General features: G+C 65.2%; 76 protein-coding genes and 1 other RNA gene (1 of these 77 cut by a window edge). 24 read left to right on the top strand and 53 right to left on the bottom strand.

The genetic code is table 11. The features are described 5' to 3' along the window. Positions 1-210: 210 nt before the first annotated feature. Positions 211-891 carry a TetR/AcrR family transcriptional regulator gene (locus JQ635_RS32095; protein WP_211413787.1) on the bottom strand — a complete coding sequence of 227 codons (681 nt, stop codon included), beginning with the start codon at positions 889-891 and terminating at the stop codon, positions 211-213. 106 nt (positions 892-997) lie between these two features. On the opposite strand from JQ635_RS32095, the gene JQ635_RS32090 reads away from it, so the two are divergent. After that, positions 998-1,642 carry a glutathione binding-like protein gene (locus JQ635_RS32090; protein WP_211413786.1) on the top strand — a complete coding sequence of 215 codons (645 nt, stop codon included), beginning with the start codon at positions 998-1,000 and terminating at the stop codon, positions 1,640-1,642. A gap of 83 nt (positions 1,643-1,725) precedes the next feature. Here JQ635_RS32090 and JQ635_RS32085 read toward each other — a convergent pair whose 3' ends face one another. From JQ635_RS32085 to JQ635_RS32035, 11 genes are all read right to left on the bottom strand, one after another. Next, positions 1,726-2,493, bottom strand: coding sequence for a substrate-binding periplasmic protein (locus JQ635_RS32085; RefSeq protein WP_211413785.1), 768 nt, complete (start codon positions 2,491-2,493; stop codon positions 1,726-1,728). Positions 2,494-2,530: 37 nt separating this feature from the next. After that, positions 2,531-2,872, bottom strand: a complete 342-nt coding sequence (locus JQ635_RS32080; RefSeq protein ID WP_211413784.1) for a c-type cytochrome — start codon at positions 2,870-2,872, stop codon at positions 2,531-2,533. An 86-nt stretch (positions 2,873-2,958) separates the two neighbouring features. After that, the gene (locus JQ635_RS32075) at positions 2,959-4,677 is read right to left on the bottom strand and encodes a pyrroloquinoline quinone-dependent dehydrogenase (RefSeq protein ID WP_211413783.1); all 1,719 of its coding nucleotides are present in this window, start codon (positions 4,675-4,677) and stop codon (positions 2,959-2,961) included. Positions 4,678-4,986: 309 nt separating this feature from the next. After that, a complete protein-coding gene (locus tag JQ635_RS32070) occupies positions 4,987-6,291 on the bottom strand; it encodes a TRAP transporter large permease (protein ID WP_211413782.1) in 1,305 nt (434 codons plus the stop codon). Between the two features lie 31 nt (positions 6,292-6,322). Continuing rightward, a complete protein-coding gene (locus JQ635_RS32065; RefSeq protein ID WP_211413781.1) occupies positions 6,323-6,916 on the bottom strand; it encodes a TRAP transporter small permease subunit in 594 nt (197 codons plus the stop codon). A gap of 11 nt (positions 6,917-6,927) precedes the next feature. Continuing rightward, positions 6,928-7,929 (bottom strand): TRAP transporter substrate-binding protein, encoded by a 1,002-nt coding sequence (locus tag JQ635_RS32060; RefSeq protein ID WP_211413780.1) that lies wholly within the window; start codon positions 7,927-7,929, stop codon positions 6,928-6,930. A gap of 36 nt (positions 7,930-7,965) precedes the next feature. Further along, positions 7,966-9,624, bottom strand: coding sequence for a hydantoinase B/oxoprolinase family protein (locus JQ635_RS32055; protein ID WP_211413779.1), 1,659 nt, complete (start codon positions 9,622-9,624; stop codon positions 7,966-7,968). A gap of 2 nt (positions 9,625-9,626) precedes the next feature. Further along, entirely contained in the window at positions 9,627-11,711 is a 2,085-nt protein-coding gene (locus JQ635_RS32050; RefSeq protein WP_211413778.1) for a hydantoinase/oxoprolinase family protein, read from the bottom strand. Between the two features lie 141 nt (positions 11,712-11,852). Next, on the bottom strand, positions 11,853-12,659 hold the full coding sequence (locus tag JQ635_RS32045) for an NAD-dependent protein deacetylase (RefSeq protein ID WP_211413777.1): 807 nt from the start codon (positions 12,657-12,659) through the stop codon (positions 11,853-11,855). A gap of 69 nt (positions 12,660-12,728) precedes the next feature. Then, on the bottom strand, positions 12,729-13,565 hold the full coding sequence (locus JQ635_RS32040) for an SDR family oxidoreductase (RefSeq protein ID WP_211413776.1): 837 nt from the start codon (positions 13,563-13,565) through the stop codon (positions 12,729-12,731). Positions 13,566-13,638: 73 nt separating this feature from the next. Continuing rightward, entirely contained in the window at positions 13,639-14,958 is a 1,320-nt protein-coding gene (locus JQ635_RS32035; RefSeq protein ID WP_211413775.1) for a solute carrier family 23 protein, read from the bottom strand. 140 nt (positions 14,959-15,098) lie between these two features. Between JQ635_RS32035 and JQ635_RS32030 the strand changes: the two genes are divergently transcribed. Continuing rightward, positions 15,099-16,427: a dicarboxylate/amino acid:cation symporter gene (locus JQ635_RS32030; RefSeq protein ID WP_211413774.1), complete on the top strand. Its 1,329-nt coding sequence runs from the start codon at positions 15,099-15,101 to the stop codon at positions 16,425-16,427. A gap of 139 nt (positions 16,428-16,566) precedes the next feature. Here JQ635_RS32030 and JQ635_RS32025 read toward each other — a convergent pair whose 3' ends face one another. From JQ635_RS32025 to JQ635_RS31980, 10 genes are all read right to left on the bottom strand, one after another. Then, positions 16,567-18,183, bottom strand: coding sequence for an ABC-F family ATP-binding cassette domain-containing protein (locus JQ635_RS32025; protein WP_211413773.1), 1,617 nt, complete (start codon positions 18,181-18,183; stop codon positions 16,567-16,569). Between the two features lie 164 nt (positions 18,184-18,347). Next, complete coding sequence (locus JQ635_RS32020; RefSeq protein WP_211413772.1) at positions 18,348-18,695, bottom strand: RidA family protein; 348 nt, start codon at positions 18,693-18,695, stop codon at positions 18,348-18,350. Positions 18,696-18,707: 12 nt separating this feature from the next. Beyond that, entirely contained in the window at positions 18,708-19,829 is a 1,122-nt protein-coding gene (locus JQ635_RS32015; RefSeq protein WP_211413771.1) for an NAD(P)/FAD-dependent oxidoreductase, read from the bottom strand. Continuing rightward, on the bottom strand, positions 19,826-21,244 hold the full coding sequence (locus tag JQ635_RS32010; protein ID WP_211413770.1) for an NAD(P)/FAD-dependent oxidoreductase: 1,419 nt from the start codon (positions 21,242-21,244) through the stop codon (positions 19,826-19,828). The genes JQ635_RS32015 and JQ635_RS32010 overlap by 4 nt, the downstream gene beginning before the upstream one ends. Next, positions 21,241-21,537 carry a (2Fe-2S)-binding protein gene (locus JQ635_RS32005; RefSeq protein WP_122405657.1) on the bottom strand — a complete coding sequence of 99 codons (297 nt, stop codon included), beginning with the start codon at positions 21,535-21,537 and terminating at the stop codon, positions 21,241-21,243. Before JQ635_RS32005 ends, JQ635_RS32010 begins: the two co-directional genes overlap by 4 nt. Positions 21,538-21,564: 27 nt before the next feature. Continuing rightward, the gene (locus JQ635_RS32000; RefSeq protein ID WP_211413769.1) at positions 21,565-22,701 is read right to left on the bottom strand and encodes an NAD(P)/FAD-dependent oxidoreductase; all 1,137 of its coding nucleotides are present in this window, start codon (positions 22,699-22,701) and stop codon (positions 21,565-21,567) included. Between the two features lie 8 nt (positions 22,702-22,709). Beyond that, the gene (locus JQ635_RS31995) at positions 22,710-23,516 is read right to left on the bottom strand and encodes an ABC transporter permease (RefSeq protein WP_211413768.1); all 807 of its coding nucleotides are present in this window, start codon (positions 23,514-23,516) and stop codon (positions 22,710-22,712) included. Continuing rightward, positions 23,513-24,388, bottom strand: a complete 876-nt coding sequence (locus tag JQ635_RS31990; RefSeq protein WP_211413767.1) for an ABC transporter permease — start codon at positions 24,386-24,388, stop codon at positions 23,513-23,515. Before JQ635_RS31990 ends, JQ635_RS31995 begins: the two co-directional genes overlap by 4 nt. Beyond that, positions 24,385-25,425 (bottom strand): ABC transporter ATP-binding protein, encoded by a 1,041-nt coding sequence (locus JQ635_RS31985; RefSeq protein WP_211413766.1) that lies wholly within the window; start codon positions 25,423-25,425, stop codon positions 24,385-24,387. Before JQ635_RS31985 ends, JQ635_RS31990 begins: the two co-directional genes overlap by 4 nt. A 23-nt stretch (positions 25,426-25,448) precedes the next feature. After that, complete coding sequence (locus JQ635_RS31980; RefSeq protein ID WP_211413765.1) at positions 25,449-26,483, bottom strand: ABC transporter substrate-binding protein; 1,035 nt, start codon at positions 26,481-26,483, stop codon at positions 25,449-25,451. A 278-nt stretch (positions 26,484-26,761) separates the two neighbouring features. Here JQ635_RS31980 and JQ635_RS31975 point away from each other — a divergent pair, with 278 nt between their 5' ends. Next, on the top strand, positions 26,762-27,682 hold the full coding sequence (locus JQ635_RS31975) for a LysR substrate-binding domain-containing protein (RefSeq protein ID WP_211413764.1): 921 nt from the start codon (positions 26,762-26,764) through the stop codon (positions 27,680-27,682). 177 nt (positions 27,683-27,859) lie between these two features. Here JQ635_RS31975 and JQ635_RS31970 read toward each other — a convergent pair whose 3' ends face one another. Genes JQ635_RS31970 through JQ635_RS31930 form a run of 9 tightly spaced genes read right to left on the bottom strand, consistent with a single transcriptional unit; the run spans position 27,860 to position 36,655 of the window. Next, a complete protein-coding gene (locus JQ635_RS31970) occupies positions 27,860-29,233 on the bottom strand; it encodes an amidohydrolase family protein (protein WP_211413763.1) in 1,374 nt (457 codons plus the stop codon). Then, positions 29,230-30,813 carry an ABC transporter substrate-binding protein gene (locus JQ635_RS31965; protein WP_211413762.1) on the bottom strand — a complete coding sequence of 528 codons (1,584 nt, stop codon included), beginning with the start codon at positions 30,811-30,813 and terminating at the stop codon, positions 29,230-29,232. Before JQ635_RS31965 ends, JQ635_RS31970 begins: the two co-directional genes overlap by 4 nt. Before the next feature lie 42 nt (positions 30,814-30,855). Further along, positions 30,856-31,512, bottom strand: a complete 657-nt coding sequence (locus tag JQ635_RS31960; RefSeq protein ID WP_211413761.1) for an aspartate/glutamate racemase family protein — start codon at positions 31,510-31,512, stop codon at positions 30,856-30,858. Positions 31,513-31,520: 8 nt separating this feature from the next. Beyond that, positions 31,521-32,405, bottom strand: coding sequence for a polysaccharide deacetylase family protein (locus JQ635_RS31955; RefSeq protein ID WP_211413760.1), 885 nt, complete (start codon positions 32,403-32,405; stop codon positions 31,521-31,523). After that, positions 32,392-33,207 (bottom strand): ABC transporter substrate-binding protein, encoded by an 816-nt coding sequence (locus JQ635_RS31950; protein WP_211413759.1) that lies wholly within the window; start codon positions 33,205-33,207, stop codon positions 32,392-32,394. The genes JQ635_RS31955 and JQ635_RS31950 overlap by 14 nt, the downstream gene beginning before the upstream one ends. 16 nt (positions 33,208-33,223) lie before the next feature. Beyond that, positions 33,224-33,988 (bottom strand): amino acid ABC transporter ATP-binding protein, encoded by a 765-nt coding sequence (locus tag JQ635_RS31945; RefSeq protein WP_211413758.1) that lies wholly within the window; start codon positions 33,986-33,988, stop codon positions 33,224-33,226. Then, positions 33,985-34,842, bottom strand: a complete 858-nt coding sequence (locus JQ635_RS31940; protein ID WP_211413757.1) for an amino acid ABC transporter permease — start codon at positions 34,840-34,842, stop codon at positions 33,985-33,987. Before JQ635_RS31940 ends, JQ635_RS31945 begins: the two co-directional genes overlap by 4 nt. Continuing rightward, complete coding sequence (locus JQ635_RS31935; RefSeq protein ID WP_211413756.1) at positions 34,839-35,666, bottom strand: ABC transporter substrate-binding protein; 828 nt, start codon at positions 35,664-35,666, stop codon at positions 34,839-34,841. Before JQ635_RS31935 ends, JQ635_RS31940 begins: the two co-directional genes overlap by 4 nt. Positions 35,667-35,698: 32 nt before the next feature. Beyond that, on the bottom strand, positions 35,699-36,655 hold the full coding sequence (locus JQ635_RS31930) for an N-carbamoyl-D-amino-acid hydrolase (RefSeq protein WP_211413755.1): 957 nt from the start codon (positions 36,653-36,655) through the stop codon (positions 35,699-35,701). A gap of 151 nt (positions 36,656-36,806) precedes the next feature. Here JQ635_RS31930 and JQ635_RS31925 point away from each other — a divergent pair, with 151 nt between their 5' ends. After that, entirely contained in the window at positions 36,807-37,733 is a 927-nt protein-coding gene (locus tag JQ635_RS31925; RefSeq protein ID WP_211413754.1) for a LysR family transcriptional regulator, read from the top strand. 29 nt (positions 37,734-37,762) lie between these two features. After that, entirely contained in the window at positions 37,763-38,470 is a 708-nt protein-coding gene (locus JQ635_RS31920) for a type 1 glutamine amidotransferase (protein WP_211413753.1), read from the top strand. 193 nt (positions 38,471-38,663) lie between these two features. On the opposite strand, the gene JQ635_RS31915 is transcribed toward JQ635_RS31920, so the two are convergent. The 8 genes from JQ635_RS31915 to JQ635_RS31880 form a co-directional block, all read right to left on the bottom strand. Further along, positions 38,664-39,131 (bottom strand): DUF1348 family protein, encoded by a 468-nt coding sequence (locus JQ635_RS31915; protein WP_211413752.1) that lies wholly within the window; start codon positions 39,129-39,131, stop codon positions 38,664-38,666. A 78-nt stretch (positions 39,132-39,209) separates the two neighbouring features. Continuing rightward, on the bottom strand, positions 39,210-39,659 hold the full coding sequence (gene ybgC / locus JQ635_RS31910; RefSeq protein WP_211413751.1) for a tol-pal system-associated acyl-CoA thioesterase: 450 nt from the start codon (positions 39,657-39,659) through the stop codon (positions 39,210-39,212). 67 nt (positions 39,660-39,726) lie between these two features. Beyond that, positions 39,727-40,644 (bottom strand): metallophosphoesterase, encoded by a 918-nt coding sequence (locus tag JQ635_RS31905; protein ID WP_211413750.1) that lies wholly within the window; start codon positions 40,642-40,644, stop codon positions 39,727-39,729. Positions 40,645-40,749: 105 nt separating this feature from the next. Next, positions 40,750-41,619, bottom strand: coding sequence for a DUF6869 domain-containing protein (locus tag JQ635_RS31900; RefSeq protein WP_211413749.1), 870 nt, complete (start codon positions 41,617-41,619; stop codon positions 40,750-40,752). Between the two features lie 93 nt (positions 41,620-41,712). Beyond that, the gene (gene ruvB, locus JQ635_RS31895; protein WP_207233021.1) at positions 41,713-42,744 is read right to left on the bottom strand and encodes a Holliday junction branch migration DNA helicase RuvB; all 1,032 of its coding nucleotides are present in this window, start codon (positions 42,742-42,744) and stop codon (positions 41,713-41,715) included. A 20-nt stretch (positions 42,745-42,764) separates the two neighbouring features. Then, positions 42,765-43,382 (bottom strand): Holliday junction branch migration protein RuvA, encoded by a 618-nt coding sequence (gene ruvA, locus JQ635_RS31890; protein ID WP_211413748.1) that lies wholly within the window; start codon positions 43,380-43,382, stop codon positions 42,765-42,767. Continuing rightward, positions 43,379-43,906 (bottom strand): crossover junction endodeoxyribonuclease RuvC, encoded by a 528-nt coding sequence (gene ruvC / locus JQ635_RS31885; protein WP_018646707.1) that lies wholly within the window; start codon positions 43,904-43,906, stop codon positions 43,379-43,381. Before ruvC ends, ruvA begins: the two co-directional genes overlap by 4 nt. A gap of 236 nt (positions 43,907-44,142) precedes the next feature. After that, on the bottom strand, positions 44,143-44,889 hold the full coding sequence (locus JQ635_RS31880; RefSeq protein ID WP_211413747.1) for a YebC/PmpR family DNA-binding transcriptional regulator: 747 nt from the start codon (positions 44,887-44,889) through the stop codon (positions 44,143-44,145). A gap of 218 nt (positions 44,890-45,107) precedes the next feature. On the opposite strand from JQ635_RS31880, the gene JQ635_RS31875 reads away from it, so the two are divergent. The 5 genes from JQ635_RS31875 (at position 45,108) to JQ635_RS31855 (ending at position 53,054) form a co-directional block, all read left to right on the top strand. After that, complete coding sequence (locus JQ635_RS31875; RefSeq protein ID WP_211413746.1) at positions 45,108-46,856, top strand: methyl-accepting chemotaxis protein; 1,749 nt, start codon at positions 45,108-45,110, stop codon at positions 46,854-46,856. A 119-nt stretch (positions 46,857-46,975) separates the two neighbouring features. Beyond that, on the top strand, positions 46,976-48,400 hold the full coding sequence (locus JQ635_RS31870) for a methyl-accepting chemotaxis protein (RefSeq protein ID WP_211413745.1): 1,425 nt from the start codon (positions 46,976-46,978) through the stop codon (positions 48,398-48,400). 678 nt (positions 48,401-49,078) lie between these two features. Next, a complete protein-coding gene (locus tag JQ635_RS31865; protein WP_211413744.1) occupies positions 49,079-49,540 on the top strand; it encodes a (2Fe-2S)-binding protein in 462 nt (153 codons plus the stop codon). A gap of 8 nt (positions 49,541-49,548) precedes the next feature. Next, positions 49,549-51,714, top strand: coding sequence for a xanthine dehydrogenase family protein molybdopterin-binding subunit (locus JQ635_RS31860; RefSeq protein WP_211413743.1), 2,166 nt, complete (start codon positions 49,549-49,551; stop codon positions 51,712-51,714). After that, entirely contained in the window at positions 51,711-53,054 is a 1,344-nt protein-coding gene (locus JQ635_RS31855; RefSeq protein WP_211413742.1) for a c-type cytochrome, read from the top strand. The genes JQ635_RS31860 and JQ635_RS31855 overlap by 4 nt, the downstream gene beginning before the upstream one ends. Before the next feature lie 275 nt (positions 53,055-53,329). Here the strand turns inward: JQ635_RS31855 and JQ635_RS31850 are convergent, their stop codons facing one another. The 6 genes from JQ635_RS31850 to JQ635_RS31825 form a co-directional block, all read right to left on the bottom strand. Continuing rightward, positions 53,330-54,013: a hypothetical protein gene (locus JQ635_RS31850; RefSeq protein WP_211413741.1), complete on the bottom strand. Its 684-nt coding sequence runs from the start codon at positions 54,011-54,013 to the stop codon at positions 53,330-53,332. Positions 54,014-54,032: 19 nt separating this feature from the next. After that, positions 54,033-54,857, bottom strand: a complete 825-nt coding sequence (locus JQ635_RS31845) for a TIGR00282 family metallophosphoesterase (RefSeq protein ID WP_211413740.1) — start codon at positions 54,855-54,857, stop codon at positions 54,033-54,035. Further along, positions 54,835-55,431, bottom strand: a complete 597-nt coding sequence (locus JQ635_RS31840; protein WP_211413739.1) for a 5-formyltetrahydrofolate cyclo-ligase — start codon at positions 55,429-55,431, stop codon at positions 54,835-54,837. Before JQ635_RS31840 ends, JQ635_RS31845 begins: the two co-directional genes overlap by 23 nt. A 178-nt stretch (positions 55,432-55,609) precedes the next feature. Beyond that, positions 55,610-55,770, bottom strand: a non-coding RNA gene (ssrS, locus tag JQ635_RS31835) — 6S RNA. 260 nt (positions 55,771-56,030) lie between these two features. Then, entirely contained in the window at positions 56,031-56,414 is a 384-nt protein-coding gene (locus JQ635_RS31830) for a cell division protein ZapA (RefSeq protein WP_060737138.1), read from the bottom strand. Beyond that, positions 56,411-56,731: a DUF4164 domain-containing protein gene (locus tag JQ635_RS31825; protein WP_020608063.1), complete on the bottom strand. Its 321-nt coding sequence runs from the start codon at positions 56,729-56,731 to the stop codon at positions 56,411-56,413. The genes JQ635_RS31830 and JQ635_RS31825 overlap by 4 nt, the downstream gene beginning before the upstream one ends. Before the next feature lie 357 nt (positions 56,732-57,088). Here JQ635_RS31825 and tkt point away from each other — a divergent pair, with 357 nt between their 5' ends. The 8 genes from tkt (at position 57,089) to JQ635_RS31785 (ending at position 66,637) form a co-directional block, all read left to right on the top strand. Continuing rightward, a complete protein-coding gene (gene tkt, locus JQ635_RS31820; protein ID WP_211413738.1) occupies positions 57,089-59,104 on the top strand; it encodes a transketolase in 2,016 nt (671 codons plus the stop codon). A gap of 148 nt (positions 59,105-59,252) precedes the next feature. After that, complete coding sequence (gene gap, locus JQ635_RS31815; RefSeq protein WP_211413737.1) at positions 59,253-60,260, top strand: type I glyceraldehyde-3-phosphate dehydrogenase; 1,008 nt, start codon at positions 59,253-59,255, stop codon at positions 60,258-60,260. Between the two features lie 138 nt (positions 60,261-60,398). Continuing rightward, the gene (locus JQ635_RS31810; protein WP_211413736.1) at positions 60,399-61,595 is read left to right on the top strand and encodes a phosphoglycerate kinase; all 1,197 of its coding nucleotides are present in this window, start codon (positions 60,399-60,401) and stop codon (positions 61,593-61,595) included. Between the two features lie 50 nt (positions 61,596-61,645). Then, on the top strand, positions 61,646-62,713 hold the full coding sequence (gene fba / locus JQ635_RS31805) for a class II fructose-bisphosphate aldolase (RefSeq protein WP_018646692.1): 1,068 nt from the start codon (positions 61,646-61,648) through the stop codon (positions 62,711-62,713). A gap of 227 nt (positions 62,714-62,940) precedes the next feature. Beyond that, complete coding sequence (locus tag JQ635_RS31800; RefSeq protein ID WP_211413735.1) at positions 62,941-63,966, top strand: class I fructose-bisphosphate aldolase; 1,026 nt, start codon at positions 62,941-62,943, stop codon at positions 63,964-63,966. A gap of 3 nt (positions 63,967-63,969) precedes the next feature. Continuing rightward, positions 63,970-64,656, top strand: a complete 687-nt coding sequence (locus JQ635_RS31795; RefSeq protein WP_211413734.1) for a thiamine phosphate synthase — start codon at positions 63,970-63,972, stop codon at positions 64,654-64,656. Between the two features lie 9 nt (positions 64,657-64,665). Then, positions 64,666-65,766, top strand: a complete 1,101-nt coding sequence (locus JQ635_RS31790) for a tetratricopeptide repeat protein (RefSeq protein WP_211413733.1) — start codon at positions 64,666-64,668, stop codon at positions 65,764-65,766. Positions 65,767-65,851: 85 nt separating this feature from the next. Then, positions 65,852-66,637: an inositol monophosphatase family protein gene (locus tag JQ635_RS31785; RefSeq protein ID WP_211413732.1), complete on the top strand. Its 786-nt coding sequence runs from the start codon at positions 65,852-65,854 to the stop codon at positions 66,635-66,637. Positions 66,638-66,749: 112 nt separating this feature from the next. Here JQ635_RS31785 and JQ635_RS31780 read toward each other — a convergent pair whose 3' ends face one another. From JQ635_RS31780 to JQ635_RS31765, 4 genes are all read right to left on the bottom strand, one after another. Next, a complete protein-coding gene (locus JQ635_RS31780) occupies positions 66,750-67,055 on the bottom strand; it encodes a hypothetical protein (RefSeq protein ID WP_211413731.1) in 306 nt (101 codons plus the stop codon). A gap of 20 nt (positions 67,056-67,075) precedes the next feature. Then, positions 67,076-68,179 carry a hypothetical protein gene (locus tag JQ635_RS31775; protein ID WP_211413730.1) on the bottom strand — a complete coding sequence of 368 codons (1,104 nt, stop codon included), beginning with the start codon at positions 68,177-68,179 and terminating at the stop codon, positions 67,076-67,078. A 160-nt stretch (positions 68,180-68,339) separates the two neighbouring features. Further along, entirely contained in the window at positions 68,340-71,498 is a 3,159-nt protein-coding gene (locus JQ635_RS31770) for a multidrug efflux RND transporter permease subunit (RefSeq protein ID WP_211413729.1), read from the bottom strand. A gap of 6 nt (positions 71,499-71,504) precedes the next feature. Then, positions 71,505-72,698, bottom strand: a complete 1,194-nt coding sequence (locus JQ635_RS31765; protein WP_211413790.1) for an efflux RND transporter periplasmic adaptor subunit — start codon at positions 72,696-72,698, stop codon at positions 71,505-71,507. Positions 72,699-73,049: 351 nt separating this feature from the next. On the opposite strand from JQ635_RS31765, the gene JQ635_RS31760 reads away from it, so the two are divergent. Together JQ635_RS31760 and JQ635_RS31755 are read left to right on the top strand one after the other, a co-directional pair. After that, a complete protein-coding gene (locus JQ635_RS31760; protein ID WP_211413728.1) occupies positions 73,050-73,343 on the top strand; it encodes a type II toxin-antitoxin system RelE/ParE family toxin in 294 nt (97 codons plus the stop codon). A 4-nt stretch (positions 73,344-73,347) separates the two neighbouring features. Next, positions 73,348-73,689: an addiction module antidote protein gene (locus tag JQ635_RS31755; RefSeq protein ID WP_211413727.1), complete on the top strand. Its 342-nt coding sequence runs from the start codon at positions 73,348-73,350 to the stop codon at positions 73,687-73,689. A 2-nt stretch (positions 73,690-73,691) separates the two neighbouring features. Here JQ635_RS31755 and JQ635_RS31750 read toward each other — a convergent pair whose 3' ends face one another. Further along, the gene (locus tag JQ635_RS31750; RefSeq protein ID WP_211413726.1) at positions 73,692-74,708 is read right to left on the bottom strand and encodes an SAM-dependent methyltransferase; all 1,017 of its coding nucleotides are present in this window, start codon (positions 74,706-74,708) and stop codon (positions 73,692-73,694) included. Positions 74,709-74,954: 246 nt separating this feature from the next. Here JQ635_RS31750 and JQ635_RS31745 point away from each other — a divergent pair, with 246 nt between their 5' ends. Genes JQ635_RS31745 through JQ635_RS31735 form a run of 3 tightly spaced genes read left to right on the top strand, consistent with a single transcriptional unit; the run spans position 74,955 to position 77,453 of the window. After that, positions 74,955-75,974 carry a flagellar motor protein MotA gene (locus tag JQ635_RS31745; protein ID WP_211413725.1) on the top strand — a complete coding sequence of 340 codons (1,020 nt, stop codon included), beginning with the start codon at positions 74,955-74,957 and terminating at the stop codon, positions 75,972-75,974. Between the two features lie 4 nt (positions 75,975-75,978). Next, positions 75,979-77,007 (top strand): peptidoglycan -binding protein, encoded by a 1,029-nt coding sequence (locus JQ635_RS31740; RefSeq protein ID WP_211413724.1) that lies wholly within the window; start codon positions 75,979-75,981, stop codon positions 77,005-77,007. Next, on the top strand, positions 77,007-77,453 hold the full coding sequence (locus tag JQ635_RS31735; RefSeq protein ID WP_211413723.1) for a GNAT family N-acetyltransferase: 447 nt from the start codon (positions 77,007-77,009) through the stop codon (positions 77,451-77,453). The genes JQ635_RS31740 and JQ635_RS31735 overlap by 1 nt, the downstream gene beginning before the upstream one ends. Positions 77,454-77,639: 186 nt before the next feature. Here JQ635_RS31735 and JQ635_RS31730 read toward each other — a convergent pair whose 3' ends face one another. Next, a complete protein-coding gene (locus JQ635_RS31730) occupies positions 77,640-79,490 on the bottom strand; it encodes an ABC transporter ATP-binding protein/permease (RefSeq protein WP_211413722.1) in 1,851 nt (616 codons plus the stop codon). Between the two features lie 198 nt (positions 79,491-79,688). Between JQ635_RS31730 and rpmE the strand changes: the two genes are divergently transcribed. After that, positions 79,689-79,916: a 50S ribosomal protein L31 gene (gene rpmE / locus JQ635_RS31725; RefSeq protein ID WP_027561139.1), complete on the top strand. Its 228-nt coding sequence runs from the start codon at positions 79,689-79,691 to the stop codon at positions 79,914-79,916. Between the two features lie 185 nt (positions 79,917-80,101). On the opposite strand, the gene JQ635_RS31720 is transcribed toward rpmE, so the two are convergent. Then, positions 80,102-80,611, bottom strand: coding sequence for a DUF1465 family protein (locus JQ635_RS31720; protein ID WP_211413721.1), 510 nt, complete (start codon positions 80,609-80,611; stop codon positions 80,102-80,104). 620 nt (positions 80,612-81,231) lie between these two features. Further along, positions 81,232-81,258 carry the 3' end of a DUF1192 domain-containing protein gene (locus tag JQ635_RS31715; protein ID WP_211413720.1) on the bottom strand. Its footprint extends 165 nt past the window's final position, so only the last 27 of its 192 coding nucleotides appear in the window; its start codon lies beyond the right edge, outside the window; the stop codon is at positions 81,232-81,234.

Genomic DNA, 81,258 nt, shown 5'->3' with positions numbered 1-81,258 from the left:
ACAGACTTCCGATTCTGGAATCCCCTGTGGCCAACCCGAGTCAATCCGCCGCACTAGATACGTGCATGCCCTAGCGCGAAAGCGGGGACCCATAACCCCAGGGAGGAGTGTAGGGCTAGCTGGCAATTCCGAGCCTTCGCCAAACCACTCCCTGTGGTTATGGGTCCCGGATCGGCGCTCCGCTTCGCTGCGCTTGTCCGGGACGACAGCTTACCCTTTAGCCCCCACCATCACATCGATCGCGCCCTTCACGATCGCCTCGAGCTCCTTGCGCGGGACGCGGGCGCGCGAGCGGATGGCGATGGTGTGGATGGTGGCGGAGGCGACCTGCGCCAGCGCGATTGGATCGGCGTTCTCCGGCAACTCGCCTTTCTCCCTGGCGCGGCGGAAGCAACTTGCAAACGCCTTGTCGAGCCCGGTGAGACCATCGAGCACCATGGCGCGGATCTCGGGATCGCCGACGGCCTCGGACGCCGCGGTCACGACCGTGAAGCAGCCGCGCGGGCCGGTGTCGCCGGACAGATAGATGTCGAGCGCGGCCGCGTAGATGCGCTCCAGCCGCTGGCGCAGCGGCATCTCCTGGCGAAAGATCTCGACCATGGAAGCGGCAGCCTCCTCGCGATAGCGCTGGTAGCTCTTGATGTAGAGCTCGCGCTTGTCGCCGAAGGCGCCGTAGAGGCTCGGCCTGTTCATGCCGGTGGCTTCGCTGAGATCGTCGAGCGAGGTGGCCGCAAAGCCTTGCTTGCGGAACAGATCGAGCGCCTTGCCGAGCGCGATCTCGGGCTCATAGGCGCGGGGACGGCCGCGGCGCTTGGGTTCGCTGCGGCGCTCGGGTTCGCCGCGGCGCTCGGGCGGATTGGCAGCAGCTGGCGGTTTCGATTTTTGTACCATCTCGCAAAATAATCCTTGACCACGGATATATTATGCAAGATGGTACAAAAATCAATCTGGCCAGGTTGAGCGACACCCAAAGAGGAATTGCCCAAGGAGGCCCAAGATGGATCTTTATTTCTCGCCGCTCGCCTGTTCGATGGCGACGCGCGTCGCGCTGTATGAAGCCGGCGCCGAGGCGAACTATCTCGAAGTCGATCCGCCGACCAAGACGGTGCTGAAGGACGGCTCCGACTTCCGCACTGTCAACCCGATCGGCCTTGTGCCGACGCTGCGCACCGACGAGGGCGTGGTGCTGACCGAGAACGCCGCGATCCTGCAATATGTCGCGGACCGTTTTCCGCAATCCGGCCTCGGCGCCACGGCGGGCATCGAGCGCACCCGGCTGCATCAATGGCTCTGCTTCATCGGCACCGAGCTGCACAAGGGCCTGTTCATCCCCGTGCTCGACCGCAAGGCGCCGCAGGAAGCGAAAGCCTATGTGCTGGAGAAGAACCTGTCGCGGCTCGCCTATCTCGACAATTACTTGAAAGGCCGGGAGTTCCTGCTCGACCATTTCAGCGTGGCCGACGCCTATCTCGTCACGGTCATCAACTGGACCATGGCGACGCCGCCGATCGAGCTTGCGAAATGGCCGAACGTGAAGGCGTATTACGAGCGCCTGCGTCAGCGGCCGTCAATCGCAAAGGCGGTTGCGGAGGAGTTCGAGCTGTACAAGGCCGAGCTCGCGCGGAAAAAGGCGGCGGCCTGAGGCCGGCGCCTTCTCCGTATTTCGCGCGACGGCGACGCCGTCCCGACTCGGTCGGGACAGCGTCGTTCCGTTGCGCAGCCCAACTATCTCGGCGCCTGCAGCACGATCCCATAGCGGCCGTAGATGCGGTCGATCGTGCCGTCGCTTCGCAGCCGCTCCACCGCTCCGTCGATGGCTTCGCGCAACGCATCGTCCGGACGGATCATGCCGACGGCGACGTTCCAGTTGAGATCGACGACGCTCTCGTCGCGATCCAGGATCCGGAGCGGCTTGTCCGGATGCATCAGATTGAAATAGCTCGCCGCGGTGGGCGTGACAGCGGCGGCATCGATCTCATGGTTCGACACGGCCTCCAGGCTGTCGCTCTCGAAGCCGAAGGTCGACGTCGGCACGCGTCGTTGACCGATGATCATGGCTGCGATCGATCCAACCTGCACGCCCACCCTGGTCGCCCCGTTGAGGCTCGCGAACGAGGTGAGCGTGCTGGATGACGGCACCGCGAGCGCGACGCCCGTGCGATAGTACGGTTTCGAGATCCTCAAGCGGGTTTCGCCCTGCGCTTCGCGGTCGGCGATGACATCCAGAAGAATGTCACAGCCGGCGCTGCGCATCTGATACTGCGTGATGATCCAGTCGAGCCTGAGCGAGACACCGAGCTCGCGTGCCAGCACCCGGCCGAGCTCGACCTGAAAGCCGGGCGGATCGCCGGCCTTGCGCGCAAAGGGAAGCGAATTGGGATGCGCGCACAGCCCGATCACCCCGCTCGAACGGATCGCCTCCAGGGTTCGCGCCTGCGCCGGTCCCGACAAAACGATGGCGGCAGCGACGATGGCCGGGACGGGTACCTTCATTCCGCGCTCTCATCTGGATGGATCGGGTCTTTGCGTCTCAGCCCTCGCGCGGTTTCAAGGCGCGGATGTATTTGACGATCTTGTCGATCTGGGCGTCGGTGAAGGCGCCGTCGAATGCCGGCATCGCCCCCTGCTTGCCATGCTTGATGCGGCTGCGAATGAAATCGTCATCGCGCGGCGAGTTCATCAGTTGCGGCCCCTTGCCGGGCGCGCGGCCGCCGTCGGAGTGACAGAAGCCGCAAGTCCCCGCGAACACCTGTTCGACCTCGAACGTCCCGTTCTCGGGCGCAGGCGTGGCGGATTGTCCTTGCGCCATCACGGCGCACAGCAGCGAGGCGGCCAGCCCCGCCGGAATCGTCTTCAAATGCAATCTCAACACGTCCGCTCCATTCCTGAATCACGCCGCCGCTTCGATCGACCGGGGAGCGGGCTTGCGCCCGCTTCCCGACGAACGTTTGCGGCAGGCTATTTCAGGCTGAAGACAACGAGCGCGCCGTCGTCACGCGGCATGCTCTTGTAGACGCCGCCGAAGTTCGGCGCATATTCGTCCGCCAGCATGCCGCCGAAGCCTGCGGTCACCGCGATATATTGCTTGCCGCCCGCGGAATAGCTGACGATGCCGCCCTGGTGGCCGGTGCCGTTGTTGTGCTTCCACAGCTCGGCCCCGGTTTCTGCATCGTAGGCGTGAAGGACGCCGCGGGAATCAGGCACGAACACGAGATTGCCGGCGGTCGACAGCACGCTCCCGAGCGGCGGCTCGGGATAGCGAACCTCCCATTTCTTTGCCCCCGTGATGGGGTCGCGCGCGTCGAGATGTCCGTAGATCTCACCGCCAGGGGGCGGCGCCATCTTGAAATCGGCGCCGATGTTGAGCTGAACCTGCGGCGTGGTGACCGGCGTCGTCTTCTGGATATCGAGCGTCATGCACCATTCCTGGCCGATCTTGTAGTAGAGACCGGTCTTCGGGCTATACGAGCCGGAGTTCCAGCTGATGCCGCCGCCGATGAAGGGACACAGTGGCGGTTCGGTGACCTTCCCGACCGGAAAATCGCGACGGCCGATCAATGCGCCGGTCTTGGGATCGATATCCTTGACGAAGTTGATGTTCTCGACCAGCCGCCAGACGTTCTTCACGCCGAGATTGCGGTCGTAGACGAAGATGAAGCCGCCCTTGTTCGGATGAACCACGTATTTCTGGCCGTCTCGCTCGAGCATCACGAACTCGCCGACGGCGCTGTCGAAGTCCCAGGCATCGTGCGGCAGTTCCTGATGGTAGGATTTCAGCTTTCCGGTATCGATATCGAGAGCGATCACTGAACTCGTATAGAGGTTGTCGCCGGGACGCGCCCCTTGCGTCTTGTAGTCGGCGCCCGACCAATCATAGAGCGGCGCCGGGTTTGCGGTGCCCCACAGGATCGTGTTGGTCTCGGAATCGTAGGTGCCCGGCATCCAGCCGCCACCGCCGCCGGTGCGCCAGGAATCGTTGCCCCAGGTCTTCATGGCCTCGTCGGTGCCCGCGACCGTCAGGAACTCCCACTTCTTCTTTCCGGTGGTGGCATCGACGGCGAAGATCGGGCCGCGGCCCGGCCATTCGCCACCTTGCGAGCCGATAATCACGCTGCCCTTCGCGTAAAGCGGCGCGCCGGTGAAGCCGACCGTGAGCTTCTGCGAATCGATCAGCCTGGTCTCCCAGAGGACCTTGCCGGTCTTCGCATCGAGCCCGAAGAGACGACCGTCCATCGTGCCGACGAAGACCTTGCCTTCGCCGAGGGCTACGCCGCGGTTGTAGGGAGAGTGGGTCTGGCGGCTGATGAGCGCCTCATCCAGCTCCGGAAAGAACGACCACATGACCTCGCCCGTCGCGCCGTTCAGCGCGAACACACGGCTGTAGGAACCCGAGTAGTACAGCACGCCGTCGGCCACGAGCGGCATCGACTGCAGGCCGCGCGTCGATCGTCCTGGAATGTGCATCCAGGCGACGCCCAGATTGCCGACGTTGTTCGCATTGATCTGCGCGAGCGGGCTGTAGTGATGGGATTTGTATGAACCGTGATAGGTGAGCCAGTCGTTCTGGCCGGCGGCCTCGATCCGGGCCGTATCCACGGCTTGGGCCAGCGCCGCCGACGCCGCGAATGCCGCAACGGCGAGAACAGGTAAGCCCGAGCTGAGCCACTGCTTCCTCATGTGCACTTCCTCCCGCTTGGTGTTTATTGATTGCGTCTCGTGAACGCCGCTGCGAGGAATGTTTGCAGTTCAGTATGCGTCGATTGTCCTCCGCCGGACATGAGCTGCCAACAGATGCCCTCTCTCTTGGCGGATGTCGCCAAAGGAGCCACGTTCACTGGCGTGATTGCTGTTGCACGTCTGCTCGCATAGCGTACGACGGATCACAGAGCGTGCAAAGACGGAATGCGCGCGAGGGGCGAATTGGCGCAGAGGGCGAATTGAAACGACAGCAGCGCTGACCGTTCGATCGCCATTGGACCGAAACGGCTATCCGTACAGCACGCGCGGCAGGATCGTGACGATGCCAGGCCACAGGGTCAGTAGCAGCACGAAGCCGATCATGATCATCAGGTAGGGCATCGTGACGCGCGCGATGTAGCCGAGGCCGTCCTCGGTGAGGCCCTGGATCACGAACAGGTTGAAGCCGACAGGCGGGGTGATCTGCGCCATCTCGACCGCGAGCACCAGGAAGATACCGAACCAGATCTCGTCGAAGCCCGCGCCCTTCACGATCGGCAGCACGATCGGCAGCGTCATCACGATCATCGAGAAGCCGTCGAGGAAGCAGCCGAGGATCAGGTAGAAGATGACCAGCACCACGATCAGCATGAAGGGCGACAGGCCGAGACCCTTGACGAAGGCGGCGACGGCCTGGGGAATGCCGAGGAACGCCGCGGCATTGCCGAGGATCGAGGCGCCGAGCACGATCAGCGCGATCATCGAGCAGGTGACGACCGAACCGATCAGCACGTCGCGCATCACCTGCTGCGACATCGAGCCCTGCGCCCAGGCCACCAGCCCCGCGCCGAGCACGCCGACGGCGGCGGCCTCCGACGGTGTCGCCAGCCCGCCATACATCGAGCCGAGCACGCAGGCGATCAGGAACAGCGCCGGCGCGAGATCCTTCAGCGCGGCGAAGCGTTCGCCCCACGGCACCTGCGAGAGCTTGGCCTCCGTCTCCGGCACCATCGCGGGCTTGAGGCTGGTGTGCAGCATCACCCAGCTCATGAAGGTCGCCGCAAGCAGCAGGCCGGGCAGCACGCCCGCCGTGAACAGCTTCAGGATCGAGACGTCGCCGAGCACGCCGTAGATGATCATGATGTTGGACGGCGGAATCAGGAAGCCGAGCGTGCCGGCACCGGCGAGCGAGCCGATCGCGATGTCGCGCGAATAGCCGCGGCGCAGCAGTTCATTCAGCGACATGCGGCCGATCACCTGCGTGGTCGCGGCCGACGAGCCCGAGATCGCCGCGAAGATGGTGCAGCCGATCACGTTCACATGCAGCAGGCGGCCAGGCAGAAGCCCGGCCCAGGGCGCGAGCCCCTGGAACAGCGAGCGCGACAGGCGGGTGCGGAACAGCAGCTCGCCCATCAGGATGAATAGCGGCAGCGCCAAGAGCTCCTGCGTGGTCAGGATGTTCCAGGCATATTGCGGCAGCAGCTTGTCGAGCGGGATCGAGCGGAACATCGCGAGCAGCAGCGTCGCGGTGAGCGCAAGCGTGAGGCCGATCCACACGCCGCAGGCCAGCAGCGCAAACAGGATCGCAAACAGGGCGAGAACTTCGATGGTCATGCGATCTTGAATCCGGGTGCGGGCAAGGCGGTCATTCGACGGGAGAGGCCTTCATGCGGTGATCCTCCAGCGGCAGGCCGAGCACGGCCTGGATCGCGCGCGCCAGGAACTGCAGCGTGAGCAGCAGCATGCCGAAGGTGACGACGGCTTCCGGAAACCACAGCGGTGTGTCGCTGGAGGTCGAGACCTGGCCGCGCGTGTACGCAGCAAAGGCGAACTTCGCCATCGCCGAGGTCAGGAACGCCATGAAGGCGAAACCCGCGGCTGCCGAGAGGATCTCGAGCGCGCGCTGCACCGGCGCCGGCGCGTTCTTCAGCAGCAGCACGACCCGGATGTGGCCGCCGACGCGCAAGGTCATGGCGGCGCCGAAGGTGAACGAGGCCGCCATCAGGTAAGAAGAGTATTCCCACGCGATCGAGATGGTCGGCGGGAAGAACGGCAGGAAGTTCGAGAGGAAACGGGTTGCGACCTCGCACAGCATCAACAGCGTCAGCGTGAGCAGACAACCGCCGCCGATCCAGCCGTCGAGCCGGCCGAGGCGATCGATGCCGTCGAGGACCATGCGCAGCGGCGCGGGCGCCGCTGCATTGAGGCTTTGCGGTGCTTCGGACGAAACGCTCACCACTGCCCCGCCCCTCAGCCGCGCTTCATTTCGGCGAGATAGGCCCGCACCGGCTTGTCGGCCGCCGGCACGCGCTTGAGGAAGGCATCTAACTGCGGCGCGGTCTTGGCGCGGATGTCTGTGATCATGGCCTCCGAGACCGGCACCACCTCCATGCCGCCTTCCTTGAGGCGGTTGAGGCTGTCGGCGTCGGCCTTGAGCGAATTCGCCCAGAAGCCCGGCTCCATCTTCGCGGCGATATCAGAGACGAGCTTCTGTTGATCGGCGCTGAGTGCCTTCCAGGAGTCGAGATTGACGGTGAGCATCTGCGACGACCAGACATGGTTGGTCGGATAGATGTATTTCAAGAATTCCCAGAACTTGCCGTCGACGCCCGACACCGCCGAGGTGGAGACGCCAGAGACCGCGCCGGAAGCGAGCGCAGGGATCGTCTCGCCCCAGGGGATCATCACCGGCGCCATGCCGACCACGGCCAGCATGTCGACGGCGTTCTTGTCGGGCACGCGGATCTTGATGTTCTTCAGGCCCTCGACGTCGGCGACCTTGACCTTGAGGTGCAGATATTGCGTCGGCCACGGCACGATGTAGAGGATCTTCTGGTTGTTGCGCGCGGCGACCTTCTCGTATTCGGGCCGCACATATTTGTGCAGTACCTTGAGCTCGTCCATCGAGCCGCACAAGAAGGGGATGCTCTCGACGCCCATGAAGGGCTCGTCGCCGACCTGCTGGATGTTGAGGACGTCGGCGAGCGGCACGAGGCCGTCGCGCACGGCACGCAAATGTTCGGGACCCTTGAAGCCAAGTTGGCCGCCCGCCTTCACGGTGATCGCAACGGAGCCGCCGCTCTGCTTCTTCACCTCTTCGGCGAAGGCCATCGCGTTCTGGGTATGGAAATTGCCGTCGGGCCAGACCGTCGACATGTCCCAGCTTGTCGTCGCCGCCCGCGCGCGGGTGGAGATATGGCCGGCAGCGAGCAGCGTCGCTGCGCCCGCGGTGAAGTTCCGTCGCGTGATCATTGCGCCCCTCCGTTTGTTACCAAGCGCGCTGACGCATCAGCGCGCGTGACCGTAAACCTTGACTGCGTTCTCTGAAGACACGAGACCGCTCGCGACATCGTCGTTGACGGCCGCACGATCGCGCTCGGTGGGCGCACCGATGCCGGCGCCGCCAGGCGTCATCACCACCAGCCGGTCGTCCGGCGGCACCTGCTGAAAACCTTTGCCACGCAGCTTCTTGCCGGACTTGAGACCAACGTAGCCGGCCTCGCCGTTCTGGCCGCCATCGCGGCCGCGCGGCGGATGATCGATGCGGTCGAACGCGGCGAGAATGTCGAACGGCGCATCGACGCCGCTGCCGACCTCGATGATCTGGCCGAGGCCGCCGCGGGTGCGCCCTGCCCCGCCGGAATCCGGGCGCAGTTCCTTGCGCCAGAAGATCAAAGGCGTCTGCGTCTCTGCGATCTCGACCGGTGTGCCGCGCACGCCGCTGGGATAGGCAGTTGCGGAGAGGCCATCCTTGCCAAATCGCGCGCCGGTGCCGCCATTGGAGGTCACCGCCATCGAGAACCCGTAATTGCCGCCGGCGCCAGAGCGGGTCTGGCCGCGCACGTTGAGATTCCAGAGGCAGGACGTGCCTTCGGCAGGCACGCGCTCGGGAATGATCTGGCGCAGGCAGCCGAACACGACGTCGGGCAGCATCTGACCGATGACGTGGCGCGAGGCGACCGGCGCCGGCTTCGGCGCATTGAGGATCGCGCCAGGAGGCGCCGACACCGTCAGCGGCGAGAGCGAGCCGGCATTATTCGGGATCTGCGAGGCGACGACGCAGCCGAGGCCGAACACGGTATAGGCCGTGGTGTAGGACAGCGGCACGTTGATGCCGAACTTCGAGGCGACTGACGTGCCGTCGAAATCGACGTGAATGCCCGCAGCCGAGATCGTCAGCGTCGCGGCCAGCGTCACCGGCGCGTCGTAACCGTCGACCACCATGGTGTTGCGCCAGCTGCCCTTCGGCAGCTTTGCGATCTCGGCCAGCACCGCCTCGCGCGAGCGGTCGCAGATGTAATCGCCGAGCTCGTCGAGCGTGTCGATGCCGAATTCGGTCATCATCTCGACCAGACGCTCGCAGCCGACGTCGTTGCAGCCGGCGAGCGAATAGGTGTCGCCCTCGGTGTCGATCGGCAGCCGCGTATTGGTGCGGATCATCGCCATCAGCGTCTCGTTGACGACGCCCCGGTCGATCAGCTTCAGCATTGGGATGTAGAGCCCCTCCATGAACACGTCGGTGGCATCAGGCCCGAAGCCGATGCCGCCGATGTCCATGAGATGGCTGGTGCAGGAGAACAGCGCGACGATCTTGCCGTTCTTGAAGCAGGGAGTGGTGACGACGAAATCGTTGAGATGGCCGGTGCCCATCCAGGGATCGTTGGTGATGTAGGCGTCGCCCTCTTTCATCGTCTCGATCGGAAAGTGGGCGATGAAGTGCTTGACGGATTCCGCCATCGAGTTGACGTGACCGGGCGTGCCGGTCACCGCCTGCGCCAGCATCCGCCCCTTGAGGTCGAACACACCGGCCGAGAGGTCGCCGCATTCGCGCACGATCGGACTGAACGCCGTGCGCAAGAGCACTTGCGCCTGCTCCTCGACCACGGCGATCAGCCGGTGCCACATGATCTGCAGGTCGATCAGGCTCGCGCCATTTGCCTTGCTCATGATCAGGCTGCCTTCCGTTCCATGACGATGCTGCCGGCACCGTCGATATGCGCGTCAAAACTGGTGGAGACAAAAGTGGAGGTCTCGTCTTCCGCGATCACGGCGGGGCCCGCGATGGTCGCGCCCGGCGCCATGTCCTCACGGCGATAGAGCGGGATCTCGATCACCTCCCCGGCCCGGCCGTCGAAGAACTTTCGGCTGCCGGAGGCCTTGGCCGCGGGCTTGCGCGGGACCGCCGCAACCGCGGGCGGATTGCGCGCCTCGGTGGTGGCAAGTACCGACCAGCTCAACACCTCGATCGCCGCGCCCGGAATCGGGCGCTCGAACATCGCTGAATAGTCGGTCTCGAACTTCTGGCGCAGGCCGGCGAGATCGGCCGAGGTCAGCGGCCGGTTCGGCAGCTCGACGGTGATCTCGTGGCCCTGACCGACATAGCGCATGAAGGCCGCGCGGCGCTCGCGCACCGGCGCGCCGGCAGCACCGGGCTCGACCAGCGCACGCGCCTCGGTCGCCATCTCCTGCAAGAGGTCGGAGACGGCCTTGGTGTCGAAATCGTCGAGCCGGACGTGACGGCTGCGCACCAGTTCGTAGGCGATGGGCGCCGCCAGGAATCCGACCGCCGAGCCGACGCCGGCATTCGACGGCACGATCACGCGGGAGACGCCGATCTTCTCGGCAACGCGCGCCGCATGCAGCGGCGCGGCGCCGCCAAAGGCGATCAGCGTGTGCTGGCCGACCACGGCGCCACGCTCGACCGCATGCACGCGCGCCGCGCTCGCCATGTTCTCGCAAACGACCTCGTGCACGGCATAGGCGGCAGTTTCCGCCGACAGGCCGAGTGCCTCGCCGACATCGCGCAGCAGCGCCTGCTTCGACAGCTCCGGATCGAGCTTGATCGTGCCGCCTGCAAAGGCATCGGGATCGATCATGCCGAGCGCGACGTCCGCATCCGTCACGGCCGGACGCTGGCCGCCGCGACCGTAACAGGCGGGGCCGGGCTCCGACGAGGCGCTCTCAGGACCGACGGTGACGCGCTTCATCGCGTCGACATGAGCGATCGAGCCGCCGCCGGCGCCAATCTCGACCATCTCGATCACGGGGATGCGCACCGGCAGGCCTGAGCCCTTGAGGAAGCGCGCGGCACGGTCGACCTCGAACACACGCGAGGTCTCCGGCTGGTATTTTTCGATCAGGCAGATTTTTGCCGTGGTGCCGCCCATGTCGAAGGAGAGCACCTTGCTCTCCCCTAACCGTGCCGCGATCTGCGCCGCGAAGATCGCGCCGCCGGCCGGGCCGGATTCGACGAGACGCACGGGAAAGCGCCGCGCCGTCTCGATCGAGGTGACGCCGCCGCCCGAGGTGACGAGATAGATCGCGCCGCGAAACTGCTCGACCTGCAAGGCATCGGCCATGCGGGCGAGATAGCCGTCGATCAACGGTTGCACATAAGCGTTCGCAACCGCCGTGGAGGTGCGCTCATATTCGCGGATCTCCGGGCACACGGCCGATGACACCGTCACCGAAATGCCGGGCATCTCTTCGGCGAGGATCGCGGCCGCGCGCCGCTCGTGCTCGGGGTTGGCATAGGAGTGCAGGAAGGCGATCGCCACGCTCTCGACGCCCAGCTCGCGCAATTTCGGCGCGAGTGCGCGCACCGAGGCTTCGTCCAGCGGGAGACGGACGGCGCCATGGGCGTCGATGCGCTCGGGCACGGTGAAGCGGAGGCTGCGCGGCGCCAGCGGCTTCGGCTTGTCGATGCTGAGATCATACTGGTCGTAGCGGCTCTCGGTACCGATATCGAGCACGTCGCGAAAGCCGTCGGTCGCAATCAGCGCCGTCTTGGCGCCGCGGCGCTCGATGATCGCATTGGTCGCCAGCGTTGTGCCATGAATGAAGACGTCGATATCGCTGATATGGGCGTGCGCGTCAGTGAGGATGAGGCGCATGCCGTCCAGCACGGCCTGCTCGGGGCGCTGCGGTGTGGTCAGCACCTTGCGCGTCTTGCGGTCCTGCCCCACGTCCAGCACGATGTCGGTGAACGTGCCACCGATATCCACGGCAAGCCGCACCTCGGCTCCCTCAAGCATTCCAAATTCTCCGTGCTGATCGTCAAGACAGGGTCCAAAAACGCAGCAATTTCCGTGCCATGAGGCATGCCGGCAACGCTGCGCCCGGCCATTCTGCGCGGCACCTATGCAATAGGCAAGGCGTGTTCGCCTCGCGCGCGTTCAGAGCAGGAATGCAAGCGCCGCTTCGCAGCGCTCCTCGACCTTCAGCGTCAGGAGATCGTCGGCGCGGGTGCGCCCGAGATTGACCGCGGCGATCGGGATCTGCCGTTTCGCGGCCGCCTGCACGAAGCGAAATCCGGAATAGACCATCAATGACGAGCCGACGATCAGCATGGCGTCAGCCTGCGACAGATGGTCCTGCGCCGTGGCGACCACGTCGCGCGGCACGTTCTCGCCGAAGAACACCACATCGGGCTTGAGGATGCCGCCGCAGGCTTCGCAAGCCGGCACCGTGAACGACGAGAACTCCGCGTGCTCCAGATCGGCGTCGCCATCCGGCGCATCGGCGGCATCGAGCGTCAGCCACTCCGCGTTCATGCGCCCCAGCGTGTCCTGGAATTCGCTCCGCGGCGTCTTCGCCCCGCAGCCCATGCAACGGATGAGATCGAGCCGGCCATGCAAATCAATCACCTGCCGGTGGCCGGCGGATTGATGCAGCCGGTCGACGTTCTGGGTCAGCAGCATCTCGCACCGCCCGCCCGCCTCGAGCCGGGCCAGCGCACGGTGCGCATCATTCGGCCTCGCCTGGCCGAACCGCCGCCAGCCGATCAGGCTGCGCGCCCAGTAGCGCTGGCGCGTGTGCTCCTCGGTCATGAAAGCCTGGAAATTGACCGGCTGGGTCCGCTTCCAGTTGCCGTGACTGTCACGGTAATCGGGAATGCCCGAATTGGTGCTGCAGCCGGCGCCGGTCAGCACGAACAGATTTTCGTGCCGGCCGATGAAATCCTGGAGCGGAGAACTTGTCATGGCGCAGATGTAGTTCGCGCCAGCGGATTCCGCCAGATGCCGCACGGACCTCGCCTGCGTCGGACCGAGCTAGCTCGCCCAGTTCTCCCGAAACTCCGGAAACAGCGTCACACCTCCGCAGGCGTAGATGGTCTGCCCGGTGATGTAGCTCGCATCGTCCGACGCGAGGAAGGCGAACACGGCGGCGATCTCTTCCGGCGTGCCGACTCGGCCCATGGGAATGTGGCTGGTGACGACACCGCGCTTTTCGGCATCGCCGGTCCAGGCTGCGTTGATCGGCGTGTCGATCGCACCGGGACCGACTGCATTGACGCGGATGCCGCGTCCTGCGAACTCCAGCGCCAGAGTGCGAGTCAGACCGGCCATGCCACTCTTGCTGATGGAATAAGCGAGATAGCCGGGTTTCGGGATGATCTGGTGGACGCTGGAGCAGTTGATGATGCTTCCGCCTCCGCCGCGCGCGACGAAATGCGCGAGCGCCTTCTGCGCGCAAAGCACGGCGCCGTTCAGATTGACGTCGATGATGCGGCGATAGGTTTCGACGTCGAGCGCATCGCTCGGCGATTCCCGCTGGAAGCCGGCATTGTTGACGAGACAATCGAGGCGCTTGAAACGCGCCAAAACCGTCTCGAACATCGCGGCGATCTCCTGCTCGTTGCCGACGTCGGCCTTGACGATGACATGATCGAGCCTGCCGTGGCCGCGGTCGCTCGATGCCGTCCGCACCAGCGCCAGCGTCTCCTCGGCCTTCTCAGGATGATCGAAATAGTTGATGGCGACAGTTGCTCCTTCCTGCGCCAGCCGGATGGCGACGGCGCGGCCGATGCCTTGCGAGGCGCCGGTCACCAGCGCGTATTGGCCGATGAGGCGCGAGGGAAAGGAGGTTGGGCGTTCGGTTTGCGGCATGTGTTCTCTCCGGGATGCGTCATCATGGATGGAACCGGTGTTTTGTTCCATCCCTTCCGCGCATTGCTGGGATTCACTCCGCGCGTCGCGCGAGCGGCGAGGTCAGGATCTGGTAGAGGATGATGGCGCCGAAGGTCGCGGTGCCGATCCCGCCGATCGTGAATGCGCCGAACTTGAGCGTGAGATCTCCGGCGCCCGCGGTCAGCGCCACGGCGACGGTGATGAGGTTCGCAGGGTTGGCGAAGTCGACCTTGTTCTCGACCCAGATCCGCCCCGCCATCGCGGCGATCAACCCGAACAGCACGATCGAGAGGCCGCCGATGACGGGACCCGGGATCGACAGAATCAGCGCGCCGAACTTCGGCGAGAAGCCGAGCAGGATCGACACCATGGCTGCAAAGGCAAACAGCAAGGTCGAATAAACCTTCGTCGCCGCCATGACACCGATGTTCTCGGCATAGGTGGTAACGCCGGTGCCGCCGCCGCTGGCCGCCACGATGGTCGCGAGGCCGTCGGCGAACAGGGCACGGCCGAGATAGGCATCGAGGCTGCGGCCCGTCATGGCGCCAACCGCCTTGATGTGCCCGAGATTCTCGGCGACGAGAATGACCGCGACCGGCGCGATCAGAAAGATCGCATCGGCCTGGAAGGTCGGCGTGGTGAATTTCGGCAGGCCGAGCCACGGCGCGGCGGAGAGCTGGGCGAAGTCGATCGGCTTGCCGAAGCCGAGGCCGTTCGCGAACAGCAGGTACAGGAGATATCCGCCGATCGCGCCGAGGATGATCGGGAGGCGGCGCCACAGGCCAGGAGCTGCAACGGCAACCACGCCGATGATGAGAACGGTCGCAAGCCCGATCCAGGTGTCGAACGCATTGGCGCTCACCGCCTTGACTGCGACGGGCGCGAGGTTGAGGCCGATCGCGGCGACCACGGCACCGGTGACGGCCGGCGGCAGCAGCCTCTCGATCCAGCCGACGCCCGACCACATCACGATCAGCGCGATCGCGCCGTAAAGCACCCCAGCACCGACGATGCCGCCGAGCGCAACGGAGATGTTCGGATTCGGCCCCTGCCCGGCATAGCCAGTGGCGGCGATGACGACGGCGATGAAGGCGAAGCTCGATCCGAGATAGCTCGGCACGCGCCCCGCGACGATGACGAAGAAGATCAGCGTGCCAACGCCGGAAAACAGGACCGCAACGTTGGGGTCGAACCCCATCAGCAGCGGCGCAATGATCGTCGCACCTGACATCGCGACGCAATGCTGCAGACCTGAGATGATGGTCTGGCCCCATGACAGCCGCTCCTCCGGCATGATCACGCCCGAGGCCTTGAGTTTCCAGCGCGGAAAATAGCCCTGCGTCTGCTCGTCCGAGCCTGTCGTGGTTGTCATGTTCCCCCCGTTGCGGTGCAGCGATTGATGTTCGTGCGATCCGACAAAAATGTGATTGTCGCTTCTGCGGCGCCCATCACATGATGCGAGTCATGCAAGATTCAAATCTTGCAAAAGCAATGCGTTCCGGGGCTCATCATATGACACAGATTGCGATCCAGCCAGCCGTCCATCGCCGGCACCAGCCCTGGTACAAGATCCTCTACATCCAGGTGCTGATCGCGATCGCGCTCGGTGTGCTGATCGGCTATTTCTATCCCGATCTCGGCAAGGCCCTGAAGCCGCTCGGCGACGGCTTCATCGCGCTGATCAAGATGATGATCGCGCCGGTGATCTTCTGCACCGTTGTGCACGGCATCTCCTCGATGGGCGATCTCAAGCGTGTCGGCCGGGTCGGGCTGAAGTCGCTGATCTATTTCGAAACGGTCTCGACCGTCGCGCTCGCGGTCGGCCTGCTGGTCGGCGAGATTCTCCAGCCCGGGCGCGGCTTCAACATCGATCCTGCTACGATCGACCCGAACTCGGTCGCGACCTACGTCACCAAGGCCAAGGAAGAGGGCATCGTCGCACATCTGATGGCGATCATTCCCGACAGCTATCTTGGCGCGATCGCGCGCGGCGACCTGCTCCAGGTGCTGCTGATCTCGATCCTGTCGGGCTTCGCCATCGCCTTCCTCGGCAAGGCCGGCGAGCCCATTGCGGAGGCGATCGACAAGGCGGCGAAGATGTTCTTCGGCATCATCCGCATCATCGTGCGCGTCGCCCCGATCGGCGCGTTCGGCGCGATGGCCTTCACCGTCGGCGCCTATGGCCTCGGCTCGCTGCTCAACCTCGTCGCCCTGATCGGCACGTTCTATCTCACCAGCATCCTGTTCGTGCTGATCGTGCTCGGGGCGATCGCGCGCCTCGCCGGCTTCTCGATCCTGCGCTTCATCGCCTACATCAAGGACGAGCTTCTGATCGTGCTCGGCACCTCGTCATCGGAAACCGTGCTGCCGCAGATGATCCAGAAGATGGAGCATCTCGGCGCCTCGCGCTCGGTGGTCGGCCTCGTGATCCCGACCGGCTACAGCTTCAACCTCGACGGCACCAACATCTACATGACCCTGGCGACGCTGTTCCTGGCGCAGGCAACCAACACGCATCTGACCATCTGGCAGGAGCTCGGTATTCTCGGCATCGCCATGATCACCTCCAAGGGCGCTTCGGGCGTCACCGGCGCCGGCTTTATTACGCTCGCCGCAACGCTGTCGATCGTGCCTGATATCCCGATCCAGTCGATCGCGATCCTGGTCGGCATCGACAAGTTCATGAGCGAGTGCCGCGCGCTGACCAATCTGATCGGCAATGGCGTTGCCTGCGTCGTCATCAGCATCTCCGAAGGCGAGCTCGACCGCGACGCGCTGCACGAGACCATGGCGCATCCGCTGGAGATCGGTGAGGCGCTGGAGCCGGGCGGCGGCGCTTGAGCCGCGGCAACCGGGTTCCGACCGCGGTAGTTTCCCGGAGTAGAAAATTGCTGCGGCACGAGTCACAACAGCGGCGTTGGGATCACTGATTGATACTGATTTTTTCCACCCGACGCGCTGGGGGCAGGGCGTCGGGTTTTTATTGTTCGACTGACGGGCACTTGGAATCACAGTCGCCGGCGAGCTCGAATCGCCGCGCGATTCCGATCGCCTGCAAGAATGCCTCGTCATGACTGACGACGAGCAGAGCGCCGTCATAGGCTCTCAAGCCTGCTTCAACGGCTTCGATAGACTCGATGTCCAGGTGATTGGTCGGCTCGTCCAGGATCAGCAGAGACGGCGGCGTTTGCCCGCCCAGCACACAGGCAAGGCCGGCGCGAAACATCTGCCCGCCGCTGAGATGTCCGACGACCTGCAAGGCAGCATCGGCGCGAAACATGAACCGCGCCAGCGCAGCATGGCATTCATTCGCACCCGCCTTCGGATTGAGTCGTCCAAAATTCTCCAGGATGGAGATCGCGGGATCGAGCAGGCTGACCTTCTGGTCGAACAACGCGAAGTCCGGCTTGACCCTTACGGTGCCCGAGAACGGGCGCAACTCGCCGGCGATGAGTCTCAGCAGCGTCGTCTTGCCGGAGCCGTTCGGGCCGACCAGCGCGACCCGTTCCGGTCCGACGATCGCAAGCGAAAGATCGCGCAAGACCGGCCGCTGCGACCGATAGCCGGCGCTGATCCGGTCGAGCGAAAGCACCTCCCTGCCCGCCGGCAGGTTCGTGGCGGGCAGCTTGACCGACAGCGGCTGGAGAATCTCGACGCGCCGACGCGCCGTGTCGACGGCGTCGAGAGCCTCCGCGCGCCGCCGCTCGGCGATCAGGGCGGCCTTGCCGCCGGTGTCTTCGCTGCGATCCCTGCGCGCGCCGGCGAGGATGCGCGGCATGTCGCCCTTGGCACGCTTCTTCCGGCCGCCGCTGTCCTTGCGCGCCTTCCTCTCCGCGGCCTCCTGCGCCTTGCCGTCGATCTCGGACAGGCGCTTCTCGGCATGCGCGAGGTCGTGCCTCACAGCCGCGAGCTCGAGGGCCTTCTGTGCGCGATAACTGCTCCAGTTGCCGCCGTATCGCGTGGCACCCAGCGACGTGAGCTCGACGATCGCATCCATCGTATCGAGCAGATCCCGATCATGGCTGACCACGATCGCCCCGCCGCGCCAGGCGGCAAGGAGATCGGCCACCGCCTTGCGTCCGTCCCGGTCGAGATTGTTGGTGGGCTCGTCCAGCAACAGGAAGTCGGGCTCGGCGAACACCAGCGCGGCGAGACGAACCCGCGTGATCTGGCCCCCTGACAGGCAGGACAGCTCCGTATCCGGAGCAAGATCGAAACCGACGCGCGCGAGAGCGGCCTCCAGTCGCGCTTCGAGCGTCCAGTCGGTCGCAGCGATGTCGTCGGCGGAGGCATCGCCCTGCTCGGCGCGGCGCAGCAGCTCCAGCGCCTGCCGCACACCGAACAGATCGGCCACGGTCGCACCCGCGTGCACCTGGACGTCCTGGCGCAGCAGGCCGATGGTGCCGTTGATCAGAACGCGCCCGGATCGGGGGACATGTTCCCCTGAGATCGACGCAAGCAACGTCGTTTTCCCGACGCCGTTACGGCCGACGAGACCAATGCGCTCGGCAGCGAATGTCAGATCGATGTTGGAGAGAAGAGGACGGCCGTCAGGCGTGGACAGCGACAGGTTCGACAGGATGATTGAAGCAGGCATGGAATTCCCCGGGAGCAAGGCGGATGAGCGTTGCGGTCGGGGCGAAATCCATGGCTGCGAATGTCCTGGTTGAGGAAGCCTCTAAGTAGTCCGATCGAAGGGCGAGATCAAGGCGCGGGGACGACGGCGCGGTGACCGCCGGCGTCCTTTGTCGGCCTTCGCGATCAGCCCTTGAGCGCGGTAACCACCACCTCGATCAGCGCGCCGCCGCCGAGATCGGCGACGCCGACGGTGGCGCGGGTCGGCAGATTGTCGCCGAAGAACTCGGTCCAGGCCGTGTCCATCTCCTTCTTCTTGGAGAGGTCCGTGACGAAGATCGAGGCGCTGACGACGCGGCTCTTGTCGGTGCCGGCCTCCTTCAGATAGCCGGCGATCTTGCCGAGGATGTTGCGGGTCTGGTCGCCCATGGAAACGCTGGTGTCGTCGGCGATGGTGCCGCCGACGAAGACGAAGCCGTTGGCTTCGACCGCACGGTGCATGATGGGCGTGCGGATGCTGCGGGTGATGCTCATGATGTCCTCTTCTTAGAGCGTGGAGGGATGGAAGCGGTCGATGCCGAGATCGCTGACGCGGGTCTGCGTGCCGCCGTTGACGATCAGCTCCGCCATCACGGCGCCGGCGCCGGGGCCGAGCTGGAAACCGTGCAGCGAGAAGCCGAACTGGTGATAGAGGCCCCTGTGGCGGCTGCTCGGCCCAAACACGGGAATGTCGTCCTTCATCTTCGCCTCGATGCCGGCCCAGGCGCGGACGATGGTGGCGCTGCGCATCACCGGGAACAGCTCGAACACGGTCTGCGCGCTGGTCGCAAGGCTCTTCCAGTCCAGCACTGTCTCGTTGCGGTCCTGGTAGGGCGTCGCCAGATGGCCACCGCCGATCAGCACGGTGCCGTTCTTGAACTGCTTGAAGGACAGCTTTCGCCCGCGCAGGATCACGACGGGGTCGATGAAGTGCGGAACGCGCGAGGTGATCATCAGCATCGGCGCCACGGTCTCGACCGGCACCGGCTCGCCGAGATCAGCCGCGATCTTGCCGGCCCAGGCGCCGGCCGCATTGACCAGCACCGGCGCTGCAAAGGTTTCAGTGCCGACATCGACGTACCAGAGGCCGTCGCTGTAGCGGATGTTGCCGGCGGCCACGCCTTCGCGCACGATGGCGCCGAGCTGCTGGGCCTTGCGCCGGAACGCCGTCGTCGTCTGCGCCGGATTGGCGGCGCCGTCGCGGCGCGAGACCACGCCGCCGGGACAGGTTTCGGCCACCGCCGGCACCAGCCGGCGCAATTCGGCGGCGTCGATCAGCTCCTCATGGGTGAAGCCGAGCGCATTGAGCTCGGCGACCCGCGCGCGGCAGACGGCGAGCTCCTCCTCGTTCTCGGCGACCAGCACCTGGCCGTGGCTCTCGAAGCTGCAATCGTCGTCGAGGAGATCCGAAATCTTCTCCCAGATTCCCATCGAGCGGATCGAGAGCGGGATCTCGGGGATGTGCCGCGCGAGCTGGCGCACGCCGCCGGCGTTGACGCCGGAGGCGTGGCGGCCGGCATAGTCCTTCTCGATCAGCACCGGCTTCAGGCCGGCAAGGCACAGATGCAGCGTGGTCGAGCATCCGTGGATGCCGCCGCCGACGACGATCGCATCCACGTTCCTGCTCATCCGCGCACCACGGCCTTGACGTCGGCCTCGGATTTCGGAACGGCGGCGAGCTCAGCGAGCGTGATCGGCTTCACCGGCGCACGCAGCCGGTAATAGCCGATCTCCTGCGGAGACTTGCCGCGCGCCTGCGCCATCAGCTCGGTGACGGTGAGGCCGCACAGCCGGCCCTGGCACGGGCCCATGCCGGTTCGGCGATAGGCCTTGAGCTGGTTCGGCCCGGTCGCGCCGATCGCGACGGAGTCGAGAACATCCTTGGCGGTCACCTCTTCGCAGCGGCAGACGATGGTGTCGCCCTTGGGAATGCGGAACTGCGGCGCCGGGCGGAACAGCGTGTCGAGGAACAGGCGCCCACGCTCGGCCTTGGCGAGATCGGAGCGGAGCGTTGCCATTGCGGGGAGTTTTGCGGCAGCTGCGGGCGCCAGCGCTTCCACCGCCGCACGCGCGGCAATGCGACCGCGTACCACGGCTGCATTGGCCCCGCCGATGCCGGCGCCATCGCCGGCGATCGCGATGCCGGCGACCGAGGAATTGCCGCTCGCGTCCAACACCGGCGACCAGCACAATTGCAGATCATCCCAGCGATGCTCGACGCCGGCCGCCATCGCGAGGTTGACGTTGGGCACGACGCCCTGATGCAGCAGCAACAGATCGGCGGGAATGGTCTCACGCTTTCCGCTGGCGACATAGCTGACGCTGGCAAGCTGGCCATCACCGGAGGCGGCAAGCTCGGTGACGCCCGAGACGACCTGCACCTTCGCCTTCACCTCACGCATCATCGACAGGCCCTTGGTGAAATAGGGCGAGGTCAAGAATGCGAAGGCATGCGGGAGTGCGGCGAAGTAGTTGCCGCGCTCGGTGGTGTCGAGGATGCGATCGATACGGCCGCCGAGACGCAGTATCTGCGCAGCGAGCAGCCAGAGCAACGGCCCCTGCCCCGCGATCACCGTGCGGCCATCGGGGACCAGCGCGGAGGACTTCAGCATGGTCTGCGCCGCGCCCGCGGTCATCACGCCCGGCAGCGTCCAGCCGGGAATCGGAAACGGGCGCTCCAGCGCGCCGGTCGCAAGGATCACGCGCTTGGCCTTGACGAAGGCCGAGGCACCGCCGATCGAGACGGCGATGTCGAGATTGCGGTCGAGGCTCCAGACGATCGCGCGCTGGATGACTTCCGCGTTGCTTGCGCGCAGCGACTGCACGAGATCGGCGCCGACCCAATAGTCCGCGCCGAGCTGATTGCGGTCGGTGACCGGCGTCGAAGCAATAGCGCGGAACACCTGACCGCCGGGGCCGATATTCTCGTCAAGCAGCAGCGTCGTGAGACCCGCTTCGGCGGAGGTCGCGGCCGCGGCGAGGCCGGCGGGCCCGGCACCGATCACCACGACGTCGTAGTCTTCGCGCTTGGGAGCCACAGTCATTTTCCGATCTCCCGCTTGCCCTTCTGGATTTCGATCTGCATGCCCTCGGCGACAGGCACGAGGCAGCCCTGCCGGTTGCCGACGCCGTCGATGGTGACGAGGCAGTCGAAACACACGCCCATCATGCAATAGGGCAGACGCGGCGCGCCGCTCACCGCGGTGGAGCGTCGCGCGTCGCGGCCGGATGCCAGCAGCGCGGCGGAGACGGTGTCGCCCTGGCGCGCCGCGACGGCGACGCCGTCGACGAAGATCTGCACCTGCGGGCGTTTGTCCTGTTCGGATCGTCTAAACATGGGATGCCTCTTGGCTCCTTGATATCTCTAGTAGCCGCTGCTGTTCGCCGCGCCCGCGCCACCAAAGCGGCTGGCGGAGAACGCGCCGACCAGCTCCGGCTCGAGCGCGCCCTGCGCCACCATGCGCGCGATCTCGAAAGCGTGGTTGGAGGCGAGCGTCACGCCGGAATGGCAGCAGGCGACGAAGGCGCCGGGATGCGTCTCCGACTGGTCGTAGATCGGAAAGCCGTCCTGCGGCATGACGCGGATGCCGGACCAGCTCCTGACTACGTTGAGCCGTGACAGATGCGGGAACATCCGCTGCGCGCGATCGGCCATCACGCCGCTGATCGAGGGCTTCAGTGTGCGATCATCCAGCTCGTCTTCCTTGCTGTCGCCGATCATCACCGTGCCCTCGTCGGTCTGGCGGATCGTGGTCAGGGGATGCGGCAGGAACGGCATGGTGCGCTCGGTCACGACGACCTGGCCGCGGGTCGGCCCCATCGGCGCGTAGAGGCCGACCATCGGTGCGAGCGCCTGATTGGCGTTGCCGGCGGCGAGCACGATCTTGGCGGCACGCAGCTCGCCCTTGGGCGTGGTCAGGCGGAATTCGCCGCCGCTCTTGCTGATCGCCGAGACCGGACGCTCCGGAAAATAGTCGATGCCAAACGCCTTGAAGCCCGTGTGAAAAGCTCGGAACGTGCGCAGCGAATTGACGTGACCGTCGAGCGGACAATAGCTGCCGCCGGAGACCTCGGGCCCGATCAGCGGCAGCGCCTTCTTGACCTCAGAGGGCCGCAGCATTTCCATCTTGTAGTCGGCCGCGCCGGCCTGATTGTGCATGCGCTTGACGAGCTCGGTGCGCTGGCCGAATTCGTCCTCGCCGAGCGTGAGATGGAAACCGCCGTTCTGCTGCAAGGAAACATCGAGCCCGGTCTGCTGCTTCAGTTCGGACGCAAGCCTGCCCCACGCCTGCGACGCCTGCACGGTCCAGACCGTATAGGCGGGCATGCCGAGCCCCTTGCTCTGGACCCAGACCAGCGCAAAATTCGCGCGCGAGGCACGCTTGGTGATGTCGCCTTCGTCAAGCACGGCGACCTTCTGGCCGAGTCGGCCGAGGCCCCAGGCAATGGCGGAGCCGAGCAATCCGCCGCCAACGACGGCGACGTCGTAGTCTCCTGACATGAGTTCTCCTATCGTCCCGTGTCGCCCTTGCCGGCGAGCACGCGATCGAGCCCGTAGAAGCGGTCGAGCAGAATGAGGGCGGTCATGGTGATCGCGATCACGCAGGCCGAGACCGACGTCACCAGCGGATCGATGTTGTCCTGGATATAAAGGAACATGCGCACCGGCAATGTCTCGGTGCCGGGTGCCGCGAGAAAGACGGTCATGGTGAGATCGTCGAAAGACTGGATGAAGGCGAGTGCCCAGCCACTGATGACGCCGGGCAGGATCAGCGGCAAGGTCACGCGGCGGAACAGCGTCCAGCCGCCGGCGCCGAGCGAGACCGCAGCCATCTCGACGGTACGATCCATGCCGGTTGCCGCCGCCAGCGTCAGCCGCAGCGCGAACGGAAACACGATGATGACATGGGCGATGATCAGCGCCGCAAAGCTGCCGCCGAGACCGGCCGAGGTGAAGAAGCGCAGGAAAGCGATGCCGAGCACGACATGCGGGATCATCAGCGGCGACAGGAACAGCGCCGCCAGCGCATCACGGCCGCGGAAGCGATAGCGCGCGATCGCGAGCGCCGCGGGCACCGCGAACAGGAGCGACACGAAGGACGAGAGCGCACCGAGGCCGAGGCTGACCCAGAAGGCGTGGATGAATTCGGGGTAGTTCAGGATGGTCCTGAACCAGCGCAGTGAAAAGCCGTTGGTCGGCAGCGACAGAAAACCTTCGGGCGTGAAGGCGACGAGGCAGACCACAAGGATCGGCGCCACCATGACGATGACGAAGATGGTGTGGAAGATCAGCGCGAGCGGGCCGTTCCGTCTCATCGGAACACCTCCGCATAGCGCCGCTCGATCAGCGCGTTGCTGCCGACGACGATCAGCACCAGCGCGACCAGCAGAAGCGTCGCCACGGCCGCACCAAGCGGCCAGTTCAGCGTGTTGAGGAATTCGTCATAAGCGAGCGTCGCCGCGACCTTGAGCCTGCGGCCACCGATGATCGCGGGCGTCGCAAAGGCGCTGGCCGAGAGCGAGAACACGATGATCGCGCCCGACAGCACGCCCGGCATGATCTGAGGCATGATGATGCGGCGGATGATGGTCACGGGGCCGGCACCGAGCGACATCGCGGCATTCTCGATCTGCGGATCGAGCCGCTGCAACGCCGCCCACACCGACAGCACCATGAACGGCATCATCACATGCGCGAGCGCGACGACCATGCCTGTTTCGGTGAACATGAAGGGAATGGGTGAACGGATCGTGCCAAGCGACATCAGCAGCTTGTTGACGAGGCCGTTGTTGCCGCCGAACAGCAGTGCCCAGCCGAGCGTGCGCGCGACGACGGAGATCAGCAGCGGGCCGAGGATGACCAGCAGGAAGAAGCTCTTCCAGCGTCCGCTCATGCGGTTGAGGATGTAGGCCTCGGGTGCGCCGAGCAGAGCGGTGAGGAATGTCGTCAGGATCGCGATGCGAAAAGTCCGCCAGAACATTTCGGCGTAATAGGGATCGGTCGCGATCTCATGCCAGTTCTTGAGGATGAAGACCGGCTCGATGCCCTTGTACTGGCCCCAATCGTGGAACGACAGCATCACCGTCATCGCCAGCGGAATCAGCAGCACGCCGACGAACAGCATCAAAGCGGGCGCGGTCAGCGCCCAGGGCGCGCGTGCGCTGCGTTCCTCGGCGGCCATGCTCATGCGCCGGCCCTCGCGCGCACGCTCATGTCCTCGGAGCGCCAGGTGAGGCGAACGGCGTCGCCTTCGGCCGGCTGCGCTTTTCCGTCGTTCTGACGGATCACGATCGCCGGGCCGCATTCGCTGTCGCACTGAAACAGCCAGTGATTGCCCTGGAAGATGCGCGTGATGATTTTTGCGCTGAGGCCGGTATCGCCAAAGCCGATTCTTTCGGGGCGAACGCTGACGGTCACGGGACCGCCGAGCCCGGCCGGCGCCGGCGCGCGCCAGGAGCCCGCCACCAGCTGCGTTGGCGCGACGGTCCGGTCGATTGTCCCGGCAAAGTCATTCGTCTTGCCCAAAAACTGCGAGACGAAGGCCGAGGCCGGCCGCTCATAAGTCTCCTGCGGCGTGCCGATCTGCTCGATCTTACCCTGGCTCATCACCACGATGCGGTCCGACAGCGACATCGCTTCGTTCTGGTCGTGGGTGACGAGGATCGTGGTGGTGCCGACGGTGCGCTGGATCTGGCGCAGCTCGATCTGCATCTCCTCACGCAGCTTGGCGTCGAGGTTGGACAGCGGCTCGTCGAGCAACAGCACGCTCGGCTTGATCACCAGCGCCCGTGCCAGAGCGACGCGCTGCTGCTGGCCGCCGGACATGCGGCGGGGATGGCGATCCTCGTAACCGGCGAGCCCCACCATCGCGAGTGCGGCGCGGACGCGCTCGGCCCGTTCACTGCGCGGCACGCCACGCATCTCGAGGCCGAAGGCGACGTTCTCCGCCGCGGTCATGTGCGGAAACAGCGCGTAGCTCTGGAACACGATGCCGAGGCCGCGCTTGGCCGGATGGATCGCGGTCAGGTCCTTGCCTTCGAGGCGGATCGCTCCGCGCGTGGGGTCAAGGAAGCCCGCGATCATCTGCAACGTCGTGGTCTTGCCGCAGCCGGACGGGCCGAGGAAGGAGATGAACTCCCCCTTCCCCACCGACAGGCTGAAGTCCTCGACCACAGTCTGCGCGCCGAACTGTTTTGCGACCCGATCGAGCTCGAGATAGGCCATGACGCTGTCTCCGCTGCGACCGATCAGCGTTCGACCTCGCGATTCCAGCGCTTGGTCCACTCCTCGCGCTTCTCGTTGATGACGGTCCAGTCCGGATTGTAGAGCTTTGCCGCGCGCTCGCCGATCGGCGCCATCTTGCCGAGCTCCGGCGGGATCACCAGCGATTTCAGCACCGGACCGTAGCCATAGTCCTTCAGCATCACGAGCTGGATTTTTGGATCGAGCAGCATCTTGACGAAGCTCGCAGCGAGCGGCGAGGCGTTCGGCTTGGTGATCGGACATGCCGTCGTCAGCAGCGTTGCAGCGCCTTCCTTGGGATAGACGAAGTCGACGGGGAAGCCGGTGTTGGCAAAGCTCTGCACGCGGCCGGTGCCCCACACCGCGATCACGGCCTGGCCCGACTGGAACAGCTCAGTCATCTTGCCCGGCGACGGCTCATAGGCCAGCACGTTCGGATTGATCTGCTCCTTGAAGATCTTGAAGCCGGAATCGACGTTGGTCTCGCCGCCGCCGTTCATCTTCGACAGCATCACCAGCGCTTCGAGACCGTAGGTGTTGTTGATCGGCGGGATCACGAGCTGTTTTGCGTATTTCGTGTCCTTCAAATCGTTCCACGAGGTCGGCGGCGCCCAGCCTTTCTCGGCGAACACCTTGGTGTTGTACATCAGGCCGGTGGCGACGATGCCGATCGCGACGGCGCGATCGCCCTTGAAGCGCGCGGTGTCGTAGAGATCGGCCGGCAGGCCGTCGAGCTTGCCGCAGAAGCCGAGCTGGATCGCCTGGTACATCGGGCCGTCGTCGACGATGGCGACGTCGATCTGCTGATTGCCCTTCTGCGCCTGGAGCTTGGCCAGCGTGTCGGTGGAGTTGCCGGCGACGTACTCAACCTTGACGCCGTTCTCCTTCTCGAAGGTCGGGATCACCTCGTCGCGGATGGTCTTCTCGAACGAGCCGCCGTAGCCGGCGACATAGAGCGTTTTCTGCTGGGCCGAGGCGACCGAGGGGGCGGCAATGAGCGCCGCGATGCTGACCGCTGTCAGAAGGCGAAGAGTCTTCATATGGACCGATCTCCAATACCGGAATGAGGTGACGTGCCGACGAGTCTCGCTGGCTGAAGCGCGTTGCCGCATTTCCTTCCGCGCCAATCCGCTTCCGATCAGGGCTCCGGCCCCCATTCGGCGGATTTTGGCGCGATCTGGAGGTTTGAACCCCTCCAATCTGCCGAAAAAGCGGGCTGTCTCCAGTCCTGATGAAAAAGATCGCAACCTATACTTCCATCGTCCAATGAATAATGGCACCCTCTGCATGCACAAATGTTATGAACGGAAACAGGAATATGGCCCGGATCAATTCGCGGCAGGTGGAGGCCTTCCGCGCGACAATGCTCACGGGCAGCGTGACCGAGGCGGCGGCGCTGATGAAGGTGACGCAGCCGGCGGTCAGCCGGTTGCTGCGCGACCTCCAGGCCCTGTTGAAAATGGAGCTGTTCGAGAGGCGCGGCACCGGTCTGGTGCCGACCGCCGCGGCGATGGCGCTCTATACCGAGGTTGAGCGCTCCTTCGTCGGCCTCGAACGCATCACCGCGGCGGCGGAAGAAATCCGGGGACGCCGCACCGGCTCGCTACGGATCGCAGCGTTGCCGGCGCTGTCGAACGGCTATCTGCCACGGCTCACCGGTCACTTCCTGAAGGAGCGGCCAAACCTCAACCTGGCCTTCTTCGGTGTCATCTCGCCGATCGTGGTCGATTGGGTGCTGAACAATCAATGCGACGTCGGCTTTGCCGAGGTGCCGATCGCGCATTCCGGCCTGCCGAGCCAGCGGCTGCCGGCGCCGGCGCGCGTCGCGGTGCTGCCGACCGGTCATCGCCTCGCAGAAAAGGAAGTGCTGGAGCCGCGCGATTTCGAAGGCGAGACGTTCATCTCGCTGTCGGCGGGATCGTCGAGCCGGCATCTCGTCGACCAGGTCTTCCACCGCCACGATGTCCGCCGTGTGCTCAGGGTCGAGACCACGCTGTCGGAGATCATGTGCGGCATGGTGTCGTCGGGATTGGGCGTCGCAATCTGCGATCCCTTCACCGCGCAGGAATTTGCCACGCGCGGCGTCGTCGCGCGCCACTTCCTGCCGCGCATCGACTTCGAATTCTCCGCGGTGTTTCCAGCACAGCGCAGCCCGTCGCCGGTGGCGCTGGATCTGGTCGAGACCATGCGCAAGGCGCTCGCCGAGTTCGACGATCTGCCGAAAAGGCCTTCAGATTGAACGATCCCTCCGCGGGCTCGCTGCAACCTCTCCCGCTTGCGGGGGAGGTCGGCGCGAAGCGCCGGGTGGGGGCTCTCTCCACACGGGGAGTGTCCCTATGTGGAGAGAGCCCTCTCCCCTGCCCTCTCCCGCAAGCGGGAGAGGGAGCGCACCTTCTTCATGGCTTCAGGAGAACACTCACCCGTTGAACGCCGCTTGCGCCTCCGGCAGGTCCCAGATCTTGCCGATCGCGGCGGTGCCGGCGGCGGTGATCGCCGCTTCGTTGGCGCCGAGATAGCGTCCCTCATCGACCAGCACGCGGCCGTCGACCATGACCTGATCGATATTGGCGCGGTTGGCGAGTGCGATCAGCGCACGGCGCGGATCGAACAGCGGCTGAAGATGCGGATGGGTGAGATCGACGACGGTGAGGTCAGCGGTCGCGCCCGGCTCGATGCGGCCGAGATCCGGCCGCTTGATGACGTCGGCGGCCACCGCCGTGTTCGCCTCGATCAGCTCCGGCGAGTTCGCGACATCGGGGCGCGCCGAGGTGATCTTGGAGATCAGCGAGGCCGCATTGAGCTCGCCGAGCAGGTCCATGTTGTAGCCGTCGGTGCCAACCACGGTGCGGACGCCGTGCTCAGCGAAGCGACTGAAGGCGGCCGTGATGCCGGCACGCGCGAACACGCGCGGGCAGTTGAGCACGGTCATGCCACGCGCGGCCATCAGCTTGAGGTCGTCGTCGCTGCTGAACATGCAATGCGCCGCCATCAGATCGGGCGTAAGCAAGCCGAGCCAGTCTAGATATTGCGCCGGCGTGCGGCCGCCATAGCGCTTGCCGATGGTCTCGACCTCGGCGCGGCTCTGCGCCATGTGCGTCGTGATGGGCACGCCGAGCTCGCGCGCCCGGGTGGCGCAGGCTTTCAGCAGATCGGGGCCGCAGGTGTCAGTGGCATGCGGACTCATCGCAAGGCTGATGCGACCGTCGCCGCGATTGTTCCAGCGCTGATTGAGCGCGTCCCATGTGGCCATGTCGGCAGCGCCGTCATCGCCGGAATATTGGACCACACCATCGGGGCCGGCCTTGGCATCGGACGTCGAGAACAGATAGGGCGCGCCGTAGAAGCGGATGCCCATCTCCTCCGCCGCATCGAACATTTCGGGGATCGAATTGCGGAACGGCTCCATCACCGTGGTGGCGCCGCCCTTCAGAAGCTGGAGAATGCCGAGCCGCGCCACCGCCAGGCGTTCCTCCGCCGACAGGATATCGGCGCCGCGCTTGGTCAGCGGCAGCAGCACCGTGTAGACGATGCTCTGGTTGTTCTTGCGGCCGTTGCCGTCCTCGCTGTGACTGCGTGCCACCGCCTCGGAGAAGCAGTGATTGTGCAGGTTGAGGAGACCCGGCAAGACGAAGCGGCCGGGGCGATCGTAAGTTTGGTCCGCGCTCGGCTTGTCGCGCGTGACCGCGGCGATCTTCTTGCCTTCGACCAAGACCCAATGATCGCGCAGCACATCCTGCGCGCCGTCTTTCCGTGACAGCACATAGCTGCCGAAGATTGCCGTGGTGCTCATGCGGGGCGTACGTTCCAGAACACGGCGGTGCCGTCGAGAATGCCGGTGATGGCTTTGCGATAGGCGGTCGGCTGCTTGTACAGGCCGATCGGAATATAGGGGATTTCCTCGAACGCGACCGCCTGGATCTCGCGGCAGATGCGCTGCTGCTCCGCGAGCTCGGAGGCCGCCAACCACTGGCTGCGCAACTCGCCCATCTTCGTGCTCGCATACCAGCCGGCGACCTTGCCTTCGCCGCGGATATTGGTGTTGCCGGCCGGGTTGAGCCAGTCGATGCCCTGCCAGTTGCCAACCGCCGCGCTCCAGCCGCCCTGCCCGATCGGGTCCTTCTTGAGCTGGCGCTGCAGGACGACGGCAAAATCGAGCCCGGCATACTCGACGTTCATGCCGGCCTTGCGCAGGCTATCCACCGCGATCTCGCCAAGCGGTTTTTGCGCCAGCGAGTTGGTGGGGACAAGCAGCACGATCTTCTCGCCGTTGTAGCCGGCGGCCTTCAGGTCAGCCTTGACCTTGTCGTAGTTGCGCGGGCCGCGGAACACGTCGAGACCGACGTCGCTCGCCATCGGCGTACCGGGTGCGAAATAGCCGATCGGCGAGACCTGGAATGCCGGATCGACGCCGGCGACCGCCGTCATGAATGCGGACTGGTCGATCGCGCCAAGCAGCGCGCGGCGCACGGCGGGATTGTCAAACGGCCGCTGCAGATGGTTGAGGCGCAGCATGCAGGCATAGCCGCGGGGATCGAGGACGCGTGTCTCGATGTCGCCGGCGGCCTTGATCACCGGCAACAGATCATGCGGTGTGGTCTCCTGCCAATCCTGCTCGCCGGTCTGCAGCGCGGCGACACCGGTGCCGGCATCGGGCGTGGTGGTCCAGACCACGCGATCGTAATGCACGATCTTCGGACCCGCGGTCCAATCCGGCTTGCCGTCGGTGCGCGGCTGGTAGCGCTCGAACTTGGCATAGGCGTTGCGCGCGCCCTGCACGCGCTCGTCGGCGAGATAGCGGAACGGGCCGCTACCGATGACCTCAGTGAGCGGCTTGAACGGGTCCTGGCTCGCCAGCCGCTCCGGCATCATGAAGCAGGCATTGATCGCGGCCTTGCCGAGCGCCTGCGGCAGCAGCGGGAACGGACGCTTGAGACGGAAGCGGATGGTGCGGTCATCGGCGGCCGACAACTCGGCCGTCGCTTCCAGCAGCTCACCGCCAAAGCCGTCGCGCGCCGCCCAGCGGCGAATGCTGGCGACGCAGTCGCGGGCGAGCACACGCTCGCCATCATGCCAGAACAAGCCGTCGCGCAAGCTGAGGTCCCATTGCAGCCCGTCGGCGGAGACGACATGGCCCGACAGCATCTGCGGCGAGACCTGGAGCGACGAGCTCATGCCGTAGAGCGTGTCGTAGACCATGAAGCCGTGGTTTCGCGACACCTGCGCGGTCGAATAGATGGGATCGACGAAGGCGAGATCGATGACGGGGATGAAGCGCAGCGTGGACTGGGACTCAGCGCGGACGATGCCTGGCAGCGACAACGCCGGCACGGCGGCGGCGGCCTTGAGGAGCGAACGGCGGGAGATGGGCATTACGAGGGGCTCCTGAAGAGATCGAACTTCATCGTTCGTTTTTTAAGCATTCAACAAGACCGCGCCGATCGCAGCGGCCACCGCCTGTTGCGCCGGCTCAATGACCGGCACGCCGATCGCATCCGCGATCGCCGCGCGGTGCGACGCCATGCCGGCGCAGCCCATCACCACGACATCGGCGCGGCATTGGGTGACCAGCGCCTGTCCGGCGTCGATCAGGCGGCCGCGGATATCCGCGCCCGCCGTCTCCGCCGCGCTCGCGCCGACCGACCAGCTGCCGGCATAGCGGCCGTCGACGCCCATCACCCGTGCCATGCGCTGCTGGCGGCGGATGCTCGACGGCGACAGTGCGATCACGCCGAAGCGCTCGCCCAGCATCAACGCGCGAAAGATGCCGCATTCGGCGATGCCCATGACCGGGCGTCCACCGGCGGCCTCGCGCACCGCATGCAGGCCGGGATCGCTGAAGCAGGCGAGCACGAAGGCATCGGCCTTGTCGCGCGACACGCGGTTCACCAGCGGCATGACGACGCTATCGGCATCGCGCTGCGAGCTGATGCCCGGCGGCCCCTCCGCAAGGCCAACGACCTCGATGTCAGGCCCGCCGGCGATGCGCAGCGGCGCAACCGCGTCGTCGATCGCCGCCGTCACCGACGCCGACGAGCTGGGGTTGATGACGAGGATGCGGCGACGGGTCATGGCCTGGCTCAGCGGTTGGCCGCTTCGTGGCGCAGGAAGTTTTCGGCGATCTTCTCGCCGGTCGTGATCCAGACGTCGGGACACGACTTTACGTAGGTGAGGAACTCGCGCAGCAGGCGCAGCCGCATCGGACGGCCGCTGCACTGCGGATGCAGCACCGTCGTCACCATCGCGCCCCAGTCGCGGACCTCATCCAACTCGTCCTTCCACATCGAGAGCACATGCTCCTTGGGGAAGATCGAGCGCGGGCTGAAGCGCGCGGACAGGCCGTGCATCCAGTCGTCATAGCTCGCGGTGACCGGCAGCTCGATCGTGCCGGGCTTGCCGTCCGCGAGACGATGGCGGTAGGGCCGCACGTCGTCGCGGAACGAGGACGTGTAGACGATGCCGTGGCGCACCAGCGCAACGCGCAGCTCCTCGGTGAACTCGCCGTAGGGCGCGCGATAGCCGGTCGGCTTGACGCCGAGCCGACGCTTCAGCGCCTCGAAGCCGCGCTCCAGTTCCTCCTCGATCCAGGGATCGCCGGGATCGGGCAAGAGATGGTGATAGCCGTGATGGCCGATCTCGTGACCCGCCTTCAGGATCGATTCGGCCATCGCGGGATGCGCATCGACCGACCATCCCGTGACGAAGAACGTCGCCTTGAGATCGAGCTGGTCGAGCAGCTCCAGCAGTTTTGGCGTACCGACGCGCGCCTCGTAGCCGCCATAGCTCATGGTGATGAGCCGCTGCGCATGCACGGCGTCCTTGCTGGTCCAGGCGCTCTCCGCGTCGACGTCGAACGACAGGAACATCGCCGACTTGTACGGCTTCGGCCAGGGATAGTCCGGCGCGGGATCCGCGGTGTTGGCCGGAACGAGCGGGATGCTCTTGAGTGCCTTACTGTCCAGCATTGATGGTCGCCTTCTCTAATCCGTTGTCGTTGAGTTTCCACTTGGCAAGCAGGGTCTTGTAGGTGCCGTCGGCGATCAGCGCATCGACGGCTTCGAGAATGGCCTGCTGAAGCGCCTTTTCCTTGACCGGCAGCGCAATGCCCGTGAACTGCGTTGCGAAAGCATCGCCGACCGGCGCATAGGTGCCCGGCTCGAGGTCCATCAGATAGGGCAGCGTCTCGTTGCCCTGCACGGCGGCGTCGATACGGCCCTGCCTGAGCTGGTTACGCGCATCGGCCGAGCCGTCGGTGCCGACGAACTGGACCGGATTGCTGGCGCAGTTCTTCTGGCTCCACTTGTCGATCTCGGCCGGGAACATGGTCCGGCGGCTGGCGCCGACCTTCTTGCCGCACAGCGCAGCCATGTCCTTGAACTCGGACGCACGGGACTGCTGCACGAAGAATTTTGGACCGCTGCGCAGATAATCGACAAAGGACGCGATCTCGTGCCGGCTCGCATAATCGGTGAAGCCGGACAGGATAGCATCCACCCGCCCCGTCGAAATCGACGGCATGAATTCGGCAAAGCTGGTCTCGGTCCATTCGATCTTGACGCCGAGCTTGCGGCCGATCGCCTCGCCGAGATCGATATCGAAACCCGACAGCGCGTTGGTGGCGGGATCGCGGAACTCCATCGGTGGATAGTTCGGCACCAGCGCCACCTTGAGGCTGCCGCGCTTGGCGATGTCGGGCGGCAGCTCGATCGCCAATGCCGATACGGTCATGGCGCCAACCAGCGCCGCCGCAACCAAAAGCCTCTTCATCACCACACCCCCAATGTCAGATCACAGCCGAAAGAAATGCCTTGGTGCGCTCCTCGCGCGGCGCGCCCAACACGTCGGAGGCGCGCCCCTGCTCGACGATTGCGCCCTGGTCCATGTAGACGACGCGGTCGGCGACCTCGCGCGCGAAGCCGAGCTCGTGCGTCACCACCATCATGGTCATGCCGCTTCGCGCCAGCTCCTTCATCACCGCGAGCACCTCGCCGACGAGCTCGGGATCGAGCGCGCTGGTCGGCTCGTCGAACAGCATCAGCATCGGCTTCATCGCGAGCGCCCGCGCGATCGCGACGCGCTGCTGCTGGCCGCCGGAGAGCTGCGCCGGATACGAGTCCGCCTTGGCCGCCAGCCCAACGCGACGGAGCAGCTCTAGGGCCTCGGCGCGCACCTCGTCTAGCTTGCGCCCCTGCACCTGGGTCGGGCCTTCGGTGATGTTCTCCAGCGCGGTCTTGTGCGGAAACAGGTTGAAGCGCTGGAACACCATACCGGTCTTCAGCCGCTGCCGCCCGATCTCGCGCTCGCTGAGGCGGTGAAGCTTCCCGCCGTGCTCGCGCACGCCCAGGAGCTCACCATCGAGCCAGATGCCACCGGCATCGATCATGGCGAGCTGGTTGATGCAGCGGAGCAATGTGGTCTTGCCTGAGCCGGAGGCGCCGATCAGGCACATGACCTCGCCGGGCCAGACGTCGAGCGAGACGCCTCTGAGAGCCTGGAACTCTCCAAAACTCTTGCTGACGGAGCGGATCGCGACGAGAGGTTTTGTCATCGCGCGAGCCGCAATGTGCCGCGTGCAAACCGGCGTTCGAGCAACATCTGCAGCGGGGTCAGGATCGAGACCACGAGCAGGTACCAGAGCCCGGCGACGATCAAGAGCTCGATGACGCGGGAGTTGGCGTAGTAGATGTTCTCGGCGTTGTGCAGCAGTTCCGGATACTGGATGACGCTGGCGAGCGAGGTCGCCTTCACCATGCCGATGAACTCGTTGCCGAGCGGCGGAATCACCACCCGCATCGCCTGCGGCAGCACGATCCGGCGCAGCGCGCGCAGCCGACCCATGCCGATCGCCTGCGCAGCCTCATATTGTCCGATGTCGACCGACAGCATGCCGGCGCGCATCACTTCCGACGTGTAGGCGCCCTGGTTGATGCCGAGCCCGAGCAGCGCCGCGAGGAACGGCGTCATGACGTCGACAGCGCGCGCACTCCAAAGGCCGGGGATGCCGATGGTCGGAAACACCAGCGCGAGGTTGAACCACAGCAGCAGTTGCAGGATCAGCGGCGTGCCGCGGAACAGCCAGGTGTAACCGGCAGCAACGGACTTCAGCACCGGATTGGGCGACAGCCGCATGATCGCGACGACGATGCCGAGAAAGATGCCGAGCATCATCGCCAGCACCGCCATCACCATGGTGTTGACGATGCCTTCGAGGATGACCTTCACGGTCAGGAAGCGACTGACATAGGACCACTCGATCTGGCCGTTCGCAAACGCGCGCACGATTGCCGCCAGCACGAGGACGATCAGGGCCGCGCTGATCCAGCGAAACCAGTGCGGCTCGCGCGCGATCCGCATGCCCGACAGATCGGGAAATCCCTCCGCGAGTGCCGGCGCCGGCTTCATTGCGGCGCCGCGTTCAGCATGGGCTGGGCCACCGCGTTGGCGTCGAGCCCCCATTTGTCGAGAATGGCCTTGTAGGCGCCGTCGGCGATCATCGCCGCGAGCTTCTCGGTCACGACCTCGCGCAAGGCCGTATCGTCCTTGCGGAACATGATGCCCTGATAGCCTTTGGCGAAGGCCTCACCGACGATGCGGTATTTGCCGGGCTCCTGGGATTGCGCATAGGGCAGCGTCTCGCTGCCCTGCACGGCGGCGTCGATGCGGCCCTGCTTGAGCTGGTTGCGGACGTCGATCGAGTTCTCGCCCGGAACGTACTGGATCGCCGGCTTGCCGGCCGGCTCGCAATTCTGCTTGCTCCACTTCTCGATCTCGACCGGGAAGCTGGTGCTGCGGGTGGTGCCGACCTTCTTGCCGCAGAGATCGGTCGCCTCCTTGGCCACGTTGTCCGCCATCACGAAGAACTGCGGGCCGGTCGCGAGGTAATCGACGAAATCGGCGGTCTCGCGCCGCGAGGCGCGGTCCGAGATGCCGGAGATGATGAAATCGGCGCGCTTGGTCTGGAGTGACGGGATCAACTCGGCGAACGGCGTCTCGCTCCAGACGATCTTGAGGCCGCCGAGCCGCTTGGCGAGCTCGTTGGCCAGATCGATATCGAGCCCGACCAGCTCATTGGTCGCGGGATCGCGATATTCCATCGGCGCGTAAGTGGAGTTGACCGTGAGTTTCAGTGCGCCGGCCTGCTTGATCTCCGCCGGCAGCTCCGCTGCCTGCGCGGACGTTACGGCAGCCAGCGCAGCAACAGCGAGAGAAAATGAGAGGCGTGTCATGTCAGCTCCTTTGCCAGCGCCGTGCCATTTGCTCAGTCGGCGTCGAGAACGGCCGGCTCGATGACGCCGGCGCGTTCGGTGATCACCCTGTATTGCTCCGGCCGCCGGTGCGCGGCGAAGTTGAACATCTTGTCCTTGCCCTGGCGACAGAGATCGAGATCGATGTCGGCGACGATCACCTCGTCAGCCAGCGTCTGCGCCTGTGCGACGATGCGCCCGTTGGGATCGACGATGCAGGAGCCGCCGATCAACCCGGAGCCGTCCTCCTCACCCGCCTTCGCCACCGAGATCGCCCAGGTCGCATTCATGTAGGCGTTGGCCTGCGTCACCAGCGTCGAATGGAAGGTGCGCAAGGCTCCGTCTTCCGTCGTGCCGCCATTGGGATCGTAGGCCGCCGAATTGTAGCCGATGCAGACGAGCTCGACGCCCTGCAGGCCGAGCACTCGCCAGGATTCCGGCCAGCGGCGATCGTTGCAGATCATCATGCCCATGATGGCATGGGCCCAAGCTGAACCGGCGCGGAAGGCGGGAAAGCCGAGGTCGCCATATTCGAAATAGCGTTTCTCGAGCTGCTGGTAGCGCGCGCCCTCGCGCGGCTCGACCGAGCCCGGCAGATGCACCTTGCGATAGCGGCCGAGAATCTCGCCGTCGCGATCGACCAGGATGGCGCAATTGTAGCGGCGGCCGTCGGGCGTCAGCTCGGCATAGCCGACATAGAAGCCGACGCGCAGCGCACGCGCGCGATCGAACAGCTTTGCCACCGCCGGGTTCGGCATGCCGCGCTCGAAGTACTGGTCGAGCGCGGCGCCTTCGAGCAGCCAGCGCGGGAAGAAGGTGGTGAAGGCGAGCTCCGGGAACACCACGAGGCTGGCACCGCGGCCGGCGGCCTCCTCCAGCAATGCCAGCATCCGCGCCAGCGTATGCTGGCGCGAGTCTGCTTTTTGCGTCGGCCCCATCTGGGCGGCGGCGGCGCGAAGGACACGAACCAAGATTGCCTCCAATCTGTGCGCAGTGCTGCCTCAATGGGCGAATGAACCCATTGATGCAACGCGCAAATCCGCTGCCATTACGGATAAGCGGGGCTGCAAAATCAATTCGTTCTGCTATGATGTTTTGGCCCAGAGTATAACCGGCAGTGATATGAACCTGCGCCAGCTCGAGATCCTCCGCGCCGTCATCCGCCACCGCACCACGGTGGCGGCGGCAGATGAACTGGCGCTGTCGCAGCCCGCGGTCAGCAACGCGCTGAAGATCATGGAAGCGCAGGCGGGCTTTGCGCTGTTTGAGCGGGTCAACAACCGGCTGTTTCCGACCGCGGAAGCGATGGCGCTCTACAAGGAGAGCGAGGCGATCTTCGCGCTGCACGCCAAGCTCGAGAGCCGCGTGCGCGATCTGCGCGAGAACCGCTCCGGGCATCTCGCGATCGTCGCGACCCCGCCGCTGGCCTACAGCATCATCCCCTCCGCGCTGTCAGGCTTTTTGCGCCGCCGCCCGGAGACGCGCGTGTTCTTCGACGTGCGGCGCTACGAGGGCATCATCGAGGGCGTGCTCAGCCGCGTCGCCGAGCTCGGCTTCGCGCTCGGACTGACGCATCATCCCGGCATCGCACATGAGGTCGTGCACACCGGCGAGATGGTTTGCGTGCTGCCGCCGCAGCACCCGCTCGCCGACCGACCCGTGATCTCGGCCGCGGACCTCTCCGGCCTGCCCTTCATCGGGCTCGAGCGCGGCACGCGGCTTGGCGAGGCCGTGCGCGACAGCTTTGCCCGTGCCGGCGCGCCATTCCAGCCGACCGTTGAAGTTCGCTACTGCAACACGGCCTGCGTGCTAGCCGCCGCCGGCGTCGGCGCCGCGGTGGTCGATCCCTTCTCGCCGCGGCAGAACGGCGGCAGCGGCCTCGTCGTCCGGCCGTTCACGCCGACGACCCACGCGGTCGCCTACATGCTATGGTCGGAAGCCGAGCCGCTGTCGCGCCTCGCCAAGGCTTTCCTCAACGAAGTTCGCAAGGAAAGCGCGCTGCTGGAGCCTACAGCGCCACACCAGCAACATGGGGCAGAAAGCAACTAGGCTTCGCAACCTTTCAACCCGGGGGGCACATGGCACGCATCACCATCATCGAAACCGGACTGGTCCCACCAAAATATCGCGAGCAGCACGGCTCGTTTCCGGACATGTTCGAGCGCATGGTCCGCAGCGAAGATCCGACCGCGACAGTCGAGGTCGTCAGCATTCCGAATGGCGACGCGCTTCCCGATCCAGGCAAGCTCGAGGCCGTGCTGATCACAGGTGCGGCCGCCGGCGTCTATGATGGGCTCGACTGGATCGAGCCGCTCGAGGATTTCGTCCGCAAGGCCTACACGAACAAGACACCGATGGTCGGCGTCTGCTTTGGTCATCAACTGATCGCGCAGGCACTCGGCGGCACCGTGCGCAAGTCCGAGAAGGGCTGGGGCATCGGCCGCCACGTCTATCAGGTGCTGCCGGAGAACGGCGTCGTCGATGGCGAAGCGGTTGCGATCGCCGCCTCGCATCAGGACCAGGTGATCGAGCCGCCAAGCGATGCGCTGACGATCCTCTCATCCGACTTCACCCCGCATGCCGGCCTGCTCTATGCCAACGGCGCCACGCTGACCGTGCAGCCGCATCCGGAGTTCGACGTGGAATTTGCGCAAGTGTGCTGCGAACTGCGCGACGGCAAGGCGCCGGAGGGCGTCGTGGCCACAGCAAGGGCGTCGCTGGCGGAGCCGATGGATAGTGCGAAGCTCGGCGGAGCGATCACGAGATTCTTGGCGAAGCGCACCTAGCTACGCGGCACGCTCCTCTTCCTTCTCCCCTTGCGGGAGAAGGTGGCGCGAAGCGCCGGATGAGGGGTTCTATCCACTCGCTGGACTGCTCGTGAGGAGAGAGACCCCTCACCCGTCTCGCCGCTATGCGGCGAGCCACCCTCTCCCGCAAGGGGAGAGGGTGCAGCGTGCTCGCTGCGCTATCTCGCAAACCTCAGAACGGATCAGTCCCCAGCCCCGGCACATCAGCCGGCCGCGGCCCGGGCGCCGGCCAGTGAAACCGTCGGTCCTTCTCCGCAATCGCGATGTCGTTGATCGACGCCTCACGCCGCTTCATCAGGCCGTGCTCGTCGAACTCCCACTGCTCGTTGCCGTAGGAGCGATACCACTGGCCGTTTCCATCGTGCCATTCGTACTGGAAGCGCACGGCGATGCGGTTGCCGTCGAAGGCCCAGAAATCCTTGATCAGGCGGTAATCCTGCTCCTTCTTCCATTTGCGGGTGAGGAAGGCGACGATGGCCTCGCGGCCCTGAAACACCTCGGAGCGGTTACGCCAGCGGCTGTCCTCGGTATAGGCGAGTGAGACCCGCACCGGATCGCGTGAATTCCAGGCGTCCTCGGCCATGCGGGCCTTCTGCGCGGCGGTCTCTCGGGTAAAGGGCGGAAGCGGCGGGCGCGACATGATGGCCTCATCGATTGATTGAGGCCGCAATCTATCGCCGCAGCCGGCGGAGTCGAGTGGCCATCGCCTATCGAACGATCACGAAATCAGATCGGCCTTCATCAGCGTGCGGATCGATTTCGGGATCGGCTGGGCGCGGCCGCCGCTGATGAAGGCGACGCGCACCTCGGCTTTCACCAGAACGTCTTCGCCGCGCCGGACTTCCTGTGCCAGCATGATGGAGGCGCCCTTGACCGCAATCGGCCAGGTCACGACGTCGAGCACGTCGTCCATCCGCGCGGGCTTGAGGAAATCGAGATGCATCGAGCGCACGACGAAGGCAAAGCCCGCGCCTTCCGTCTCCACCTGGTCGAACAGCGCCTGCTGCTCGGCGCCCATCAGCCTGAGATGATTGGTCCGCCCGCGCTCCATGTAGCGCAGATAATTGGCGTGATAGACGATGCCGGAGAAATCCGTGTCCTCGTAATAGACGCGGACCTGCATGTGGTGGCGGCCGTCGCGGATCTCGCCGTCGAGATGGGCAGTCACTTCGCGAGCCTCTTCGCTTGTCGCTGTCGGCCCGTTTTGCGCAAAAACCGCGGTCCGCGCAAGCGTGTTAGGACACAACCGGTGCCCGCCCCAGCGTCACCTCGACGATCTCCGGCGGCACGCCGACACGGACGGGCATGAGGCTGCAACCGAGGCCGCCGGAGATGATGACGTCGCATTTCAGCCTGACGTGACCATAGGCAAGCCGGATGCCCTGCTGCTTCGGAACCGCCGGCGACCAGCCGAGCAGGCGGACCTGGCCGCCATGGGTGTGGCCGGACAATTGCAGCGCGACGCGCGCGGATACGCGCGGCGCGATGTTGGGCTCATGGGCGAGCAGGATTACGGGCGCATCGTCGGTGACCTTGGCGAGTGTCGCCGTCAGGTCGTCGGCGCCGAAGCGCCCCGTGCTGCGGAAGCGGCGCGCCGGCAGGAAGGCGAGCTGATCGCCGAGCCCGGCGAGCCAGAACGAACGGCCGTCCTTGGTAAGGCGCACGGCGTCGTTCTCGTAGACGGGAATGCCAGCCGCCTCCAAAGCGCGGTGCGCGACCGTCGGCCCATGCCCCGCCTGCTGCACGGCCCTGTCGACCCAATAGTCGTGATTACCCATGACGGCGTGAACGCCGAGCGGCGCTTTCAGGCCGGCGAGCACCCTCGCCCATTCGCTCGACGGAATGAAGCGCGTGACGTGGTGAAGGCCGGCGACATAATCGCCGAGCAGCACGATGAGGTCGGGCTTGAGCGCGTTGGTGCGATCGACGATGCCCTCGATCCGCTCCAGCGACATCCAGGGATCGCAGGCATGGATGTCGGCGATCGCGGCAATCTTCAGCGGAAAATCCGCCGGCCATTGCCGCGGGGTCGGATGATAGCGGGTGACGCGGAGCCGCAGCATCGGTTCGACGCCGACGCCGTAGGCCGCGCTCGAGACGCCGAGGGCTGACAAGGCTCCGATGGACCGGATGAAGTGACGCCGTGTGATCATGGAAGCCCGATGGTCATGCAGCTTCTTGATGCGGTCCGATTGGAGCGGAATTGGGGTGCGCTCGTGCAGACCGTCTGCACCTGCGTGCAGAGGCCTGCACAAAACCTACCAGCGGCTCTCGCCGACCAGCGCATCCAGCCGCGTCTTCAGCTCGTCGGACGCCCGGTAATACCAGACACCGCCGAGCAGGTCACAAAAACGTTCGTTGATCCGCGCCTCATGCTCGATGCGGTCGATCGTGCCAGCGCTGATCACGTCCTCGAGAGGCCCGGCGGCCAGCAGCGACAGCAGCGCCGGATTGGACTCGATCTTCAGGATCTCCAGGATCAGGTCGATCATCCTGTCGGGATCGTCCTCGTGCAGGTCGCGCTCGTAATCCATCATCGTGAACAGATTGTCGTCCTGGTCGCGCTCTGACCTCGAATATTGCTCGACCCAGGCGCGGGCGAGATCTGTGACCGACATGCTGGCGCAATCGAGCGGCTCGCGCGGCGTGCGCTGCGCCAGATGGTCGGCCTGCCAGGCCTCGCTGTCGGCAACGCGCGCAATGCGGGGCATCAGGGGGTCGTCGGGATCACCATGCACGCCGCCGAGCAGCCAGCGCAGCCGGTCATTGTGCGCGGCTTCGCGCTCGATCTGCGCGATCACGTCCGGGCCGTGCGCATAGAGCAGCGCCAGCAGGAACTTGTCGTTGAGCTGCATCACCGTCGGCTTGTCGGCCTCCGTCTTCAGCACCTCCAGCACCAGATCGAGCGCTGTCTGCGGCAGGCGATGCGGCAGATGGTCGAAATAGAGCTTGATGGCCCAGATGCTGCCGGCCTGGTCGCGCCGGCTGACGCGCTGAAGCGCGCACCACATCGACGCCAGCTCACTGATCGGCAGGGAATCGAGGAATGCCTCGGTCTGGTCGGGCGTGCGCAGCTGCGGTGCCGCCGCAACGGTCTCGAGCAATCCGGTATTGTCCGCTGGCGCCATTCCTTCCCACTCCAATCCATCAGCGGCGATCCCGTTCGCCGCGCGTTCGGATTAGTGATGGAATGAAAGCGCCGGGTTCACCGGCTGCGGCGATCAGTCGTCGCTCTCGTCGGTGCCGAACAGGCCGAACTGCGCCGCATCGCGATTGGGCTCGGCGAGGCCGAGATGGCGGAAGGCGTGCGAGGTGAGCAGCCGGCCGCGCGGGGTGCGCTGGAGATAGCCGCACTGGATCAGATAGGGCTCGATGATGTCCTCGATCGCATCGCGCGGCTCGGACAGCGCCGCAGCCATCGTCTCGACGCCGACGGGACCACCGCCATAGTTGAGCGCGATGGTCGAGAGATAGCGGCGGTCCATCGCATCCAGGCCCGCGGCGTCGACCTCGAGCGCGCTCAGCGCATGGTCGGCGATCTTGCGATCGATCGTATCGGCATTCGCCGCCGAGGCGAAATCGCGCACGCGACGGAGCAGGCGCCCGGCGATACGCGGCGTGCCGCGGGCGCGGCGCGCGATCTCGTTGGCGCCGTCCGCGCTCATGCCGACATTGAGCACGCGCGCGCCGCGACTGACGATGCTCTCGAGCTCCTCGATCGTGTAGAAATTGAGCCGGACCGGAATGCCGAAGCGGTCGCGCAGGGGATTGGTGAGCAGGCCTGCGCGCGTGGTGGCGCCGACGAGGGTGAATTTCGACAGCTCGATCTTCACCGAGCGCGCCGCCGGACCCTCGCCGATGATGAGGTCGAGCTGGAAATCCTCCATCGCGGGATAGAGCACCTCTTCCACGGCCGGGCTCAGGCGATGAATCTCGTCGATGAAGAGTACGTCGCGTTCTTCGAGATTGGTGAGAAGTGCTGCGAGATCACCGGCCTTGGCGATCACCGGGCCCGATGTGGCGCGAAAGCCGACGCCGAGTTCCTTGGCCACGATCTGCGCCAGCGTGGTCTTGCCCAGGCCAGGGGGACCGACGAACAACACGTGATCCAGCGCCTCGCCGCGCTTGCGCGCCGCCTCGATGAAGATCGAGAGATTCTTGCGCGCCTGCTGCTGGCCGACGAAATCGGACAACGATTGCGGACGCAGCGCGGTGTCGCCGACATCATCACTGCGGCGCTCGGGCGAGACCATGCGGCTGGCCTTGGGATCGCTCACTTCGCCAGTTCCTTCAGGCCGAGGCGAATGAGCTGCGCCGTCTCGGCGCCTTCACCCGCGCTGCGCGAGGCCGATGCAATCGCGGCGGCCGCCTGCGGCTGGCCGTAGCCGAGATTGACCAGCGCGGAGATCGCATCCGCCACCGGGCGCGGCGCACGCTGGTCGTCGACGGCACCGGCGAGATGCACGACGGCCGGATCGACATTGGCGAAGGCCGGCGCCTTGTCCTTCAATTCGGTGACAATGCGCTCGGCGACCTTGGGGCCGACGCCGGGCGTGCGCGACACCGCAGCCTTGTCGCGCAGCGCAATGGCATTGGCGAGATCGGAAGGCTGTAGCGTGCCGAGCACCGCAAGCGCGACCTTGGCGCCGACGCCCTGCACGGTCTGGAGCAGGCGAAACCATTCGCGCTCCTGGTCGGTGCGAAAGCCAAACAGTTTGATCTGGTCCTCGCGGACGTAAGTCTCGATCGACAGCACGGCGGCTTCGCCGGGCGACGGCAGATGCTGCAACGTGCGCGATGAACAATGCACCTGGTAGCCGACACCGCCGACGTCGAGGATGACGAAATCCTCGCCGTAGGAATCGATCAGGCCCTTGAGCTTACCGATCATAGTCCCGCCACCTTCAGCCTGAGCGCCGTGCTCTGGCGGTGATGGGCGTGGGTGATGGCGATGGCGAGCGCGTCGGCAGCATCGGCGGACGGCGGCTCGGCTTTCGGCAGCAATATCTTCAGCATCATCGCGATCTGTTGCTTGTCGGCGTGGCCGGCGCCGACCACCGTCTTCTTGACCTGGTTCGGCGCGTATTCAGCGACACTGATGCCGAACATTGCGGGCGCCAGCATGGCGACGCCGCGGGCCTGGCCGAGCTTCAGCGTCGCAACGCCGTCCTTGTTCACAAAAGTCTGCTCGACCGCAGCTTCCATCGGCTGGTGGCTGGACAGGACGGATGCGAGCCCTTCGTGGATCGCGAGCAGCCGGCTCGACAAGGGCAGATCGTCCGGCGGTTCCACCGAGCCGCAGGCGACATAGATCAGGCGATTGCCCTCGGCCTCGATCACGCCCCAGCCGGTGCGGCGCAGGCCGGGGTCGATGCCGATGATGCGAACGGGGCCACGAATCGGGAGCGCAGTCATGGGCCAGTGATAGCGGCTGGCCGCGGCCGGGGAAACAGAAACAGAACGGAAGTAACAGGGGAAGTGGGGGCGTGCTCTTCACCTCTCCCCACTTGCCGGGAGAGGTCGGATCGCCCTTGCGATCCGGGTGAGGGGGTATAGGTCTCACACCGATCGCACGTGTCGAGAGAGGCCCCTCACCCCAACCCTCTCCCCGCAAGAGCGGGGCGAGGGAGCGCACCGACCGAGCGGCCCTACTACCCGCCCATCTTCGCAACAAGCGCGTCCGACACCTCGAAATTGGCGTAGACGTTCTGGACGTCGTCGTGCTCGTTGAGCAGGTCCATCAGCTTGAGCAGCTTCTCACCGGTCTCGTCGTCGACGGCGACCGTATTCTGCGGCTTCCAGATCAGCGCGGCCTTGCGCGGCTCGCCGAACTTGGCTTCCAGCGCCTTGGCGACGTCGCGATAGCCTTCGGTCGAGGCGTAGATCTCGTGGCCGCCTTCGCCGGAGACGACGTCGTCGGCGCCGGCCTCGATCGCGGCATCGAGCACCGCATCGTCATCGGCGACGCTGCGGTCGTATTCGATGACGCCCGTGCGGTCGAACATGAACGAGACCGAGCCGGTTTCGCCAAGATTGCCGCCGGACTTGGTGAAGAAGGAGCGGATGTCGGAGGCGGCGCGGTTGCGGTTGTCGGTCAGCGCCTCGACGATGACGGCGACGCCGCCCGGGCCATAGCCCTCGTAGCGGATCTCGTCATAGTTCTCGCCGTCGCTGCCGAGCGCCTTCTTGATGGCGCGCTCGATATTGTCCTTCGGCATGTTCTCCTGGCGCGCGGCGATCACGGCGGCGCGCAGGCGCGGGTTCATGGCGGGGTCGGGCGTCCCCAGCTTGGCGGCGACGGTGATTTCCCGCGCCAGCTTGCCGAACAGTTTCGACTTCTGCGCATCCTGCCGCCCCTTGCGGTGCATGATGTTCTTGAATTGGGAATGTCCGGCCATGCGTGGTCTCTTGAGGAATAGTCAGCCAAAGGTGAGCGTGGGAAGCGCGGCCTTATAGGCCGCCAACCCACCGGAATCAAAGGGCCGTGAGGCTTCAAGGTAGCACTGTAAAGATAGCCACCGGAATGGTCCGTGCCCAGATGTCGGGCATTGTTAACCCTGATTTCATTCCGGCCTGCGAAAATAGCGTCCGCCCGCCCACCGACAAGAGACACCTGATGGCATTCGGACTGTTTCGGAAGCGTCTGCCTGATATGGCTGCGCCTGCGGCCACCCCGCAGGCTGTGCAGCCGGCGGCCATTTCCGAGCCCGTTCCGGCCTATGAGGGCGATTCGGCCAGGGAAATCCTGGAACTGCTGGAACTCGAGCTCGGCGCCATGATTCGCCAGCTCGAGCGCGCCGCCAATTCGGTGGCCGGCGGCGCCGAAGCGACCGCCGCGACGCTTTCCGCCATTCGCGACCGCACCGATGCCCTGACCGGCCGCACCAATGCGGCGCAATCGACCGCCTCCACCTTCGCCCATGCCGCCGACAAGTTCACCCAGTCCGCGCAAGGCATCGGGGCGCAGGTCCGCGCGGCCGGCAAGCTCGCCGACGAGGCCAGTGCCGCAGCACAAGAGGCGCGCGCCAATGTCGACCGCTTGCGCGAGTCCTCCGCCGCCATCGGCAACGTCGTCAATCTGATCGCACAGATCGCGCGGCAGACGACGCTGCTCGCGCTCAACTCGACCATCGAGGCCGCGCGCGCCGGCGCCGCCGGCAAGGGATTTGCGGTGGTCGCCACCGAGGTCAAGGCGCTCGCGGTGCAGACGCAAGGCGCCACCGAAGAGATCACAAAAAAGATCGACGCGCTGCAGCGCGACGCCGCGGGCTCAGCCGATGCCGTGCACCGTATCGCGCAGGCGATCGAGGCGATCCGCCCGGTGTTCGAGACCGTCAACGGCGCGGTGGCCGAGCAGAACGCCACCACGAGCGAGGTTTCCGGCAATGCCGCGAGCGCCTCGGAGTTCATCGTGTCGGTCGGCGAGAGCGCGGCCGAGATCGACGCCGCGACCAAGGCGGCCGAAACCCACGGCGAGAGCGTCGCCAGCGCTGGCAAAGCGGTCACCACCTTCGCCCAGAAGCTGAAATCGCGCTGCGCGGTGCTGCTGCGCCAGAACGAGCATGACGACCGCCGCAAGACCGAGCGGCTGCCCTGCCACCTCAAGTTCGAAACCGCGCGCGCCGTGATGCCGGTCTATGAAATCTCGATGGAGGGGGTGCTGATCGGCGGCGCAGACGCCGGCCGGCTGGCGCCGCAGGCGATGATCGAAGGCAGCCTCGAACAGGTCGGCGCCTGCCGCCTGCGCGTGACGGAGCAGTCCAAGGCCGGCGCCCGTGCGCAATTCGTCAGCCCCAATGCCGAGCTCAGTGAGAAGATCGAGGACAAGCTCTGGTCGATCCACGAGGAGAACACCGAGTTCGTCACCCGCGCCATGGAAGCGGGCAACGCGGTGACCCAGATCTTCGAGCAAGCGGTCGCGCGCGGCGAGGTCAAGGTCGACGACCTCTTCGACACCGACTATGTGGAGATCGCCGGCACCAATCCGCAGCAATACCGCACCCGCTATCTCGACTGGGCCGACCGCGCGCTGCCGCCGTTCCAGGAGGCCTTCCTCGCCAAGGACCCGCGCATGGCGTTCTGCGCCATGGTCGACCGCAACGGCTTCCTACCGGTGCACAACAAGATCTATTCGCATCCGCAGCGGCCGGGCGACGTCGCCTGGAACACGGCCAACAGTCGCAACCGGCGCATCTTCAACGATCCGGCGGGGCTCGCCGCCGCCCACAACCTGCGCTCGTACCTGGTCCAGAGCTATGCCCGCGACATGGGCAACGGGAACACGGTGATGATGCGCGAGATCGATGTGCCGATCCGCGTCAAGGGCCGGCACTGGGGCGGATTTCGCACCGCATACAAGCTGTAATGCACTCTCTCGTGCACTCCTGGGCAAGACGCCGGCCGCGAATCATCCTCTAACGTCGAAACTGGAATGGGAATGCCGCCGAGAGCCGATTACCGGCCCCGACTGGAGAGAGCGCGTACATGTCCCTGGCACAACTTGCAGTACTGGACACCGGATCGAACCGGACGCTGGCTGAACGCCTGATCGACCAGCTCGCCGACCGCATCGGCGGCCTCGGCGTCGAGCTCGCCGACATCGCCGGCAACGTCCAGGAAGTGGCCAACCGCGTCGCCAACCAGTCGGAACGGTTCCACCATCTCCAGAAGACGGCGGAGACGATGGTCTCGGCCAACCACGACATCGCCAACGCATCGCAGGCGGTGCAGACGACGACGTCGGCGGCGGTCGGCGAGATCGCACAGTCGCGCAGCGCGGTCGATACCGCGGTCAGCCACATCTCCGAGCTGGTCGCGGCAGTGGAACGGATCGAGACGCGCCTCAGCGCCGTCGGCTCGGCGCTGGCGCAGGTCGCAAAAGTGTCCGGCTCGATCGAGGCGATCGCGAAGCAGACCAACCTGCTCGCGCTGAACGCAACCATCGAAGCCGCGCGCGCCGGCAATGCCGGCCGCGGCTTTGCGGTGGTCGCGAGCGAAGTGAAGAATCTTGCGGAGGCCACCCGCCAGGCCACGCATCAGATCTCCGACACCGTGCGCGATCTCGACGGCCAGATCGAAGGCCTGATCGGCGAAAGCAGCGACGCCTCGCAGCGCGCCAAGACCGCCGGCGAAGGCGCCCAGCAGATCTCCGGCATCATCTCGCGCGTCCAGCAGGGCTTTGCCTCGGTGGAGGCGGAGATCGACAGCGTCGCGCGCGCGGCGACCTCCAATCTCGGCCACTGCGACACCGTCATCAGCGAGCTCAACGAGCTCGCCAAGGGCGTCGACCTGTCCTCGCGCGATCTTGGGAATGCCGACCGGCGCATTGCAAAGTTGCTCGACACCTCCGAAGGCCTGATCGCGCTGATCGCCGACAGCGGCGTCGAGACGTCGGACGCGCCGCTGATCCGTGTCGTCGTCGAGACCGCCAAGCAGATCTCGGCCGAGTTCGAGGCCGCGATCGACCGCGGCGAGATCACGCTCGACCAGCTCATGGACGAGAACTATCGCGAGATATCGGGCACCGATCCGAAGCAATACAACACGGCCTACGTCGAGTTCACCGATCGCGTGCTGCCCGCGATCCAGGACCCGATCCAGAAATCAGATCCCCGCATCGTGTTCTGCGTCGCCTGGGCCAAGGGCGGGTACCTGCCGACCCACAATCCGAACTACCGCCTGCCGCAGGGCAAGGACCCGGTCTGGAACAACGCCAATTGCCGCAACCGCCGCCTGTTCACCGATCGCGCGGTGATGAAGGTCGCGGCCAACACAAAACCGTTCCTGCTGCAGACCTATCGTCGCGACATGGGCGGCGGGCAGTTCGTGCTGATGAAGGACCTTTCCTCGCCGATCGTGATCCGCGGCAGGCACTGGGGCGCCTTCCGGATGGGCTTTCGCCAGGGCTGAGGGCCGCCGCGACGGCGTTGCGGCGCCCCTGAAATAAAAAGCTCGAAAACAACCCCATGCACAGTAGCTGGGGTGTGCGGAATCAATGGCTTACGCAGGCAGGCCACCGCGCGTTTTGACTCGTCGGGCAAAACAGGGGCATAATGCTATTATTCCGAAATAGCCATCCTCCCCTTGTGGGAGAAGGTGGCGCGAAGCGCCGGATGAGGGGTCTCTATCAGCGGACAAAGCTGCTTCGGAATGAGAGAGGATCATACGCGGAGACAGACCCCTCACCCAGTGAGTCTGCATCTACCGGCGTCGCCGCCCTCTCCCACAAGGGGAGAGGGCACAACAATGTCTGCCGCGTCCGCCGTCCCTGACTTTCCCAATCGCACGAATTTCGTCATCGCATGGCTTTGCGCATTCGCACGATCACGTGCGACGGTCAACGACGCGCATAAAGAAAACGCGCCGGAATATAAGGAGAAAATGTAAAAACATGACGCTTATCATATAAAACAGCCCAAACGCTTGCTGCGATCGCCGCACAAATTCGTGAACGTCATGGCCTGACGCTTCGCCCGCGCAAATATGCATTGCGAGAAATAACGACGCTTCATCGTTTCGCGTCGTTATGATTATGGTCGCGCGCAAATTCGCCGACGCCGCAAGCGATCGTCGAGCAAGGGGATGCATATGGCAACAACTCTCACCATCAACGGCGAAACGAAATCGTTCGACGCGCCACCTGAAATGCCCTTGCTGTGGGTGCTGCGCGACATCCTCGGGATGACCGGAACCAAGTTCGGCTGCGGCATCGCGCAGTGCGGCGCCTGCACGGTGCATGTCGACGGCAAGGCGGTGCGCTCCTGCGTGCTGCCGGTGAGCGCGGTCGCGAACCGCACTGTGACCACCATCGAACATGTCGGCAGTACGCCTGCCGGCGCGAAGGTGCAGAAGGCCTGGCTCGAGGCCGAAGTGATCCAGTGCGGTTACTGCCAGTCCGGCCAGATCATGGCCGCTGCCGCGCTGCTGGCGGCAACGCCGAACCCTGACGATTCCGATATCGACGCCGCGATGGCCGGCAACATCTGCCGCTGCGGCACCTATGTCCGCATCCGCGAGGCCATCAAGCACGCCGCCAACGGCCAGTCCTGAGGTCCGCCATGAATGCACACAACAGCGTCTCCCGCCGCGCGCTTCTCACCGGCGGCCTCGCCACCGGCTTCCTGCTCGCCTTCCATCTGCCGCTGCGCGCCGCCGCCAATGAGCCGGTGCAGCGCGATGTGACCGACGGCAAGTTCGCGCCCAACGCCTTCATCCGCATCGACGAGACCGGCCGCACGATCCTGATGATGCCGCAGGTCGAGATGGGCCAAGGCACCTACACCTCGATCTCGGCCGTAATCGCCGAAGAGTTGGATGCCGACTGGAGCAAGGTCGAGGTCCAGCACGCCCCGCCGAACGACAAGCTCTACGGCAACCCGACCTTCGGCCTGCAAGTCACCGGCAACTCGAACTCGATCCGCGCCTGGTGGCTGCCGCTGCGCAAGGCCGGCGCCACCGCGCGCGCGATGCTGGTGCAGGCCGCAGCCAGCCAGTGGGGCGTCGAGCCTGCAAGCTGCACCGCATCGAAGGGCGTGGTCGCGCATGCCGCAAGTGGCCGCAAGCTCGGCTATGGCGAACTGGCGCCTGCCGCGCAAGGCCAGACGCCGCCCAAGGACGTCGCCATCAAGGACCCCAAAGATTTCGTCCTCATCGGCCAGCCGTTGAAGCGGCTCGACACGCCGGACAAGGTCAACGGCAAGGCGCTCTACGGCATCGATGCGATCCTGCCGGGCATGAAGATCGCAGCGATCGCCAATTGCCCGGTGTTCGGCGGCAAGGTCGGCAAGGTCGACGACAGCGCCGCGACGAAAATCGCCGGCGTGCGCAAGGTCGTCGTGCTCGACGACGCCGTCGCCGTGATCGGCGATCACATGTGGGCGGCAAAGAAGGGTCTCGAAGCGCTCAAGATCGAGTGGAACGAGGGACCCAACGCTGAGATCACCACCAAGGACATCTGGGACGATCTGCGCAAGGCCAGCGAAAAGGATGGCGCGGTCGCCAAGTCCGACGGCGACATCGCCAAGGCGCTGGCCAGCGGCGACAAGTTCGAGGCCGCCTACGAGCTGCCGTTCCTGGCGCACGCCTCGATGGAGCCGATCAACGCCACCGTCCACGTCAGGCCGGATGCCTGCGAGATCTGGACCGGCACGCAGATCATGACCCGCGTGCAGTCCGAGGCGGCGAAGGCCGCCGGCCTTCCCGCCGAAAAGGTGATCGTCAACCAACATCTGCTCGGCGGCGGTTTCGGCCGCAAGCTCGAGCCGGACATGGTGGTCGCGGCGGTGAAGATCGCAAAACAGGTCGACTATCCCGTGAAGGTGGTGTGGACCCGCGAGGAGGACATCCAGCACGACGTCTATCGCCCGGTCTATCGCGACCAGATCACGGCGTCGCTGGTCGACGGCAAGGTCGCGGGCTGGAAGTACAAGGTCGCCGGCTCCGCCGTGCTGGCGCGCTGGCTGCCGCCGGCGTTCCAGAAGGGCATCGACATCGACGCGATCGACGCCGCGGTGGATGCGCCCTACGACTTCGCCAACTTCCACGTCGAATATGTCCGCGCCGAGCCGCCGGCGGTGCCGACAGGCTTCTGGCGCGGCGTCGGCCCGAACAACAACGTGTTCGCGGTCGAATGCGCGATGGACGAGCTCGCGCGCAAGGCGGGCAAGGACCCGATCGAATTCCGGAAGTCCATGCTGACGAAGAACCCGCGCATGCTCGCGGTGCTCAATCAGGTCGCGGAGAAATCCGGCTGGGGGCAACCACTGCCTCCGCGCGTCGGCCGCGGCGTCTGCGTGCAGCCGTCATTCGCAAGCTTCATCGCGACCGTGGTGGAGGCCGAGATCGACGACATCGGCGAGATCACGCTCCGCCGCATCACTTCGGTGGTCGACACCGGCATCGCGGTCAACCCCGACACAGTAAAGGCGCAGATCGAGGGCGGCCTGATCTTCGGCCTCACCGCCGCGCTCTATGGCGAGATCACCATCGACAAGGGCCGCGTGCAGCAGTCGAACTTCCACAACTACCGCATGATGCGCATCAACGAAACGCCGAAGATCGAGGTGATCGTCGTGAAAAGCGGCGAGGCCCCCGGCGGCATCGGCGAGGCCGGCGTCAATGCCGGACCACCGGCGCTGCGCAATGCGATTTACGCGGCAACCGGCGTGGCGCTACGGCGCCTGCCCATCGATCGGAAACTGCTGGCTGCGGGGAAAAAGGCATGAGCGGCAAGATGCGTATCCTCGGAAGCCTTATCGTCATCGCCATCGTCGCGGTAGCGCTCGGCGTCTTCATCATCCGCGGGCCCGGCCCGCTCGACTTCGCGGGCGGCAGCAAGGTGGCGCTGGCGGATTACCGCGCCGGCAAGCCGACCGGCGTGCCCGCAAAGCTGGAGAAAGCGAGCCTGGTCGAACGCGGCGAATATCTCGCCAAGGCCGCCGACTGCATGGTCTGCCACACCAGGCCGGGCGAGAAGGACTATTCCGGCGGCCTCGCCTTCAAGCTGCCGTTCGGCACGCTCTATTCGACCAACATCACGCCGGACAAGGACACCGGCATCGGCAATTACAGCGACCAGGATTTTTTGAACGCGGTCCAGCACGGCAAGCGTCGTGACGGTGCGCGGCTGTATCCTGCGATGCCGTACACGTCCTACACGTTCATGACCGATGAAGACGTGCTGGCGGTGAAGGCCTATCTGTTCAGCCAGCCGGCGGTGCGCGCCAAGGCGCCGGAGAATACACTGTCGTTCCCGTTCAACCAGCGCTGGGCGATGATCGTCTGGTCGGCGGTGTTCAATCCTGACACGCGCTTTGCGCCCGACACATCGAAGAGCCCGGAGTGGAACAGAGGTGCGTATCTTGCCGAAGCGCTGGCGCATTGCGGCGAGTGCCACACGCCGCGCAATCTCGGCTTCGCGCTGGATAACCGCAAGAAGTTCGCCGGCGCGATCACGGCGGGCTGGCGCGCCTTCAACATCTCCTCCGACAAGGCCACCGGCCTCGGCAATTGGAGCGATCAGGATCTGATCTCGTATCTGTCGCTCGGCCACGCGCCAGGTCATGGCTCGGCCTCGGGTCCGATGGGCGAAGCGGTCGACCACAGCTTTAGCCAGTTCGCGCCCGAGGACATCACCAGCATCGTTGCGTATCTGCGCAGCGTGCCGCCGCAGCCCTCGCCGGACCTGCCCGCCACCACGGCACCCGTCGCCCCCGCCTCGCACGGCGACGGCGTCACGGCCGACGCACGCGGCAAGAAGGTGTTCGCCAGCGCCTGCGCCAGCTGCCATGGCTGGAGCGGCGAGAGCCCGGTCTCGCCGATGGCGACTCTGACCGGCACCTGGGCCGTCAACGACCCCGCCGCCACCAACGTCGCGCAGATCGTGATCTCGGGCACCAAGCGGCATACGCCTGATGGTGCACTGTCGATGCCGGCGTTCGGCAATGCCTATACCGACGACGAGATCGCGGCGGTGGCGAATTACGTCACGGCGCGGTTCGGTGCAAAGGGCTCGAAGCTGACGGCGAAGGACGTGGCGGAGCTGCGGGAGCAGACGGCGGAGTAGATATCGCCGCGAGCACCACTGCCCCTTCTCCCCTTGTGGGAGAAGGTGGCGCGAAGCGCCGGATGAGGGGTATCTATCCGCGAACTCAAATCGCGAGAGGCCCACTCGTGGAGAGAGACCCCTCACCCGGCTCGCCGCTACGCGGCGAGCCACCCTCTCCCACAAGGGGAGAGGGTGCACCGGCAATGCCGCTCGAAGATTCAGCTCAACCAGAGCTTCGGCGTCGCCGGCTCGAGCCGGCTGCCCTAACGCGCAGGCGCGATGCGCAGCGGTGACTAGAGCGCGAGTCCTGCCAGCTTCTTCGAGAACGGCGCAATCGTCCGTTCAAACGTCGGAGGCTTGAAGCCCTTGTACTCCCGCACGATCATCGCCCTGACAGCGGCGAGGTCCGGCTTGCTGTCCGGCGGCGGCTCGGGGTTCTTGTCTGATCGAATGAAATCCGGCGCCGTGCCCGGCAATTTGTACAGGTTGAAATCGCTTCGACGCGTGGCGAAGTCGGCTTGCAGATAGCCCTCCGCCATCATTGCGCTGGCCGGTGCGAGATAGAAGCCATCTTCGCGATAGGGACCAAGAACCGAAAAGGTCCTGGAGCCTTTGGCAACACCAACAAGCTCATGACTAAGGCGCACCAGCTCGACATCCTTGTCGCCGGCCCTGATGTGGATGCGGCGCAGGGGAAGCTCTGCAGCATCCTGGGTCACCACACTGACGAGCACGAGCACATGCTTTGCCGTAGCGGCGTATTCCTCTGAAGTCATCGGCCAGGCGAAATCGATGGCCGAGCCCCGTGCCGCCCTTGGTACCAATCGGGCTGTCTCGTTGGCTGACTTCTCGAGCCGTTCCGCGATATCGGCAGGAGACACGGCCCCTCGCGTCGTCGGCCGTGGCTTGCTCAGGATCTGCGCGAGTGCACTATTCGAGAGCAGCAGCAACAGAAGGATGACGGCTATCCTTGGCACCACGGCTCTCCGGGAGATTTCAGCTCAACCAGAACTTCGGCGTCGCCGGCTCCAGCCTCCCGCCCACGCGCACCGGCGCAATTTTCAGCGCAAGGCCCGTTGCATCGTCCGTTTCCACGGCCACACCGCTGAGCGTCGCAACGCCCGCGGCCGGCTCGAAGCGGCTCGACGGAATCCCTGACGTGAACCTGCGCAGCGGTTCTTCCTTCTGCATGCCGATGATGGAGTCGTAGTCGCCGGTCATGCCGGCGTCGGTCATGTAGGCGGTGCCGCCTGCGAGGATCTGGTGGTCAGCGGTCGGCACATGCGTGTGGGTGCCGACGACGAGGCTGGCGCGGCCGTCGCAGAAGAAGCCGATGCCCTGCTTCTCGCTGCTCGCCTCGCAATGGAAATCGACGACGATGGCGTCGGCGGCAACGCCGAGCGGACAGGCCCCTAACTCGCGCTCGAGCGCGGCGAAGGGATCGTCGAACGGGGTCATGAAGACGCGGCCGAGCGCGTTGACGACGAGGGCGTGCTTGCCGTTCTTGGTCTCAACCAGAGCGGCGCCGCGGCCGGGCGTGCCGCGCGGATAGTTCGCGGGACGCACAAGGCGGTCGGCGCGCTCGATGAACACCAGGGCTTCACGCTGGTCCCAGGAGTGGTTGCCGAGCGTCACCGCATCGGCGCCGGCATCGAGAAACTCCTGATAGATCGCTTCCGTGATGCCGAAGCCGCCGGCCGAATTCTCGCCGTTGACCACGACGAGATCGAGCGACCAGTCCTTGACCATGCCGGGCAGATATTCGGCGATGGCACTGCGGCCGCTACGGCCGACGACATCACCCACGAAGAGAATGCGCAACTTCAGAACTCCGGAAATCGAACACGTCGGATTCCGTTAGCACATAATCCAGCGCCACGTCGTGCGATAGTGCCGGAACTGCCTCGATCTCCTGGGCTGCAAACGCAAGGCCGATACCGACGATGTGCTTGGCCTTGCGCAAATGTGCGAAGGTGAAATCGTAATGGCCCGCGCCATAGCCGATGCGATGGCCGAGGCGGTCGAAGGCGGCGAGCGGCGTCAGCATGATGTCGGGGATCACTTCAGCCGCTGCAGGCGACGGCTCGGGAATGCCGAGCGGGCCGAGCATCAGCCGGTCGTTCGGATGGAAGATGCGGAAGATCAGCGACTGGCCGCGCGCGGTGACGCAAGGCAGCGCCAGCCTGGCGCCCTGCTCCGCGAGCTTCGTCAACAGCGGCATCGGATCGATCTCGCTGCGGATCGGCGAATAGCCAGAGACGATGCTGCCGGGCAGCAGCTCGAACGGCAGCCCGCGCTTGGCGAGTTTTGCGGCCGCAGCCGCGCGCTTCTTCTCGCTCAGCGCATCGCGCTTGGCGAGGGCTTTGGCACGGAGCTCGGCTTTGGAGTTGGTCATGCACGTTTTCCCCCGAAGCGGAGCTCTGCTCCGCCGCCATCACCCGCGAGGCGAGCGATCCGATATTGCAGAAACGCCAGTGCAAGAACCTCGACGCCGCGGCATGACACCGAGCCTCAATTGAACCGCAAGCGTGTCGGGGACGCAATTTGGACAGGCACGAACCAGAAGGAAACAGTGCGAAGCCGCGTACGCCGTTGAAGCACTCGATCCCGGAGTTCCCTACGAAAGTAGGTGGGCACCATATGTCCGGGCCCACGGGCCCGACCAGGGACAGTTCCCTAAAGGATCGATAAGGCCCCGGGGATATATGGCTCCTGACGCACGTCGCAGCTTCGCCCGGGCAATGTAACAACGATACTGACGAATCGCCAGCCCGGCGCATGGCGCGGGATGGTGTTTGGGTTAGTTGCTCGCGCCGCGGGCTCCCCTAACCTCTCCCGCTTGCGGGAGAGGTCGCGCCGAAGGCGCGGGTGAGGGCTCTCTCCTCTTGGGGGTTCTTCGTTGTCGAGACACCCTCTCCCCAGCCCTCCCCCGCAAGCGGGGGAGGGAGCGCACCTCCCGCGTGGAAGCAATGGGGCCTGGGCCTTCTGCAGTCCCTACCCGATCGCAATGCCGTTGCCGACGGTCCGGTTCAGAACCTGGGTCGACTTCTCGATGCGTTCGGCGGCGGCGTTCAACGCGTTCACCACTGCGGTCTGGGTCATGCGGGCGCGCTCGACGGCGGCGTTGCGGAAATCCCGGAGCTCGGTCAACTCCTGCTCGAGGGTTCGGACACGGTTGCTGGTGTCGACCAGCTCGTCGCAGACGGTCAGCGCGGCCATCACGGTGAGGCGTGCATCGCCGATCTCGCCGAATTTTCCGCGCAGCGACTGGATGCGTGTCTCCAGGGTTTCGGCGAGCTTGAGCAGCCGCACCTCCTGGCCCTCCTCGCAGGCCATGCGGTATTGCCGGCCGTTGATGGTGACGTTGATGTGGCTCATCCATCCTCTCCGGTATCGAGCACCGAGCGTATCGTGACGATCGCGGAATCCAGCCGGTCGGAGATCTCGCGATTGGTGCGCTCGAGCTTGCGCGCCTTCACCAGCGCGCCGTCGAGCTCGTCGGCTAAACGCGAGCGGTCCGCACCGAGCGCCTGGATTCGCGCCGCGAGCTCGTTCTCGTCGCGATCGGCATCGCGCCGCCGCTCGACCGCGCTTTCGAGCGCGTCGAGCGCCGCCATGAGCCTGCGGGTCGCGATCTCGATCTCGACGGCAGAGGACTCCGTCATGGCAGAGCTGTTGGACACGCGATCGTTCATGTAGTCAGCGGCGGAACCTGGCGGCCTTTGCCCAGTGGCCTTTCCCTGGAGCTTGCCGTCCGGCAAAAGACTCGGTTCGGCAAGCGGTTAGAAGCAGAAATTTACGTGGCAAGCTAGCCAAGCGCAACGCCGCCCCGAAATTGTGCACCGTTTGTCGGGGGCATGACCTCGTCGGAAAACCGGACGCCACACTTCCGGGTCATGCCGTAAGCAACTTTTACCGCCGCCATGGCGTTTGATTGCCTTGGACTCCCGGAACCGAGGTGCTATCCAGCCCCCCATCTCCCGTGGCCGCCAGGCGCGATCCGGCGCGGCGCGCACGGCCATCAAGCGCCTCATTTCAGACGGATTTTCATCATGATGCAGCTCGACGCCACCCGTATGGCCCATACGCAGGTCGATGCCACCCGTATGGCCAATGCAATCCGCGGCCTTTCGATGGACGCTGTCGAGAAGGCCAAATCGGGCCACCCCGGCCTGCCGATGGGCGCCGCCGACATCGCCACGGTGCTGTTCACGCAATTCCTGAAATTCGACGCCGCCGCGCCCGCCTGGCCGGACCGCGACCGCTTCGTGCTGTCGGCCGGCCACGGCTCGATGATGCTCTATTCGCTGCTGTATCTCACCGGCAATGCCGAGATGACGCTGGACCAGATCAAGCAGTTCCGCCAGGTCGGCTCGCTCACCCCCGGCCATCCCGAGAACTTCCGCACCAGGGGCATCGAGACCACGACCGGCCCGCTCGGCCAGGGCATCTCGACCGCGGTCGGCATGGCGCTCGCCGAGAAGATGCTCGCCGCCGAGTTCGGCAAGAAGATCGTCGACCACCACACCTATGTGCTCGCCTCCGACGGCGACCTGATGGAAGGCGTCTCGCAGGAAGCGATTGCGATGGCCGGGCACTGGAAGCTCAACAAGCTGATCGTGCTTTATGACGACAACGGCATCTCGATCGACGGCCCGACCTCGCTCGCCGATTCCGTCGACCAGGTGAAGCGCTTCAAGTCCGCCGGCTGGGCCGCCGAGAAGATCGACGGCCAGGACCAGGCCGCGATCGCCGCAGCCATCACCCGCGCGAAAAAATCCAACAAGCCGACGCTGATCGCCTGCCGCACCACCATCGGCTTCGGCGCGCCGAACAAGGCCGGCACCTCGAAGGTGCACGGCGAGGCGTTAGGGGCCGACGAGCTCAAGGCCGCCAAGGAAAATCTCGGCATCTCGCTGGAGCCGTTCGCGGTCGCCGATGACGTGCTGAAGGCCTGGCGCGCAGCCGGCAGCCGCGGCGCTTCCGCGCGTCAGGAATGGGAAGCACGGCTCGGCGAACTCGGCAGCCGCAAGCGCGCCGAGTTCGAGCGCCGCCTGCGCCATGAGCGTCCGGCCTCGCTCGCAAAGGCGCTGAAGACGCACAAGAAGGAGCTGCTGGAAAAGCCGCTCGTTGCCGCCACGCGCAAATCGTCGGAAGCGGCGATCGAGGCGATCGCCGCCGCAATGCCGATGGAATTTTTGGCGGGCTCGGCCGATCTCACCGGCTCCAACAACAACAAGGCGAAGTCGGCGACCGCCTTCTCGGCGAAGACGCCGAAGGGCCGCTTCATCCATTACGGCATCCGCGAGCACGGCATGGCCGCCGCGATGAACGGCATTTTCCTGCACGGCGGCTTTGCGCCGAACGGCGCGACCTTCCTCGTCTTCACCGACTATGCGCGTCCGGCGATGCGCCTTGCCGCGCTGATGGGCGCCGGCGTCGTCTACGTAATGACCCACGATTCCATCGGCCTCGGCGAGGACGGCCCGACCCATCAGCCGGTCGAGCATCTCGCCGCACTGCGCGCCATGCCCAACATGCGCGTGTTCCGCCCCTGCGATTCCATCGAGGTCGCCGAGTGCTGGGAACTGGCGCTGAACCGCGTCGACGGCCCGACCGTGCTGGCGCTGACGCGGCAGAACCTGCCGCAGCTCCGTACCACCGCACCAAACGACAATCCCTGCGCCGCCGGCGCCTATGAGCTGGTTCCGGCGCAGGGCGAAGCCAAGGTGTCTCTGTTCGCGTCGGGCTCCGAGGTCGATATCGCAGTTGCCGCGCAGAAACAGCTCGCCGAGCGCGGCATCGCGTCACGGGTGGTGTCAGTGCCCTCGCTCGAGCTTTTGTTAGCGCAACCAGAAGCCAAGCGCGCCGCCATCATCGGCAATGCGCCGGTGAAGATCGCGATCGAGGCTGCAGTACGCTGGGGCTGGGATGCCGTGATCGGCCAGGATGGCGAATTCATCGGCATGCATTCCTTCGGCGAAAGTGGCCCTGCAAAGGAGCTTTACAAGCATTTCGGCATTACCGCCGAGGCTGCGGTTAACGCTGTGCTGAAGCGCGTCAGCTGAGAGTTGAGCTTGTCAAAAAAAAGGACTACGTAACGTCTCATATGATCAAGCACCGCCCGGCCGAACCGGGCGTCCGCCCCTAAAAAACCCTCGCAGGCGCGCAAAGCGCGTTGTGCGGGACGACAACGGTCATTGAAGGAGACGAAACATGGCAGTCCGCGTCGGAATCAACGGTTTTGGCCGCATCGGCCGCAACGTGCTGCGGGCTATCGCCGAGTCAGGCCGCAAGGACATCGAGGTCGTCGGCATCAACGATCTCGGCCCGGTCGAGACTAACGCCCATCTGCTCCGTTTCGACAGCGTCCATGGCCGCTTCCCCGGCACCGTGACCGTCGATGGTGACTCGATCAACCTCGGCGGCGGCAAGATCAAGGTGACCGCCGAGCGCGATCCCTCGAAGCTGCCCTGGAAGGATCTCGGCGTCGACATCGCGCTCGAGTGCACCGGCATCTTCACCTCGAAGGACAAGGCCTCCGCACATCTGACCGCCGGCGCCAAGCGCGTGCTGGTCTCCGCGCCCGCCGACGGCGCCGACGCCACCATCGTCTACGGCGTCAACCACGAGACGCTGACCAGGGATCACCTGGTCGTCTCCAACGGTTCCTGCACCACCAACTGCCTCGCGCCGGTCGCCAAGGTGCTGAACGATCTCGTTGGCATCGAGACCGGCTTCATGACCACGATCCACGCCTATACCGGCGACCAGCCGACGCTGGACACGCTGCACAAGGATCTCTACCGCGGCCGCGCGGCTGCGATGTCGATGATCCCGACCTCGACCGGCGCCGCCAAGGCGATCGGCCTCGTGCTGCCGGAACTCAAGGGCAAGCTTGACGGCGTCGCGATCCGCGTGCCGACCCCGAACGTCTCGGTCGTCGACCTCAAGATCGTCGCCAAGCGCGCGACCGATGCGAAGGAAATCAACGCGGCGATGAAGCGTGCCTCAGAGCAGCAGCTCAAGGGCATCCTCGGCTACACCAGCGCGCCGAACGTCTCGATCGACTTCAACCACGATCCGCACTCCTCGACCTTCCACGAGGACCAGACCAAGGTGCAGAACGGCACGCTGGTGCGCGTGATGTCCTGGTACGACAATGAGTGGGGCTTCTCGAACCGCATGGCCGACACCGCCGTCGCGCTGGCGAAGGTGATCTAAGCAAGGTCGCGTGTCCCGGACGCGGTGCAGCGCGCTTGCGCTGCTCCGCAGAGCCGGGACCCATCTTCCCGCGTAGGTCCCGGTTCTGCAGCGCACCGCTTCGCGCTGCGCGGCACCCGGGACAAGAGAGAGTGTCCCATGACCAACAAATTCCGCACCCTCGACGACGTCAACGTGAAGGGCAAGCGCGTGCTGCTGCGCGTCGACCTGAACGTGCCCATGGACAACGGGCGCGTCACCGACGCAACCCGGCTCGAGCGCGTCGCGCCGACCATCACCGAAATCTCGGACAAGGGCGGCAAGGTCATCCTGCTCGCGCATTTCGGCCGGCCGAAGGGGCGCGATGCCAAGGAGTCGCTCAAGCCGGTCGCTGAAGCGCTGTCGAAGGTCGTGAACAAGCCCGTCGCCTTCGCCGATGACTGCATCGGCGAGCCCGCGGCCACAGCCGTTGCAGCCCTGAACGACGGCGACATTCTCTGTCTCGAAAACACCCGCTTCCACAAGGAAGAGGAAAAGAACGATCCCGCCTTCGTCGCGGAGCTCGCCAAGCTCGGCGACATCTGGGTCAGCGACGCCTTCTCGGCCGCGCACCGCGCCCACGCCTCGACCGAAGGCCTCGGCCACAAGCTGCCGGCCTATGCGGGCCGCACCATGCAGGCCGAGCTCGATGCGCTGGAGAAGGCGCTGGGCTCGCCGACCAAGCCTGTTATCGCCATCATCGGCGGCGCAAAAGTCTCGACCAAGATCGACCTCTTGGAAAACCTCGTGACCAAGGTCGACGCGCTGGTGATCGGCGGCGGCATGGCCAACACCTTCCTGCACGCCCAGGGCGTCGCGGTCGGCAAGTCGCTGGCCGAGAAGGACCTCGCGCCGACCGCGCTGCGCATCATGGAGAAGGCGGAAGCCGCCAACTGCGCGATCATCCTGCCCGTGGACGCCACCGTCGCCTATCATTTCGCGGCGAACGCGCCCTCGCATGCCTACGGGCTCGATGCGATCCCGGCCGACGGCATGATCCTCGACGTCGGCCCGCAATCGGTCGTGCGCGTCCAGGCCGCGATCGACGATGCGGCAACCTTGGTCTGGAACGGCCCGCTGGGAGCCTTCGAGCTGCAGCCGTTCGACCGCGGCACTATGGCGGCCGCCAAGCACGCCGCCGAGCGCACCAAGGCGAAAAAGCTGATCTCGATCGCGGGCGGCGGCGACACGGTCGCGGCGCTCAACCAGGCCCATGTGGCCGGTGACTTCACCTATGTCTCGACCGCCGGTGGCGCATTTCTTGAATGGATGGAAGGCAAGCCCCTGCCCGGCGTCGAAGTCCTGCGCATCAACTAGCCCGTCGGCAAGTCATTAGCGGCCCAAGACCCAAACGGAGAAAAACACACATGGCTCGGATCACGTTGCGTCAATTGCTCGACCATGCGGCGGAGAACGATTACGGCGTACCGGCCTTCAACATCAACAATATGGAGCAGGCGCTGGCGATCATGGACGCGGCCAACCAGGTCGACGCCCCCGTCATCATCCAGGCCTCGCGCGGCGCGCGCTCCTACGCCAACGACATCATGCTCAAGCACATGATGGACGCGGTCACCGAGATCTATCCGCATATTCCGGTCTGCGTGCATCTCGACCACGGCAACGAGGCCGCGACCTGCATGACCGCGATCCAGGCCGGCTTCACCTCGGTGATGATGGACGGCTCGCTCAAGGCCGACGGCAAGACGCCGGGCGACTGGGGCTACAATGTCGGCGTCACCAAGACCGTGACCGACATGGCCCATCTCGGCGGCATTTCGGTGGAGGGTGAGCTCGGTGTGCTCGGCTCGCTCGAAACCGGCATGGGCGACAAGGAAGACGGCCACGGCGCCGAGGGCAAGCTCAGCCACGACCAGCTCCTGACCAATCCGGACGAGGCCGTGAAGTTCGTGCAGGAGACCAAGGTCGACGCGCTTGCGATCGCGATGGGCACCTCGCATGGCGCCTACAAGTTCACCCGCAAGCCCGACGGCGACATCCTCGCCATGAACGTGATCGAGGAGATCCATCGCAAGCTGCCGAACACGCATCTCGTGATGCACGGCTCCTCCTCGGTGCCGCAGGACCTGCAGGACATCATCAACGCCTATGGCGGCAAGATGAAGCCGACCTGGGGCGTGCCGGTGGCCGAGATCCAGCGCGGCATCAAGCACGGCGTGCGCAAGATCAACATCGACACCGACAACCGCATGGCCATGACTGGCCAGATCCGGAAAGTCCTCAAGGACAATCCGGAAGAGTTCGATCCGCGCAAGTACCTGAAGCCGGCGATGGAAGCGATGACCAAGCTGTGCAAGCAGCGCCTGCAGGAGTTCAACACCGCAGGGCAAGCCTCCAAGATCAAGAAGGTGCTGACCACCGCCGAGATGGCCAAGCGCTACGCCAAGGGCGAGCTCGACCCGAAGGTCGCGTAAGACCGCAGGCGCCTTCTCCCGTCATTCCGGGGCGCGCGGAGCGCGAGCCCGGAATCCGTGGTTACCACCATCGACGCGGATTAATGGATTCCGGGCTCACGCCAAGGGGCGCGCCCCGGAATGACCGGTCTCCCCCCTTTACCCTGCGACGAACGTTAACTCGGCAATTGCCCGAGAACGGTCTATTTTCACGGGCAAGGGCAGAATCGTTTTGGGAGGACCTCTCGATGAATCTGACTGAGCTCAACAGGATCGCGACCGCCATGGTCGTATCAGGCAAGGGCATCCTTGCCGCCGACGAATCCTCCGGCACCATCAAGAAGCGCTTTGACGCGATCGGCGTGGAATCGACCGAAGAGAGCCGCCGCGACTATCGCGAGATGCTGTTCCGATCGAAAGAGGCCATGAGCCAGTATATTTCCGGCGTGATCCTCTATGACGAGACGATCTGGCAGACGGCCGCGGACGGCACGCCCCTCATCAAGCTGATCGAGAGTAGCGGCGCCATCCCCGGCATCAAGGTCGACGAGGGCACGCAAGCCCTGCCGATGTGCCCGGGTGAGCTCGTGACCGTCGGGCTCGACAAGCTCGCCGAGCGGCTCAAGAAATATTACGAGCGCGGCGCGCGCTTTGCCAAATGGCGCGGGGTGATCGACATCGGCGGCGGCATCCCCTCGATGACGGCGATCAGCGTCAACGCCCACGCGCTGGCCCGCTATGCCGCGCTGTGCCAGGCCGCGCAGATCGTGCCGATCGTCGAGCCTGAGGTGCTGATGGACGGCGACCACGACATCGACCGCTGCTATGACGTCACCCAACGCGTGCTCAATAAGACGTTCCAGGAATTGCGCGTGCAGCGCGTCGCGCTCGAAGGCATGGTGCTGAAGCCGAACATGGCGATCTCAGGTAAGAAGTCACCGAAGCAGGCCTCCGTTGAGGAAGTCGCGGAGAAGACGATCCGATTGCTGAAGGCCTGCGTGCCGGCGGCAGTCCCCGGCATCGCCTTCCTCTCCGGCGGCCAGTCGGACGAGGAGGCGACCGCGCATCTCAACGCCATGCACAGGCTCGGCCCGCTGCCCTGGGGCCTGACCTTCTCCTACGGACGCGCCCTGCAGGCGGCGCCGCAGAAGGCCTGGTCGGGCAAGGCCGAGAACGTCGGGGCCGGACAGCGCGCCTTCAGCCATCGCGCCCGGATGAACGGCCTCGCCTCCACGGGCGAATGGCAAAGCAGCCTGGAAAAGAAGGCAGCCTAGATCTTGTCGAACAAACCGCCTCCGCCGCGCCCAGCGCCGCGTCTCTATCTCGCGACGCCTGTCGTCGATGATCCCGCCCCCCTCGTCGCCGAGCTGCCGGGCCTGCTCGCCGCCGCCGACGTCGCGGCCGTGTTGCTGCGCCTGAAGGAAACCGACCAGCGCACCATGACCTCGCGCATCAAGGCGCTGGCGCCGCCGGTGCAGAAAGCGGGCGCTGCGCTGCTCGTCGACGGCCATCCTGAGCTCGTCGCACGTGGCGGCGCCGACGGCGCACACCTGCCCGGCATCGCTGCGCTAAAAGAGGCGCTGCCATCGCTCAAGCCCGATCGCATCGCCGGCGTCGGCGGGCTGACGACGCGGCACCATTCCATGGATGCGGGCGAGATCGGTGCCGACTATTTGCTGTTCGGCGAGCCCGACGCGAAGGGCCAGCGGCCGTCGTCGCAGGCGATTGCCGAGCGGCTCGACTGGTGGGCCGAGCTGTTCGAGCCGCCCTGCGTCGGCTTCGCGACGTCGCTGGAAGAGGCCTACGATTTCGCGGCCAGCGGCGCCGATTTCGTGCTGGTCGGCGAGTTCATCTGGGCCGATCCGCGCGGACCCAAGGCTGCGCTGATCGAGGTAGATGCTGCGATCAAGAAGGCCCATGCGACGGCGCTTGGCGGCCAAGATACCGGTCAGGAGCACGGCTAGCGGCCCGACATGAAGCTCCCGCGCATCACCATCCTGGCCACGCTGCTGCTCACGGCGCCCGCGGCCGCACAGCTCCAGATCACGCCGCCGGCCACGACACCGAGCCCTCCGGCCGAGAAACAGAAGCCCAAGGCGCCTCCGCCCGCCAAGAAGAAGGAGGCCGCGCCGGCGCCAAAGCCTTCGGCCTCGCCCAAGCCCGCCGCTTCCCCCAAGCCGGCCGCTTCTCCAAAGCCTCAGTTGCCTGCAACCGTGATCCCGGCGCCGCCGACCGACACGCCCGGTATCGACCTGGTGTTCGGCGCCTACCAGCGCGGCCAGTACAAGACCGCGTTCGAGCTCGCCACCGCCCGCGCTGCAGCCGGCGATCCGAAGGCGATGACCATGCTCGGCGAGCTCTATTCCAACGCCATGGGCATCCGCCGCGACTACGCCAAGGCGCTGGAATGGTACAAGCGCGCCTCCGACGCCGGCGACCGCGAGGCGATGTTCGCGCTCGCCATGCTGCGCATCTCCGGCCGCGGCGGCCCGGTCGACAAGGGAGAGGCGGTCAAGCTGATGGCCTCCGCCGCCAAGCTCGGCGAGCCCAAGGCAGCCTATAACCTCGCGCTGCTTTATCTCGACGGCCAGACCCTGCCCCAGGACGTCAAGCGTTCGGCCGAGCTCCTGCGCCAGGCTGCGGACGCCGGCCTGCCCGAGGCGCAATACGCGCTCGCGACCTTCTACAAGGAAGGCACCGGCGTGCCGAAAGACCCGGAGCGCGCGGTACGGCTGCTCCAGGCCGCCTCGCTCGCCGACAATGTCGATGCCGAGGTCGAATACGCCATCGCCATGTTCAACGGGACCGGCACGCCGAAGAACCAGCCGGCGGCTGTCGCGTTGCTCCGCAAGGCGTCCCGCCAGGGCAGCGCCGTCGCGCAGAACCGCCTCGCCTGGGTGCTGATCAACGGCATGGGCGCGCCCATGGACAAGGTCGAAGGCTTCAAATGGCACCTGGTGGCCAAGACCGCCGGCAAGGGCGATCCGGAGCTCGACAAGCAATTGTCCGATCTGCCGGCCGAGGACCGGGCCAAGGCGGAAGCCGCGGCCAGAAAATGGCTCGGGACCAAATGACTTGACCTTGCGGCCTCCGCAGGGCACCCAATCCCTCAAACAGGCGCGATTTCGTGCCAATTCCCCCGATCAAGACCTAGAGCACATGCTGTATTCCGCCACTATCAACGTCATGGTCAAGGCCGCACGTCGCGCCGGCCGCAGCCTCAAGCGCGATCTCGGCGAGATCGAGCATCTCCAGGTCTCGCTGAAGGGGCCGGCCAATTTCGTCTCGCTCGCCGACAAGCGCGCCGAGGAGATCCTGTACCAGGACCTCGCCAAGGCCCGCCCCGGCTACGGCTTCATCGGCGAGGAAGGTGGCACCCGCGAGGGCACCGACAAGAGCCACACCTGGATCGTCGATCCGCTCGACGGCACCACCAACTTCCTGCACGGCATCCCGCAATTCGCCATTTCGATCGGCCTGGTCCGCGAGGGCACGGTGATCGCCGGCGTGATCTACAACCCCGCCAATGACGAGCTCTACATCTCCGAGCGCGGCAAGGGCGCCTTCCTCAACGATCAGCGCCTGCGCGTCGCCGGCCGCCGCCAGCTCAACGAATGCGTGGTGGCCTGCGGCCTGCCCCATATCGGCCGCGGCGACCACGAGGAATTCCGCCGCGAGATGACCGCGATCCAGGACCGCGTCGCGGGCCTCCGCCGCTTCGGCGCCGCCTCGCTCGACCTCGCCTTCGTCGCCGCCGGCCGCCTCGACGGCTATTGGGAGCGCGACCTGCAATCCTGGGACATCGCCGCCGGCATGCTGATGGTGCGCGAAGCCGGCGGCACCGTGAGCGACATCGCGACACCGGGCGATCCGCTGGTCACGGGGCACGTCGTGTGCGGCAATGAGTTCGTGCACGGGGAGCTGGTGAAGATTTTAAGGAAGTAACGGGGTGTAACGTCCCCCGTCACGTCCCTGACGATCAGTACGGTCTGCGGGACACGATTGTACCGGGACCGTGCGTTGCGTACCTCAGGCCCGCTGCGTTCAACCAACGCGTCTATGTGCAAACGCAGAAGGGATCATTTTCATCGCAATCGCAATCGTCCAAATGCTTGGCGAGGCTTGGATGCTTAGCGACGAAACTCTTCAGCTTCTGGAACCTGCTATGGCTCATCTTGACGAAGACAGCTTCCTTAGGCTTGCCCAGCGCTTTTCGTAGACCTTCCGCGACGTCCGCCTTGTCGGCTGCTTTTGCAATCTTGTCGGCTGCTTTTGCAATTTTCAACAGGCGATGCTGTCCGACATGCACCGTCCCTTTCGCCTTCTTTGCCGACTTCTTTTTCTTCCCGGGTTTCTTGGCCATCTAGTCAATCCTCCTTCGCACTACTGTTGAAACACGAACGTTGGCTTGAATATCTTCAACTCCAGGAATTGTTGAACTGCTATTGCGGCTCCCTTCTCGGCTGGTCCACCCGTTGCGGTTATCAAGCCAGCAAACAACGGGCCTTTCCCTCCCTTTTTCGCGGCAACGCCGTTGAACAAAGTCGAGCGGGCATCGAGGACTTCATCGATGATACCGGTCTTGTCCAGAAACAGGCCCACCGTAAGCTTATGGACGTCCTTGCGCGACGCGGATGCGCCGAAATTTGCGTCCGCCACCTGGAAGGTCCCGCCAACGGGAGAAAAAGTCACCTTGGGAGTTACCGAGCCGCCGATGGTGGTCTCGAAGTCAAGCTGATCCACCATCGTCGGCGGCCCCTTTGCGTCTACTGCGGTGATGTCCTTTTGTCCGTCGGCGCTGAGATTCCCAAAAAGCGTTAGTTGCACGAAATCGTGGATCACCCTGCGCATGCCAACGTTACCGGTGATCGGATACGCGATGTTTGCTTCCACAATAGATTTTGTGCAGTAACTGTCCGGAACGGTAGTGACCAATCCGAAGAAAGTGTCCGTGATCGTGAAATAGCGCTGGTTCTGCCGCGTTCTGTCGAAGTTGCCTTTCGCCTGAAGCGAGGGCAGGGTCATGATCGGCAGCGGGCGAAGAAAGTTTACTTCCGAACCGAGATTATTGGTCTCCGTTCCGGTCAAATCGAAATTATACGCGACGCCCGTGTGGAGCATTAAATCCACGACATAACGTGCAAACCCCGTTAGCGAGGTGGATTTGAAGCCCCCGATTGACGTCGGGTCTGCTTCATAAGCCTCCTTAGCCTTCAGGCCGATCGCGTGTGAATTGTCGTCGACCTTCTGAAAGGTACGGCCATTCGCCAGCACGATCACATGGTGATTTTTTTCGTTCGTTAGGAAAGTAAGGATCGAGTCGATGACCGCTTGGCGCGTTTCGCAACGAATTTGCCTAACTATGGTATAGGTTGATACGTGAGCGAAGTCGTCCGGCAACGGATGAATAGCGCACCCGCTGATGATCAAAGTAAAAAACACAATAGCAATCGCACGCCGGCAATTCGCGAAATCTCGCGCCAACATAACCCGCCCCCAAAATTTCCCCGGGGCGATTATGCATGGAATCAAATCCACCGAAAGTTGAATCTTTGATGCAGGTCTCCTGCGATTGATCCAGCACGAAGCTTGACCAATTTTGCACGGCAGGGATCGCAGTTATCCCCGTTGCGACCGATGCAAGATGTTACCTTAGTCTGGCCCGCGCCGGCGGTCCGTACGCCTCGCCGTCCTGCGCTGCTTTCGGCTCCCGATCCCCCGCGAGCACGCGCTGCACCGAGACGAAGAACACCGGCACCATCAGGAGCGCCAGGATCACCACGGCGATCATGCCGCCCATCACGACGCTGCCGAGCGCTTGCTGGCTGGCGCCGCCGGCGCCGTGGGCGATGGCCATCGGCAGCACGCCGCAGATGAAGGCAAGGCCCGTCATCAGGATCGGGCGGAAGCGCAGGCGGCAGGCCTCAACGGTGGCTTCCACCAGCGGCTTGCCTTCTTTGCGCAGATCCTTGGCGAACTCGATGATGAGGATCGCGTCCTTTGCCGCAAGGCCGATGATGGTGATCAGGCCGACGGTGAAATAGACGTCGTTCGGCAGGCCGCGCAGCATCGCTGCGATCACGGCACCGACGATGCCGAGCGGCACGGTGAGCAACACCGCGAGCGGAATGGTCCAGCTCTCATAGAGCGCGGCGAGACACAGGAACACCACGAAGATCGAGAGCGCGAGCAGGAACGGCGCCTGCGAGCCTGACAACTTTTCCTGCAGCGACTGGCCGGTCCATTCATAGCCGAAGCCGCGCGGCAGCTTGCCCGCGAGCCGCTCCATCTCGGCGATGGCATCGCCCGAGGTGAAGCCGGGCCTGGCTTCGCCGGAGATGCGCACCGCGGGATAGTAGTTGAAGCCGGCGATCTGCGTCGGGCCGCGCGCCCATTCCACCGTGGCGAAGGAGGAGAACGGCACGAGCTGGCCGCGGCTGTTCTTGACGTTGTAATTGAGGATGTCTTCGGTCCGCATGCGGTCTCGGCTATCTGCCTGCACCACAACGCGCTGCATGCGGCCGCGGTTCGGGAAGTCGTTGATGTAGTTCGAGCCGAGATTGGTCGAGATCGTGTTGTTGATGTCCTCGAAGGTGACGCCGAAGGCGCCGGCCTTCTCGCGGTCGATGACGAGATTGACCACGCCCGCCTCGGGCAGGCCCTCGATATAGACCTTCTGCAGCACCGGGCTCGCATTGGCCTCCGCGATGAGCTGGTCGGCGGCGCGCATCAGGGCCGGATAGCCCTTCTGGCCGCGATCCTGCAGACGGAACGAGAAACCGGAGGAATTGCCGAGATTGTCGATCGGCGGCGGCTGCAGCGCGGAGATTTTTGCGTCGCGGACCGACGCCCCCAGATCGCGGTTGATGTCATTGACGATCGCAGCAGCTGACTCGTTCGGACCGCGCTCCGACCAGTCCTTCAAGGTGATGAAGGCCTGCGCGGTGTTCATGCCCTGGCCGGAGAAGCTGAAGCCGGTGAGGAAGGTGACGTTGTCGACGCCCGGCCGCTGCGCCAGATATTTTTCCACCTTCTCGATCACAGCCTCGGTGCGGCCGTAGGACGAATCCGACGGCGTCTGCACGTCGGTGGTGACAAAGCCCTGGTCGTCGATGGGCAGGAAGCCGCCCGGCAGGTTGACGAAGGCCCAGGAGAGACCAATCAGCAGCGCGACATAGACCAGCATCAGGCGGCCGGTGCGCTTCAGCGAAAAGCCGACGGTGCTCGCGTAGCGAAACCGGCAGGCCTCGAGCAGATGATTGAACCGGCTGAACACGAAATTTGTCGAGTGGCCGTGCCCCTTGGCAACGGGCTTGAGCAGCGTCGCACACAGCGCCGGCGTCAGCGACAGCGCCAGGAAGGCGGAGAAGCCGATCGCGGCGACCATGGTCACCGAGAACTGGCGGTAGATGATGCCGACCGAGCCGGGGAAGAACGCCATCGGCACGAACACCGCCATCAGCACCAGCGTGATGCCGATGATGGCGCCGGTGATCTGCGACATCGCCTTGCGCGTCGCTTCCTTCGGCAACAGGCCTTCCTCGGCCATGATGCGTTCGACGTTCTCGACCACGACGATGGCGTCGTCGACGAGGATGCCGACCGCGAGCACCATGCCGAACATCGAGAGCATGTTGATGGAGTAGCCGGCGAGCAGCAGCGTGCTGCAGGCACCCAGCAGCGCCACCGGCACCACGATGGTCGGGATGATGGTGTAGCGGATGTTCTGCAGGAACAGGAACATCACCACGAACACCAGCACCACGGCCTCGAACAGCGTCGTCAGTACCTTCTTGATCGAGGCCTCGACCACGGGCGTGATGTTGTAGGGGATCTCGTAGGCGATGTTGGCCGGGAAGAAGCGCGACAGCTCCTTCATCTTGGCCTCGACCGCGCTGGCGGTCGCCAGCGCATTGCCGGTCGGCGACATCAGCACAGAAAGACCGGCGGTCGGCTTGCCGTCGAGGCGGGTGTTGAACTGATAGCTGAGGCCGCCGACCTCGATGCGCGCGACGTCGCGCAGGCGCACGGTCGAACCGTCGGCATTGGCGCGCAGGATGATGGCGCCGAATTCGTCCGGCGAGGAGAGCTGGCCCTTGACCAGCACCAGCGCCGAGGTGCGCTGGCTCGAGGTCGACGGCTCGGCGCCGATGCTGCCCGAGGCCACCTGCGCATTCTGTGCAGCGATGGCCTTGTTGACGTCGTCGGCGGTCAGCCCGTAGCCGACCAGTTTTGCGGGATCGACCCACACACGAAGACTGCGCTCGGTCGAATAGAGCGTGGCGCGGCCGACGCCGGGAATGCGGCGGATCTCACCGAGCACGTTACGGATCATGAAATCGCCGAGGCCAACCTCATCCAGGCTGCCGTCGGTCGAGTTCAGCGTGATGATCTGCAGCACCGCGCTGGAGGCCTCCTCGATCAGGATGCCCTGCTGGATCACCGCGCGCGGCAGGCGCGCCTCGACGCGCTTGATGCGGTTCTGCACCTCGACCGAAGCCGCACTGGTATCGGTGCCCGGCTGGAAATTGGCGATGATCTCGACCTGGCCGAGCGAGTCGCTGGTCGATTCGAAATTGAGGATGCCGGAGGCGCCGTTGAGCTCCTCCTCGATCAGGCGGGTGACGCTGTTGTAGAGGTTTTCCGGCGAGGCGCCGGGATAGCTGGTCGAGATCGAGATCGAGGGCGGCGCGATGATCGGATATTGCGCGATCGGCAGCAGCGGCACCGAGATCGCGCCGATCAGACAGATGAACAGCGCGACCACCCAGGCGAAGATCGGCCTGTCGATGAAGAAACTCGCCATGGCGCGTTACCGCGTGAGCTTCTGGGCGTGGCGGTTGTCCGCGGTCGCGTCCGCTTCCGACCAGGATTGCGGCTTGACCTTGTCGCCGGCCGCGAATTTCTGGAAGCCTTCGACCACGACCTTGTCGCCGGCCTTCAGGCCTTCGGTGACGAACCAGAGTCCGTCCTGCACCGAGCCCGTGCGCACCGGCTGCACCGCGATGTGGTTGTCGTCCTTGACGACGAACACCTCGCTGCCGCCGCCGCCATTGCGCTGGATCGCCTGCTGCGGCACCGCGATCGCGTCGCTGTCGAGACCCTGGTCGATGCGGACGCGGACATACATGCCCGGCAGCAGCTCGCGCTTGGGATTGCGGAATTCGCCGCGCAGCGTCACTTGGCCGGTATGGGCGTCGACCTTGGCATCGGAGAACAGCAGCTTGCCGTCGAGCGAATAGAGCGTGTTGTCGTCGAGCACGAGCCGCACCTTGGCGGCATCGGCCGCGATGCGCTCGAGATCGCCGCTCTCGAAGGCGCGGCGGAGCTGGTTGAGCTCGGTCACCGACTGGGTGAAGTCGGCATAGATCGGATCGAGTTGCTGGATGCTGGCAAGATTGGTCTCGTTCTGCACCGCGAGCGCGCCCTCACTGACGAGGGCAGCACCGACGACGCCGTCGATCGGCGCGCGCACGGTGGCATAGTCGAGATTGAGCTTGGCGCGGGCGAGATCGGCCTTGCGACCTTCGACCTCGGCATGGGCCTGGCGTTCCGCGGCGATCGCCTTCTCGTTCTCGGCTTCCGGCGCCGCGCGATCCCTGGTGAGGGTGGCAATGCGGTGCGCCTGCTGCTTGGCCTGCATCAGCGCGGCCTCGGTCTTGGCGAGTGCCGCTTCGTTCGCCATCACCTCGACCTCGAACGGACGCGGATCGATACGGTAGAGCGGATCGCCGGCTTTCACCTCGCTGCCCTGGCGGAACAGGCGCTCGACCACGATGCCGGAAACACGCGGCCGCACATCGGAGACGCGCGTCGGCGCGATGCGGCCCGGCAGCTCGCGCACCACGGCGCGCGGTTGCGGCTTGACGACGACGATGCTGACGTCAGGATCGGCGGGCGGAGCGGCAGAGACGGCCGAGCTTGATTCGCCGCATCCTGCCAACAGCGGCGCCAGGGCCGCGAGCATCAATGCAACGCATGCCGATCGCGCACGAAGTCCTGACATGAAGTTAAGTGCCCCGATATTGTTGAAACTGCCGACGCGCCGCGCCAGCCCGTTCTGGGCGATCTGCGCGCGGTTGATGCCGTCAAAATAGAATGGACTTGCTGCGACGCAACGCATGCTGCGGGCGGCTCAATGTCACACGGCCTATCGTGCTGACATGTTGAGGTTTTTTGGGACTCACCGGATTGTGAGTCGGGTTCCATCAGCGGGTGCTGCGACAGAAGATCGCAATCACTCGGCGGGGATTGACTTCGGGTTGAATCGGTTGAGCCGCGCCATCTCCGCATATGGCGTTTGATGCTCACTCACCCCGTCTTGTCCTGCTGTAAACTATGGTTTACAGTGCCATTCGTGGTCGATGTTGTCCAGACAGAGGCATTTCGAGGCTGGCTTGCCGGGTTACGCGACCGTCGCGCAGTTGCGCGCATCGCAAGCCGAATTGCATTGATCGAACGCGGCACGCTTGGCGACGTGAAATCTTTAGGCGCGGGCCTGTCTGAATTCAGAGTCGACTACGGCCCGGGATACCGTCTCTATGCGACGCAACGCGGAGCCGTGACGGTCATCCTGCTCTGCGGTGGCGACAAGCGAAAACAACATGCGGACATCAAGCGGGCGCGGGCGATGCTTGCGGAACTGGAGTAGTGCAATGGCGCTGAGAACAACACCATTTGATGCGGCGGAATATTTGGATACGCCGGAAGCACAAGCCGAATTCATTACAGCAGCGCTGGAGACTAGCGACGCGGCATTCATCCGGGACGCTGTGAATACGGTTGCGCGGGCCCGCGGCATGAGTGAGATAGCAAAATCTACAGGGCTAAGCCGCGAAGGGCTATACAAGGCACTCGGCGAGGCCGGCAATCCGGAGTTTTCGACAATGCTGGGGGTGTTGCGCGCGCTTGGTTTAGGTCTAAGTGCGCGTCCCTTACCCAGAAAGCCCGGCAAGCCGCGCAAGTCAGCCAAGACGCGAGCCCGCAAGGCTGCTTAGACTCAACGCTCGGCGGCCTTCATCCGGTAGTGGCTGACACCCCATTCTGTTCCGCCGGCATAGCCGAACAGGCCTGATGTCGCGAGGCAGAACCAGCGCCAGCGCCGCATCCAAAGACCGGTGTCGTCGCCATAGACCTCGCGCACGGCCGCCTCGATCGTCTCGCGATGCGCGTCGAAATTGGCGAGCCAGTCGTTGGCGGTGCGCTGATAATGCGTGCCGCTCCAACACCACTCCTTCTCGACCGTGAAGATGTCGTCGAATTGCCTGACAAGGTGATGGCTCGCCATCAGCCCGCCGGTGAAGACGTGCTGCCCGATCCAGTCCTCGCGATCGGCCCGGTCGAACAGGTGGGAGCCGGTGCGATGGGTGGCGATGTGCATGAAGAAGCGCCCCTCGGGCTCAAGCCATGACCGCAGGCGCGTCATCAGCTTGCGCCAGTTCATCATGCGCTCGAAGGTCTCGACCGCGACGATGCGATCGAACTGCCCCTCCGGCGCGAACGCGTTCATATCGGCGATGACCACGCGCAGATTCGACAGCCCGCGCAGCCGCGCCTCCTCCTCGATCAAGGCGCGCTGAGCCTGCGAGTTCGACACCGCGGTCACCGTCGCGTTCGGAAACTGCCGCGCCATCCACAGCGACAGCGAGCCCCAGCCGCAGCCGAGCTCGAGGATGGCCTGGCTATCGGCGAGACCGGCATGCTCGACGGTCTGGCGCAGCGCCTCCTCCTCCGCCTCCTGCAGGGTGGTCGCGTCCGCCTTATAGAAGCAGCATGAGTATTTGCGGTTGGGGCCGAGCACCTTCGCGACGAAGGATGCTGGCGCCTCGTCGTGCCCGGCGTCCCCGGCGATCGGCCGCAGCAGCATCCGCCCGGCGAAGGCGGCATCGTCGGCCGCGTCCAATGCCGACAGCCGCGTCGCCGCGCGGGAGCACAGGCGCTGGATCGCCGCGCGGATCACGACGTCCGGCAGCGGCACGCGTTCGGCGGTCCCGATGATTGCGGAAACGACGCTCATGCGACCACTCCCTTCTCAGGTCTCGTGGGGCGGCAGAGGGAAGAACGGGCAGGTGCCGGCGACAGCCGGGGCAGCCACAGGACAGCGGCGGCCTGCGGGTGTCTTGCAAATGACACGTTATCAAAGCGCGGTTTCCGCTTCGGGTTCCGAAAGCTCTCCACAAATCGGCGTATCCGGCGCTTTTTTTGGGCCGGGCCTGTGCCATAGTGCGCCCCGCAATCACGTTCGTAACGGATGATACCGGCCATGCCGTCTGGCGCCTCGCCCCGCTCCTCCATCGACATCGAATATACCAAGCTGTCCTCGCCCAGCGTCTTCCTGGTGCGGATGCTGGTTTTCCTGGTGCTCTGCACCCTGGTCGGCGTGGTGCTCTACAAGCAGATCATCCAGGCCTTCTTCGCCAATCCCGGGCTCAACGCCCTGATCGGCGGCGTCCTGTTCATCGGCATCATCCTGGCCTTCCGCCAGGTCATCCGGCTCTACCCTGAAGTGTCCTGGGTCAACAATTTCCGCATCGCCGATCCCGGCCTTGCCCCCGCCCGGCACCCCAAACTGCTGGCGCCGATGGCGATGATCCTGGGCGGCGAGCGCACCGGGCGGATGACCATCACCCAGACCACCATGCGGCACCTGCTCGATTCGATCGCGACCCGCCTGGACGAGGCCCGGGACATCTCCCGCTACATGACCGGCCTGCTGGTTTTCCTCGGCCTGCTCGGCACCTTCTGGGGCCTGATCGAGACCGTCGGCTCGGTCGGCAAGGTGATCGACGGGCTCAAGGTCGGCGGCGATTCCGGGGCGCTGTTCGACACGCTGAAGGAGGGCCTCGCCGCCCCGCTCGGCGGCATGGGCATCTCGTTCTCGAGCTCCCTATTCGGCCTCGCCGGCTCGCTGATTCTCGGCTTCCTCGATCTGCAATCGAGCCAGGCGCAGAACCGCTTCTACACCGACCTCGAGGACTGGCTCGCCACCACCGTGCGCGAATATGGCCGCGGCGAGGTGCCGGTCGCAGCCTCTGGCGGCGGCGTTGCCAGCGGCGAGCTTCAGGCCGCCGTCGAGCGCCTGCGCTCCGTGCTCGAGGAAGGCAGCTCCAGCCGCGGCACCACGGCGGCGATGGCGAGCCTTGCCGAAGCCATCCAGGCGCTGGTCTCGCACATGCGCACCGAGCAGCAGATGATCCGCGAATGGGCCGACGGCCAGGGCGAGCAGAACCGCGAGATCCGGCGCCTGCTGGAACGGATCGCGCGCCAGCCCGAGAAGGGTTAGCGACATGGCACTAGCGCGCGGCCGCCGCAGCGAAGGCGCCTTCAACTACTGGCCCGGCTTCGTCGACGCACTGTCGACGCTGGTGCTGTCGATCGTGTTCCTGCTGTCGGTGTTTTTGGTGGTGCAGTTCTTCCTGTCGCAGGAGGTGACCGGCAAGGACAAGGCGCTGGAGCTGCTCAACGCCAAGATCGCCCAGCTCAACGAGCTGCTGTCGCTGGAGAAGCTCGGCAAGCTCACGCTCGACGACCAGGTCTCGCAGCTGAGGGCCGGCCTTGCCTCGGCCGAGTCCGAGCGCGACCGTATCAAGGGCCTCTATGACGGCCTGGCGGCCGCCGGCAACGACGCGCAAGGAAAGACCACCGAGCTCGGCAAGGCGCTGGACTCCGAGAAGGCGGTCTCGGCGCGGGCACTGGCGCAGATCGAGGTGCTGAACCAGCAGATCAGCGCGCTGCGCCGGCAATTGGCGGCGCTGGAAGAGGCGCTCGACGCCTCCGAGAAGCGCGACAAGGAATCGCAAAATCGAATTGCGGATCTCGGCTCGCGCCTGAACGTGGCGCTGGCGCAGCGCGTGCAGGAATTGTCGCGCTACCGCTCGGAGTTCTTCGGTCGCCTGCGCGCCATCCTCGGCAACCGCCCCGACATCCGCGTGGTCGGCGACCGCTTCGTGTTCCAGTCCGAAGTGTTCTTCGACACCGGCCAGGCGACGCTGCTGCCCGAGGGCCGCGCCGAGCTCGACACCGTGGCGAATGCGCTGATCGAGCTCGACAAGAAGATCCCGAACGAGATCGCCTGGGTGCTGCGCGTCGACGGCCACACCGACGTGCGCCCCGTGAGCGGTGCGAACTTCAAGTCGAACTGGGACCTGTCCGCCGCCCGCGCCATCTCGGTGGTGCAATATCTGATCTCGCTCGGCGTGCCCGCCCAGCGCCTTGTCGCCGCCGGTTTCGGCGAATTCCAGCCGCTCGACACCGGCAACACGGAAGAGGCGTACAAGCGTAACCGCCGCATCGAGCTGAAGCTGACGGAGCGGTAGTGAGCGCGATCCACCTCCGCCCCTACCGCCCCGAGGACGAGACAGCCTCGATCGACCTCTGGCATCGAACCTGGCAGCAGGCCTATCCGCAGATCGACTTCGCCGCGCGGCTGGAATGGTGGCGCGAGCGCTGGCGCAAGGATCTGGTGCCGAAGGCGTCGATTGTCGTTGCCGAACAGGACGGCGTGCTGACCGGCTTCGTCACCATCGACGGCGAGGGTTATCTCGACCAGCTCGTGGTCGATCCCGCGCATTGGGGCTCGGATGCGGCACGGCTGCTGGTGGATGAGGCCAAGCGGCTGTCGCCGTCAGGCGTCACGCTGCTCGTCAACAAGGACAACGCCCGCGCCATCCGCTTCTACGAGCGCAACGGCTTTGCCCATGCCGGCGACGACGTGAACCCGACCTCGGGCCGGCCGGTGCTGAAGATGGTGTGGCGGGCGTGAGTCTCTCCGCCGTCGTCCCGGCGCAGGCCGGGACCCATACCGCGTGATCTATCGATTGGCGGAGGTGGCCGTACCGCGGGAAGACTCCTCACGACGAGCCTTCGCCAAACTTCTTCCTGGGGTTATGGGTCCCGGCCTGCGCCGGGACGACACCGTGATTGAGGAGGCGTTCTGAACGCCTCAGCCTCACGCCCCCTCGAACTGCAGCCTCGCCAGCCTGGCGTAAAGCCCGTTCGCGGCGACGAGCTCGGCATGCGTGCCCTGCTCGACGATCTTGCCGTGGTCCATGACCAGGATGCGGTCGCAGGACAAGACGGTTGCGAGGCGATGGGCGATTACCAGCGTGGTGCGGTGGCGCATCAATTCTTCCAGCGCGGTCTGCACCAGCGTCTCGCTTTCGGCGTCGAGCGCGGAGGTGGCTTCATCCAGCAGCAAGAGCGGCGCATCGCGCAGGATGGCCCGGGCGATGGCAATGCGCTGGCGCTGGCCGCCCGATAGCGTCACGCCACGCTCGCCGAGCGGAGTATCGAAACCTTCGGGCAGGCGGCGGATGAATTCGGCGGCGTGCGCGAGCTCGGCGGCGCGCTCGACCTCGGCATCACCAGCATCGGGCCGGCCGAAGCGGATGTTCTCGCGGGCGCTCGCGGCGAACACGTTGGATTCCTGCGGCACCAGCGCGATGCGGGAGCGGAAGTCGCGGGGGTCGGCGGACTTCACCGGCACGCCGTCGAGCGAGATCGCGCCACCACGCGGATCGTAGAAGCGCAGCAGCAGATGAAAGATCGTGCTCTTGCCGGCGCCGGAGGGACCGACGATTGCGACCTTCTCGCCGGGGCGCACGGTGAACGACACCGCGTCGAGCACGTTGACGTCGGGCCGCGCCGGATAGGCGAAGCTGACGCGGTCGAAGCCGACCTCGCCGCGCGGCGGTACCGGCAGCGCGCGCGGAGCAGCGGGCGCAGCGATCTCGGGCTGCACGTGCAAGATCTCGAACAGGCGCTCGGCAGCGCCCGAGGCCGCCGAGACCTCGCCCCAGACCTCGCTGAGCTGGCCGAGGCCGGCGGCGGCAAAGGCCGCATAGAGCACGAACTGGCCGAGCCGGCCTGGCGTGATGGCGCCGGTGAGCACGTCATGCGAACCGATCCAGAGGATCGCGACCACGCTGGCGAACACGATGAAGATGATGATGGCGGTGAGCACGGCGCGGGCCTGGGTCGAGGTGCGCGCTGCCTCATAGGCCTGCTCGACCTCGCCGCCGAAACGCTTCTCGGCAAAATTCTCGCTGGTGTAGGCCTGCACGGTGCGGATGGCGCCGACCAGCTCGCCCGCATAGGCGGACGCCTCGGCGAGCGTGTCCTGCGCATTGCGCGAGAGCCGGCGCACCCAGCGCCCGAAGGCGACCAGCGGCAGCACGATCAAGGGAATGGCGAGCAGCACGAAGCCCGACAGCTTCGGGCTGGTGATCACCATCATCGCAGCCGCGCCGAAGAACATCATCAGGTTGCGCAGCGCGATCGACACGGAGGCGCCGACGGCGGACTTGATCTGGGTGGTGTCGGCGGTGAGGCGCGAGATCAATTCGCCGCTGCGCGCGGAATCGAAGAAGGAGGGCGAGAGCGACAAGAGATGTGCGAAGACGTCACGGCGCAAATCGGCGACGATGCGCTCGCCGATCGTCATCACGAGGTAGTAGCGCGCGGCGCTCGCCAGCGCGAGCACGGCGACGACAGCGATCATCACCGAGAAGTAGCTGTTGATGAGCTCGATGCCCTCGGGCGTCAGGCCGAAATCTATCATCCGGCGCACCGCCACCGGCACCAGCAGCGTGGTCAGCGCCGCGATCGTGAGCGCGACAAAGGCGAGCGCGGCCCGGCCGCGATAACGGCTCACATAGGGCGCGAGCGCCAGCAGCGGCCGCAGCTTCGCGCGCCCCTTGGCAGGCTGCTCGATCAGCTCGGCCTCGATCGACGGGGTGTCTGCGGCATTCATTTGGGGCTGATCGACATACTGGTCATCAAGCCGTTCCACTGCGCTCATGAGATCCGACCCATTGCATGCTTTTGCTCCCAATAGGCTGGTGCAAGGGTAGTGGCAAATCCGGGATGTCCCTTAGGGGCAACCCCGGTTCGTCAGCCCGACAATGGCTTGTTTTGCCGGGGTTCGTGCGGTATAGAGCCGCCCAAATCCGTCATTCGCTAGCCACCCAAGAAGGCGCCGGGGCGCCGAGGAATTGCCATGAAAGCCGAAATTCATCCGAATTATCATACGATTACGGTCGTGATGACCGACGGAACCGAGTACCAGACCCGCTCCACCTGGGGCAAGGAAGGCGACAAGCTGCACCTCGACATCGACCCGAAGTCGCACCCGGCCTGGACCGGCGGCTCTCAGCAGCTGATGGATCGCGGCGGCCGCGTCTCGCGCTTCCAGAAGAAGTTTTCGGGCTTTCTCAAAAAGGATTGATCCGGCCCAAAAGGCTGGAGACGAAAAACGCCCCCGGGAAACCGGGGGCGTTTTTGTTTTTGGCCGTCATTCCGGGGCGCGACGAAGTCGCGAGCCCGGAATCCATAATCACGATCGGGAGTATGGATTCCGGGCCCGCGCCAAGAGGCGCGTCCCGGAATGACGACCGAGATTGTCGATAGACCTTACCGCTCGAACGCGGCCTTCAGCGCGTTGAGGTGCGGCACCAGCGGGTTGCCGATGGCGACGTGCTCGGCCGGCGGGGTGTGGATCGAGGTGTCGAGGCGGCGGACGCGGGTCTGCAGGCTCATCGAGCGATGGATCAGCTCCTGCAACTGCAAGGGCAGCTTCTCGATGGTGTCGGCGGGGCCGGGATCGGCGGCGGTCAGCTTGACCTTGGTCTTCTCGCGGTTGGCCTGCATCAATGTCATCTCGCCTTCCTTGACCGCGCGGTGCAGCAGCAGCCAGGAGGCGAGCTGCATCAGGCGGGTGGTCAGGCGCATGCTTTCGGTTGCGTAGGTGAGGCTGACAGCGCGGTCGAGCGCCTTGGCTTCGACGCGGCCGGCGCCGTCGAGATAGGCCGCGGTCTCTTCGACCAAGTCCATGCCCTCGCGGAACAGGGCACCGAACGCCGCAGAATTGGTGAAACGCTCGCTGAGTTGAACGAGAGCACCTTCGACTTGCAAACGTTCCATGGTTAACGCCCCTTACGCAACTGTTTACCCGCCCGGCTTTGGCGCCGGATTATGATGAACAAATCATTGCGCGGGCGAAGCGCGGAGTCCAGCGACAAGCGCGGATATGGTTTCCGCGGGTCTTTCCTCGGAATTCAACCGAAGGGAGACTCTTGTTTTGACGCGTTTTCTTGACGCGAACCGGTACCCACTTCGCTCGAAAACGCTTTGAAGAACGCAAAAAAGAGCCGCCGGAGACCGGCGGCTTTGAAAGTTGATAACAGGGAGGCGTCAAACAGAGTGGACAGGAGCCACTCGGTGTCCAAACGAGGACAGTTCCAGTCATAAACCCGAAAGCTTAATCGACCGTAAACGAACGAATTTTTTGAGGGTTCGTTAGCCATGTCGGCCAGCGGCCGAGTGCAGTGCGGAACAAAAGTCGGTGGTCACCCCGACACACTCCGCTGTCGTCCCGGACAAGCGTAAGCGCAGATCCGGGACCCATAACCACAGGCGGATGTGGTGACGGGGACTCGGAGTTGCCGGCCTCGCGCAACGACCTCGCCCTGGGAGTATGGGTCCCGGATCGGCGCGCGCTTGGGGCGCGCTTGTCCGGGACGACGGTGATGGTGTGGCCGCAACTACGACTTGAAGAAACTGTTCGCCGC

The organism is Bradyrhizobium iriomotense, assembly GCF_018130765.1.
In the GTDB taxonomy this organism is placed as follows: Bacteria; Pseudomonadota; Alphaproteobacteria; order Rhizobiales; family Xanthobacteraceae; genus Bradyrhizobium; species Bradyrhizobium iriomotense_A.
The sequence above is the reverse complement of the archived record's forward strand: the minus strand, read 5'-3'. Positions and strand labels throughout refer to the sequence as shown.

Coding starts and splice junctions, on each gene's coding strand:
- JQ635_RS31990 (WP_211413767.1), bottom strand. CDS start 24,388: ATGAGCATGGCCGCCGAGGAACGCAGCGCACGCGCGCCCTGGGCGCTG.
- JQ635_RS31865 (WP_211413744.1), top strand. CDS start 49,079: ATGGCAACAACTCTCACCATCAACGGCGAAACGAAATCGTTCGACGCG.
- JQ635_RS32090 (WP_211413786.1), top strand. CDS start 998: ATGGATCTTTATTTCTCGCCGCTCGCCTGTTCGATGGCGACGCGCGTC.
- ruvB (WP_207233021.1), bottom strand. CDS start 42,744: ATGGTCTCGCCCGAGCGCCGCAGTGATGATGTCGGCGACACCGCGCTG.
- JQ635_RS31915 (WP_211413752.1), bottom strand. CDS start 39,131: ATGTCGCGCCCGCCGCTTCCGCCCTTTACCCGAGAGACCGCCGCGCAG.
- JQ635_RS31985 (WP_211413766.1), bottom strand. CDS start 25,425: ATGGCCTATCTCGAGCTCGATCGGGTCGCAAAACAGTTCGGCGCGCAG.
- rpmE (WP_027561139.1), top strand. CDS start 79,689: ATGAAAGCCGAAATTCATCCGAATTATCATACGATTACGGTCGTGATG.
- JQ635_RS31960 (WP_211413761.1), bottom strand. CDS start 31,512: ATGACCCGTCGCCGCATCCTCGTCATCAACCCCAGCTCGTCGGCGTCG.
- JQ635_RS31825 (WP_020608063.1), bottom strand. CDS start 56,731: ATGAACGATCGCGTGTCCAACAGCTCTGCCATGACGGAGTCCTCTGCC.
- JQ635_RS31740 (WP_211413724.1), top strand. CDS start 75,979: ATGGCACTAGCGCGCGGCCGCCGCAGCGAAGGCGCCTTCAACTACTGG.
- JQ635_RS32010 (WP_211413770.1), bottom strand. CDS start 21,244: ATGACTGTGGCTCCCAAGCGCGAAGACTACGACGTCGTGGTGATCGGT.
- JQ635_RS31720 (WP_211413721.1), bottom strand. CDS start 80,611: ATGGAACGTTTGCAAGTCGAAGGTGCTCTCGTTCAACTCAGCGAGCGT.
- JQ635_RS31880 (WP_211413747.1), bottom strand. CDS start 44,889: ATGGCCGGACATTCCCAATTCAAGAACATCATGCACCGCAAGGGGCGG.
- JQ635_RS31855 (WP_211413742.1), top strand. CDS start 51,711: ATGAGCGGCAAGATGCGTATCCTCGGAAGCCTTATCGTCATCGCCATC.
- JQ635_RS31755 (WP_211413727.1), top strand. CDS start 73,348: ATGGCGCTGAGAACAACACCATTTGATGCGGCGGAATATTTGGATACG.
- JQ635_RS32020 (WP_211413772.1), bottom strand. CDS start 18,695: ATGAGCATCACCCGCAGCATCCGCACGCCCATCATGCACCGTGCGGTC.
- JQ635_RS32025 (WP_211413773.1), bottom strand. CDS start 18,183: ATGCCTGCTTCAATCATCCTGTCGAACCTGTCGCTGTCCACGCCTGAC.
- JQ635_RS31945 (WP_211413758.1), bottom strand. CDS start 33,988: ATGACAAAACCTCTCGTCGCGATCCGCTCCGTCAGCAAGAGTTTTGGA.
- JQ635_RS31870 (WP_211413745.1), top strand. CDS start 46,976: ATGTCCCTGGCACAACTTGCAGTACTGGACACCGGATCGAACCGGACG.
- gap (WP_211413737.1), top strand. CDS start 59,253: ATGGCAGTCCGCGTCGGAATCAACGGTTTTGGCCGCATCGGCCGCAAC.
- JQ635_RS32095 (WP_211413787.1), bottom strand. CDS start 891: ATGGTACAAAAATCGAAACCGCCAGCTGCTGCCAATCCGCCCGAGCGC.
- JQ635_RS31940 (WP_211413757.1), bottom strand. CDS start 34,842: ATGAAGCCGGCGCCGGCACTCGCGGAGGGATTTCCCGATCTGTCGGGC.
- JQ635_RS31970 (WP_211413763.1), bottom strand. CDS start 29,233: ATGAGCACCACGGCAATCTTCGGCAGCTATGTGCTGTCACGGAAAGAC.
- JQ635_RS31955 (WP_211413760.1), bottom strand. CDS start 32,405: ATGCTGGACAGTAAGGCACTCAAGAGCATCCCGCTCGTTCCGGCCAAC.
- JQ635_RS31800 (WP_211413735.1), top strand. CDS start 62,941: ATGAATCTGACTGAGCTCAACAGGATCGCGACCGCCATGGTCGTATCA.
- JQ635_RS31995 (WP_211413768.1), bottom strand. CDS start 23,516: ATGAGACGGAACGGCCCGCTCGCGCTGATCTTCCACACCATCTTCGTC.
- JQ635_RS32070 (WP_211413782.1), bottom strand. CDS start 6,291: ATGACCATCGAAGTTCTCGCCCTGTTTGCGATCCTGTTTGCGCTGCTG.
- JQ635_RS32060 (WP_211413780.1), bottom strand. CDS start 7,929: ATGATCACGCGACGGAACTTCACCGCGGGCGCAGCGACGCTGCTCGCT.
- tkt (WP_211413738.1), top strand. CDS start 57,089: ATGATGCAGCTCGACGCCACCCGTATGGCCCATACGCAGGTCGATGCC.
- ruvA (WP_211413748.1), bottom strand. CDS start 43,382: ATGATCGGTAAGCTCAAGGGCCTGATCGATTCCTACGGCGAGGATTTC.
- fba (WP_018646692.1), top strand. CDS start 61,646: ATGGCTCGGATCACGTTGCGTCAATTGCTCGACCATGCGGCGGAGAAC.
- JQ635_RS31905 (WP_211413750.1), bottom strand. CDS start 40,644: ATGATCACACGGCGTCACTTCATCCGGTCCATCGGAGCCTTGTCAGCC.
- JQ635_RS31935 (WP_211413756.1), bottom strand. CDS start 35,666: ATGACACGCCTCTCATTTTCTCTCGCTGTTGCTGCGCTGGCTGCCGTA.
- JQ635_RS31750 (WP_211413726.1), bottom strand. CDS start 74,708: ATGAGCGTCGTTTCCGCAATCATCGGGACCGCCGAACGCGTGCCGCTG.
- JQ635_RS31975 (WP_211413764.1), top strand. CDS start 26,762: ATGGCCCGGATCAATTCGCGGCAGGTGGAGGCCTTCCGCGCGACAATG.
- JQ635_RS32085 (WP_211413785.1), bottom strand. CDS start 2,493: ATGAAGGTACCCGTCCCGGCCATCGTCGCTGCCGCCATCGTTTTGTCG.
- JQ635_RS31775 (WP_211413730.1), bottom strand. CDS start 68,179: ATGTTGGCGCGAGATTTCGCGAATTGCCGGCGTGCGATTGCTATTGTG.
- JQ635_RS32035 (WP_211413775.1), bottom strand. CDS start 14,958: ATGACAACCACGACAGGCTCGGACGAGCAGACGCAGGGCTATTTTCCG.
- JQ635_RS32005 (WP_122405657.1), bottom strand. CDS start 21,537: ATGTTTAGACGATCCGAACAGGACAAACGCCCGCAGGTGCAGATCTTC.
- JQ635_RS31920 (WP_211413753.1), top strand. CDS start 37,763: ATGGCACGCATCACCATCATCGAAACCGGACTGGTCCCACCAAAATAT.
- JQ635_RS31745 (WP_211413725.1), top strand. CDS start 74,955: ATGCCGTCTGGCGCCTCGCCCCGCTCCTCCATCGACATCGAATATACC.
- JQ635_RS32050 (WP_211413778.1), bottom strand. CDS start 11,711: ATGCTTGAGGGAGCCGAGGTGCGGCTTGCCGTGGATATCGGTGGCACG.
- ruvC (WP_018646707.1), bottom strand. CDS start 43,906: ATGACTGCGCTCCCGATTCGTGGCCCCGTTCGCATCATCGGCATCGAC.
- JQ635_RS31900 (WP_211413749.1), bottom strand. CDS start 41,619: ATGGCGCCAGCGGACAATACCGGATTGCTCGAGACCGTTGCGGCGGCA.
- JQ635_RS31840 (WP_211413739.1), bottom strand. CDS start 55,431: ATGACCAACTCCAAAGCCGAGCTCCGTGCCAAAGCCCTCGCCAAGCGC.
- JQ635_RS32045 (WP_211413777.1), bottom strand. CDS start 12,659: ATGACAAGTTCTCCGCTCCAGGATTTCATCGGCCGGCACGAAAATCTG.
- JQ635_RS32030 (WP_211413774.1), top strand. CDS start 15,099: ATGACACAGATTGCGATCCAGCCAGCCGTCCATCGCCGGCACCAGCCC.
- JQ635_RS32055 (WP_211413779.1), bottom strand. CDS start 9,624: ATGAGCAAGGCAAATGGCGCGAGCCTGATCGACCTGCAGATCATGTGG.
- JQ635_RS31875 (WP_211413746.1), top strand. CDS start 45,108: ATGGCATTCGGACTGTTTCGGAAGCGTCTGCCTGATATGGCTGCGCCT.
- JQ635_RS32000 (WP_211413769.1), bottom strand. CDS start 22,701: ATGTCAGGAGACTACGACGTCGCCGTCGTTGGCGGCGGATTGCTCGGC.
- JQ635_RS31860 (WP_211413743.1), top strand. CDS start 49,549: ATGAATGCACACAACAGCGTCTCCCGCCGCGCGCTTCTCACCGGCGGC.
- JQ635_RS31830 (WP_060737138.1), bottom strand. CDS start 56,414: ATGAGCCACATCAACGTCACCATCAACGGCCGGCAATACCGCATGGCC.
- JQ635_RS32075 (WP_211413783.1), bottom strand. CDS start 4,677: ATGAGGAAGCAGTGGCTCAGCTCGGGCTTACCTGTTCTCGCCGTTGCG.
- JQ635_RS31965 (WP_211413762.1), bottom strand. CDS start 30,813: ATGCCCATCTCCCGCCGTTCGCTCCTCAAGGCCGCCGCCGCCGTGCCG.
- JQ635_RS31980 (WP_211413765.1), bottom strand. CDS start 26,483: ATGAAGACTCTTCGCCTTCTGACAGCGGTCAGCATCGCGGCGCTCATT.
- JQ635_RS31790 (WP_211413733.1), top strand. CDS start 64,666: ATGAAGCTCCCGCGCATCACCATCCTGGCCACGCTGCTGCTCACGGCG.
- JQ635_RS31730 (WP_211413722.1), bottom strand. CDS start 79,490: ATGAGCGCAGTGGAACGGCTTGATGACCAGTATGTCGATCAGCCCCAA.
- JQ635_RS32040 (WP_211413776.1), bottom strand. CDS start 13,565: ATGCCGCAAACCGAACGCCCAACCTCCTTTCCCTCGCGCCTCATCGGC.
- JQ635_RS31765 (WP_211413790.1), bottom strand. CDS start 72,698: ATGTCAGGACTTCGTGCGCGATCGGCATGCGTTGCATTGATGCTCGCG.
- JQ635_RS31785 (WP_211413732.1), top strand. CDS start 65,852: ATGCTGTATTCCGCCACTATCAACGTCATGGTCAAGGCCGCACGTCGC.
- JQ635_RS31780 (WP_211413731.1), bottom strand. CDS start 67,055: ATGGCCAAGAAACCCGGGAAGAAAAAGAAGTCGGCAAAGAAGGCGAAA.
- JQ635_RS31950 (WP_211413759.1), bottom strand. CDS start 33,207: ATGAAGAGGCTTTTGGTTGCGGCGGCGCTGGTTGGCGCCATGACCGTA.
- JQ635_RS32015 (WP_211413771.1), bottom strand. CDS start 19,829: ATGAGCAGGAACGTGGATGCGATCGTCGTCGGCGGCGGCATCCACGGA.
- JQ635_RS31810 (WP_211413736.1), top strand. CDS start 60,399: ATGACCAACAAATTCCGCACCCTCGACGACGTCAACGTGAAGGGCAAG.
- JQ635_RS31770 (WP_211413729.1), bottom strand. CDS start 71,498: ATGGCGAGTTTCTTCATCGACAGGCCGATCTTCGCCTGGGTGGTCGCG.
- JQ635_RS31925 (WP_211413754.1), top strand. CDS start 36,807: ATGAACCTGCGCCAGCTCGAGATCCTCCGCGCCGTCATCCGCCACCGC.